Raw genomic sequence first — 114,241 nt, 5'->3', positions numbered from 1 at the left:
CGGAATCCTCGTCGACGGTGAACTCCGAATGAGCGGGGATCTCGAGGAACTCAAATCCGGAACCGGCGCCGCGGTCGAACTCGAAGTCGAGACCGACGCCGTTTCTCGAGAGGTTCTGACTGCCGTCAAATCGGTCGACTCGGTTACGGAATGTGCGGTTACCGATAGCAGCCCCGAAGCACCTTCTCTCACCATCTCACTCTCGAGTAATGACGCGAAAGCGGAGGTCCTTCGAACGATCGAATCGCACTCGAAAATCGAGGATTTCAGCGCCGAAGAGCGGTCGCTCGAGTCGGTGTTCGAGGAAGGCGTCGCGGAGGCGAGCCCATGACAGTCGTCGATATCGCGCGCAAGGACGTCGCCGACGCAATTCGCTCGAGAGCGCTGTGGGTCGCCACCGCGATCTTTCTCGGATTTATCGTTCTCACACAGGGAATCGTCCTGGCGGTCGTCGAGGACCCGGATCCCGAACTCGCAGCACGGTTTCTCGAGGGGCCGGCGACGGAGGTCGTGCTGCCGATACTCGGCCTCCTCGTCGGGTATCAAGCGATCGTCGGTGAGCGCGAAACGGGCAATATGAAATTCCTGCTCGGGCTTCCTCACTCCCGGCTGGACGTGTTGCTCGGCAAGTTCGTCGGCCGGACGGCCGTTCTCGCGGCCGCTGTTCTGGGCGGGTTTCTGGCGGCGATCGCAATGATCGCGGTGACGGTCGGACTCCCGCCGCTCATCCCGATCGCGGCGTACGTGCTGTTCGTCGTCCTCTCGACGGCGGCAATCGTCTCGATCGCGGTCGGAATTTCGGCCGTCGCCGAGACCAGAACCAGAGCGATCAGCGTCGCCATCGGCGGGTACCTTCTCGCGACCGTCCTCTGGTCGTACGTCGTCGACGGGCTCTACTACGCGGTCAACCGAAATCTTCCTGGCGCCGATCCGCCGACGTGGATCGCCGTCGTCGACCACCTCAACCCCCTTACCGCGATGAGTACGAGTGCGGACGTACTCCTTCCCGAGGCGAGCCAGATCGCTATCACCGCGACGGAGGAGGGAGTTAGTGCGACACAGACCGAACAGACACCATCCGGTACGACCGAGGCGCTCGTTCACGAACCGCTGTTCCTGACCGCGGTACTGCTGTTCTGGATCACCCTCCCGCTCGCGGTCGGCTACCTCCGCTTTCGCGACGCCGACCTCTCGTAGCGGGGCGCTGTCCAAATCGTTTTTCACCCTCCCACCGTACTACGGGTATGGCACTCACCGCAGGCGACGACGCACCGACCGTCACCGCGCGCAACCAGGACGGCGAGGAGGTCGTCCTCGAGTTCGAACATCCCACGGTGCTGTACTTCTACCCGCGAGACGAGACCCCGGGCTGTACGACCGAGGCGACCCAGTTCCAGCACGAACTCGAGACCTACCACGAGGCCGGCGTTGACGTCTACGGCGTCTCGACGGACGACGTCGACTCCCACCAGTCGTTTTGCGAGTCTGAGGGGCTCGAGTTCGACCTGCTGGCAGATCCCGACGCCGAGCTCGCCGAGGCGTTTGACGTCGAGGTTCGAAACGGCGCGACCGCGCGGACGACGTTCTTCATCGGCGACGGCGAGGTCAAGGCCGCCTACGAGGATGTCGACCCGGACGGTCACGCACGGCAGGTGTTGCTCGACGCGCTCGAGGACGGACGCGTGACGCTCCCCGAGTAGTCGTTTCTCCCGTCCCGTTTCGCTGTGGCCTCGAGAGCGGCCACTGTGGTTGTTTCGAGGGACACACCGGAGTTGTCGAACGACGAGCGCGAATGCGTGAGTGTGACAAGCATAGATTTTATGTTCCCTGGCGTAGAATGCGCTGACGTCGCGGGACGATAGCAAGTCCGGTGATCAATCAGACGGCGTATCGCGTGTCGAGAGCCGAGCACGACGATACGGACCACGCCTCCTCGAGATCAGGGAAAACAGAGGAGCCGAGCCACCTGTTCGCGTGGTCCTTTTCGAACTCCGTTCCGAGCAGAATTTATCCCCTTCGAGTACCTACGCTGAAGTATGCGACGAAACCCGTTCGATGAGATCGAGGAGATGCTCGACCGTGTCAGCAAGCAGGTCGAAGGCGGGATGGGCGGCGGCGGGCTTCAGGTGCCGGGATCGGTACCGGTCGACGTCGCCGACAGGGCCGAGGAGTACGTCGTCACGGCCGATCTCCCCGGCTACGACACCGACGACATCGAGCTTACCCTCGCCGAGGGGACCCTTCGCCTCGAGGCCGAGCGGGCCGACGAACTCGAGCACGCTTCCGAGCGGTACATCCGGCGCGAGCGGACTCGGACGTCGGTCAACCGTCGGATTCGGCTTCCGGACCCAGTCGAGGAGGGGTCGGTGTCGGCGAGCTTCGAGAACGGCGTTCTGACGGTCCGCCTGCCGAAGGTCGAGGGCGGCGACGACTCGAGAGCGATCGACATCGAGTAGTCGTCCTCGAGATCGAAACGCCACGTTCTCGACGACCCGAGCAATCGAGTCGAACCAAACGCGGACGCCGTTCTTTTCGACACGCCAGTCCGGATGAGGGTCCGCCCACTGTATAGAAAGGTATAGGATGGCGACGCTACCACACGTATATAAACAGATGAGCGACGCGGGATACGACCACGCGGCGGTCGAACGACGCTGGCAGGAGGCGTGGGACGAGGCGGACGTCTACCGGACGCCCGACGACGTCGATGATCCGACGTACGTCCTCGGGATGTATCCGTACCCGTCGGGCAAACTCCACATGGGCCACGTCCGAAACTACACCATCACGGACGCCTATGCCCGGTTCCGGCGGCTGCAGGGCGACGACGTGCTCCACCCGATGGGGTGGGACGCATTCGGCCTCCCCGCCGAGAACGCGGCCAAGGAGCGCGACACCAACCCGCGAGACTGGACGTTCGACTGCATCGAGACGATGCGCGGCCAGATGGAGTCGATGGGCTTTGGCTACGACTGGGAGCGCGAGATCGCCACTTGCACGCCGGAGTACTACCGGTGGAACCAGTGGCTCTTCGCCCGGTTCCACGAGGAGGGGCTGGTCGATCGACGGGACGCCGAGGTCAACTGGTGTCCCGAGTGCGAGACCGTCCTCGCCGACGAGCAGGTCGAGGGCGAGGCCGAACTCTGCTGGCGCTGCGATACGCCGGTCGAGGAGCGCGAACTCGAGCAGTGGTTCCTGAAGATCACCGAGTACGCGGACGAACTGCTCGAGGACATCGACGACCTCGAGGGGTGGCCCAACTCGGTGCGCCAGATGCAGCGCAACTGGATCGGCCGCCAGGAGGGGACCGAACTCGAGTTCTCCATAGACGGGCACGGCAGCGTCGAGGCCTTCACGACCCGCGTCGATACCATCCACGGCGCGACGTTTTTCGCGCTCGCGCCGGACCACCCGATCAGCGAGCAGGTGGCTGAGGAGGACGACGACGTACGGCATTTCATCGACGAGGAGGCCGACCCCGAAGGCGACGAGCCCAACGGCGTCGAAACCGACCTGACCGCCACGAACCCCGTTACGGGCGAAGAGATCCCCGTCTACGTCGCCGACTTCGTCCTCTCGGACGTCGGGACGGGCGCGCTGATGGCGGTGCCGGGCCACGACGAGCGCGACCACGCCTTCGCGACGAAGATGGGCGAGGAGATCGTTCCCGTCGTCGCCCCCGAACCTGACGACTGGGACGGCGAGACCGTCCCCGAGGCGCCTGACGTCAGCGAGGAGGCGTTCACCGAGGACGGGGTGCTCGTCAACTCCGGGGGGTACACCGGCCTCGAGAGCGATACCGCCCGCGAACGGTTGACCGAGGCGATCGACACCGCCGACTGGACCACCCAGTACCAGCTCCGGGACTGGGGGATCTCCCGGCAGCGCTACTGGGGGACGCCGATCCCGGTCGTCCACTGCCACGACAGCTGTGGATCGGTCGTCCTCCCCGAGGAGGAGCTGCCCGTCGAGCTGCCGGCGTTCATCAACACCACCGGCAACCCGCTGGACGAGGCCGAGGAGTGGAAGGAGACGACCTGTCCGGAGTGTGGCGGGGCCGCTACCCGCGAGACGGACACGATGGACACCTTCGTCGACTCCTCGTGGTACTTCCTGCGGTACGTCTCGCCGGATCTCGAGGCGGCGCCCTTCGATTTAGAACAGGCCAACGACTGGATGCCCGTCGATCAGTACGTCGGCGGGATCGAACACGCCGTGATGCACCTGCTCTATTCAAGATTCTTCACGAAGGTGCTGGCCGACCACGAGGGCTTAGAGCACCGCGAGCCCTTCACGAACCTGCTCGCCCAGGGGATGGTCCAGCTCGAGGGCGAGAAGATGTCGAAATCGAAGGGCAACGTCGTCTCACCCCAGCGGATCGTCGAGGAGTACGGCGCCGACACCGCCCGCCTGTTCATGATGCAGGCCGCCCAGCCCGAGCGGGACTTCGACTGGAGCGAGGAGGGCGTCCGCTCGACGTACGCCTTCCTGACGCGCCTGCAGGAGATGGTCGAGGAGTACGACGATCCCGACGGCGACGACGACGCCGTCGCGAGCTACGTCGACGGCGAAATCGACGCGACGGTCGCCATCGCGACCGAGAAGTACGACGAGCTGACGTTCAACCGGGCGCTGCGGGAGGTCCAGGACCTGGTGCGGACGCTCAGACAGTATTCGGAGTACGCCGAGCCCCACGCCGACACCTACGAGCGAGGACTGTCGGCGGTCGTCCGGCTGTTGGCGCCCGTCGCGCCCCACATCGCCGAGGAGCTGTACGACGAGCTCGGCTACGACGGGTTCGCCGCCGAGGCCGAGTGGCCGACCGCCGAGGTCGACCGCGACCACGTCCGGAAGCGCCGCCAGCTGGTCGAAAACACCCGCGAGGACGTCCGCGACATCGTCGACGTCGCCGGCATCGAGGACCCCCAGGCGATCGACGTCGTCGTCGCGCCCGACTGGAAGTACGACGCCTTAGAGATCGCCGTCGAGAGCGACGCCGACAATCTGATCGGCGAACTCATGCAGGAGCCCCACATCCGTGAACAGGGTGACGCCGCGGCCGACTACGGCCAGGACCTGCAGGCCGAGCGCGAGGCGCTGTCGACGACCCTCGAGCCCGACGCGGAACGCGAGGCCCTCGAGTCGGCGGCGTGGCTGCTCGAGCGCGAGTTCGAGGCCCCGGTCAGCGTTCGCCGCGCCGAGGCGGTCGACGAGAGCGTCCTGAAAAACGCCGAGCCCGGACGGCCGGCGATCGAGATCGAGGACGGCGCCGAGAACTGACGGCGGCTGAGCCGACGAGCGTGGAACGGGCAGGCTGTTCTTTTATTTCCGCGTCCGTGTGTAGTACGGCTCGAATGACGAACGACGGCAGAGCGCAGACGGACCCCGCCCGGTGGCCCGTTGCCGGCGTCTCGAGCCCGAGGGCGCCGTACGTCGCCGCGATGACCTGGCGGACGGGGCTGTTCGCCCACTGGCCGATCGAGCCCGAGGCGCTTCGGCCCCACCTTCCCGACCAGCTCGAGCTCGAGACCCGGGACGGGCAGGCCTGGCTCAGCGTGTTGCCGTTCGTCCTCGCGGACGCGGGACTGCGGGGAACCCCCTCCGTCGCGAGGGTCGACATCACCGAGCTCAACGTCCGAACGTACGTCAAACACCGCGGCGACCCCGCGCTCTACTTCTTCAGCGTCGACGTCGACAGACCGATGATTGGCGAACCGATCGGCCGCGCGACCCGACTCCCGGTCTACACCGCCCGGATGTCCCTCGAGGATCGCGGCGACCGAATCGAATTCTCGAGCGAGCGACGCCGGTCGAAGACGGGTGATCCGGCCCGGTTCGTGGCGTCGTACCGCCCGGACGGCAACGTCTTCGTTCCCGAAACCGATTCGCTCGCCTACTGGCTCACCGAGCGACGACGGTTCTACGCCCCCTCGGGCGAGGGCGTGATGGGTGGAGAGATCGCTCACGATCCGTGGCCGCTCCAGCCGGCCGAGGCGACGATCCGCGAGAACACGATGTTCGCGGCTAACGGACTTCCGTCGCCGACCGGCGATCCGGTCGTTCACTACTGCGACCGGCTTCCGATTCGGGGGTCGATCCCGCGTCGACTCCCGGACCGAGAATAGAGGCACGCGTACCGTCGATATTGGCGGGAGCGTCGCCACTACCTTGATTGGTAGTTCGTGCCGAGCCGAGGACGGACGCTCGAGAAGATCGAGGCCGACCTGTGCGAGAACACCCTCGCCGGACCGGACGAACTGCGGCGGCTACCGATCGGTGTGGATCAGTCCGTAGTCGAAGCCGGCCCCGTGCTCCCGTGCGTCCTCGTAGACGACGCGGGCCGCCGCGACGTCCTGGATCGCGAGCCCGGTCGAGTCGAAGACCGTGACGCCGGTGTCGTCCTCGCGAGCCGGCTTCTTGCCGGTAACGAGTTCGCCGATCTCGCCGTAGATATCGTCGTCCGTAAGCGTCCCCTCGTTGTACGGGACGTTGACCTCGCCGGAGTGGGTACACTGCTTGTGGTCGTCGATGACGACCGTCGACTCGAGCAGCAGTTCGTCGCTCAGTTCGTGTTTCCCCTCGGCGTCGGCGCCGATCGCATTGATGTGGGTGTGATTGCCGACGTCCTCGAGGCCGACGACGGGATCCCGTACCGGCGTCACCGTCGAGAGGACGTCACAGTGGCCCGCCTCGGAGATCGAGCCCGCACGGACGTCGAACTCGTCGCCGTAGGCGTCGATGAACCGCTGGACGCGGTCGTCGTCGAGGTCGCTGACGACGACCTCCTCGATCGGGCGGATCTCGCTGATCGCCTCGAGCTGGGTGTACGACTGGACGCCCGCGCCGACGACCCCCATCGACGTGGCGTCGGGAACGGCGAGGTAGTCGGTCGCGACAGCCGCCGCCGCACCCGTTCGTTTCATTGTCAGCGCGGTTCCGTCCATGATCGCCAGCGGGGAAGCGGTCTCGGGATCGGAGTAGATCATCGTCCCCAGTACGGTCGGCAGGTCGTGGTCGGTGGGATTGTCGGGGTGGACGTTGACCCACTTGACCCCCGCTGCGTCCCACTCGCCCGCGTCGAGGTAGGCGGGCATCGACCGGAAGTCGCCGTTGTACTGGGGCAGGTCGATGTAGGATTTGGCCGGCATCTGGGCGTCGCCGCGCTCGTAGGCATCGAAGGCGTCCTCGACCGCATCGATGACATCGCCCATCCGCGCGTGCTCGTCGACGTCGTCGCTGTCCAGGAGAAGCGTCTGCATATCGGCGAATATTGCGGGCTGGTACTTAAGTGGTGCTAACTGACGGACGGCGTCTACTCGAGCGAACTGGCGAAAGAAATCGAACGAGGGCCGACGAATCGATCGAAAACGGTACGTGAGCGGCCGGTGGGTGGCCGAGCGGGCCGGGCTGGCTCTCGCGGGTCGTGCCCTCCCCGCTCGCTTTTACGAGTGAGAAACTCGCTTACATCATGCCGCCCATGCCGCCACCCATACCGCCCATGCCGCCCATGCCACCGCCGCCCGGCGGCATCTCCTCGTCATCGTCGTCGTCGGCGACGGCGAGGTCACCGGCGGCGATGACGTCGTCGATGCGCAGCAGCATGACGGCAGCCTCGGTGGCCGACTCGATCGCCTGGGTCTTTACGCGAAGCGGCTCGTAGACGCCTTCCTCGCCCATGTCGATCGTGTCGCCCGTGAAGGCGTCCAGTCCGGCAGCCTCGTTGCCGCCGTCGTGGGCCGCACGAAGCTCGACCAGCGAGTCGATGGGGTCGAGTCCGGCGTTCTCGGCGAGGGTGCGCGGGATGACCTCGAGCGCGTCCGCGAACGCCTCGACGGCCAGCTGCTCGCGGCCGCCGACGGAGTCAGCGTGGTCCCGCAGGGCGAGCGAGAGCTCGATCTCGGGCGCACCGCCGCCGGCCACGACCTTGCCGTCCTCGAGGGTCGTGCGCACGACGCCCAGCGAGTCCTCGATGGCGCGGTCGACCTCGTCGATGACGTGTTCGGTGCCGCCGCGCAGAATGAGGGTGACGGCCTTGGCGTCGTCGACGTCCTCGACGAAGATCCGCTGGTCGCCCGCGATCTCCTTCTGGGCGACGCTACCGGCGAAGCCGAGGTCGTCCTCGGTCAGGTCGTCGACGCTGGTGACGGGCGTGGCGCCGGTCGCGCGGGCCAGCTGGTTCTGGTCGCTGGATTTGACGCGACGGACGGCGATGATGCCCTCCTGGGCCAGGTAGTGCTGGGCCATGTCGTCGATGCCGCCGTCGACGAAGACGACGTCGGCGCCGGCGTCGGCGACCTTCTGGGCCATCTCCTGGAGCTGGGCCTCTTCCTGCTCGAGGAACTGCTCGAGCTGGTCGGGGTCGGTGACGTTGACCTCGGCGTCGATCTCGGTCTCCTTGATCTCGAGGTCGCCGTCGACGATCGCGACGTTGGCGTCCTCGGCGAAGTACGGCATGTTCTCGGAGACGCGCTCCTTGTCGACGATGACGCCCTCGACTAGCTCGGAGTTCTCGATCGAGCCGCCGACGACCTTCTCGACTTTGATGTTGTCCGTGTCGACCTCGTCGTCGTCCGCGACGGACTGGACGGCGTTGACGACGAGCTCGGCGAGCAGGTCGCGGGCGCTCTCTGCGCCCTTGCCCGTCATCGCCGTCGCGGCGATCTGGTGGAGGATCTCCTCGTCGTCCTCGTCGACGTCGATGGCGATCTCCTCGAGGGCTTCGGTGGCCTCCTCGGCGGCCTGGCGGTACCCCTGGGCGAGGGTGGTGGCGTGGATGTCCTGGTCGAGGAGGTCCTCGGCCTGGCTCAGGAGTTCGCCGGCGACGACGACGGCGCTCGTCGTTCCGTCGCCGACCTCGTCCTCCTGGGTCTCGGCGACTTCGACGATCATGTCGGCCGCCGGGTGGTCGATCTCCATCTCCGAGAGCAGCGTCACGCCGTCGTTCGTGACGATGACGTTGCCCGAGGAGTCGACGAGCATCTTGTCCATCCCTTTCGGACCGAGTGTGGTCCGTACCGACTCGGCGACGGCCTTGCCGGCCTGGACGTTCATCGACTGGGCGTCCTTGCCGGACGTTCGCTGGCTGTCCTCCGAGAGTACGATAAGGGGCTGGTTGCCCATCTGCTGTTGTGCCATAGTCACCTGATGGATTGATTGCTATTCTATATAAAAGCTTCGCTATAGGATGACACAACCCCTCACACAACGGTTCAGTACGGGGATTCGGTACTACCGCTCGTTCCACTATTTATATGCAGCGAGCGCAACGAAAACGCGTTTCGGCCGAAACGCGAGCGGTCAGGATTCGCTACCGGGGTAGCGGTGGTACTGCATCCCCTGGTGTTTCATCTCGTTGTGGCGCTCCTCGAGGAACGAGTACACCGTTCCGTGGGGAGCGCCGTCGAGCAGCATCTCGGCAGCGGTACGGACGGCGTCGACCTCCGGGGGAGTGCCGATCGCGCCGAGCGTCGAGCCGTAGATGACGACGTCGGCCCCCGACAGCTCCTCCATGAGCTCGCGAGTGCGACCGTCCTCGCCGATGAGCCGGCCCTTCTTTCGCTTCATGTCGTTTTTGTTGCGTGCGGCGGCATCGATGTCGACGATGTCGAGTTGCATCATGTCGTCCTCGAGCAGCTGGAGCGCCTCCTCGGGCGGAAAGCCGCGACCGATCGCGCGAACGATTTCGGGTCCCTTGAGGCCTCGAACGGGGTCGCCGACGGTCTCGACGGCGACGGAGCCGTTCTCCGAGTCGATGTCCAGACGGACCTCCGCCGCCGCTTCGATCTCGCGCATCGTCTCGCCGCCCTCGCCGATGAGGACACCGATGCGGTCCTGCGGAATCTTCACGTGTTTCATGCCCTCCAATATTCGCTCAGCGAGTTTAAGGCCTTGGTCCGCTGTCGATAGTGCAACGGTTATACTCCGTTTTGACCTCTCCCTCGACATGGCGAACGAACCGCGGTACGAAGTGTCGGTATCAGACGATCGCGCGCTCGAGGGAACGCTCCTCGTCGGCCTCTCGAACTTCGGGCTCGCGGGACTCACCGCGACGGATCACCTGCTCACCCAACTCGAGTTCGAGCAGGTTGGCCACGTCCGCTCCCGAAACCTGCCGACGGTCACCCCCTTCGAGGACGGGACGCCCAGACGGCCGATGCGTCTCTACGCGGCGGCCGATCACGACATCTGCGTGCTCGTCAGCGAGATCGTCGTTCCGGTGTGGGCCGCCGCCGCGTTCGCGGACGCCGTGGAGAACCTCGTCGCCTCGAGCGGGCTTGAGGAGATCGTCCTCCTTCATGGGGTTCCGTTCCCCCACGGTCCCGACGAGCACGCGGTCTTCTTCGTCGCGACGCCCGAGTACCGGGAGCGCCGGCTCGAGGAATCCGAGTTCGAACCGCTTCGTGGCGGCGTCCTCGACGGCGTTCCGGGCGAGTTTACGAACCGGAGCCTGGACGGCGGGCTGCCACCCCTCGGGACGATCGTCACGCCGATCCACCCGCCGGGACCCGACTTCGACGCCGCCGGTCGGTTCCTGGACTTTCTCCGCGAGGGGTACGGTCTCGAGGTCGACGATCGACAGCTCCGGGAGCGCTCGGAGTCGATAAGTCGCTACTACGGGGAGCTCGCGGATCGCATCGAGACACTCGAGTCGGAGGGAGGCAGCTCGGAGGAACGCCAGTTGCCGATGGACCGAATGTTCATGTAACGGTTCTCGAGCCGACGACGTGCTACGGACGTCGGGAACGAGCGATCGACTCCCCGATCGCCGGAAGCACGAGCATCGAACCCACCCCGACGACGATCGCTACGAGGATCGACAGCGGCGGGACGCCGACGACGACCGCGACCCCGACACCGCCGTAGGCCGCGACGGCGAGGGCGGTGTTGTAGTGGACGAACCGAAGGGCGATCAGCGCCGGCGAAAGCGTGAGCCAGCCGAGCGTCTCCGTTCCAAGCGGCCGAACCCATCCGCCACGAACGAGGGTGCCGACCAACACCATTGTCAGCCAGGCGACGATTGCGGCCGCCGTTACCCCGTAGCTCGCCGTCGAACTGGTCATCCCGACGAGCAGCAGTACCGGAAGCCCGAGGATCGACACCTCGCCGAAGATCGACGTCAAGTCGTGAAGGAAACAGCCGAACCGGCTCTTCTCCATGGTGGCTATCGTGCCGTACCCGTACCACGACTGACGCTTTCGCGTGTGGGCAGGACGGGTCCGCCGGCCGGGTGTCCGATCGCGCCGGTCTCTGCTCATACCGGTGACAACGGCCACCACCGATAAATAGCCGATGACTCCCCGCAGGTTACCGGCTCTCGGCCGATTCGGTGACGGAACAGAATCGAACCGACGCCGAGTCCGTGTCGACGACGGCGACCGTTCGGTGTTCGTCTGGAACCGTCGGGAACTGCGCGCCGGGGTTGAGCAGCGTCGTGTCGCCGACTTCGGTGTGTTCGCGTCGGTGGTGGTGGCCGTAGCAGACGAGGTCGTACGTCTCGGCCGCGGCGAGCGCTTCGACCTCCGCCTTCGACTCCCCGTGAAGCACCGCAAAGGAGAGCCCGGCGAACTCGAGGTCGGCGAACCGGCCGTGAAGCTCGCTTCCCTCGCCCAGGGCGTCGAACGTCGCCTCGAGGCCCGAGATTTCGCCGTCGTTGTTCCCGAGCACGCCGTGGAGTTCGAACCCCTCGAACGCCGAGAGCAGGGGCGGCGCGACGAAGTCGCCGCAGTGGACGACGACCTCGACGTTCTCCGCCTCGAAAACGTCGGCTGCGCGCTCGGCCGCGGCGACGTTGTCGTGGGTGTCGGAGACGATCCCGATGTTCATACACAATTGCGTGCGGGCGAGCCACTAAGACGTTCGGACGGACCTCTTTCCGCTACGGCCGGAGCGACGTCGGAACGCCGGCCGACTCGAGTGCCTGCCGTCGCTCGGGTTCCGACAGCCGGTAGGGCTCGAGTGCGGCTGCGAGCGAGTCAAGCGAATCCCGCCGACGCTGGTGTTCGATCAGAAAATCGGTGATCCGATCGATCGCGATCTCCTTCAGCTCTCCGCTGAGCAGGTTCCCCGACCGGTACTCCCGGGCAATGCGCTCGAGTTCGGCGTCATCGTCCTCGAAGAAGAACCGAAGGTACTGGAACGGGACGTCGACGGACGGGTCGCCGCCCTGCTCGCGGTGTTCCTCGAGCGTCGTCCGACCACCCGTATAGGCGTGAGTGTGAATCGTCTCGGCGACGGTCCCCGGATCGTCGGTGAGTTCGATCGACGCCGCCTCGCTGGAGGAACTCATCTCGCCCGGACCCTCGAGGCTCGGCAGGAAACGCCCGAGCAGGGCACCTGGCTTCTCGACCGGTAGGGCCTCTCTCGCCGCGACGTTCCGACAGACGCGGACGTGGGGATCCTGATCGACGGCGATCGGAACCAGCGTGGGCTGGCGGCCCGCGACCAGCTGGGGCAAGAGGAGGTGGGTCGCCTGGACGGCCGGATAGAACTGCAGCCCGACAGTGTTTTGTTCGCCGTAGACAGCCTCGACGGTCGCTGGCGTGAGGTGTTTCGCGAGTCGCACGGCGATCGGGTAGATCACGTCCGCGTCGGCGGTATCGACGACGATTCGGGTCTTCGCGGGGTCGAAGCCGACGGCGAGAACGTCCCGCAGGTTCTCGCGGGTGTGCTCGCCGATCGAGGCGAACGACTGCTTCTTCGCGAGGTACTTTTCGTCGTCCGAGAGCGGAACGTAGACCGTCGCCCCTGTCTTCTCTTGGAACCGCTTCGCAAGATACAGCGGCAGGACGTGCCCGAGGTGCATCGGACCAGAGGGGCCACGGCCCGTGACCAAGACGTGCGGATCGTCCGCCTCGGCAGCCTCGAGGTAGCGGTCGACGTCGCGGCCCGCATAGAACGTTCGTCTGCGGATCGCGGGATGGTCAGGGAGGCGCTCGATGTGTGCGTCGGTGAGGGGATCGGCACCGAAGCGCTCGAGTAGCTTTTCGTAGTCGACGTTGCCGGAGACGGCGTAGGGCGTAACGGTGAAATCGTCGGCGTCGGCGGTCGTGTCGGCGGTGTCGGTAGTCGTATGGTCGGTGCGGTCGGTCGAATTGGTCGTGTTCGGCATCCTGTATGGAGTTGACGGCGATGGCTGGAGAGCGAGACGTGAAGCAGAACGAGCAAAGGGAGCCACCGTCGCCGCGACCGCGGGTTAGACCACGTCGTCCGCAGCGACGACACTGTTCGCTCTCGAGCGGGCGTGCCAGCGCCAGACGAGAGCGGCCGTCATCAGTCGAGTAACGTAATCAGATAATAAAGAAGGTTTCGACCCGTCCGTTAGTCTCGAGACGGATCCGGCTCCGGGTTCGTGACGAACTCGAGCAGCTCGTCGGGGTCGGTCTCGACGCCCTGCCGGGAGAAGAAGTTCGCGACGTTCTCGCAGTCGCGCTCGAGGAAGTCTCGACTGTTGGGATGGTGGACGGTGACGGCCTGCCCGAGGTCGATGACGACGAGCTGGCCCTCGTGGAAGACGACGTTGTACTCGCTCAGATCGCCGTGGACGATTCCGGCGGAGTAGAGCCGGCGCATGTACTCACGCATAACGCCGTAAGCCGTTTCGGGGTTCTCGATGTGGACCTCGCCGAGGCGTTTCGCGCGGCCGTCATCGTTGCCGATGTACTCCATCACGAGGACGTTGCGTTCGGTCGCGATCGGCTCCGGAACCCTGACGCCGGCCTTTTTCGCCCGCCGGAGGTTCGCCAGCTCCTTTTTCGTCCAGGCGAGCACGACGTCCTTCTTCTTGCCGCCCAGTCCCTCGAAGCGCGGGTCGCCCTCGAGGTAGTCCCGCATCTGGCGGAAGTTCGAGGCGTTGATGCGGTAGACCTTGACGGCGACCTCGCGGTCGTCGCCCAGCGCGTGGTAGACGTTCGCTTCTTTGCCCGTCGATAGCGGTCCCCCGAACGCTTCGACGTAGCCGTCCTGGACCAGCTTGTACAGCGCCGCCAGCGTCGCGTCGTCGAACACCGACTGCTCGACCTTGAACTGGTCGGCGTCCTTGATCCGCTCCTCGAACTGCTCGAACTCCCGATCTCGCTTGCGGGCGATCCGATCGGCCTCGGTGTCCGAGACGTCGATCTCCTCCCACTCGTCCCCTGGCGTGTCGACCTCCTCGAGGTCGACCAGCCCGTACTCCGATCCCTGTTCCATCTGTCGGCGTCTACGGAGTCGGTGCGGGTAAAGACTGGGTATCGGCGGACCGTCGGTGAAACTCGATCCCTTCCTCGGGCCGACCGCGACGAACGCCCGGTCGGGACGGCTCTACGTTTTTCCGCTCGCGAGGCATACCATCCTCCATGGACCGACCAGTTGAACGTCGGCGAGCGAGGGGCAAGCGATGAGCGGACACGACGTCACGCTCGAGTGGCCCGACGGCCGGAGCGAAACGGTGTCGGTGGGGCCACAGGAGACGGTCCTCGAGGCGGCCCTGCGCGAGGGGATTCGGCTTCCCTACGACTGCCGGAAGGGGACCTGTACGGCCTGCGTGGGGCGGGTACTCGCCGTCGAGGGGAGCCGAGACGGGGGCGACGACTCGCCCGACGCAGCGAGCGCCGTCGACTACCGACGACCGCCGCGGGCGCTCGAGGAGTCCGATCGGGCCGACGGGTATGCACTCCTGTGTATCGCCCACCCTCGAGCCGACTGTCGCATCGAGGTCGGTCCGATGGTCCGCAGCCAGCTCGGCGACAGTCCCTGGGGGTAAGCTCTCCGGTCGCGGGCAGCTTTATTCCAGCGTTCGTGGACGTCCAGTCATGAGTGATGCTGACACTCCAACTGACGCCGAACCGGGCCACAACCACGAGCACCACGGTCACGAGGGGCCGGGCTATGCGACCCCGCAGGCAGCCCTCGAGGAGGGCGAGCGCGAGGAGCTCGCCTACGTGATAGCCTCTACACCGGAACCGGCATCGACGAACCCAACTTTATCGCTGTCGTCGGCCCGGATCCGGATTCCGAAACCTACTGCGAGATCGTCGACCGCCTCGAGATGCCCGAGCGGGGCGACGAGCTCCACCACTTCGGGTGGAACGCCTGCTCGTCGTCGTGTCACGTCGAGGGACTCGAGCGCCGACACCTGATCGTCCCTGGCCAGCGCTCCTCGCGGATCCACGTCGTCGACACGAAGGATCGGCGCAACCCCGAACTGGTTGAGGTGATCGAGCCCGAGGAGATCTTCGAGTACGACCTCTCAGCTCCCCATAGGGACCGGCCCGCGCCCACGAGATCCGCTGGCCCGACGGCGACTGCACCAGCGACGTCTGGCAGTGACCGAGACGTACGCCGTCACCCTCGAGCGGGCCGACGGTTCCGACAGGACGATCGAGGTCGAGACCGGTGAGACGGTCCTCGAGGCGAGCGAGCGAACCGATCGGGCGGTTCCCTTTGGCTGTCGAACCGGGGCCTGCGGAACTTGCGCGGGACTCGGCCCGCTCGAGTGCGCTCCGCGAACGACGTCAGTAACGTTAACCGAGCCGCGGCGTAACCCTCGAGCAACGAATGTCCCTCGCCGACGAGAACGTCGACGAAGCGAACCCGTATCTCCGGGATCCGCCGACCGAATTCGCCCCGCTCGAGGAACTCACCGAGGCGGAGGCGGAGCGACAGGTCGAACTGCTCCGCGAGGCCGTCCGCGAGCACGATCGACGGTACTACGTCGAGAACGATCCGCTGATCGCGGATCGAACCTACGACGCGCTGTTCGCCCGCCTGCGGGAGCTCGAGGACGCGTTCGGCCTCGCCAGCCCCGACAGCCCGACCAGAAGCGTCGGCGGCGAGCCGATCGAGGAGTTCGAGACGGTCGAGCACGTCACACCGATGCTTTCGATCGACCAGAGCGGCGAGCCGGAAGACGTGCGGGACTTCGACTCGCGCGTTCACCGCGAGGTGGGTGAAGTGAAGTACGTCTGTGAACCCAAGTTCGACGGCGTCTCGATGGAGTTCGTTTACAAGGATGGCCGTCTCGAGCGGGCGGTCACCCGCGGCGACGGCCGCGAGGGCGACGACGTGACGGCAAACGCCCGCACGATCGGTTCCGTTCCGCAGAAGCTGCACGGCGACCACCCCGACTTCCTCGCGGTGCGCGGCGAGGTCTACATGCCCAAGGACGCCTTCCAGGCGCACAACCGCGAGCGGATCGAACGCGGCGAGGAGCCCTTCGCCAACCCGCGGAACGCGACCGCGGGGACGATCCGCCAGCTCGATCCCGCCGTCGTCGCCGACCGTCCCCTCGAGGTCTTCTACTTCGACGTCCTCGAGGCCAGCGACCTCGAGGACAGCCACCGCGAGGAACTCGAGCGCTTCCCCGAGTGGGGGCTGCGCGTGACGGAGCACGTCGAGGTGGTCGACGACATCGACGACGCCATCGCGTACCGCGACCGCATGCTCGAGACCCGCGACGACCTGAACTACGAGATCGACGGCACCGTCATCAAGGTCGACGACCGCGAGGCCCGCGAGGAGTTGGGTCGGACGGCGCGTCACGACCGCTACGCCTTCGCCTACAAGTTCCCCGCCCGCGCGGAGGTGACTCCGATCGCCGACGTGGCGGTTCAGATCGGACGAACGGGGCGGGTGACCCCTGTCGCCCTGCTCGAGCCGGTCGATGTCGGCGGCGTCACCGTCTCGCGGGCGAGTCTGCACAACCCCGAGGAGATCGCCGAGAAGAACGTCGACGTCGGCGACACGGTCCGCGTCCAGCGGGCGGGCGACGTGATCCCGTACGTCGAGGAGGTCGTGGAGAAAGGAGCGGAGAACGACCCCGAGAGTAACTACGAGCTGCCCGACCACTGTCCCGTCTGCGACAGTGCCATCGAGCGAGACGGCCCGATGGCGTTCTGTACGGGCGGGCTGGCGTGTGACGCCCAGCTCCGCCGATCGATCGAGTACTACGCGAGCGACGACGGGCTCGACCTCGAGGGGTTGGGCGAGAAGAGCGTCCGCCAGCTCGTCGACGCGAGTCTGCTCGAGTCCGTCGCGGACCTCTACGAACTCGAGCGCGAGGACCTGACCGTCCTCGAGGGGTGGGGCGAGAGAAGCGCCGAGAACCTGATGGCGGAGATCGATTCCGGTCGGGAGCCACCGCTCGCGGATTTCCTCTCGGCGCTCGGCATCCCCCATGTCGGCCCGACTACCGCTCGTGAACTGGCCCGCGAGTTCGGCACGTTCGAACGAGTTCGGGAGGCCGCAGCGGACGAGGCCGAGTCGCTCGAGGGCGTCGACGACGTCGGCGAAACTGTCGCCGGACAGATCCACGACTTCTTCGCGAGCGAGGCCAACGCCGCTGCCGTCGACGCGATCCTCGAGCACGTCTCACCACAGGAGTCGACACTCGAATCCGGCGGCGACGAACTCGAGGGGCTGACGTTCGTCTTCACGGGCTCGCTCGAGGATAGTACGCGAGACGAGGCCCAGGAGACCGTCGAGGCCCACGGCGCGAACGCCACGGGCAGCGTCTCGGGGAACACGGATTACCTCGTCACCGGCGAGAGTCCGGGCCAGACGAAGCTCGACGACGCCGACGCCGAGGACGTACCGGTGCTCGAAGAAGGGGAGTTCCGGGAACTGCTCGCGGAGCGGGGGATCGAACTCGGGTAGCGTGAATTATTTATTTGAATATTTGTGTGAAAATGATGTTCCGTACAAGGTAAGTAGGTGTCAGCGCAGCAATCGACCCCTCCGATAGCTGCCAAGAGGAGCCTGCTGAGTACAAAAGACAGAAGACGAGTTCAGCACGACGGTTTCGTTCGTTTCACACCGTCCTCGTTGTTCGGCGTCTGAAGCCGGTCAGCACTCCTCGTCGTCGGTCACGGTTAGCGTGCCGGTTTCGGTTTCGCCGTTCGCGGTGACGGTCCAGTCGTGGTCGCCGGGGCCGAGGTCTCGGCTCATGACGCCGTAATAGGCGGTCTCAGTCTCGCCGGGTTCCAGTTCGAGTGGGAGCGGTTCGTCGATGGGGCCGATGTCGAACTGCCCGTCGACCGAGACCGTTTCGTCGCCGTGGTTCGTCACCGTGATGCAGAAGTCGGCGGCGTCCTCGCTCGGATCGGCCGTCTCTTCGTACGGAATCGAGTCAGGTGCGGACACCGAGAGGTCGAGATCGGCTTCGTCCGTGGGTTCGTCGTCAGCTTCCTCTTCGTCTTCTTCGTCGTCGTCGGCCTCTTCCTCGTCTTCTTCGTCCTCAGGAGGTTCGTCTGGCTCCCCGACATCCGGAGCCCATGCACGGACCTCAACCAAATCCGGATCAGCAGGACACTCCTCGATCCCTCTTAGACTCAGAGAGATGGATTCGCCGGGCTCGAGTTCTTCTGGCCTCTCATGAGTGTTGCTGTCATTCACCCGGCCTTCGAAGTAAATCGTGATCGCCTCGTCATCGGTCACGTTTTCAGCTTCAAACTCGATGTGACAGTAGTTCGAACCATCTTCCTGCTCGTCGAGGTAGTACTCACCCGACGATAGCTCGAGTCGTTCTTCGACATGTTCGTCGTCTCCGTAAGCGTTCTCTGCAATCTCATACACATACTCGACCTCGACGTCCTGCGGCTCTGCTTCCTCGTCTTCGGAATCTTCCTCGTCTTCATCGTCCTCGGATCGAAGCGCCAACAACTCTCCATGGCGGCTGACGTAGACGGTGTTCTCGTCGGCTGTGAGTGCTGTCGACGGGCCGCCGCCGGCAGTCCATTCGCGCTCGTCGAAGACGTAGCGCCACTGCTCGTCGCCAGTCTGGAGATCGGAGGCGACGACCCTGTCTTCGTCCTCGCTCTCTTCGGGACTGTCTTGGACGGGACTCGGTCCGTAGAGCACGACGGCCGTGTTTCCGACGACCTGTGGCAGGCTCTGGGGGTAGTCCATCTCCCACGCCCGTTCGCCGCCGGCCGAGAGATCGTATGCTGCGATGGTGTTGTGGCGGGTGGCGCCAAAGTACCAGCCCCCGTTAAACGTCTGGTCGACTGATGGATGTACGCCGCCGAGGTTCTCGGCGCTCGAAACGGAGACTAGAAGCGTCGAGTCGTAGGGTGGTTGGACGCCAAGATATCCGGAGTCCGCGATAACAGAGCTGACTCCGTCTATGGGACCAACGACCTCTCTCGTTTCGCCCGTCGCCGGATCCAACCCGACGGCTTCCCGCCCCCATGAGTCGGCCTCGAACACGTAGACCCAGTTTTCATCGGTGTCACCCATGCTCAGCGACTCGAGCGTCTCTTCTTCGGGATCTCCTCCATTTTCTCGCTCGACCGTCAGCTCGTCGCGCTGCCAGACGACTGAACCGTCCTCGGTGTCGAGCGCGTAGACCGTCCCCTCGGAGGAGGTGTAAACCATGCCGTGGTCGACTGCCATCCCGTCGCTCTCGACCTCGCTTTCCCACTGGGTCTCCCCGGTCTCGACGTCAAGCGCGTGAATTCGATCACCGACGACGTAGACCGTCTCTCCGTCGACCGCGGGCGTCCCATCGGTTCCGACGCCACTGGTCTCCCAGAGGAGTGAGCCGTCCGCCGTATCAATCGCGTACACGGTGCCGTCGCTCCCCGTGTAGAGCCGGTCGCCCTCGACGGTCGTCGACTCGATATCGTGGGGGCCGTCGTACCGCCAAGCGACCCCGTCCGGGCGCGTGAAGTCCGCACTTCCGTCCCCACCCTCGCCACTTTCCTCGTTGCTCTCGCCGTGTTCGTCCGCGGCCGTTGACAGCGACCCAAACAGTCCAGTCACTCCAAGAGCTGTTCCCGATACGAGCAGTTTCCGCCGGTTGAATCTCGGCACAGTTAGAAACTACCGCATATTGGTATGAATTGGAGGGCTTGCACAAGCCGGTCTCCAGTACAAATAGACGGGCTGTGCTGAACGGCCGCTATCCCGTGCCAATCGACTTTCGGAGGAAACCACATCCCCGCTGTAGATTCAGCACGGCCTCCCCCAACATATCCAGTAGTTGATAAAAAGAGACAGTGTTGGAGGACCTCGTGGTCGTCGAACGTATCGTCGAGAGCGACGGCATCCGGGTCCCAAACGCCGTACCGATCCTGATACGCCTGATTTGTGTTTTGCGAGCTCCGTCGCCTACCCCTCTTCGGGAAGTCGACTTGAAATCGATTCGACCGCCTCGAGCCCCTGTACTTCGCCCTCCCGCTCCGGCAGCGTTACGATCTCGAGGTCTGGAAACGTCTCACGGATCTCGGCCACGCGCTCGGTGTGTCGCTCGTACCGCGACCGACAGCGCGAACAGTCGTCCTCGGGATCCTCGAAGACGCGGTTCACGACGAGGCGATCGACCCGCACACCGGCATCCCGGAGCTTCTCGACGAGGCGTTCGGATTCGGCGATCGCCATCCCCTCGGGAATGAGGACGACCCGGAACTCCGTCCGCTCGGTGTCGAGCAGCAACTCCCGAGAGCGCTCGAGGCGGTCCCGGAACGCCTCGAGGTCGGCCCCGTCGTCGCTCCCCCCGAACATCGACATCGGACCCAGCATCGCCGAGCGGGCCGCGGTGCCGATCCGTCTGGCCTGCCCGCGCAGCGAGCCGAGCGTCTCGAGGAACGGGCCCGCGACCGCGGGCGTGTCGAACAGCCGAAGCGTGTGGCCCGTCGGTGCGGTGTCGAAGACGACGACGTCCCAGTCGCCCGAGTCGACGTACTCCACCAGGAGATCGAGCGCAGCGATTTCGTCGCCACCTGCGGGCGTCCCGGCGGCGAAGATCCGCTCGACCTCGTCGTCGTCGAGCCGGATGCCGGCGCTTCGCAAGTCGGCCGCGAGCGCCCGCGCGAGCTCCTCGTAGCGCTCCTGGCGCGTCTCGGGGTCTATTTCGGCGGCCCAGAGGTCGGCACTCTCCTCAAGTTCGGGCGCTCCCTTGGAGTCGGTCTCGAGGGAGGGGGCGGTTCCGCGCTCGAGTTTTCGGGGTTCGGGACCGAGATCGGCCTCGAAGGAGTCCGATAGCGAGTGTGCGGGATCCGTCGAGACGACGAGCGTCTTCTGTCCCCCGTCGGCCAGTTGGGTCGCCGTCGCGGCCGCGCAGGTCGTCTTCCCGACGCCGCCCTTGCCGCCGTAGAAGATACAACGTGTCATTCGGAGTTGAGTACTGGCGGCGCGACCCTAAGTATCCCGTCACGACAGCGAGAAAGTCTCGAGAACGAATATTTCGGAGGGGATCGTTCCCGCTCAGAGGTCGACTCGGTCGAACCGGTAGAGCGCAACGGCGATCGGGACAACGATCCAGAACACCAGGATCAGGAGCGCGAACCAGTCCTGCAGGAAGAAGGGGAGCTCGCCCCCGAACATCTCCTCGTTGAGTTGGGCCTGAAGCTCGATCATGTCAGTGTCCGTGACGAGCGTCAGCGTTCGGCCGTAGGCCTCCCCGGGATCGAGGTTCACGACGAAGTACACCCAGTCGGGGAGGCGCTCGAGTTCGACCTCCTGGCCCTGCATTTCGGTCGTGTAGCTGATCGTCTCGAAGAAGGGAACCCCTCGATCGGCCAGCAGCGACGCGACCGACGTCAGCGCGTTCCAGACGACGTAGAAGAGGATGAAGACGCCGAACATCGCCGCGCCGGCGATCGTCGTCGACCGGGTTAGCGAGGACAGGGAGACGGCGATACTGGTGTAGGCGATCCCGTAGACGATCGACACCAGGAGCAAGCCGACGTAGTCGGCGACGTCGAACCCGCCGAGCAGGACGGCGACGACGGCCGCAGCGAGGACGAACCCGATGGTAAGCGACAGCGACAGCACCGCCGAGCGCCCGATGAGCTTCCCGAGCAGCACGTCCTTGCGCGAGTGGGGGAGGGAAAGCAGGATCTTGATACTGCCCGATTCGCGCTCGCCGGCGATGGCCTTCCAGCCCAGGATCAGCGCGATCAGCGGAATGATCAGCCGCGTGATCTCGCTGACGAAGCCGACGAGAACGTCGGTCGTCGCCCCCTGTGCGGCGATGTCCTCGCCGAAGTAGGAGACGACGCCCGTCGTCGCGACCAGCAGCGTGAAGAAAAAGAGGCTCAGTCCCCAGAACAGCCACGAGCGAACCGAGTCCTGGAAGTCCTTCTTCGCGACGGCGCGGACGCTCTCGAGGTTGATCGAACTTGAGGGCGCCGTCGTCCCGCGGTCGGCCGTTCCGGTTCCCGTCTCCGACTCGGACTCGGTACTCATCGGGCGCCCACCTCCGTCGTATAGGACTGGAAGACCTCCTCGAGCGACGCCTCGGAGGTCGAGAAGTCACGGACCTCGAGGCCCTGGTTCTCGAGCGCCGAGAGCACGTCCGTCTTCGAGCCGTCGACCCGGACCGCGAGCGTCGGCGGCGCCTCGCTCTCGACGGTGGCTTCGGAGACGTCGGGCAGCGAGCGGACCGCCTCGATGGCGTCGTCGTCGAGTCGATCGACGGTGACCCGCAACACCGTCCCGTCGCTGACCGACTCCCGCAGGCCCGCGACGGAGTCGACGGCGACCATCTCGCCCTCGCGGAGGATGCCGACGCGGTCACAGACGGCCTCGACCTGCTCCATGATGTGACTCGAGAAGAAGACCGTCGCACCCCGCTCGCTCTCCTGGCGGACGATCTCGCGCATCTCGCGGGCGCCGTTGGGGTCCAGTCCCGTAGAGGGCTCGTCCAGGATGAGGAGTTCGGGTTCGCCGACGAGCGCCATCGCGAGCATGAGCCGCTGGGCCATCCCCTTCGAGTAGCCGCCGGCCTTCTTGTCGATCGCGTCGGCCAGATCGACCCGCTCGAGCAGTCGCTCGGGGTCGTCGTCGACGCCCTTCGAGTCCATCGCGAACTCGAGGTGTTGCCGGGCGGTGAGTCGTTCGTAGGTCCGATACCCCTCGGGGAGAACCCCGGTTCGCGAGCGGATCTCGCGGCTGTGAGTCTGTGCGTCGAGTCCGAGCACCTCGACTCGTCCCGCCGTCGGACGGACGAAATCCAGGAGGACGTTGATCGTCGTCGACTTGCCGGCCCCGTTCGGACCGAGGAAGCCGAACACCTCACCCTCCTCGACCTCGAAGGAAAGGTCGTCGAGCGCGAGGGTCTGACCGTACGTCTTGGTCAGCCCGTCGACCGTGATAGCGGGCATGGTTGGTGGCCGAGTGAAGACACCGTTTCCCGATAAGGGTTGCCACTCGACGTACTATTCCGGGTCGGTTTCGTGGAAAAATTCTGAATCAGATCGGCTCGTCGGGATCGTAGTTCGACGCGGTTCGATCGGCCTCCGTCGCGTACCGGTCGCGGGTCTCCTCGTCCGCGACGGCCTCGAGCTGGTCTGCCGAGAGCTCCTTCGCGGCCGTCACCCCCGACGCGGCCGACGCAGCCAGCTCCCGTCGGTAGATCGACTCGCCGTCGGGCGTCGCGTACGTCAGCGTCACCAGTCCCTTGTCGTCGTACTCCCGCTCGACCAGCCAGCAGCGGATCTCCTCGCTCATACTCCGGTCTGGTGGGTCCAGCACCGAGAAAGTACCGCGTCCGCTCCGGCAGTCGACTCGAACCGATCCCGAGTCGGAGCGGTCGACGAGCCCGCCGTCCGTCGACCGCGAGGAGTCAGGCTGAAACCCCCCGCCGCCCTAGGCCCGCTGATGAACGCCGAGGGGGTTCGCGAGCGCGCGCCGTCGTTGCCGCGGGAGCCGGGCGTCTACCAGTTTCGTACCGGAGGGACGACGCTGTACGTCGGGAAGGCAGTCGACCTCCGCAGTCGGGTTCGGTCCTACGCCGACCCGCGAAGCGCCCGCATCCGACGGATGGTCGATCGTGCCGACGAGATCGAGATCGCCGTCACCGACACCGAGACCCAGGCGCTGTTGCTCGAGGCGAACCTCATCAAGCGCCACCAGCCCCGGTACAACGTCCGGCTGAAAGACGACAAGTCCTACCCGATGGTCCAGCTCACGAACCACGAAGCCCCGCGGATCGAGATCACGCGCGACCCCGACGAGTCCGCCACGGTGTTCGGCCCCTACACGAGCAAGCGACAGGTCGAGATCGTCGTAAAGGCACTGCGGGAGACCTACGGCGTCCGGGGCTGTTCCGATCACAAGTACTCCGGACGGGATCGACCCTGTCTCGACTACGAGATGGGTCTCTGTACGGCACCGTGTACCCGCGAGATCGACCTCGAGAGCTACGACGAGGACGTCACCGCTGTCGAGCGCTTCCTCGAGGGCGAGACCGGGATCCTCGCCGACCCGCTGCGACGGGAGATGGAGGCTGCCGCCCAGGACCGGAACTTCGAGCGCGCGGCGAACCTGCGGGATCGCCTCGAGACCGTCGAGGCGTTCCACGGGGAGGGTGGCGAGGCCGTCCAGTCGACCGGCGACGAGCGCGCAGTCGATGTCCTCGGCGTGGCGATCGAGGGTGAGGATGCCACGGTCGCCCGCCTGCGCGCCGAAAACGGGAAGCTCGTCGATCGGGATCGACATACGCTCGAGGCGCCCGGCTCGGAGCCGGGTGACGGCACCGACGCGATCGAATCGGGAGGCGTCCCCGCCGTCCTCGCAGCCTTCCTCGTCCAGTACTACGCCGAACGGGACCTCCCCGACGCCCTTCTGTTGCCCGAGCGCCACGGCGACGACGAGGTCACGGCCTGGCTCGAGGCCGAGGGCGTCTCCGTGCGGGTTCCGGGTGCGGGCCGCGAGGCGAAGCTCGTCGATCTCGCGCTGAAGAACGCCCGGCGCAACGTCGGCGGGCGCGACGAGTGTGCCATGCTCGCCGACGCCCTCGAGATCGAGTCGGCCGAGCGGATCGAGGGGTTCGACGTGAGCCACGCCCAGGGGAAGTTCGCGGTGGGAAGCGACGTCACCTTCGTCGACGGCAACGCCGAGAAGGCCGACTACCGTCGGAAGAAGCTGACCGACGAGAACGACGACTACGCGAACATGCGGACGTTGCTCGAGTGGCGCGCCCGGCGAGCCGTCGAAGGTCGGGACGACCGACCCGATCCAGACCTATTGTTGATCGACGGCGGCGAGGGTCAGCTCGAGGCGGCCCGCGACGCGCTCGAGGACGTCGGCTGGGAGCTGCCCGTCGTGGCGCTCGCGAAGGCCGAGGAGCGCGTCGTGACGCCAGACCGGAGTCTGTCGTGGCCGGACGACGCGCCCCACCTCCACCTCCTCCAGCGGGTTCGGGACGAGGCCCACCGCTTTGCGGTCCAGTACCATCAGACGATCCGCGACGACGTCTCGACGGTGCTGGACGACGTCCCCGGGATCGGACCCGAGACGAGAAAGCGACTGCTCGGCCGCTTCGGCAGCGTCGAGAACGTTCGCGAGGCCAGTCCGGAGGACCTCCAGAGCGTCTCCGGAGTCGGCGAGAAGACGGCAGAGACGATCAAATCACGGCTGTAGCGGCGGCGTTAGTAGCGGATCGCGGCGTCGAGGATCCCGGCGGTCTGGCCGAACCCGACCGCGACGAGTCCCGCGGTCGCGATCGGATCGGTGGCAGCGACGGCGCCGACCGCGTACGCGACCGCACCGAGGCCGCAAGCCGCGGCTCCGCCGAGATAGATCCACGTTCCCTTCGGGACGCGCCGTCCCGTGTCGACGAAGCCGACGGCCGGGAGGAGCATCCAGCCGAACAGCGCGATCCCTTGGAGGGGGGCGGCGACCGGCTCGAGCAGGAATCCCACCGTTCCACACAGCGTCACGAACAGGCCGACGACGATGAGTCGCCACCAGACGAGCAGCGTCCCGCGCCGCATATCCGATCGGCCACTCACCGCGAACACGGCCAACAGCGCACTCATGACGACGTGTGCGATGAACAGCGTCCGGACGGCGACGACGCCGAGGTGCGCTGCGACGACGAACGTCCAGGCGAGCGGTACCAACACCGGCGGTCCGAGTTCGCGGGCGCGACGGAGCACGGCGGAGAGTCGTGTTCCGTCCGTATGAACCATCGGGCCTCGAGCGGCGGACCGGCGAGGGTGTCGATCCCGACGAGCGGTGGTCGGTCCGATCGGGGGACAGCGTTTTGCGCTCCGACCCCGATTGGTACTACGTGTCTAACGACGACTCGATCGACGACCTGCTGGACGAACTCGACAGCCACGGCGACCTCGAGGCGGCAGAGCAGTTGCTGTCGATCCGCATGGAGAAGCGGCGGTACGGCAAACCGGTGACGATCGTCGAGGGGTTCGACCTACCGAAGTCGGAGCTCAAGTCGGTCGCCTCCGATCTCAAATCCTCGGTGGGAACCGGCGGTACCGTCGACGGGGGGCGGATCGAGCTCCAGGGCGACCACCGCGACCGCGTGCCGGAGCTGCTTCGCGAGCGCGGGTTCAACGTCGAAACGTAACTGCGATTGGATCGGTACAACTCGAGTTGCGAGTACAGCTTTGGTCCTCGCTACCGTAGCGCGCGGCATGGAGATCAGACCGGCGACGGCCGACGACCGCGAATCCCTTCGCGAACTCGCCCGCGAGACCTGGCACGACACCTACGACGAGCTCTCGAGCGAGGTCGTCGATGAGACGATCGACGACTGGTACGGCGACGAGGAACTCGAGCGAGCGCTCTCGGAGCCCGGAACGGCGGTGCTCGTCGCCGAAAGCGACGGCGAGATCGCCGGCTTCACTCACGGCGTCGTACAGGGCGAGGAGGGCGACGTCCTACGGATGTACGTCCACCCCGACCACCAGCGCGAGGGAGTCGGCACGGCGCTCCACGATCGACTCCGCGAGGATCTCGAGGACTTCAACATGAGCCGGATGCGGGCGATCGACCTCGCCTCGAATGAGGGCGGTCGGGCGTTCTACGAGGAACTGGGCTTCGAGCGAACCGGCGAGGGCGAGGTCGAGATCGGCGACGAGATGCGTCGGGAGGTGGTGTACACGCTCGAGCTGTAGCGATGTCGTTCTGTTAAAGGGATGCTTGCATGCTCACCGGTCGGATCGAAGTAACCGGTCGGCATGAGGGTGTGAAGAGTTAGCACAATGAGCACGAAAGCGCCCACCGAAGCGGACATTCTCCGCCCGATCAAGAACACCACGACGACGTACTTCCTCCTGTTCGGCGTCGCCGGTTTGGCGCTCCTGATCTTTCTGATCGGCTGGGCCTACCAGCTCGCCGAGGGGCTGATCGTTACCGGCCTCTCGGACTGGGGGACTGGGGGTGGGGTTACTTGGGGCGTCTACATCGGGGCGTTCATCTGGTGGGTCGGGATCGCCCACGGCGGGATCATCCTCTCGGCGGCCGTCCGACTACTGGGGATGGACCGGTACATGCCGGTCGCTCGACTGGCCGAACTCCTGACCATCGCGGGGCTCTCCGCGGCGGGCTTTTTTATCCTCGTCCACATGGGTCGCCCCGATCGTATGGTCACGAGCGTGCTCGGTCACTACCACATCACCGTCCACGCGTCGCCACTGGTGTGGGACGTGACCGTCATCACGGCCTACTTCGTGCTGACGGCGACGTACCTCGGACTCACGCTCAGGTATGACGTCTCCCGACTGGGCGACCAGCTGCCGGATCGCTTCGATCCGATCTACAGGGGACTGACGATTGGCTACAGCGAGCGCGAGGACGAGATCGTCCAGCGGATGGTCTGGTGGCTCGCGCTCGCGATCATCATCATGGCGCCGCTGTTGCTCCACGGGGGCGTGATCCCGTGGCTGTTCGCGGTGTTGCCGACGTACCCGATCTGGTTCGGCGGCGTGCAGGGACCGCAGTTTCTCACCATCGCGCTGACCTCGGCGATCAGCGGCGTCATCCTGCTGTCGTTCGCCTTCCGCCGGGCCTACGACTGGGATCACATCATCACCGACGACGTCTTCCGGGGACTGCTGCTGTGGCTCGGCTTCTTCTGCCTGCTCTTTCTCTGGCTGCAGCTCCAGCAGAACGTGGCCGGCGGCTTCTTCCCGCCCGTGGACCTGGACGTCGCGGCGACCGCGCGGCTCGCACACCCGGTCTACCTCCTCTCGATGGGGCTGGTCTTCGGCGTCCTCGCGTACATCTTCGCACAGACGATCCGGCCGGCGCTGTTCTCTAAGGGAAGAGCCATCGCTGCGGCTCTCCTCGTGTTGTTCGCGACGCTGATCGAAAAGGTGCTGTTCGTCGTCGAGGGCTTCTTCCACCCTAGCTTCGAGATCTACGGAGCAACCCCGGGAACGTACTTTCCGAGCCTGATCGAGTTCGCCTCGATCACGGGGACGATCGGGATGGTCGTCCTCTTCTTCCTGGGCGTCGCAAAGGTCGTCCCGGTCGTCGAGCTCCACGCGGTCGAACACCTCCGCGGCGATCACGGTGAACACGACGCCCGTCCCGAACGCGCCGATCACACCGAACACGAGTGAGGGCGTCTCGGAGGAGCGAGAGAGTTGTTCAGAACTCCTCGGCCGGTGGTGCGATCCCCTCGTCCTCGGTCTCGAGGGCGAACTCCTCTCGAACCTCGCGGATACGATCACGGATGTCCGCAGCGAGTTCGAACTCGAGGTTTCCTGCCGCCTCTTCCATCCGGTCCTCGAGTTCCGCGATGTAGCGGGCGGCCTCGTCGTCGTCCTCGAGTTCGCGACCCGATACTTCGGTCGTGTCGGTCTTGCTTCCCGGGAGGTTCGTCTCGCCGACCGCCTTGTCGATCGTCGTCGGCTCGAGGCCGTGCTCCTCGTTGTACTCCTGTTGGATCTCGCGGCGCCGTTGAGTCTCCTCGATCGCCGACTCCATTGCGTTCGACGGATCGTCGGCGTAGAGGACGACCTCGCCGTTGACGTTTCGGGCCGCTCGGCCCATCGTCTGGACGAGCGTCGTCTCCGAGCGCAGGAACCCCTCCTGGTCGGCGTCCAGAATTCCGACGAGCGAGACCTCGGGAATGTCCAGTCCCTCCCGCAGGAGGTTGATACCGACGAGCACGTCGATCTCACCCAGCCGAAGGGAGCGAATGATCTCGTGGCGCTCCAGGGTGTCGGTCTCGTCGTGCATATAGGCGACGTCGACGCCGGACTCCTCGAGATACTCCGTGAGGTCCTCGGCCATCCGCTTCGTGAGCGTCGTCACGAGGGTGCGTTCGTCGCGTTCGATGCGCTCGTCGATGCGGTCCATCAGGTCGTCGACCTGGCCGCTGGCGGGCGAGACCTCGATCTCCGGGTCGACGAGGTGGGTCGGGCGAACGATCTGTTCGACGATTTTGTCCGACTGCTCGCGCTCATAGTCGCCCGGCGTCGCACTCACGTAGAGGGTCTGGTCGGTCTTCTCCTCGAACTCCTCGAACGTGAGCGGGCGGTTGTCGTACGCCGTCGACAGCCGGAAGCCGTTCTCGACCAGCGAGTCCTTCCGGGACTTGTCGCCGGCGTACTGACCCCGGACCTGGGGGAGGGTCACGTGGGATTCGTCGACCACCGTCAGGAAGTCGTCGGGGAAGTAGTCGAGCAGGGTGTAGGGCGCCTCGCCGGACTCGCGGTCCGAGAGGTAAACCGAGTAGTTCTCGATCCCGGAACAGTAGCCCGTCTCCTGCATCATCTCGAGGTCGAACGTGGTTCGCTCCTCGATGCGCTGGGCGGCGAGCATGTCGCCCTGGCGTTCGAAGTACGAGATGCGAGAGTCGAGATCGTCGCGGATCTCGTCCATCGCCCGCTCGAGTTTCGTCTCCGGAATGGAGTAGTGTTCTGCCGGGTGGACGAGCACGGCCTGCTGTTCACCCTGGGTCTCGCCCTCGAGGGGGTCGACCTTGACCATGCGATCGATCTCGTCGCCCCAGAGTTCCACCCGAACGGCGTAGCGACCGTACATCGGGTAGATCTCGATCGTGTCGCCCCGGACCCGGAACGTGCCCTGCGTGAAGTCGACGTCGTTGCGCTCGTAGTTCAGGTCGACGAGCCGCGCCAGCAGCTCGTCGCGGCCGGTCTCCTCACCGACCTCGAGTCGCATCGACATGTCGATGTAGTTTCGCGGGTCACCGAGGCCGTAGATAGCAGAGACGGAAGCGACGACGATGACGTCCTCACGCGTCAGCAGCGAACGCGTGGCGGAGTGGCGCAGGCGGTCGATCTCGTCGTTGATCGAGGCGTCCTTGTCGATATACGTATCGGTCTGTTCGACGTAGGCCTCGGGCTGGTAGTAGTCGTAGTAGGAGACGAAGTACTCGACGGCGTTGTTCGGGAAGAGGTTCCGGAACTCCTCGTAGAGCTGCGCCGCCAGCGTCTTGTTGTGGGCGATCACGAGGGTCGGCTTCTGGGTCTCCTCGATCGTCCACGAGACGGTGTTGGTTTTGCCCGACCCCGTCACGCCGAGCAGCGTCTGCTTGTCCGCGCCCGAGCGAAAGCCCTCGGCGAGCTCCTCGATCGCCTCGGGCTGGTCGCCCGCGGGGTCGAACGGCGCGTCGACCTCGAACGGCTGGGCGGCCTCGGGACGGTCCGGCTGGAGGGGACCTCGAGAGTCACTCATCATCTGAATCACGGACTCGACACACTTGACGCGCTCGCATGCACCGCTCGGGCGCCCGTGAGATCTCGAGCGATCCGCGAGGACCCGAAAGGCTATACCGCGAACGTGTAGTGGCGGTGATATGCCATCCAGACGCGCCGTGCTCGCGACGGGAGCGTCGGCCGGGCTGGCCGCCGTCGCGGGCTGTCTCTCGAGCGGGCACTCGTTCGGCACGCTCGAAACCGATCCGGACAGCTGGCGGCTCTCGCGGTTCGACCTGCAGAACACGGGCCACAACGCCGACGCGACCGTCCCCGACGATCCCGAGGAACGGTGGCGTGTGGAGCTCGAGTCGCCGGGTCGCGACGTCGCAGGACTCGTCGTCGGGGAGGACGTCGTCGTCGTGGGTAGCGAAGAAGAGGCGGATCGGAGCCTCGTTGCCCTCGAACGTGACGATGGGGACGTTCGGTGGGAGGACGAGGACGCCGACGTCGCCGCGATCGCACTCGGCGACGAAACGGTGTACGCGACGGCGGAGGACGGCGACGTCGCCGCCTACGATCTCGGAACGGGTGAACGGGACTGGGAGATCGCCGGGGAGAGCGGATCGACGTCGCACGGCGTGTGGCTCCGCTTCGACGGCGAGACGCTCTACCGCGGAGACGACGGGCGCCTCACCGCGTACGATACCGACTCGGGCGACGAGCGCTGGCACCGCTCGGGGTACGGGGCGAGCGCGATCGACGGCGATCGGCTGCTGCGGGGGAACACAGGACTCACCGCGTACGGGTCCCCGACGGAATCGGTGCGATTCGACGACGGCGGGCCGGAGCCACGCTGGGAAGCGTCCGAGCGGGGCCACGGAACGTTCCCCGTCGTCTGGGAGGATCGGATTCTCGTCGGCGCCCGCTACTGGCCGCTCGACGACGACTCCGCGCGGCTGCAGGCCCATCGGCTCGACGACGGCGAGCTCGAGTGGGAACTCGAGTTCCCTGGCGCCTACGTCACCTCACCGGTGATCGTCGGCGAGCGAGCGATCTTCCACGTCGGTCGCGGCGGCTGGGACGACGATCCAGACGGGCCGAGTATGCTGATGGCGGTCGACCGCGAGGGGACGATCGACTGGGAGCTCGAGACCGAGTGGGAGCGACCGACCCTGGCTGCCGTGGGAGAGATGGTTCTCGTCGGCGGTGACGCCGACGACACCGATCTCGTCGCGATCGATCCAACGGACGGCGAGCGCCGATGGGAACGCGGTCTCCAGGGAGACAGCGTCCAGGTCGCCAGCGTGTCGGCGCTCGCGCCGGTCGACGGCGAGCTGTTCGTGGGGACCGGACACAGCCACGTCGTCGCCTACGGTTGAGCTGCCGGGATCGAAGGGGTCGAAAACCGGACGAAAGAGCTCGGGTCGCTCGACAGGAGACTGCCGGATCGGCCCGTCGCCTACTGGTCAGCTAGCACTGGTGGTCCGGTGCCGCTTTCTTTCCGTTGGCCGCGTCCTTGCCGTTCGCGGCTTCCTTCTCATCGACGCCGTTCTTTCCGTCGGCCGGCTCCTTCTCCTTGGCCGCGTCGTCGTGGGCCTCATCTTTACCCTTCTCGTCTACTTCCTTCTCGACCTCTTTCTCGTCTACTTCCTTCTCATCCTCTTTCTCGTCTACTTCCTTCTCATCCTCTTTCTCGTCGACCTCCTTCTCGTCCTCGCGATCGTCTTTCGGCTCCTCCTCCTCGTCAGCCGCTGGCCCGTCGACAACGAGTTCGACGGTGAACTCGCGGTCAGCGAACTCCTCGGGTGGCTCGAGGTAGCCGATCGCGTACCCCGTCGTGATCGACTCGGCCTCGAGTTCGACGTCGAACGACGCCACCTCCTCCTCTTCGCCCGCCGGACGAACCGAGAGCGTGTACGCACCGGCGGGGACGGCGAGGTACTCCGAGACGTCCTCGAACTCGACGCCCTCGACCAGCGGATCCTCGTCGGCGTAGATGTCGACGGCGGGGGCGTCGGGCGAGAAATGTGCGACACGGACGAACGCCGCGTCGGCCTCGGCATCCTCCGGCAGGGGTTCGGCATCGACCAGGATCTCCGGACGGAACGTCTCGGCCTCGAGCTCGCCGATCGCGGCGATCGTGGCGAACCCCTCGGCCACGTCGACCTCGTCCTCGAAGACGACAGCCTCGGGGTCGCCGGCCGCCGTGATCGCGACGGTGTAGGTTCCGGGCTCGAGCTCCAGGTACGGCGAGACGGCGCCGTAGGGAACGTCCGCGAGCACCTGTTCGTCGTCGACGAGGATGTCGACGCTCGGCGCGTCGGGCGAGAAGTGAGCGACGCGAACTGCAGCGGAGACGGCGGCCGGTTCGTCGGCTGCGTCGTCCGCCGGTCGTTCGTCGTCCTCGTGTTCGCCTTTCGCGAAGACGGTACCGCTGGTTGCACCCAGTCCACCCGCTACAGCTATCGCTTTTAGCGTCGTGCGTCGTGATACGGACATTTGCAACCGTAGCCGGGAAGCGGGACGGGAAAAAGCCGTTAGTCAGTACTCGAGGAACTCTCGAGATTATCGTCGGCAACGATCGTGTACGGGTACCCTACGGAAAGAAGCTGCCGGATACACGTTCCGTAAACGCCGGCCGCGACGGCGACCCGCTCTTCATAGCGGGGCTGATGTCTGGCCAACCGTTATGAGTCGGACCGTCATGGAGTGAGGTATGGCTCAGGAACTGACGCAGGTACGCGACGATCTCGAGAAGGCGGCCAAGACAGCAGACGATGACGGCCTCCGCGAGGATATCCGCGAGTACGTCGACGCGTTCGAGGATTACACGGTCGGCGACCACGAGCCGGACCACGCGCTCATGGACGAGCATCTGAACGGAGTACGACAGCTCAGCGAGCGCGCCGAGGGTGATACGGAAGAACACCTCGAAAGCGCTCTCGAGACCGCCGAAGAGTACCGCGAAGGTCTCGAGCAGGCCTGAACTGCCGCTCTCGCGGCGCTCGATCCGTGACGTCGACGTCAGTCGTTTCCGTCGATCGGCTCCTCGAACCCGTACTGTTCAAACCGACTGATAACGAGCTGGGATGCTCACGTTCGTCGGCGACCTGAGGCACATTTCCTCGAAAAATCTCCGTAGACGAGGATGCCAAGCACCTCGAAAAGCTATGCGCCGAGTCACCAACCGACCGTCACTCGGCCATCGTCCGATAGCTCGAGGATAGTCCGGGTAACACCCCATCCGTCCGACAGCTCACTCGAGTCGATCGAGGACGGCCTCCTTGTCGTAGGACAGCGACAGCGAACGCGATCGACCTCGGCCCTCGATGTCGGCGTAATCGGCGTCGATCAGCCCGAGCTGATCGAGCTTGTTGACGATTTCGGAGTACCTCGTGTACCCCAGTCCCGTCTCCTCGTGGAAGGTCTCGTACACCTCTCCAGCCTGCCTGCCGTCGTTAGTAGCGATAACCTCGAGCAGCGCCCGCTCGGTGTCCGACAGTCCCGAGAGGCTCCGGGAGAGGTTGATGTACTTCGACTTCTCGTAGGCCGCGTCGACGTCTTCCATCTCGACGGTTCGGCTCCCACGCATCTCGGCGTTGAGTCCCGCGCGGCGCAGGAGGTCGATTCCGACTCGGAGGTCGCCGCTCTCGGCCGTCCGGTCGGCGACACGCTCGACGGTGTTCCGCGAGATAACGCCGTCGCGAAACCCCTTTCGGACCCGTTCGTCGAGGATGTCGACGATTTCGGGCTGGTCGTACACCGGGAAGTAGACCTCCTCGGGCCGGAACACGCTTTGTACCCGCGAGTCGAGCTCGTCGATGACCTCGAGGGTCGGATCGGAGGAGACGACGATGACGCCGATCTTCGCACCGGGGTACTCCTCGTGGGCGCGGAGCAGCGAGTACAGCGTGTCCGAGGCCTCGTTCTCGTAGAAGAGATAGTTGACGTCGTCGAGTGCGACGACCAAGACACGGTCGTCCTCGACGAGTTTATCGGCAATCTGGCCGAACAGCTTCTTGAACGAGATTCCCGACGACGGCGGTTCGTAGTCGAAGGTGCCCTCGAACAGTCGCGAGAACACCGAGTACCGCGTCGAGTTGACCTGGCAGTTGACGCGAATCGTCCGCACGTCGCTGGTCTGTGTCCCGACCTCGTCGAACAGCTTCTGGACCGCGGTGGTCTTTCCCGTTCCGGGCGGTCCCCGAACCATAACGTTCAGCGGGCGGGATCCGCGAACCGCCGGCCGCAGCGCATACGTGAGGTTCTGCGTCTGCGTGTCGCGGTGTTTGAACGTCTCAGGTACGTAGTCGATCTCGAAGACGTGTTCGTCTCTGAACACGGATTCGTCCCACGACAACATCCCCTCCTCGGGGTCGTCAGCCATTACTTTCACCACGCTGTCGTAGTTACTTAGTTGTTTGCGAGGCAGGCTCCGTGTCCGGAACGCCCCGCCGCGAGCGCGTGTATTCGACCGCCTACTCCCCCGCCCGCGTTTTCGGTGCTGACACGAAGGGAGGAAACCTCGAGGTTCGTTTAACGGCCGTATAATGAAACGTCATACACCGCAAGTAGCCTCCAATGGGACCAGCTATCTCGTCGTGGCACACACGAGATCTGGCCGAGCGCCGGCAGGATCTTCCGCTTGAGGCGGACGGCTACGACGCGAAGCGAGCGGCGTCGACCGTCCGGATCGGGCGGTCGAGCCACGCCGGTCGCGATCAACGGCGTTATCAGACACCAGTTCGTCGGTTACGAGGAGCGTGTCGGAAGAGAAAACGCATCGCACAGCGCACACCGGTAGCATGAGTCACTCGGGTCCACAGCAGAACACGCGCTCGGTCTCGACCGGTGCCCAGCTCCTTCTGATCGTTGCCGGAATCGGGTTTCTCGTCGCCGGAATCGCACTCGCCGCAAGCGGATCGGGGATCGACGATGCGATTACCGGAGTAGACGACGAGGAAATCGAGGGGGAAACCGAACCGGACGAGCCGAGCGACGAGGAGGAGAACGACGAGGCTGACACCGAAGACGATGCCGGTGACGACGTAGACGAGAGTGATGACGACACCGCGGAAGGCGATGCGGACGACGCTCCGGCTGACGACGGTGCCGACGATGCCGGTGACGATGACGCTGACGATGTCCCAGCAGACGACACCGGAGCTGACGATGAGGCGGCCGACGATGCCGGTGACGACGCTGACGATATCCCGGCTGACGACACCGGTGCAGACGACGTTGACGACGATGCACCGTTCGATGACGACGTATTCGGTGACGACGACGCTGACGATGCCGACGATGAGGCGGCCGACGATGCCGATGACGACGACGCTGACGATGCCGACGATGAGGCGGCCGACGATGCCGATGACGACGACGCTGACGATGCCGACGATGAGGCGGCCGACGATGCCGATGAAGACGACGACGATGCCGACGATGACGACGACGACGATGACGACGACGATGATGACGACGACGATGATGATGACGACGGGAACTGGTTCGAATAACGCGGTAGCGTAGCGCGCTTCCTTTTCGCAGTCGAACGTCGAGCGAAGAGTAATTCGACCCGCGCGTTCAGCACTGTGTCTCGCTCGAGACGGGTGCCGTTTCTGAACGCAATTGCCACGCGGCCGAACACACCGCGGGGAGATCGTAGTGGATACGATACGGAACCAAGGCCGAACTCGAGCGGGCGACCCGACGATCGGTCGTGGTCTTCACGGCGCTCGAACGACGACGAACGATCCACCACTAGTCATCGCCGCCGGAGGGATCACCGGCAACACTCGCCGAAACGGCTGTCGAAGCCTTCCTGAGCGAGCCGGCAGAGAGACATGGCCCGTCTCTGGAACGGGAGACTACTGCCGTGGGGCTGGCATCGGTCCCTTGCGGGCCGGTAGCGCCTCCGCGCACCGAAACGGGATCGTCTCGAACGCCGCGGTCGTGCAGAACGCTCCGAAAGAGTAGTATCGCTCCGAACGCTCTCGAGTCGCCGGTGAAACTCCCGCAGTCGAAAACATCTCATAGTCGACCATTGGCGAATCGCATGAGACACCGCTCCGAAGCGGGTCGACTCGAATCGATCCGATGGCTCACGGGGGCGAGATGACGAGACAGCTGACTCACTGCCGAACCGCGGCTCGAGGCTTGGAAAGCACTATCGGAGTCGAAAGAATGCGACCTGTGGAAAATAGAAGCGTATCTCGAGGGACTGCGGGAGGATCGATCGGAACAGGTCCTACTCGACCGTGACGCTCTTTGCCAGGTTACGTGGCTTGTCGATCGGTCGGTCGAGCAGATCCGCAGCGTAGTACGAGACCAACTGCAGTTGGACGTTCGCGAGCAGCCCGGCCCAGACGGGATGAGTGTCCGGAACCGAGAGGTGGGCCTCGGCCGCGTCGACGACGGGGTGGTCGTCCGGCGAGACGGCGACGATCGACGCGCCTCGAGTCTGTGCCTCGATCGCGTTCGTCTTCGTCTTGCCGTCGTCGCCGCCGGTGCAGACCGCAAAGACCGGGGTCCGTTCCGTGACGAGCGCCAGGGGACCGTGTTTGAGCTGGCCGGAGGCGAACCCTTCGGCGTGCTCGTACGTGATCTCCTTGAACTTCAGAGCCCCCTCGAGCGCAACGGGGTGGCCGAGCCCGTTGCCGATGAAGAAGAAGGCGTCACTGTCGATGTACTGCTTCGCCAGTCGTTCGGCGTCGGTGGTCTCGAGGATCTCCTCGACCTGCGACGGGAGGTCCTCGAGGCTCTCGAGCATGACGTCGACGTCGTCGACCTGATCCGCGTGGGGAACGTCGGCCGCCAGACGCTGGCTGACCAGCGCAAGCGAGACCGCCTGCGAGGAGAACGTCTTCGTCGCGGCGACGCCGACTTCGGGGCCGGCACGGATGTACATCGCGTCGTCGGTCTCACGGGCGATCGTCGAACCGACGACGTTCGTAACCGCCAGCGTTCGTGCACCGCGGTCAGCCGCTTTACGGATCGCCTGCAGCGTGTCGGCGGTTTCACCGCTTTGCGTAACTGCGATAGTCAGGGTGTTCTCGTCGACGGGACCCGAGGCGGAATCGTACTCGCTTGCACGGATTACTTCCGCGCGGATACCCGACGCCTTCAGCAGCTGGGCGCCGTACAGCGCAGCGTGGTACGAGGTCCCGCAGGCGACAAACTGGACCTCTTCGACGTTCGTAAAGGAGCCAGCGGGCAGCGACTCGATGTCGACCTCGCCGTCCTCGACGCGACCCTCGATCGTGTTCGCGAGCGAGGTCGGCTGGCCGTGGATCTCCTTTTTCATGTAGTGGTCGTACTCACCCTTACCGGCGTCTTCCGGGTCCCAGTCGACGATGTCGGTCTCGCGGTGAACCGGCTCACCCTCGAGATCGGTGATCTCGTAGGATTCGGGCTCGAGGACGACGACATCACCGTCCTCGAGGTAAATGACCTCGTCGGTGTAATCAAGGAAGGCTGGAACATCGCTGGCGAGGAACCAGTCGTCGGTTCCGAGGCCGAGCACCAGCGGGGAGCCCTTTCGCGCCGCGTAGACGCGGTCTTCGTCCTCGACGATCGCCGCAATCGCGTAGCTTCCCTCGAGCGTCTCGACTGCCTTGCGCACCGCGGCCTCGGTCGGCAGCTCCTGTCGGTACTCGTTGATCAGGTGCGGGATGACCTCGGTGTCCGTATCGCTCTGGAAGACGTGTCCCTTCTCCGCCAGTTCCGTCCGAAGCTCCGCGTAGTTGTCGATGACGCCGTTGTGAACGACGGCGACGTCACCGGCGGAGTCGGTGTGGGGGTGTGCGTTTTCTTCGGTCGGCGGACCGTGAGTACTCCAGCGGGTGTGTCCGATTCCGACGTTACCGGTCGGCAGGTAGTTCAGCTTCGACTTGAGGTCCGAAACCTCGCCGGACGTCTTGTGCACCTTCACACCCGAACCGTTCTGGACCGCGATCCCCGCAGAGTCGTAGCCGCGGTACTCGAGGTTTTCGAGTCCCGTCAGCAACGTGTCGGCCGCGTCGTCGGATCCGATTCGTGCAATGATACCACACATCAGCCGAGTACCTCCGGGACGGCTTCGGCAACCGAGGAGGGGCCACAAACAGAGCGGGCCGGGTCGGTCGAACGTCGGTTCGGTACGCCGCTACGGCGTGCAGTTCTGTAACGTGTCATAGATCTAATCCTCCCGGGTCTTCTGTCCCTGCACATCGACCCGGCGTTACCCGATACGTTGGCGACATAGCCCATTACTATGGATCGGATAACCACTAACGGCCGTCCCGTTTCACCATTTCTCCGCGTCTCATCAGTAATATTATCTTATCGTGCAGTGAGAGCGCACGATAGGCCACGTTCGACAGTTCGGAGAACGGTAACTGACTAACCACAATGAGACGAACCGGCGTCTTGATCGAACGGCTGCACTTTGTTGCAGAGACACGACGCATCCTTATTCGACCACTAAGCGTGCCAGCATGGCCGGTTCGTAAACACGTCTAGAATCGGTTGGTAGGGAGGACAGCGGCCAAAACGAGGTTCGTCGGCATACTTATGAAATGCGAGAGAAGATACCCAGCGACGTCGGCTCCGTCGGCTACTGCGGAGACTTTGTAACCGTTACCGACGGGTCGTCGGTCTCCGGTGAACCCCCAGGTCCGTGGTCGGCGAGAACGATCGCGTTCTCGCGACCGACCGAGACCTTGCCGATTTCCCCTCGGTCGTGCATCTCCGAGAGCAGGCGACTGACCTTGGACTTCGACCAGCCGGTTTCCTCGACGATCCGATACTGGTACGTCCTGCCGTCGTTCTCGACGAGTATCCGGATGATCTGTCCCCTGTCGCTCAGAAGTTCGTCGGGTGTGTCCGGTGAAATGTACGTCTCGTACGTGTGGGTTGGCTCTTCTTCCGCCGGTTCGTCGTCCCGTTCGTCGTCGTCAGAAGACACTAACGCCGCAGGGTCGAGCGTAACATCGCGGTTCGAGAGCGCCTCGAGGAGGCGGGCTCCGATGAGCACGCCGATGATCACCACTGCAGCACCGACCAGTGCGAGTTCCCAGATCGGCGTCCCGCCCAGAAACTGGACGGGTTGAGAGACACTGATGCTGGCAGCGAGAGATGCCGCTGCTGACCGGACTGTTGCGCCGTCGGGCGACGAGAGGAACGCAGCTACGTGTACCTCGCCGACGGTAACCAGTACGTCGCTAGAGACGGATTCGGATACGGTATCGATCGTTCTGGGCTCCATGGTTGCTAGACTCGGGTATGACCGACCGTGAGAGAACATATTCACATCGGTCGTATTAGCACACAATATGACATCCAACTTCATTATGCGGTCAAACAGATTTGCTTAACAGCGAAATAAGATGACAGGGTCTGAGAAGCGAAACCAAGGCTGAGTGAGGGTCAAGAGGGAGCTAGACTGTTGACGAATCCGAACGACGTGTGACGGGGCAGTTTATCGGCTCTATAGTAAACCGATGAGATTGTCTGTGTTCGAGTGAAGCGTGTCAGCCGTCTCGAGGGCGTCTGGCACACAGACTCCGACGCGCGTCGTCGGCGGCGTCGGGCACGTGACACACCACCATGACCCCACCACTCAGCGACACCGAGAGACGAACTGACGGACCAGAGAGCGATCGGCCAGACGGACTCACCCAGTCGGCAGAGGGAAGCCTTCGGGATGCGACAGTCTGTGTCGTCGGGCTCGGCTACGTCGGGCTCCCGCTCGCGGTCGGGTTCGCACAGGCAGACTACCGCGTCGTCGGTTTCGACGTCGATAACTCGAAGGTCCAGACGCTACAAAACGGGGTCGATACGACCGGGGATCTCTCGGACGAAGCCATCCTCGACGGTGACATCAGCTACACGACCGACTCGGCCGCGGTACGCGACGCCGACTACGTGCTCGTTACGGTCCCGACGCCAGTCGAAGACGAGCGGCCGAACCTCGCGTTTATCGAGAGCGCCGCCGAGACCGTCGGCGCGCATCTGACGCGCGGAACAACAGTAATCCTCGAGTCGACGGTGTATCCGGGGGTCACGCGCGAGGAGTTCGCGCCGGCCATCGAGGACGCATCCGGACTCGAGGCCGGCGAGGACTTTTACCTCGCGTACTCGCCCGAGCGAGCGACCCCCGGCGACGGCGAGCACTCGCTCGACAGCGTCGTCAAGGTCGTCGGCGGACAGAACGATGCCGTTCTCGAGGACGTCGCGACGCTGTACGAGTCCGTCGTCGACGCAGGCGTCCACCGGGCACCGTCGATCGAAGTCGCGGAAGCGTGCAAGGTCATCGAAAACGTCCAGCGCGACGTCAACATCGCGCTGATGAACGAGCTCTCGATGGCGCTCGAAGAGATGGGGATCGACACGCACGACGTGCTCGAGGCTGCGGGGACGAAGTGGAACTTCCACGACTACCAGCCCGGACTGGTCGGCGGCCACTGTATTCCGGTCGACCCGTACTTCTTCGCTCACCGGGCGAAACAGGCCGGTGCCGATCCGGAACTGATCCTCACGAGCCGGAGCGTCAACGAGTCGATGCCGGATCACATCTCCGAGCTTACGATCAAGGCACTCAACGACGGACACAAGACCCTCTGTGAGAGTCGGATACTCGTGCTCGGATTATCGTACAAGCCGGACGTGGGCGACATCCGGAGTTCGAAGGTCGCAAACGTAATCGATCGGCTCCAGCAGTTCGACGTCGACGTCGTCGGCTACGATCCCCACGCGGACAACGATGCCGTCAATCGTGCGTTCGGCATCGACGTACAGGACTCGCTCTCGTTTGCGGGCTTCGACGGCGTCCTCATGGCGACTCCGCATACGGCGTTCGACGAACTCGACCTCGGAACGATGGCGACGGCGCTCAACGATTCCCCCGCACTAATCGATATCCCCGGAACGTTCGACGCCGACGATGCGACCGAGCAGGGCTTCAGTTACAGGAGAATATAATGTACCGCGGTCATACGATCCGAGGCGGGACGCGACCGAGGAAGTTACCGGCGTCGGCGTTCGCACTCGATACGAAGGTCACCGTCCTCCCAACAGCGACGGAAGTCGACACGACGAGGAACAGTACGAGTAGGGTGAGCCGATAGATGCGCGTCATCGTAACGATCCAACACCCAGCTCACGTCCACTTTTTCAAACACGCTATCACGGAGCTCGAGGCGGACGGGAACGACGTCTACGTCTTCGCGCGGGAGAACGAAGTCGTCAGGGATCTACTCGAGTCCTACGACATCGACCACGAGATTCTGGCCGGCGAGTCCGACTCCCTGTTCTCGCTCGCGAGGGTACAGGCGACCTACGAGGCACGGCTGCTGGCCCGTGCGCGGAAAATCAAGCCTGACGTGATTACGGCCATCGGTGGCCCCGCCGCGACTCACGTCGCAAAGCTCGTCGGCGCGAAAAGCGTCGTCTTCTACGACACCGAACACGCGACGCTCATCAAGATGCTCGCGTACCCGTTCGCCGACATCATCTGTACGCCGGAGTGTTACGACGGCGACATCGGATCGAAAAAGGTCGAGTACCCCGGCTACCACGAACTCGCCTACCTCCACCCCGACCGGTTCGAACCCGATCCGGCGGTCCTCGAGGAAGCCGGACTGGAGCCGGACGACACGTTCGTCGTGATGCGGTTGAGTAGCTGGGACTCCTCGCACGATATGGGACAGGGTGGGTTCAACGATCCGATAGAAGCCGTCGAACGGCTCGAGGACGCCGGGGCGACGGTGCTGATCACCTCGGAGGTTCCCCTACCCGACGAACTCGAAGCCAACCGGATGACGACATCGCCGGAACAGATACACGACCTGCTCGCGTACGCGGACTGTTTCGTCGGCGAAGGTGCAACGACTGCCGCCGAGGCTGCGATACTCGGAACCCCTGCGGTCTACGTGAATTCCCTCTCACTGGGCTACATGCAAGAGCTCGAGGACGAGTACGGGCTCGTGTTCAACTTCAACGATGAGGACCGCCACGCCCGCTCGCTCGAGAAAGCGGTGTCGATCATCGAAAACCGCGACGAGGAGACCTGGCAGCGTCGACGAAATCGGTTGCTCGCCGACCGCGTCGACGTCACCGACGTCATCGTCCGGGAACTCGAGACCGTCCTGACGACCGACCCGGACCGATCGACAGTTGCCGCCAACGCCGACTGACACGATATGCACGTACTCCACCTCATCACTACCACACGTTCGTTCTTCGAACAACAGATCTCGGTCCTCGAAAGCCGAGGGATCGACTGTACCGTCGTCGGCGTACCGGGAGATTACACGGCCGAATCGCCTCGAACGCCGATCGACTACCTCCGGTTTCATCCGAAGGTGCTCTCTCACGTCTGGGCGGACGACTACGACATCATTCACGGCCACTACGGTCTCGTCGCACCGTTTGCACTCGCCCAGCCGACGCGTCCAGTAGTGCTGAGTCTCTGGGGTACCGACCTGATGAGCGACATGGGCTGGCTCGAAACGGTCAGTCGGTACGGCGCCCGGTTCGCCGACGCGACGATCGTTCCGAGCCCGGCGATGTCACGCGAACTCGACATCGATCACGTCGAGATTCCGTTCGGGATCGATACGGAACTGTTCAAACCGATCCCACGCGAGGAGGCCCGCGAACGCCTCGGCTGGGACGAAGACGAGCGAATCGCGCTGTTCCCGTACGACCGCGATCGAAGCGAGAAGGACTATCCGCGGGCCGAACGCGTCGCCGACCGTGCCGACGCGGATCTCGAGGTGCGGACGATCGACGGCGTTCCCTACGAGGAGATGCCGTACTACATGAACGCGAGCGACCTGCTGCTCGTAACCTCTGAGCGGGAGGCCGGGCCGATGGCGGTCAAGGAGGCCGCTGCCTGTAACGTCCCTGTCGTCTCGACCGACGTCGGCTTCGTCGACGAGACGATCGGCGGCCTCGAGAACTGCGTCGTCAGCGACGACGACCGCGAGCTCGCGGCGGGACTCGAATCGGTTCTCGCCGGCTCCGGACGCTCGAACGGTCGCGAGGCCATCGACGGACTGAGTCTCGAGTCGATGGGCGACCGCCTCGTCGAGTGTTATCGAGCGGTCCTCGAGGATCGGGGACGCGATGCGACGGAGTTATCCCTCGAACGAACGGACGATAGGGAGGAAACGTATCATGGCATCTAAAATGTCGCTGTCGAACGTGCGACCCTTGCGACTCGACACGACGGCGGCGATCGCCGGATTGATCGCCGCGCTGTTGCTGTTCCCGCTGCGGTTTTTCGCGTCCCAAATCTACATCAACACGATCCCGATCGTCGTCGGCCTCGGCTGTGCGCTGTATCTCCTCGCGGTCCACCAGAACGAAAACGAGCGGACGCTGCCGACGCTGTCGACACCGGCTGCGATGGCGCTTCCGAGTATCGTCACTGTCGGAATGGCAGTTATGATCCTCGTGACGATTTTGCAGGGAACCCGAACACCACTGTTTTTCACCATCTCGAGCGTTGTCGGGACGTTGCTGTTCGGACAGATACTGTTCACGAGTGACCGTGACTTCCATCGCGGAATCCTCCTGTTTCAGCTCGTGTTGTTCGCGTTTGTCTTCCGGTTTACCGCGCTGTACACGACGCCGGGATACATCGGGATCGACGTCTGGACGCACATGACGGAACTCACCCAGGCGGTCTACCTGGAACAGTCGCTCGGAGCGATTTCCTACGACAAGCACTTTGGATCGCCGTTTTTCCACCTGTACGTCATCGCATCGACGCTCGTTTACGACGTTTCGTTGCGAATGGGGCTGTACCTCTCAATGGGGATTGCGATGCCGCTTTCGATTCTCGTCGTTTACGCCGCAGCCAACCTGTTAGTACCGGCGCGGTGGGCGACCCTTGCGACCGCGATGTTTTCGGTCGCCAGCTACACCGTTATGTGGGGAGTTCATCTCATCCCGACCAGCATGGGACTCGTCTTTTTCCTCGCGATCGTGTACGCCCTGATCCGCGTAATGCGCATCGAGTACACGAGCCGCGATTTCGCGTTTCTCGTTTTCCTCTCGGTCGCGGTTATCTTGACACACCAGATATCGACGTTCATCGTACTGGTTCTCCTCGGTGCCGCGTTCCTGGCTCAGGTCCTCTTTATGACCGGCCCGCTGGGACTTACCAGACTCGATACGAGCGTCTTCCGGACCAAGAAACCGGTCAACCTGATCGGGCTTCTCGTGTTCAACTTCGGTCTCGCGATTTTCGTCTGGTCTCTGACGCCGTACCGCGACGACTCGTTCCTGGGAACGGTCCTCGGCTGGTTCGGCGAAACGCTCGAGGAAAGCGCCGGATTCCTTGAACTCGCATCGCCGGGCGCAACGGGTGACGAAGATGCAGCAGTTCCCGACACGGGAACGACGGTGCTCGATCAGATCGTCCCCTACGTCAACGAACTCGGCTTTCTCATGCTGTTCGGTCTGATGCTCGTGGGAAGTCTCTACGTCGTCCATCGTCGACGCGCCGAGCAATCGGTGTTCACGCTGGTGCTCGGAAGCGGAATCATGCTCGTGTTCGTACTCGGGCTACCGATGTTCGGAATCGAGAACTTCGTTCCGACGCGATGGTTTGCCTTCCTCTATGCGTTGATGGCGATCATCGGCGCGATCGGACTGCGGACGCTCAGCCGGAACCTCTCGCCCGCACCGGTCGTCGCTCTCCTCTTGGTGATCGTCCTGCTGTACCCGGCTGGGATGATGCTCGCCGCCGAAAGCAACCCGGACAGCCCGGTGTTCTCCGACCAGCACGAGCGGCTGGCCTACGATCAGTCCGAGCTCGCGGCGGTAGACACGATCGGCGACATGACCGGCTCGCCTGCGGGATCCGAGATCACTCCGGATCAACAGCTTCACACCGATCATCCCTACCAGACAGTGTTCGAGCGAACCGGGGCCTATCCGTCGACCACGTCAATAATCCTTCCTGAGGATGGCTACGCGGAACACGACTATGTCGTCTACCGAACGACCCAGTCGGAGGACGCGACGTACTTCAGCAGCGCCGAGGACGGACCGGGCTACTCCGATAACCCGACCGAGGAGCGCATCTGCCGGACGACACAGTCGTCCGTGTACGACAACGGCGACGTACGCTTCTGTACCCCGTCGCCGGCACAGGAGTAGTCTAACCGGTTCGTAACCGCATCGGACATCGGTATCGTCGGAGGTCCCGTCGATCAGCCGAGAGAAGGTTTTTGAGATCATCGACGGCGGCAGTTGAAATTCTTCGAAGAGGCTCGAGCGAGATGCCTACTACAGCCGGCGCCATGGAGCGAGTCTTGCAGCTTCGTAGCGAGAGACGATTGGTGCTTCTTCCATAATCGGTGACGAAGAGTCTCCCTTTCCCGACGGGGTTGTAGCCTCGACATCGCCACCACCGTCCGTTGGATGGACTGCCTCAGCCCGGCTCTAGGAGCGACGCTTCGCGGAGAGTAGAGCACCGCTCACGAAGCCGCGACCAGTTACCTCATGCGAGGCCGGGCTGGTTGCTGCTCGAAGAAAGATCGCAGCAAGGATCGGGTGGGTCGAGTGGAGTCAGCGCCGAGTTCGATGCCGATCAAGGGAGTAGCCGTCGTTCGAGCGGTCGAGTTCGAAGGCTCCGAGTTAGTCCGCTTTCCGCTCGTGCTCTTTCGGTCGTCGAAGAGGGAAGAATTCGGTCCGCTGTCGTACGGAGAGTGCGGAACGAACGAACACTCGAGTACGACGACAGTCACGGGTCTATACTGGCGTCGAGAGCAATCTGCGAGGGTGGGATCGGCCGACGAGTCGCAAACGGCGGTGAGCAGAAGGCGTAGCGCCGTAGTATCGAGAGAACGGAGTCCGACTCCGATATCGAAATGGTAACAGTCGCAGCCGATACCGAAAGGCTGCACGAACGCCAGGCTATCGATTCACACACGGTTTCGTCGGTATCCGATGCCAACTCGCCGTACCGACAGGGCGAGCGAACGGCAAGATTCGGCCACTACAGTCACCTTACGACGACAGAACCGTTCCGCATAGTCCGGGCGACCTCCTCCTCGCGGTAAACGGTGGGCTTTCTCACAGCACTGCACGGAGGATAGTTGCTGGTTTGTATCCGGTCGGCATGAGAGAGCGACTGTCGGAGCCACACCGCCGGTACTCCTGTCCTCGAACAGGGACGCGAAGCGATCTTGCTGGCCGAGACATCACAGCGGCTCGAGGGTGTGTCTCGAACATTCCGATTTCAAGAGACCCGATACTGTGGATTCGGGTGGTGTAACCGCTTCGGCGTACTCGTGCTACGAACCGGTATTCGCTTGAGATCCGTATCGCTACCGAACACAACTCGTGTAGATGGTATCGGATCCCCCCGCAAACGGGAGAGAACGTCGATCCTCAAAGCAGTCGGCTACGCCCGACGATGGCAGAATGTTCTCCTTGAAGAAAGAGAGGCCATAACAGCGGACTCGAGAACGCGAGTGCGAAGCGAGCAACAGGGCCAGTTTGCTAGCGGATCGGCGGTTCCGAGCGTTATGAAACAGTTACCGGGAGCTTGATCGTTCGATAGGCGTCCTCCTCGTCCGGATCATCCGGGGCCTCGCCCTCGTAGAGGTACAAGACCAGGCGGACGTCGTCACCGGTCATCGTCGGTTCGAACTCGAGGGATTGCTCGTGAGTTTCGCCGTGGTCGACGGTTGCGGAGTCAGTCGTGAGAACGTCCTGGTCCTCGACGGAGACACTATCGTTGTCGTAGCTCACATCCTGTAACGCGACTGCCGTCTCGTACGATCGCTCCTCGTGTTCCTCGTTTGCGATGTAGGCGGTCACCGACTCCGTCTCGCCCGCAGAGAGCGACTCGTCGTAGAGGTACTCGGTGTCACCATCGACTTCCTCCGTCTCGAGGTAGAACTCGGTGTAGCTGTCGTGGTCGGGCGGGCTCGCGACGGCGAATCCGGCGACGGCCGCCAGGACAAGCAACGCGGCAAGAAACATCACGTTGTACGGTCTGGTACTCGGATCCGAGCGGCTGAACGAGTCGCCCGCGTTCGAGAACAGAAGTGGAGCGCCCGACAGCGAGGGTGTGTATCGGCGGTTCGGAGGACACCGATACCGCTGAACGATCCCCACCAGCGCGAGTGCGATCGTCACGAACGCCGTTCCGGCGAGCACCGGGAGAATCGTGATCCCCCACGGCGTTACGGTCGCAGCGAGCGCGACCGCCGGAACGATCGCGATACTCGCGACGATCGAGAGAACGAACCGTTCGATCGGTTGGAGTCCGCCGTTGTTTAGCTCGGCTCGGTTCGGCTCTCGCGTTTCGTCATCGAACGACCGGTATCCCGCCTCCGACGCGTCCGGATACAGGATGGAGATGAAAGCGTATCCAGGAAGAAACAGCAACAGCGGAATCCCCAACAGAACTCGAACCGCGCCCGAGATCGGCGTGAATAGACCGAACGTGACGAACCCGGTTACTGCGATGACAAGTGTGAGATCGAAGAACCACCAATCGGAGTCGCTCATTACAGGTCCTGTGGTTCTTGAGCGTTTAGTTATCGGTCATATAAGCGACGGCTGCGGGGACCGACCCGGTGTGAGCGGCCGAACCCGGCGTGATGAGGAACACGATCCGGTTTTATTTTCGGCATTCCGCTAGTCATCAAAATACAGTTCAGGTAGACACCAATCTTGCTTCGGAAGCCGCGACTCGGTAGGGCGAATGGAGGACATCCGTCTGTAATAGTTCCGAACACGATTCGTTATATCCCAATTATGAGGAAAAAAGCCGCCTCAGCGGCTGTACATACACAGTGCACGATATGAAACAGTCTGAACGGGTAGGTTAGTACGGATTTGGGTGAAGTAAAACCGTTCATCCATGGACGATTTTCATGCTTTAATACTGGTCCACGAGTCGGACTGATCAACGCGATGAGTTCGACAGAGACCGTTACAGAGGAACGAAACCGGGGTGAGGACCGCGAAGCCGATATCGTCTCCGACGACGAAGAACTTCCGGTCGACGAGATTTTCCATATTCTTCAGAACGAGCGCCGACGGATGGTTCTCGAGTATCTGCAAGAGACGGATGGCTCGGTACGGATGCGTGACGTGGCCGAGCAGGTCGCCGCCTGGGAGAACGAGACGACCGTACAGGAGCTGACCTCGGACCAGCGCCAGCGCGTATACATCCCGCTGTATCAGTCACACCTTCCGAAACTGGACAAGGCCGGTATCATCGACTACCAGCAAAACCGAGGCGTCGTTGAGCGACGCCCGCTCGCCCGGCAGCTCGATTACTACCTCAATGCGGATTCGAACACGAACTCGGCCGCCGCCACCGGAAAGGACGGAGGAACGGACTGGGACGATTACTACATCGGTGCTGCCGGTGCGGGTGCGGTTTTGCTTCTAGGAGCGATCTTCGAACTGCCGTTGCTCTCGATCATCACGGGTATCGGACTGAGCGCACTGATCCTGCTGATGTTCACGACGCTGACGATCGGTCAGTACGTTCGATAGACTTCTCTCGTCGGCGTTACCGGTAGATGGTAGCGATGGTCCCGAGACAGGCAGTCAGCAGGCCAACGATCGAAACGGCCGCCGTAATCTCGAAGACGATCGGTGAGACGAGCAGCGCTAACGAGACCGCAAACGCGAGCGCGATCGGATAGCGCCATCGGTCGGAGGAGTGGTCGTCGGTGAGCTCGACGGTTCCACGCTCGGGGCGGTACTCGACCACCCCCGAGGCGTCGAGTGCAGGCAAGTCGGTTTGTGAGAGGCGTTCGTGTACGTCGCCCCAGGCTTCGACATCGTCGGTTCCACTGGCTTCGTAGAGCTGATCCGCGATCTCGTCGATCGTCACGGGTCCGTTGCGTGATTCGAGCAGAGAAACGACGTTCCATTCGAGTTCGGCCGGCGCTCCGGTTGTCGACGTGTCGGTCTCGCGGTCGTTGGACACGATCGACGATTCGTTGTATTCGAACACTCTAACAGACGTCGACGCTTGAACGGTGGACTCGTCGCCACTCGAGTCCGAGGAAGAGTTCTTTCGAAACGGCGTCAGACGCATATTGCGAATCACACACGTCTGGTAGTATAAATATGCTCTCAATAGCATGCGATAAATCTGTTGCGGCCGTTTGTTCACGTGTTCAAACCGGGCATAAACATTTTACAGAGTGCGAAAAACCCTCTTACAAGCGGAACTATTGGGCGAAAGAGGAGTTCTGATCGATCCACTTCAGGTGCTGATCCGCGCTCTCATCCCAGCTCTCGACCCATCCTAAAAAGTCGTTGAGGCGAAGCTTGTGTCTGGCGGGGAGGTCGTGAACGTGTTCGAACTCCGGCAACAGTCGCTGATCGAAGTTGTACCTGGTAAAGAGCTGTTTCCGGTCTGGCCATGGAGATTCGAAGGAGTCGAAAAACGGCGCCTTGCGGCGAATGAACCGTTCCATCTCGTTGAACAGTGTAACCTCGTGCGGTCGGTCCGGTGGTCGATGGCGAAGCATTTCGGGGTCGATCTGTTTGCACGCCTCGAGAAAGGTGTCCGTGGACCGCTCCGCTGGCGGCGCGTGGAGGTGCCAGTCCAGGAGTTCCGTGTCCGCAGCCAAAAACGACGCGAAGAAGTTGTCAGCGAGCTGGGTGTGGAACGGCATCGACGGCTGGTTAGCGATTCCACAGCAGCTGAGCGCGTTCTGGATCGAGTCTGATCGGTCGAGGACCGATTCGAACTCCGCTCGGACGGCCTGTCTGGCGAACGATTCGGGATCGATATCGAAGGCGGTCCGCTCGGCCAGTTCCTGACTCGTCGCCTGGCTGTAACCGAACCGAGAGAGGAGCACGTCGATCGGATCAGGGTCAGGATCGAGTCGCTCGAACGGAAGCCGTTTCCCGAACATCTCGAGGTCGACGTGAGCGGTGAAGTGACCGCGGAAGAACGTATCGCACAGCAGGCCGTGATAGATCGTATCGACGTCGACTTCGTCGGTGTAGCCCGCGTGATGGATATGCAGTGACTCCTTGATCCCCTGTGAGTACTGTACCTTCGACCCGTCGGCATAGAGGTAGCGCTCGTCGGGTCCGAACGCAGTGTGGTCGGCACCGTACTGTGCTGCGAGTTGTTTGGCGCCGACGACCTCCTGGGCCGTGGAGTTGCCGACCGTGTAGCAGTGTTCGAGATCCGGGAGCTGGGAGAGTAGCGTTCGGGAGTCGTACCCCGCGGAGAGGAGCAGTCCCTTTCGTCCGGGAAGGATCGACCGACGGTCGATCGCTCGTTCGAGTCGGTTCGCGAGCGTTCCGGCATAGTCGAACTCCCTGGTATCGTAGACAAATCGCTCGAGATCGGTAACCGACGATGCCCGTAGCTGACTGTCGATCGGGAGTCGAGAGAGCTGTTCGAGGCTTGTCTTCTCGCCGAGTGTAACGCCCAGATGAAGAAACTCGAGGATACCGTCCCGACAGAACGAGGGATCGGGAACGGTTTTTGCGACCGTTGCGGAGTCAGTGCCAAACACACGAACACCAGGTGCGTCGGTGTAGAAACACTCCCGCGAGCGGATCGAATCGGTCGCGACGAACGTCTCGTCCGGTGTATCGAGGACCGCGAGATAGGAGCCGTTGAGCTCGGCCAGCGCCTCGGTATCGTCGCGTTCGTAGGCGTCAAGGAACCAGCGGGCAGCGTTCGTTTCCTGGCCGGGAACGTACACCTCACCCCAAATAACACAGCAACCGGTTTCACCGTCGTAGCTCGCCGTCCAGCCGGGAGTTCCGAGCCCAAAATCCCTGATTCCGACGGTTATCGACGGGCCGACGAGTACCTCGTCGAACTCGTCGGTCGACCGAAACCGGGTGAACGCTTCTGTACCGCCAAATACGCCGAAGAGTTCCGTATTCATCTCGAGACCATCTCACTGCGTGACTGTGGCGTGGAGTCGTGACCGGCAACATCGTTTGCCGACCGGAAGGACGGTAACACGCACACGTCGAACTACATCACAGTGGGAGCGAACCACCATTAACTATAGTTCCACTAAGCGGGTCACAAAGTGAACTAGGTGTGTGCCACCAATAAACAGTCCTCCGCTGAAAGGCTATCGGGCTATCTGGTGGCTCTATCAGCAGTATTCTCCGGAGCTAACACTCATATAAGATTCTCAACCGAACGATTCCGGGGGCCTATTGGCTCCATAATAATACCATTGCTGTCGCTAGCCGGAGTCAGCAATGACCCAACGACGGAACACTCGACGACGGTTCCTCGCAGCATCCAGTGCAACGGCCTTCGCGGCGGCCATGGCTGGCTGTACGGATTTCCTCTCCGACGAGGATGACGACGGTAACGGCGACGACGACGGTAACGGCGACGACGACGGTAACGGCGACGACGACGGTAACGGCGAAAACGGCGACGAGGTCGAATCGCCCGAGCTCCAGGTCGAAACCGAGTACAACAGCCGCGAAGAGTTCAGACAGCCCGGCGACCAGCTCAACGACTTCGAGACCGACGACGACTGGACGATCCTCGAAGGCGAAGCGGAGATGGACGACGAGTACGCCTTCGACGGCGACCAGAGTATTCGCCTCATGGCCGAGGACGAGGACAACGCCGTCGTCGGGACGGAGCTGGACGAGGCGACCGACATGGACGACCTCGATCTCTCGGTGGCCGTTCAGACGACCACGCCTCACAACATCGCCCTCGAGATCCAGGTTCGAGACATCTACGGTGGGCACGCGAGCTACATGCTCCAGTCGATTTCCTACGGCGACGAGACCCCCGGCTGGTTCCGGATGTGTCCCGGCTTCGCCGAGGAAAGCACGACGCCGGTCGAGCAGGACGCGATCGACGAGATCCGACTCGTCGTCCACAACACCGGGGACGAAGCCGAGGTCTGGTTCGACGACCTGCGCACCCACGAGAAAGCAGACGAGGGATACGTCATCCTCTGCTGGGACGACGGGTTCGAGGACTTCTACGAGCCGGCCGGCGATCTGCACGACGAGTACGACGTCAACGCCGTCCAGGCGGTCGTCCGTCAATGGACCAGAGACCAGCGCGACGAGGTCATGACGATCGATCAGCTCCTCGAGCGCCAGGAAGCCGGCGATCAGATCGTCGCCCACGGAACCCACACCGAATGGACCGACCTCGACGACGAGGAACTCGACGACGCGATAAACACGGACAAGAACTGGGCCGTCAACAACGAACTCGAGGGCGGTCACTACCTCGTCTTCCCGCACAACGACTTCGACGATCGGGTGCTCGACATCGCCTCGAACTACTACTACGCGGGCGGGTTCAACCAGTCCGGTAGCCCGAATCTCACTGGTGTCCACGGCTTCGATCCGTTGGTGATGCCCCGGACGATCGGCCACGATCTCGATATCGCGATGGACTGTATCGACGCCGCGGTCGAACACAATCAGTGTACGGTCCTGAACTTCCACGCCTTCGATCTGGACAACACGATGGACGTGGACGAGTACGAGGAACTGCTCGAGTACATCAACGAGTCCGACGTCGAGGTCATCGACTTCGACGACCTCTGGAAGATGCGCCGCGAAGGCCACTGATCGGCGACGACGACTACCGCTTTTTCTCTCTTCACTCTATTGTATCTCCGACACTGAGGGTACTCTCTCGCATACGATTGGATCGACGTCGGTTGGCACGCTGCGGGTGACCGAACTTACCGGTGGCCACAGCCAGTATGCCTTCACAGCTGGGTCTGGACAGGTCCTGGAAGTGTACGAACGGTGAACTGATCGCCGTCTCGAGCAGGTCACCAGCAAGGCAGAGATCGAGGGACTGTCCCGTCGAGTCGTCGAGACGACGGGGGTGCGTTCGTCTTCAGGAACGAACTCCGATCCACCCGCCGATCAATGCGATGGCAAGGATGAAACCGGTAGCGAGAAACGGGAACGGGCGCCGTCGGGCCCCGGAGACGGCCGACCAGAGGACACCCGGCAGGTGACGGAGTTCGGGCCCGGCGCGGAGGAGGTGCCAGCAGCCACGAGCGGGACGTCCCTCGCTGAAGTAGCTCTTTGCGAGCACGAGGTCATGACTCGAGCGGATCTCGTACCCCTCGGCCTCGAACCGATCGACCTCGTCGGCGTACAGCGACAGGTACTGTTCGTCGGCCTGTCTGATTGTGTCCGCAGGCGGCGTCCCCGTCTCCTCGCGGACGACGAGCGGTTCGTCGACGTAGGCGAGCTTTCCGACCTCGAGGATCCGCAGGACGAACTCGGGGTCCTGGAACCGGTCGAGCGTCTCGTCGAATCCGCCGACTTCCCTCGCGACGTCGGTTCGTACGATCAGCGTCGAGCCGGCGCCCGTGTGAACGTTGTCGGCGAGTATCTCGCCGATGAGTTCTTCCCCTCCCTCCATTCGCGGCCGGTCGTCCGCTCGGGAGAGGACGCTGGCGGCCAGACCGCGAAACCTATCGGAGGTGCTGGTGAGTTCGAACGCGAAACCGCAGTAAGCCGCGACCCACTCCTCGGAGCGCTCCTCGAGAACGTCGAGTTGCGCCTCGAGTTTCTCCGGACGCCACTCGTCGTCGGAGTCGAGGAAAGCGACGTACTTCCCCCGTGAACGTTCGATGCCCGTGTTCCGCGCGACGTTCGCGCCCTGATTCGTCTCGTGGTAGATCGGCCGCACCCGGTCGTCGTCGTAGGATTCGAGAACCGCAGCGGTGTCGTCGGTCGATCCGTCGTCGACCACGAGGACCTCGAGGTCCTCGTGCGTCTGTTCGAGGACGCTATCGATCGCTCTCGAAACGGTCTCCTCCCGGTTGTACGTCGGAATAATGACGCTAACCAGTGCCATTTCGTTCGACACGGGCCCACCGGCGCTTTATTATCGACGGAATAACCGCGTTTCGAGCAGAACGAGAGCGGGCGACCACCGTTCCGGTCCGGTTTCCGACAGGATCGGCTTCCGCTGGGGCGGACGGCTCCTACCCAAAGATCGGAACCCCCGTATCCGGTCCGAACGTCGCGAGGAGAACCCCCGACAACAGAAGCGTCACGCCGGCCAGAAACAGCATGCTCTGGAACCAGCCCACAACGGTCAGGTCGCCGTTGACGCCCTCGAGGCGCTCGCGGATAGGTTCGGCCCGGGAACCTACCGGTGACGGAAGCTCGGCGAGAACCCCGAACGGCTCTGCGGGTTCTATCGCGCCGGTAAGGACGGCGAAGACGAGGTGGACGAGAAGTCCGAACGGAGGGACGAGAAGCAGCGCAAGCCACGGGTTTGTGACTACCGTCGCAAGGGCAAACGTCGGCACTGCAGCGAAAGCTGTCGTCGCCGCTACTCGGCCGAGTCGTGCGTCGGCGAGTGGATCGAAGCCAATCTGCTGTGCCGAAAACCAGTGAAAGGCGAACATCGATCCGTAGCCGATAGTGGTCGCGAACGCCGCACCGTGCATTCCGTACCGCGGAATCAGCAGGTAGTTGAGGGCGACGTTGATCCCCGCGGCGCCGGCGGTCGCAAGAACTGGATACCGGAGGGATCCCCCGCTCTGCGAAATCGCGAGGACAGGTCGCGCGAGAGCGAATCCGAGCGCACCGGGCAACAGCAACAGCGCCGGACCGATCGCCGGCGTGGCATCGGGACCGAAGTAAATCGGGACTACGACATCGGCCAGTGACGCGATTACGACCGCTACGGCCGCAGTCAGCAAGAGCGTATAGCGGGTCGTCTTCGACGCGAGAGCAGTAATCTCGTCGAGCCGGTTTCGAGACCATAGCTCGGACGTCGGAACGACATGCACAGTCTGGAGAGCAATCGGGACGAACCAGAGGAGCTCGGCCATAAACAGCGCCGCTCGGTAGTTGCCGACCGCCGAACTCTCGCGGAACTGCTGAAGCATCACGATATCGATGTGGTAGAGCGAGGCGAGCAAGAAGAGAAGCGCGACGCTCGTCGAGGCGGACGTGAGCATCTTTTTGCGTGGAAACTCCCGTGGCGGTATTCGAAACACGCTCGAAAGCGATACGCGGCCGTGAATCAGGGCCAGACCGACGATACCGCAAACGATGCTCGAAACCGCATAGCCGGCCAGAGCGCCCGCAACGCCGAAGCCGAGGTAGACGAGTGGAACCGCAACTACGACGAACACGACGTTGTTGAGGACGCTAAGGGAGCCGGAGTGTCGCTCGAGGCCGAGTCCCAGAAGCGTCTTTCGAGAGTACGACTGGAACTGGACGGAGATCACCAACAGTGCCAGACCGTAGAAGTAGGTCGTGTACTCCTCACCGAACAGCGTCGCAACGAATCCGTTCCGAGAGCCCAGAAACAGGACGAAGGCGCCAGTAAGCGCGGATAATACCGCGAGTCGGAGATAGTACCCGATCACGTACGGCTCCCAGTCGGATGTCGGCTGGTCCTCCGCCAGGAACGTTCGGACCCCGTCTGTGATCCAAGAACTGACGAAGGTCATGTAGATCGCAAACACCGATAACAGAAACGCGTAGTCGCCGAACCCGGCCGGACCGAGCAGTCGGAACAGAACCGGTATCGTGACGAATCCCACGAGGAGAGCAACTACGTTAGCAGTACCGACGGAGAGATCATCAGGGAGGATTCGGTTCATAGGTTCCCCCGAGAACGACGCCGTCGGACGGCTCTCACAGCTAGTAGTCCGGTGGCACCCACAGTGTTCGAAGCTCTGTGTCGGGATGGCCTTATTATAACCGCATTAAGATCAGGTCAGTTACCGTACGAGAACGACCGGTAGCGGGCTCGAGTAGCATCAGCGTTCCTCACGCTGTCGGAGCGTCTCGAACGATTTTTACCGAGCGATCAAAGATTACAGTTAACCGAGAGATAAATAGGTGGGTAGAACTATCAACTGTTATCGATGAACGAGAAGGCAACACGCCGAGTGCTCCTCGGCACTATCGGTGCCGGCACGCTCGGAGCGACTGCGGGCTGTCTCGATAGTCTCGCCGGAGACGAGGATGATGGCTCGGACGAGGACGACGGGAACGGTTCGAACGGAGACGACGCAACCCAGTCCGACGAGAGGGACGATACGGATGAGCAGGAGGAGGAAACGGAGGACGTTCCGGATATCGACGGCGGAGCTGTGGTGTTCACCTACGACGACGGGCCGATGGAGGACTACGAGCAGGCGTTTCCGGTCCACCAGGAGTTCGACGCACCTGCGAGTGCGGGTATCGTCACCGAGTGGGTCGGCCGCGAGGATTTCAACGACAACGACTGGATGGACGTCGAGCACCTCGAGGAGCTCGCCGAGGCCGGCTGGGAGATCAACTCGCATACGACCGCACACACTGCCCTCGGCGAGTTCGAACTCGTCGAAGACGTCGAGCCCGATGACACGCGTGTCTACCCTGAGGAACGAAACCACGGCTTCCACCTGGAGTACGACATCGAGATCACCGACGGGGAGAACTCGGTCGTTCGAACCGTCGTCGCCTCCGATAGCGACGAGATCGGCGGCTACCTCGAGTTCGATGAGCCCATCGGGGAGTCCTTCGCCGCCGGCGAAACCGTCGAGCGCTACCCCGAAGAACTCATGCACGAGTTTCTCGGTGATTCGAAGGCGCAACTCGAGGAGTGGGGGTTCGAGGTCGATACGCTGCTGGCCCCGTACGACGTCTGCGACGAGTGGACGATCGAGTTCGCAAGCGAGTACTACGACGGCATCGCGAACGTCAACCCGGGATCGATGCTCAACGACCGCGAGGAGTTCGATCCGTTCGACACCCACCGGGACTACTTCATCGAGTTCACCGATCCCCTCGACATCCAGGAACAGCTCGACGAAGTCGCCGCACAGGATGCCATCGGTATCGTGGGCGCCCACACGTTCAAAGACGAGGTCGACGAGGACGGGATCCGCGAGATGCTCGAGTGGGTCGAGGAACGTGACTTGACGGTCATCACGCTTACCGATGCGATCACGGCCGCAACGTCCGATTCGGTGTAGGCGCTCGAACCACGATCGATCGGCCGGAAGTCGGACCGGGAACGGCTCTCTCGGGCCGACTCGCCCACTCGAGAACCACGCCCTGTCTCTATCTCGTCCGAATTCGGTAGGCCCGAGCGTCAGTCAGTTCATGTAGCCGAGATCAGCCAGTCGGTCCGTCACTTCCTCGTCGACTTCGGACTGAGTCGATCCCGCCTCGTCGTCGTAGGCGGGGTACGACGTCGCCTCGGTCGGTTCGACGACCGGAATCACGCTCCCGTCCATCCGGTCGCTGTAGGGGAGGCCGAACGAGGCCATAATCGTCGGTGCAACGTCGAACAGGTGGGCACGCTCGAGCGTTTTGTCCTCGTCGACGCCCTCGCCCGCAGCCGCGAACACCCCGTCGAGTTTGTGGTTCCAGGGCTCGGCCGGACCGAAGTAGTCCTCGCCGAGCTGTTCGGAGATGGCGTGATCGAAGTCGGCGGGAACGGTGACGATGTCGACCGCATCCTCGGCGTACTCGCCGTGGAAGTACCGCTCCCGCGGCGCGACGGTCTCGAAAATCGGGTCGCCGTCCGGCGTCTCGACGTCCTCGAGTTCGCGGATAAGCTCCTCGCGGACTCGCTCGTAGTCGTCCGGCGAGACGACACCTTCGGGGTCGCGCCCCTCGAGGTTGATCCGGACGCCGAGTTCGGTACGGGCCCGAACGTAGGCCTGCGAGTTCTCGAAGTCGACCTGTTCGTTCGCGGTCCGTGCGACCCCGCCCGGGGCGAACTTCTTGACGGTCTCGGCCAGACCGACGCGCTCCAGGACGACACCGACGTCGCGAGCCGTGATCCCGAACCGCTCGGCGGCGACCGCCGCGGCACGCTCGGTGACGCTCGGCTCCCAGGTTTCGGACTCCTCACCCTCCCGGAGCTTGCGACGCATCGGCGTCCACGAGGGCATCCCCTTCCCGCTCGTCGTCGTCTCGACGTAGCCGCGATCCTGAAGGAACTCGTTGACACGGAACTCGTAGCCGTCGTACTCGCCCATTCCATGGTCGCTGGCGACGAACACGTGATCGGGGCCGAACCGTTCCAGGATCGCGGCGATCTCATTGTCGGTCGTCTCGTAGACCGATCGGACCTTCTCCTCGTCGCCGAAGAACTCGTGGAAGACCGTGTCCGTCTTCTGGAACTGGACAAACCCGAAGTCGGGGTCGTACTCCTCGACTAGGTACCGAAACGCCGCGCCGCGCATCCGGATCAGGTTTCGGTACTCCGTCATCTTCTCGGAGTCGGGAAGCGTGTCGTCGTCCCGGGAGTACGACGGGTACACGCGGTAGTCGCCGATCGCGTCGCGAACCTCCTCGAGGAGACCGTCGGGATGACAGTCCGGATCCTCTGGACCGATAAACCCGGGGAGCAGGGCACCGTCGAACTCCTCTGGCGGGTGGGTGATCGGTGCGTTGACGACGACGCTCGAGTAGCCGTGGCGGTCGAGCAGCGACCAGACGGTGTGTTCGTTGACGTCGTCGGTGCTGGTGACGTGCCAGTCGTAGCCGTCGTAGCCGACGAAACCGAACGCGCCGTGTTTACCCGGGTTCGCACCCGTGTACATCGAGGGCCAGGCGCTCGGCGTCCACGGCGGAATCTGTGACTCGAGCGGTGCGCTCGTCCCCTCCGTGCAGAGCCGGTGGATCGTCGGGATCTCCGTATCCGCGTCGAGGTCGTCAAAGACCGAGAGGCTCCCGGCGTCGATCCCGATCAGTAGCGTGTTCATGCCGGTGGATTCGTCGTTCGATTCAGTTTCGTCGTGCTGAGAGGTCCGCGCGCTCCGTTCCATGTTGTAGTGTCGAGGTGTTCGTTTATCGCAGACCGAGATCGATCCGAACCAGCCGTTTCGCTTCGAAGGGTGGATCCGGTCCACCTTATTATCTCCCGGTTAACAGCGTCTCGTGGCCCGAAATTCATTTATTCCTTAATTTTCATATTGGGTACTAATACATTAATCGAACTTTTCCAGAAGGTCCGCGTAGAACGATCCCGACCGAGCCGACGCCCCGCCGTCGGACTGTGGACGGGTCTCCGTCGATTCCTCGGCGAGTTTCTCTACGATCAACTCCGGCGTCGAGCGAGCCAGTCGGTTCTTCACCGGCGAGCGGTTCACCTCGAGTTCCCCGTCGACCAGTCCGACCGCCTCGATGCCGTCGACGGTCACGTCGAAGCCGGCCATCTCCCGAATCTCATCCGCGAGGTGGGAGACGAACACCGCGGTCGCACCGTTTTCCGAGAGCGCCTCGAGGATGCCGGCGATGATCTTCGCGCTGGCGCCGGGCTCGGTGATGCTCTCGAGTTCGTCGACGAGCACGAGCGAGCCCTCGCCGCTCTGGGCCAGCTCCGCGAACTCCCGGACCGTCGACTCGAACGCGCCGGCGTCGAGCGTCCCCTGGGTCTTGGCGTGGTAATGGAGGTCGTCGAACCGCTGGACGCGTGCGTTCTCCGCCGGAACCGGCAGCCCCATGTGTGCGAGCACGACGACGCTCGCCACGAGGTCCAGCGTCGACGTCTTTCCGCCGCTGTTGACGCCCGAGAGCAGAGCGACGCCGGAGACCTCGTAGTCGACGGGGTCGATCGCCTCGACCGGTTCGTCGAGCAGCGGAGAGCGTCCCCCTTCGATGGCGAACCCGACCTCCTCGTCGACGACCGACGGCATCGTACACTCGAACTCGCCGGCAAAGCGGGCGATTGCGAGCTCGACGTCGAGCTCGAGGGCATCGCGGACGAGTCGGCGCGAATCCTCGCGCTGGTCGGCGAGGTCGGCTGCGAGCTCCCGTTTGAGGCGGTTCGCACGCCGCTCCTTGGCCGTCGTCAGCTCGGTTCGAAGCCGACCGAGCGCGTCCTCGTCCCGTTTGACCGGAAACGTCGGCTCGTCGGTGAAGATTCGGCGGGCCAGCTCGTCCTCTCCGGACTCGAGGGCGAGCGCGTCGATCACGTGCTCGCGGGCGGCCTCGACGGCTGCGGCGTGTTCGTCCGCCAGCTCCCGGGACAGCAGCGAGTCGACGCCTGCCCCGCGTTCGACCAGCGAGAGCAGATCCGACCCCTCGATGGTGACGTCCTGTTCGCGAATCGCCTCCCGAAGGTGGTCGTTGGCGACGTTTTCGGCCGTTCCCGTTGCGGCATCGATGTCGGCGGCGGCCGCCGTCAGCCGGTCCAGTTCCGCGTCGCCCGCGACCGTCCCGTCTTCGTCGAGCCGGGAGAGCCCCTCCTCGAGCGCGTCGAGATCGCACTCCGATCCGAGACCGACGGTACGGTCGACGTCGATGGCAGCCCGGAGTCGGTTTCGGTTGCGCGCGAAAAACGCCAGCGACCGCTCGGGAACGATCTCGGCGGGATTCTCGAGCGCGTTCGGCTCGACGCGGACGTCGCCCTCGACGGCGATACCGGCGAAGGACTCGTCGATCGCGATCACCGTCGCGTAGCCGCGGGCGAGTTCGGCCAGTCCCTGTGCATCCTCGACGATCTCGACCGGCAGCTCCGGGATCGCCTCCTTGGCCTCGGTGTAGCGTTCCGCGTCGGTCGTCGCCAGACAGCGCTCGCGCACCCGGACGTCGCCGGACTCGCGAAGCGGTTCGACGCCCTCGAGAGCCTCGAGCACCTCGGGGTCGGGGTTGCGCTCGATCGCCCCCTCGGCGAAGGCCTGGACCTCCTCGATCCGCGAGCGGCGAGCGCTCGGATACAGCGTCTCGAGGCGCTGGGCGGCGTAGTCGGTCACGGTCCGCTCCTTGAGCAGTCCGAGCACGCTCCGGTAGACTTCGCGCGCCCGATCGGTCGCGAGGAACGCACCCGGATCGTCGTGCTCGTGGCGGATCGCCCCGCGCGCGATGCGGGCGGCCCGGCCCTGCGAGATACCGGGTGCAGCCGCGATCGCCGCGACGTCGCCCGTTCGCAGCGCTCGCTCGGGATCGTCGAGGGCCGACAGCGACCGGGCAGTCTTTTCGCCGACGCCCGGGATCGACTCGAGGTCCATCGTTCTCGAGCGGCGTATCAGAGCGGAGTGAGAAAAAGCCTCCCGTCCGAGAAGCGTCCAAGATGATAACAGCGGGCACGGCTATCGTGCCCCGGGGCGGAGACGCGAGTGATCCGGCGCGGTACGGTCTACGGCGACCTGAACGCGATAGCTCGAAGCTTGCGCGTTCCGGGTCACTCGTTATTCTCCTCACTCCGTAAGTGGTGCTATGGTACTGAAGAAGCTCTTCGGCTCGACCGCAACGCGGTCGCTCGCTGTCGTCTCGATACTCAAGAGCGCCAAGCGGGCGGTCGACCGCGGAAACTACGTTCGAGCGGGGCTGATGCTCGGCGTCGCCGTTCTCGCCTGGAAGTGGGTCGTCATCGGGATGATCGCACAGGGTGTCGTCGGGCTGCTCCGAAAGGATGGGTCCTCGGACTCCCCGGACAGTTCGACGTCGAAGGCCGCGTAGTCGGAACGACCCGTCGAAGTCGGCCTCAAATACCAGCAGCGCGTGTGGGAACGACGAAACTGCAGGTACCGTGAGCTCGCTGACGCCGTCGCTTCCCCCGCACGAGGCGCCTCGCGGATCGCTCAGCTCCGGACGGACGGTGTCGTCAGGTCGGCTACGTCACGGTCCATGAACATCGCAGCCATAGCCGGCGCTTCCACGAGGATCGGCAAGCCCCTCCGTATGGTTGTCAGGTATACGGCAGGCTGGTGCAGGCACGACTGCTTCCGCGAAATGCACCATCGTTCCGACGAAGGAGAGTCCGTATCGAAGACGTTCCGACCGCACGAAGCGAGCAGCCATCTCCGTCTCAACTGAGAATGAACACGAGTCTCGAAGTCGAGTACTGGGTGATCGACGACGACGGCGAGCTCACCCCGCCGGAATCGCTCGCGGACGTCTCCGAGTACACCGAACGGGAGTTCGTCGAACCGCTGTTCGAACTGAAGACTCCTCCCTGCGGGTCGATAGCGGAGCTTCGGACGACGTTCGTCGAACAGCTCGAGGGAGTGCTCGCGGAGGCCGACCGAATCGGCAAAGGTCTCGTTCCGCTGGGAACCCCCATCAACTGCGACGGGATCGAGCGCCGGCCCGGCGAGCGCGGGCGGATTCAGCGGGAGGTCCTCGGATCGAACTTCGAGTACGCGAGCTACTGTGCCGGGACGCACCTCCACTTCGAGAAGCGAAACGTAACCGACCAGCTCAACGCGCTCATCGCGCTCGATCCGGCGCTCGCGCTCGTCAGTTCCTCGCCGTACTATCAGGGCGAACGCATCGCGAACAGCGCGCGAGCCCACTGCTATCGAAAGGAGGCGTACGCCGAGTTTCCGCGACACGGCCAGCTCTGGAACTACGTCGAGAGCGTCGGCGAGTGGTCGCGCCGACTCGAGCGGTGTTTCGAGGAGTTCGAGGAGGAAGCGCTCGCGGCTGGCGTCGACGGGGACGCGATTGCCGAAAGCTTCTCCGCGGACGACGTCGTCTGGACGCCCGTTCGACTGCGCGACGAGATGCCGACCGTCGAGTGGCGCTCGCCCGACGCGGCGCTTCCGAGTCAACTGCTGCGACTCGCCGACGAGCTGTACGCAGTGATGGAGACGATCCACGAGACGAACGTCGAGATCGGCGACGGCGGTCGTGACGACGCGACCGGCTACGTCACCGGCGAGGGGGTTCAACTCCCCGATTACGACACTGTCTTCGATCTCGCCGGCGCGGCGATCCGAAAGGGTCTCGAGTCGACCCCCGTCGTGAACTACCTCGATCGGATGGGCTTTTCCGTCGCCGACTACCATCCGATCGCGACCCAGATCGGCGGACGACAGTACGTGACGAAAAGCGACGCCCGCGAGCTGCGCCTCGAGTACGCGAGCCGGCTCGAGTCCGACGTCGAACAGTTGGCTGCGACGATCGATTAGAGGACCCCGGCGATAAACGCCAGTCCCATGCCGACCAGGACGACGGCGGTGATCGTCGGTAAGTACGGCGTGAGCCGCTCGATCCGCTCACGGTAGTGTTCGTAGCCCGCGATCAACAGTAGCGTCGGGACGATGATGGCGACGATGACGGCCAGCGAGTAGACGAGCATGAGCTCGAGACAGGCCTCGGTGCCGACGCAGATCGCCAGGATCTGGATGGGCTCCTCGTGGGCGAAACCGAGCAAGAGTGCGGTCGTTCCCAGCGCGACCAGCCCCCGTTCGGCGTGTTCCTCGCTCAGGTGCTGGTGGCCGCCACCGCCGGGAAGCGCTGCGCGGATTCGCTCGAGGGGGCTGCGATCGGTTTCGTGATCGTGGGCGTCGTGGTGAGTGTGGTGTCCCGACTCGAGGGTGTCGACGCCGCCGTTGGTGTGGTGGCTGTGATCCGCGTCGTGGTCACGTTTGGTACCGTGTCCTTCGTCGCACTCGCCGTCGTGTTCGTGGCTGTGGCCCCCGCTGTGTTCGTGATCGCCGTGTTCGTGTACTCCGTGCCCGCCGTGGCGGTACTCGTGGATACCGAGCAGAATCAGCAGGGTTCCGGCGACGTACCGGAGCCACGGCCCTTCGGCGAACTCGGCGAACGTGCTGAACCAGAAGTACGCGAGCACGAGCGCGACGCTGCTGATCAGGTGGCCGACGCCGAGGATCGACGCCGCCACCAGTCCGGCGAGCCAGCGTCGGTTTCGGTTCAGCGCGTACGTCGCTGCGATCGGCCAGCCGTGGTCCGGCAACACGCCGTGGACGAAGCCGATCAGAACGACGCCGGCGACGAGGCCCAGCTCCATACCGCCGCTGGGTCGTCGACGGCTATACTGGTTGTTATGTTTCGGACCCGAGAGCCGTAATACGGCTGCGAATCCTTGTTAAGCCGGGCATCCGGAGTAGCAACAGTGGGAGATCAGTTCCCGTCGTCGTACTCGTACTCCTCCTCGGGATCATCGACACCCTCCGTCCGCGAGCCGACCCAGGCGCCCAGCGAGATTCCGTAGACGAGGTGGGCAGCGTGGAACAGCGCGAGCTCGTCGGAGTCGAGGCGGATGTCGAGCAACTCCTTGAGCATGATCTGGGAGCCGAAGGCCGACAGCCCCATTCCGAACACCGAACCCCAGACGAGGCCGCGCTGTTCGGGTTCGATCGAGCGGTCGGCGTCGAACAGGGCGAACAGTGCGCCGAAGATCACTCCGCCCTGGATTCCGTACACGAGGTGGAGGATCAGTCCGATGACCGGGTGATCCTCCGGGTCGTTGCCGCTGACGTACGTCGACCAGAAGTTCGCCGACGGCGGCAGGGAACGGAGGATCGGGAGTCGGAACGCGGTCATGATCAGCGTCGCGACGAGTCCCGCCTGGATCCCGCGGACCGCCGCGCGCGCGGCGTGCTCGGCTCGTGACTGCTCGGCCGTCGCTCCGGTAACGTCGGAGGAACCCTTTCTCGACCGCAGTCGTCGAAGTCGTTCGGAGACGGTCATAGTGCTCTCCTGGTACCTACCGCGAACACGAACTTAACCGTCCGGCGTGCAGTGGACGGCTAGCCCGACGAACGACCAGGGGCGACGAGAACTCGAGAGAATACTTATTGCAGTAAGGTGTCACGATCGAGGTGTGAACGCAGTCGACTGGCCGTCGGTCACGGCCGGCGCCTACGCTGGAGTGCTTGGCTTCCTCGTGAGCACCGCGATCGGTATCGGCGGAATCGGATCGATTCTCGTCTTCGGTCTCGCGTGGGTGACGGTCGCCGTTGCACTCGCCGACCGTTCCGACATGTGGGTCACAGCGGGCCGTCGACGGCTGCTTGCGGTGCCGATAGTCGGTCCGCTGGTACCGACCGTCGCCACAACGATCCTCGAGGACGTCGGGCGTGCCGACATCGCGCTATCGACGCAGCTCTCGCTGCTCGGGCTGGTGGCGCTCGGGCTTGTCGTCTGGATCCTCGGCACCCGGGTCTACGCCGAGGGTGCCGCGGGCGACTCGAGGGCCCGCTGGGTTGCGACCCGCGACCGGCGGAGGCGGCGACTGATGCACGCCGCCACACTTCTGTTCGGCGTCGGGTCGATCGGCGCGTTCGTTGGGATGCTGTACGGACTCCCCTCGAGTCTCCTGACCGCTGGAGTCGTGGCGATCGCCATCCTGCAGATAAGCGTTCGACGGTCGCGAGTGTACGAGGCCTGCGAACGCGGGCTCCGGTACCAGGAGTCGGGAACCGTCACCACTCGGTTTCTGCCCTGGGACCGCTTCGACGGGCTCCGCGAGACCGAGGACGCCGTCGTTCTCGAGCGTCGACGATGGTTCGACGAACGGATGGCCGGCGACGAGGTCCCCAGGAGCGCTCGAGCGGAGCTCGCGACTGCCCTCGCGGTCTCGAGCGAGGAGCAACGTGACTGACTCGCTCCGCGACCACTGAGACGGTTTACTGGAAGTCAGTACCGGTGTAACCGCGACCCGTGTGGCGGTTGCGCCGGGACATCGGTACAGCAATCCGTATGAGCCGTCGGAACGACAACGCGTTTTTGCCCGTCCGGTTCGAACGAGGGGCCATGACAACGCTCGAGGCGAAACTCGAGGCCGCACGCGCCGACCTCGCCGACCGCGATGGGGTACTGATCGCGTTCTCCGGCGGGGTCGACTCGAGCGTCGTGGCCGCGCTCGCTCACGACGCCCTCGGCGAGGACGCGGTCGCCTGCACCGCCAGAAGCGAGACGTTGCCGGAGGCCGAACTCGAGGACGCAAAGCGGGTCGCGAGCGAGATCGGCATCCACCACGAACTCGTCGAGTTCTCCGAACTCGAGAGCGACGCCTTCGTCGAGAACGACGACGACCGGTGTTACCACTGCCGGACGATGCGGCTGGGGGAGATGATAGAGACCGCCCGCGAGTTCGAAATCGAAACGGTCTGTGACGGGACCAACGCCGACGATCCGGGTGCCGGTCACCGACCCGGCCTGCAGGCCGTCGAGGAGCTCGAGGTCCACTCGCCGCTTCTGGCCCACGAGATCGACAAGACGGAGGTCCGAGAGATCGCCGACCGCTACGGCCTTTCGGTCGCCGACAAACCGTCGATGGCCTGTCTCTCCTCGCGCATCCCGACGGGGCTCGAGGTCACCGAGGAACGACTCGGCCGCGTCGAACGCGCCGAAGCCCTGCTTCGCCAGTGGGGGTTCGACCAGTTCCGCGTGCGTGACCACGACGGGCTCGCCCGGATCGAGGTCGCGCCGGACGAACTCGAGCGCGCGCTCGAACTCGAGTTCGCCGAGACCGTCCGCGAGGAGCTCTCGGAGATCGGGTTCGACCACGTCACCCTCGATCTGCACGGCTACCGAACCGGAAGCGTCAGTCCCACCACGGAGGCTGACGTCGACGACGGAAACGTCGAGGACGACGTGTTCGCATCGGAGTCGTCGTAACGCCTCGAAGCCACAACTGATCGACCCTCTCGAGTGGATCCGTCCGAAAACGTGAGAAACAGTGATCCGACAGGACGTGTGAACTATCCGCACGACGAATGCTTTCCGTAGAAACGACGGATCGACGGCTGTCGGCCTACGAGGACGTCTTCGGTTCCGGCCGACGGAACGATATCCGCGATCGGGCAGACCAACTCGACGGTAAACGAATCGCTCACATCAACACGACCGCCGAGGGCGGCGGCGTCGCCGAGATCCTGCACGCGCTAGTTCCCCTCTCGAGGGACGTCGGCGTCGATGTCGACTGGTACGTAATGGACGCTCCCGACGAGTTCTACGACGTCACCAAGACCATCCACAACGGGCTGCAGGGTGACCACACTACGCTCACCGACGAGATGCGCGACACCTACCGGCGCGTCACCCGCGAGAACGCGAGGACCCTCGAGGAGCGGTACGACGCGATCGTCCTCCACGATCCGCAGTCCCTCGGGATGGCTCCGACTCTCGCCGAGCGGTATCCCGACACGAGCCTGCTCTGGCGCTGTCACATCGACCTGACGACGGCGGCCGACGCCTACCTCGACTTCGTCCGTTCCTGGCTCGAACCGATCGATCGAACCATCGTCAGCCACCCGACGTACGCCGAGGCTGTCCCCAACGAGGAGACCGCGATCGTCCACCCCGCGATCGATCCCTTCACCGAGAAGAATCGGCCGCTCGAGGAACTTCCGGACGGTCTCGAGGGAAGCGATCCGAGCGAGTATCCATTCGATGTCGATCGACCGCTGCTGGTACAGGTGTCGCGATTCGACCCCTGGAAGGACCCGCTTGGAGTGGTCGAGGCCTACCGGGACGTCCGCGAGGCGGTATCCGACGCTCAGCTCGTGCTGGCCGGCGGAATGCCCGATGACGATCCCGAGGGGATTGAGGTCTACCGCGAGGTCGAAGCCGAAACCGAGACCGACGAGGACATCCACCTCCTGACGAACCTGCCGGACGTCGGAATCAACCTCCTCCAGCGAAGCGCCGACGTCGGCGTCCAGAAATCTCTCCGGGAGGGGTTCGCGCTGACCGTCTCGGAGACGCTGTGGAAGGAGACGCCGGTCGTCGGTGCGAACGTCGGCGGCATCCCGCTCCAGGTCGAGGACGACGAGAACGGCTACCTCGTCGATCCCGAGGACACCGAGGCGACGACGGATCGACTCGTTCGGCTCCTCGAGGACGACGGACTACGGGATCGGTTGGGAGAGCGGGGCCGGGAAACCGTCCGCGAACGGTTCCTCCTCCCGCGGTTGCTCGAGGATTATCTCACCCTACTCGCGAGCGAGAGCGATCGCTGATCGTCCACTGAGTTCGATGTCTGTTAGCCGCCCGTCCAGTGTATAATCGGATTTGGGGTTGGAAACTCGAAATGTGGCACATTTCTATTCGAGCGTGCGGAAATTTTGCACAAGTCGACACGGACGTAGCCTTTCGGCGGGTAGCAACTGCCGATGGACGACGAGGACGTACCGTCTCCGTGGAGGATCGAAACCGAGCGAAACTATACCACGGCCAACAGCGACCGGGAGCTACGGTACCTGACCTACCGCCACGAGTCCGACGACCTGCGGGTGAAGGTCGCCCCTGCCTCCCTCGAGGGCGACTCCCACCCCGGCTACACGCTCACGGCGACGAGTTACCCGGGACTGGAGCCCTCCGAAACGAAACCGGTCAGAACCGTGCTCACCTTCGATCGCTGTAACCGGATTGCGCTGGAGTTCATGCAGCTGTTTTCCGCGCGCTACGACGGACCGGGGACCCTCGAGGAAGCGCTCGAGTACGCACGCCGGCGAACAACCGATCATCGATAGTCCGCGCGACGCGAAACGAAATCGAAAACAGTACCGATCAGTCGTTGGAGGGGACAATCGAACTCTTCGCGGTCGCCTCCGCTAGCGAGTCAGAGTCGGCGAACGGATACCAGGACTGCTTGGCGTCGGCCATGTACGGTGCCTCGAAATCGGTTTCCTCGGGCTCGCAGCACTCGATCAGCGTCTCGGTTCCGGACGCTTCGGTCCACTCGCGGAACGTCTGTCCCGCCTCGCGGTGGGCAGTGAACGCCTCGAGCAGGTTCTTGATCGCGCCGGGGGCCTCGCCGGCGGGAACCCGTTGCTGAACCCATTCGATGAACGACGGCTCCTCCCCGACGCCACCGCCGACGCCGATGTCGAACGCCTCGACCATCTCGTCGTTTTTGCGGGCGCGCATCCCCTGGAGTCCGATGTCGGCAGTCATGGCCTGCCCGCAGTCGGCGGTACAGCCCGAGTAGTGGATCTTGATCGTCCCGACGTCGTCGGGCAGGTCGACGTTTCCGTTGAGCCAGCGCAGCATCCGAGCCATTCGGGCTTTCGTCTCGGTCAGCGCGATCGAGCAGAACTCGGTACCGGTACAGGCCATCGCGCCACGTTCGAAGGGACTCGGCTCGGGGCGGTACTCGGAGAGCAGCGGCTCGTCGAGCAGTTCCTCGAGGACGTCCTCGTGAACGTCGACGATCACGGGGTTCTGTCGGCGCGTGAGCCGCAGCTCCCCGGAGCCGTACTCGTCGGCGAGATCGGCGAGCTCGAGGGCGTCCTCGGCGGGCATGCGGCCGACCGGGACCGTTAGTCCGACGTAGTGCATGCCCTCGCCTCGCTGGTCGTGAACGCCGACGTGATCGCGCTTGCCGGCGTCGGCAGGTTTCCGCGTTGTAGGTCTACTCTTCGCGGAAGCTCTCGCCCGCGGTCTCGAGCTCGACGTCGACGTACCGAGTCTGGAGTGTCTCGCGGATCCGTTCCTCGCCCCAGTCTTCGACGAAAAAGCGCCTGCGATTTTTCGAACGGTTCTGGCGGTTGCCGTGCTCGTGGTAGAGCTCGACGAGACCGCGACCGACCTCGTAGGCGTTCTCGGGGCGGACGAAGACGTCGAGCGAGGTCGCCGCGCGGGGCTGGCGACCGCCGAGGCAGCCGCCGACGCGGACGTTGAATCCCTTGACGGACTCCCCCTGGATCTCCCTGCGGGCCGGCTCAAACCCGATGTCGTTGAGCGAGTCCTGTGCACAGCCCGACTTCGATCCCGTCACGCTGATGTTGAACTTCCGGGGCATGTTCGCAAGCGCGTCGTCCCCGCGGAGTTCATCCTGGAACCGCTCGAGCAGCGGGCCGGAATCGACGTACTCCTCGACCTCGCCGTGGAGGGCGCTTCCGGAGATGTTACGCATCGTATTCCCGCCCGCCGACCGGGAGGAGACGCCGACCGACTCGAGTTTCTCCCAGATCTCCGGGACGTCTTCGAGTTTCAGCCAGCGGAGCTGGACCGACTGTCGAGTCGTGAGATCGATCCAGCCGTTGCCGTACTCGGGGTTCTCGACGGGACCCGCCGCGTAGTCGCTGGCGACCTCGCCGATCGCCCGTAACTGGCCGGGCTCGAGAACGCCGCTGGCGTTGGTCAGCCGCATCATGAAGTACGACTCCTGGCCGTCGCGCTGGTGGAACAACCCCCAGAACTTAAATCGGGTGAACCACTCCTCGCGTTTCACATCCGGAATCGCCTCGTAGCCGCCGCTTTCGGCGAACTCGATGATGTGTTCACGAACCTCGTCACCGTAGCAATCGGCCTTCTGGCCCTCTTTCTTATGCGCCACCAGCGATCACCCCGAGCGGACGATCGTCCCCGATCTCGCAAGTTTTCCTCCAGACATGACTAAATACACATTTCACCCACACATTCCTAACTTGTATAACTGTAACCGTTTATATATGCCCAGTTTCCCTCGTTTCCAGTGGCGAACGTCGGATCTCCAATCGACCTCAAGCTGTATAAGGAGATATCTGCGAGCGGAGTTCGTACTCGAGCGACGATTCTCAGCGGCAACTAGTGAAATCGGACGAACCACTCCTCGATGAGATCGGAGAACAGGTGAGAACTGGGAACGGTCGCGCCAGGGGCTCGAGGGTACCGGCGAGGATTCATACGGTGCTGTAACGATTTACCGGCGCAACCGCTGGTTCGGGTCGGGTTGCGGCGGAAATGACGTACAGTAAACCGTATCAGACGGGACCGGCTACCTGCCCGTCCACTTCAGGAGTAGCAGCGTTCCCTCGAACAGCAGGATCATCGTGATCGCGACGAGGATGGGCGCCATCATCGTCGGGTCTACGGTAAACAGGAAGGCCAGTCCCGCGAAGCCGGCCCAGAAGTACAGCCGCTTGTCCGCGAGCCACCTCCGGGTCGTCACGCCCATCATGATCGCGAGCATCATGAACAGGGGGATCTGGAAGACGATCGCGAGGAAGCCTGTCAGCGTGATGATCAGGTTGAACGTGTCTCCGAGCGCGTAGGCGATCCCCGCACTCCCCTCGGCGTAGAACGTGAAGTACTGGAAGAGGATCGGCAACACCAGCAGGTACGAAAAGATCATCCCCAGCGCCGCGAGCACGACGCTGGTCGGGACGGCCGCGAGGTAGTACTTGCGCTCGTTGGGGTACAGCCCCGGCTTCATGAACAGGTAACACTGGTAGACGAACATCGGCAGCGCGACCATGATCCCCAGCAGCGCCGAGAGCTTGATCCGGGTCAACCACAGTTCGAGCGGGTGGTAAATATGCGGCGGAGGGACCTGCTCGAACTGAGAGGGAAAGACGTTGTTCCAGATGTGATCGATCGCCTGAGACGCCCACAGCAGCCCGATCGCGGTCCCGGCCGCGCCGATGAGCAAGACGACCGCCAGCCGGAGCACCATCTCCTCGATGTGGTCGGCCAGGGGCATCTCCTCGTCGTCCGGCGGGGTCGAGATCCCGCCGACGTCCTCGTCGGGGTCGGGGTAGGTCGTATCCGGCTCCTCCGGTCGGTCGCCGACGACCCCCTCGCCGTCGGTCTCGAGTTCGGGCTCGTCGTCGTCGGCCCGCTCGAGCGCACCGTCGTCGTCGGCGTCGAGTTCCGCATCGGCGTCTACGTCAGGCTCCGTCTCGTCGTCGGTGTCGGGTTCCGCATCGGCGTCGCTCGAGGCATCGTCCTCGGGCTCGTCCCGCGGCTCTTCGGGGGGTTCGACGTCCCCATCGGTCGCCGACTCGTCCGACATCTATCGAGATATAGATACCCCGCCAGTTATAGGCCTTTTCTTACGGCCACCCGAAACCGCAGACAGGCGGCCGTCGTTTCGCGAGACGCCCGTTTCGTACACGAAAGGTTGATAACCGGATGTCAGCTACAATCCACCAGTAAATGAGTTCTGCCGTCGACGAGGACACGGCCCGCGCTATCAACACTGGTCGGGAGACGATCGGCGCGATGCTCTCGAGCCTCCAGACGCACCTCCAGAAGGTGTTTATCGTCTTCGTCCTCGGCTTCCTCGGATCTTTCTACGCCCTGCGGGTCTGGATCTGGGACTTCCTCGAGCGAACGGCGACCTCGGAGATGAACCAGGTGGTCGCCGACGCGACCGAGATCATTACTCGAACGCCGTTCGAGGTCATCCTTCTCCAGGCGAAGATCGGGATGCTGGTCGGGATCATCGTCGCGATCCCCGCGCTGCTGTACTTCTCCCGTCAGAAGCTTCGCGAGCGCGGCTTCCGGTCGAAGGTCCCGATCTCGCGGCTCCACATGGCCAGCTTCGCGATGGCGTCGTTCGTGCTGTTCTGGGTCGGCGTCTTCTATGCCTACGCGATTTTCTTCCCGTTCGCGTTCGACTTCCTCGGTGCCGTCGCGTTCGACGCCGGCGTCAACCCCAGTTGGGGGATCACCGAGTTCACCGAGTTTATCGCGCTTCTGACGCTTTCGTTCGGCCTTGCGGCCCAGATGCCGCTGTTCATGGGTGTACTCTCCTACACGGAAATCGTCCCCTACGAGATGTTCCGGGACAAGTGGCGCCACGCGGCGGTCGCCATCACGGTCTTCGGGGCGATGTTCTCCCCGCCGGACCCGTTCACGCTGATCATGTGGGCGATGCCGCTGTTCGCGCTGTACGTCTTCAGCCTCGGACTGGCGAAGGTCGTCACCAACATCCGTCGTCGAGGTGCGGCCGAACTCGACACCGGAACCGGGCTGATGAAGCGGCGGCTCCTCCAGTTCCTCGGCGTTATCGCCCTCGCTGCCGTCGCTGCAGTCGTGTTCATCGTGCAGGGTGGGTTCGCGTTCGTCAATCAGGAAGTGTATCCGAACCTGCCGGCGTGGCTCCAGCCCGAGGGCGGAACGGTCGGGTTCTGGGAGCTGTACGTCGACTACGGCGTACTCGGTCTGCTGGCGATCGCCGCGATCGCCGCCACCACCGTGGGCGGGCTCATCCTGCTCGGCTACACGCTGAAGGTCCTGCAGTCGCCCGTCTATCCGCGGGAAGACGACATCCGGACCGCCGAAACCGCCGAGGATATCGACTTCGAGACGCTCGCGGCCGACGACATCGAGGACGTCCCTGCAACGGTCTTCCTCGAGATGGAGGAGGACGAGGCCCTCGACCAGTCCCGGCAGGCGATGTACGACGACAACCGGGAGAAGGCCCAGGCGATCCTCGATCGGTACGATGGGCTACAGAAACAACAGCAACAACAGCAGCGGTCCGACGACGGTCCGGGCGCCGACTCGAACGTCGGCGCGGGTGCCGGCAGCGCTCCCGGCACCCGCGCCGCCACAGCGGACGAGGGGGAAGAAGAGGGGCTGTTCTCGAGTACCGCCGCAGGAATGCTCGACGCCTTCACCGAGGAGGAGACGACCGAGGACGACGTCGGCGGCTACGCCTACGACCTCGCCTTCATTTTCAACAGCCTCACCTCAAAGATGTTCTACATCGTCGGCGTGTTCATGGTCGTGCTCGGCGGAACGTTCGTCGCGCTCTACCAGGGCGGGTTCGGCGTCGTCCTCACCCAGTTCGTCGACCGCGTACCGGACGCGGCCCTCGCCCAGGTCACGGATATGAGCGAAGAAGAGATCGCCGCCGCGGACTCGACGGCGGAGATCACGGAGATCCTGAACGAGGCGGGACTGGTCATCGCACTCCACCCTGTCGAGGTATTGATCTTCATGGTGAAGGTCAGTACGATCCTCGCGATCATCGCCGTCGCTCCGCTGATTCTGTACTGGAGCTGGCCGGCCGCCAAAGAGCGCGGCCTCGTCCGCGGCGACCCACGAGTGATGCTCCTCTGGGGCGGCGCGATGATCGGCGGGTTCGCAATGGGGCTACTCATCGGGTTCTACTGGATCGCCCCCGCGGTGATCTCGTATCTGATCACGGACGCCGTCACGAACAACATGCAGGTCTCCTACCGGATCAACAGCTTCTCGTGGCTCGTGATCTACACGACGCTCGGCGTCGGCTTCCTCTTTAACATCATCGTCACGATGGCGCTGTTCCACATCGGCGGTATCGTCAACTACCGGACGATGCTCAAGCGCTGGCGGCCCATCGTCGTCGGGATCTTCACCGCAGCCGCGTTCTTCAGTCCGAAGGGAATCCTCACGATGTTGCTGGTCGCGATCCCGATCGCACTGACCTACATGCTCGGGCTCGCCGTGTTGTACGTACTCACCGGCGGCGGTCGCTTCTTCGGCGGCGGCGGTGGCGGCAGTCCCGACCCCGAACCCGAGGCCACGCCGACACCCGAGTAGCCGGGTGGGGCGCCGACGGCTTAAGGGAGTGCCCTGCGAACGATCGTCCATGCCCAAGATTAGCGTCGAAATCCCACAGGAGTTGCTCGACGACCTCGACGATCACGTCGGCGACGACGGCAAGTTCGTCAACCGCAGCGACGCGATTCGCGCTTCGGTCCGCAAGACCCTCGATATCCTGGACGAGATCGACGATCGACAGGGCCGACTCGAGTCCGACGAGCAGTAGTAGACGGAATTACCAATAGACAGAACCAGATTGCTTATGGGGACCGAGTGATGTACCCTGTTCCATGACGCCCTCCACGACTGAGCAAGAATCCGATATATCAGACGAAGTCATCGAGCTGCCGGCGACGGAGACGGTCCAGCGCGCACTCCACGAAGCGACAGCCCACCTCTACGACGAGCTCGCCGTTGCGAAGGCCGAACGCACCGAAGAAGCGGCGGAGCTTCCGCCAGCGGTCTTCGACGACCTCGAGGAGCTGTACGTGGCCACGGCCGAGGAGTCAGTTACGACGGTTCGGATCAGTTACGAGCAAGAATAGTTATACTGTTAGACAGAACTACGTGAAACCGGTCGTGAACTCGAGGTCGTCGTCTACGAGGACGCCCTAGCAAAACGATCGACTCCGTGAGTTCTGACCGACAGTCTCAGTCCCGGTCGATCCGTTCGGCGAACCCGAAGTTCGGTTTGACGTCGTCGACGCGGACCTCGACGACGTCGCCCTTCTCCGTCTCCGGAACGAACAGCCGATATCCCTCGATCGACGCGATCCCGTCGCCCTCGCTGCCGACGTCGACGATCTCGACCTCGAGTTCGTCGCCCTCCCGGACCGGCCCTGTCAGCCGCCCCTTGGCGATGAAGTACAGCTCCGAAGAGGACTCGCGGGAGGCGTCGGGCGCCGTCGCCCGGACGTACTGGAACTCATCTTCGAGGTCGGCCCGGAGGGCGTCGACGTCGGGGCCGTCGAACACCTTGACGAGGAAGTTCCCGCCGCTGTCGAGCAGGTCGAGCGCCGTCTCGAACGCCTGACGGGCGAGGTGTAGCGACCGAGCCTGGTCGAGGGAGTACTCGCCGGACATGTTGGGCGCCATGTCGGAGACGACGACGTCGACGCTGCCGCCCGCGGCGTCGGTGACCCGGTCTCGGGTCCGGTCCTCGGTCATGTCGCCGCGGATCGTCTCGATGCGATCGGTACCCCCTGGCATCTCGAGGTCCTTGATCCGCTGGAGGTCGACCCCGATGACCCGTCCCTGCGGGCCGACCCGTTCGGCGGCAACCTCGAGCCAGCCGCCCGGAGCCGCCCCCAAGTCGACGACGGTGTCGCCACCGGAGATGACGTTCTCGAGATCGTCGAGCTGCTTGAGTTTGTAGGCCGCTCGGCTGCGGTACCCCTCCTGTTTCGCCTTGTTGTAGTAGTGATCTTTTCGTGTCATGGGTTCGATCGCGCCGGTCCGGTCAACGGCGACACACGAGTCTCGCGACGGATCGGCTGGTTCGTAGCGTGGGTAGGGGACAGAAGCGGAAAGACCTGCTGAAAGCGATCCGAAACAAGGGGGTCGCCCTCGAGGGCTCTCGAGCTCGAACCGACGGCTCGAGACGAACGGGACGAGGAGAAACCGGAAGATCAGTCGGCCGACGGTGCGGACTCTCCCCCTTCACCCGAGTCCTGTTCGATCCGGTTCGCCCGCGTCCAGGCGAGGTCGCGGTCGATCAGGACGTCCAGCAGACAGCGGATGTTGAGCGCGTCGTGGAACTGTTTGTAACCTACAACGAGCAACGGGGCGTAGACGAGCAGCCGCCAGTCCTCGCCCTCGATCTGAATGCCGAGAGCGGCGATCAGGAAGACGATACTCGTAAAGAAGACGAACACGGCGAGGACCGTCATCACGTACCCCGTGAGGACGAGCCAGGCGATGTACGCGAGGATGACGAAACTCGCCAGCGGGAGAAAGAACATCTCGACGAGTCGGAACGGCAGCGCGATCCGGCTGAGGTAGCCGTAGGACGAATCCGTGACGACGGGCCAGTGTTTGAGGACGGTCATGTAGTTGCCGCGGTACCAGCGCAGGCGCTGACGGTACAGGTCTCGCCAGGTCGCCGGCGCCTCCGTGTAGACGCGAGCGTCGCTGACCGAGACGCGGTGGCCGGCCCGGAGCACCTTCATCGTGACGTCGAAGTCCTCGGTGAGGGTGTCGGGATCGTAGGCGAACACCTCCTCGAGCACCTCGCGGCGGTAGGCGCCCAGACAACCGGGGACGACCATCACGATCCCGAAGTAATCGAGCGCCCGGCGGTAGATGTTGACGCCGATCGTGTACTCGAGCTGTTGACAGCGGGTGATGAGCGAGTTACGGTTCCAGATCGTGACGTTGCTCGCGACGGCGCCGATCCGCGGATTAGCCTCGAAGGGAGCGACGATCAGTTTCAGGGCGTTGCGGTCGACGATGCTGTCGGCGTCGACGGTGACGATGACGTCGCCGTCTGCGAACAGCAACCCGTAGTTCAGCGCGGAGTACTTGCCGCCGTTTGCCTTACTGACGACCGAGACCCGATCCGAGGCGGCGGCGAACGCGCTCGCCTCGGTGAGGGTCCCGTCGGTCGATCCGTCGTCGACCGCGACGATCTCGAGCCGTTCGGCCGGGTAGTCGGCGTTGAGCAGCGCCTGAATCGTCCGACCGATGTACCCCTCCTCGTTGTACGCGGGGATCAGGACCGTCACGTTCGGGTACGGCGGCCTGGGCACGTACTTCGAGCGGCCGATCTGGTCGTGGAAGAACGCGATGAACGCGATAAACCAGTAGTACACGAAGATCAACACGACCGCGCCCAAGTGAACGATGGCGATCGGCGAGGGGGTAAGCCAGCCCAGCCAGACGATCGTCGCGAGGTAGCCAACCCCGCCCACGACCAGCGCCCGTATCCCGAACAGGGACTCGTATCGGGGGTTGCGCTCGACGACGTAGTAGCTCCAGAGCAGGTAGGACACGAAGAGTCCACCCAACAGGGCGATGGCGTACAGCGTCCCCGCGTTCATCACGTTTATCAGCAGTCCGAAGGGCACCAGCGCCGAGAGGAACAGCGCGACCGAACGCCACTTCACGGCCCGGAGGCCGCGTCCCATCGTCCGCCCGAAGCGAAGAGCGTTCCCGAACGACCGCTCGACGCTCATCGGCTCACCGCCGAGATCGGCTCGAGCACGCGCCAGCCGTCGTCGGTCTCCTCGACCGAGCCGTCCTCGAGTCCCTCCGCGAACTGTTCGACCGTCAGGAAGCCGACGTCGTCCTCGCTTTGCATGTGTTCGATCAGCGACTCGAGTTTCTCGAGTCGGTCGTCGGTGGTGAAGTACTGGTAGTGGAGCATCACGACGTGAACGCCGTTCTCGTCGTGGCTCGCATCGAACGAGTCCGTCAGCGTCTCGAGGTCGTGAAACGGAACGTCGCCGTCATCGTCCTCGCCTGCCTCCTCGTAGGCGCTCCAGTTCTCGAACGCCTGGGTTTCGGGGACGTGGGTGAGTCCGCCCGCCCGGAAGTAGGTCTCGTTGTCGGTGTCGTAGTACTCGTCGGTAAACCACTGGCCGCCCGAGACGGCGGTGTAGTTCGACTCGGCGAGCACCTCGACGGTCGTCGTATCGTACGTGTTCATCGGCGGGATGAACGTCGACGACGGCGAGTCGACGCAGTCGGCGAGCAGCGCTTCACCCTCGGCCAGTCGCTCGCGTTGCTCGGTCTCGGGGAGGCCACCGAACTCGCTGGCGCCGTAGAAGTCGGTCACCGGTTCGTGGGTGGTCCCGTGGATCGCCATCTCGAACTGTCCGGGGTGGTTGGTCTCGAGCGACTGCAGGTACTCACAGAGCTCCGGGTCTTCGGTTAAGGCAGCGCTCCCGTTCGTGTCGGGGATGATCCCGAGTGTGACGGGCACGTCGCGTTCGATGAAGACCTCGTCGACCGCGCGCATCTCTTCCTGGTTGTACCACGGCTGGATGTCGTCGTTTCTGAAGATCACGAGCGAATCGTACTCCTCCCAGTCCGTGTCGACCGACGCCTCGTCGGTCGGTCCCGTCTCGAGCATCGGTGTCACGGAGACGGCACCGGCGATGCCGGCGACGAGCACCATCGCGACGAGTGCGGTACTGAGAACGCCGCGCCTGAACCGTGATTCGGGGACGAACCGGGCCGGAACCCAGCTGAGGTTCTGCTCCGGGGTCGGAAGCGTCGGGAAGGAAACCGCGGGCAGGGGACCGATGCTCTCCTCGTCGGGCACCAGCGCCGAGCGGTGGCCACAGTCCAGACAACGCTCGACCGTCTGCAGGTCGGTCAGCGTCTCGGAGTCGGCCCGACGGCGGCACTTCTCACAGCCGTCGTCGAACGCGTCAATGGGGGCGACGTGCCCACAGTCGTGTTCGACGATTCGCTCGTCCGCGACCGACTGTGCGTCACACCGAGGACAACGTATCGGATGCGCAGTCATTACCGAAGGGAGGAAGTCTCGGAACGACTACCGACGGCAAGCCGAAGGTGTCCTCGGTGGGTTACCTCAAGGTTACCATCCCCTTGTCACCGTCGCGGGCGTCCGATTTATCGTTTCGGAGACGGTACGGACCGTATCCGGAGCGGGAGACGACCATCATGACGAGGACGCCGAATCCGGCACAGTCGGTTGCGGGCTCGCTACTGGGAACCAAGTGGAAGCCACGGCTGATCGTCGCCCTGGCGAGGGAGGGACGGCTCGGCTTCGGCGACTGCAAGCGCGAACTCGAGGGGATCTCGAGCAAGGTGCTGTCGGACAACCTCGACGATCTCCGTGAGCACGGCGTCGTCTCGCGTGACGTCGTCCAGGAGCGACCCCGTCGCGTCGAGTACGAACTCACCGGGGCGGGCCGGGAGCTGTATACGATTCTGGAGTCGATGGCGGAGTGGGACGCGACCCACGTAACGGGTGCCAGCGCGCCGACCGTGCTGCTGGCTGACGACGACACCCGCTTGCTCGAGCTCTACGCGCTGTGGCTTGCGACCGACTACGACATCGTGACGGCGACCGACGGCCGAGAGGCGTTTCGGCGCCTCGAGGAGTCCGTCGATGTCGCGGTCCTCGATCGATCGATGCCGGGAAAGAACGGTGACGAGATCGCGTCGTCGATCGCTCGAATCGGGCAGGAGACGCCGATCGCCATCCTCACGTCGATGCAGGTGACGCCGGCGGACGTCTCGCTACCGGCGGATCGACTGCTTCGAAAGCCGATCACCGAACGCGAACTGCGGACGGTGATCGAGGAGCTGGACCGACTCCCCGACGAGGCGCCGATCGCCCGCGAGGTTCGGGCGCGACGTCACAGACTCGAGTTCGTCGAGACCCACCTCGGATCGGCCGTCCGATCGACGGCGCCGTACCGCCGCGCGAGGGCGGAACTGGATCGGATCGAGGCCGACCGGGCGGCCGCGGTGGAGGCCCGCGAGCCGTGGCGTCGACTGCTCGAGGAGGGAGCCGACCCCGAGACGGAAATGTCACCATCCGACGAGGACGCTTCCTGATTCGGGTTCGGCCAGAGAAGCTTTGGGATCCCACTCCCTGGTGAACGTAATGCTCGCTGAACAGTCTTCTTCTCACACAATACTGCTCGTCGAAGACGACGACCTGCAGGCGCGGCTGTACCGGACGATGCTGTACCGAGAGCGAGGAACTGAACCGGTAACGGCCGACGAGTCGGCGGCTGAAACAGTCACGACCGTCGAGACCGTCCGAACGCTTGAGGACGCACGAACGGCACTCGAGGACGATGCCGAATCGTTCGATCTGGTGTTGCTCGACCTGAACCTTCCCGATTCGCTGGGACTCGACACGCTGGATTCCGTTCTCGAGACCGTCGACGGGACGGCGATCGTCGTTTTGACCGGAATCGACGACACCGAGATCGGGCGAAAGGCCGTCGAACGGGGCGCGGAGGACTACCTCGTGAAGGACCGGGTGACGCCGCGGCTGCTCGATCGAACGGTCACCTACGCCGTGGAACGACGACGTCGAACGGCCGAGATCGAACGCCAGCGAAGCGAGCTGGCGGTGTTACACTGGCTGGTGCGCCACGAGATACGAAACGACGCCGCCGTCGTTCTGGGGTGGGTATCGGCGCTCGAGACGACAGACCCCGAGTCGAAGCGGATCGTCTCCCGGATCGAGGCGGCGGGCGAACACATCGTCGAACTCACCGAGTCGGTCGGGACGATGGTGGAGTCCCTCGAGGAACCACAGACCGAACTCGTCCCGATCGATCTCGTGGCCGTGGTCGAAGAGGAGATCAATCGGCTCGAGGCCCGATACGGGGACTGTACGGTGGCTTTCGACCGTCCCGATGGGAGGGTTTCGGTTCGGGCAGACCGGTTTCTCAACGTCGTCGTCCGAAACGTGTTGACGAACGTGGTCGTCCACGGCGATGCGGAGGGGAAGATCGCCGTAAACGTCTCTCGAGGAGCCGACGGCAAGGCGGAGTTGACGGTCTCCAACGGCGGACCGGGGCTCTCGGAAACCGATCGCCGACGGGCTACCGAACGCGGCTACACCACGGACGAGGAAGGGATCGGTGTGGGCCTGTACCTCGTGCGAACGTTCGTTGATCGCTACGGCGGAAGTCTGGCCATCGAGAGCGACCCGGAGCGAGTGCCGGGAACGACCGTTCGGATCCGCCTCGAGTCCGAGCGCTGACCCGATGGCGGACGTCTACGCGCCCCGAAACCTCGAGCGGGGTTCCGCCACGCGAGGCAAAGACGACCGGTGTCGACCCGTCTGATACTGTCCGCTGTAAGTCGTTTCCGAGGAGGCTGCGATCCGCCCCGTGGTCCCACAGATAACTTGTTATGGCAAACGACGTGATACTTCGACGGGTCGTCGTTTCCGACGGTCGAAGTTTTCGGTTCGTCCGGGAGCGGCTGCCGGATCCGCTCCGCTATATCTTCTTCGCGCCCGCGCCACGCTCGCGCGTAAAGAGTGCATTTTTATGGCGACCGTCCGTACCTCGAGCCATATGTTCAAGGCCATCGTGAGCGCGGAAACGCTCACCAGCGCGCTCGATTCGGTGAGCGTGCTGGTCGACGAGTGCAAGATCCATCTCGAGGAGGAGGGGCTCGAAATCCGGGCCGTCGATCCCGCGAACGTCGGGATGGTCGACCTCTCGCTCGAAGCGACGGCGTTCGAGTCCTACGAGGCCGACGGCGGACTGATCGGCGTCGATCTCTCCCGACTCGAGGATATCGCCGGGATGGCCGACTCCGGACAGCTGATCCAGCTCGAGCTCGACGAGGAAACCCGCAAGCTCCACATTCAGATCGACGGGCTCGAGTACACGCTGGCGCTGATCGACCCCGACTCGATCCGCCAGGAGCCGGACATCCCGGAGCTCGACCTCCCCGCACGGGTCGTCCTCGAGGGGAAGGACGTCAATCGCTCGGTGAAGGCCGCGGATATGGTCTCCGATCACATCGCGCTCGGCGTCGACGAGGGCGAGGAGTACTTCTACGTCGACGCGGAGGGCGACACCGACGACGTTCACCTCGAGCTCACGCAGGGGGATCTGATCGACCTGCAGGTCGGCCCGGCTCACTCGCTGTTCTCGCTCGACTACCTCAAGGATATGGACAAAGCGATCCCCGGCGACGCCGAGGTCACGCTCGATCTGGGCGAGGAGTTCCCCGTGAAGATCTACTTCGGGTTCGCCGAGGGGCAGGGACAGGTCACCTACATGCTGGCGCCGCGGATTCAGAGCGACTGACGCCGTTATTTCCGGTCGATCGCGTTCGGTATCCACTCCTTCGTGTGCGACTGTATCTCACTCGAGTCGTGACTTAAAAGCTCGATATGGTAAGCACCGTCCCTACCAGTTTCCTCCGTGTAGGAAGAGCGCGCATGCCCTCCAACAGCGATCCCAGCGATAGACGGTACGAGACAACGTTCGATCCCGCCGGTGACAGCGCCAGCGAGGCCGTCCTCGACGCGGTCGGGACCGCTGCCGACGTCGATCCGCTCGAGCTCGAGCCGCTGTACGCCGTCATCGATCCGGACGCGATCGATTCGCTGTGTGCCCACGCCCGTCGAACGGCTGGTAACCGAACCCACAGCCTTCGGTTCTCCTACGCCGGCTTCGACGTCGACGTTCGCACCGACGGCCGGATCCGCGTCTCCGATCCCTCGGCCGCCTCCAGCACGGTCGCCGGCGACTGATACCGGAACTGTTCGGCGGGACGACTCACTCGTGATCCTCGAGGAACGAGCGAAGCGTCCGGTTGACCAGCTCCGAGTCCTCGATGAAAAAGCAGTGCGAGCCGCCCTCGACGAGGTCGAGGCGCGCGTCCGGAATCTTCTCGCCGAGCAGCTTCCCGTTCGCGACAGGAAGGACTCGGTCGTTCGTCCCGTGCATGACCAGCGTCGGCACCCGGATTCGCTCCAGTCGATCGCTGACGTCGAACTCGAGTGCGGCCGCGGCCTGGGCCTCCCGGGCTGGCGCGGCAGCGTCCTGCTCGAGGCGCCACTCGATGATGCGGTCCATCAGGTGCGGGTTCCGGTTGGTGAACCGCTCGTTGAACGCGGGCCGCATTCGGTGACGGATAACCTCCCGTTCGCTCGCGCCGTCTGGGGTGTCGAAGATCTGTTCCTGTGTCTCGTCGGGAATCGGGACCGCGTCGACCCCGCCGTGGGTCGTACAACAAAGCGTCAGCGTCTTCGCCCGGGAGTACTCGAGGGCGTAGCGCTGGGCGATCATCCCGCCCAAACTCGAACCGACAATGTGGGCGTCGTAGATACCGACATCGTCGAGGACCGCCTCGAGGTCGGCGGCCAGCCCCCCGATCGAGTAGCCGGCGAACTTGAAGATCAGTGGGGCACGAAGCTTTTGCGGCAGTCGGCCCACGAGCGGCGGGAGCCCGGCCTCGGAGCGACCCGTTCCCCGGTTGTCGGGCGCGATGACTCCGTAGTCGTCGGCGACGGCCTCCCGTTGCCAGCGCCACATCCACCGTCCGTAACCGAGTCCCTGCAGGAAGACGACCGGCGTTCCCTCCCCCTCGTCGTGTTCGTAGTAGATCGACACGCCGTCTCGAGTGACCCGTGGCATACGCGTGCCGACGCATCGAACGCCCTTGAAATCGACCCTCGAGGCAGGGCCGACCCACGAAATCGGTAAGGGCATGTTACCGACAGTAACATCTGTTTGGCTCCGAGCGCCGAGGCGGCCGGACAATCAGGGCGCTTAACCTCCCCGAGTAACACTACGTTACCGATGGAGCGACTGCACGCCCGATACCCGTTTCTCGAGGCCGCCCGCGAGGCCGTGGCGACCGAGGCCGTCGACCTGGCGACGATCGTCGAACAGGACGGGGCGGTCGTCGAGCGGGCGACCCAGCGCGTGAGCACCGCGGTCGAGGACGGCGAGATCGGCGACCCACATCGCGATCCCCGCACGGAACTGCTCTCCTATCCCGTCGCCCGGGTGCTCGTCTCGCTGGTCGACGAAGGGATCCTGACCCGCAAGTACGCCCGCGCCGAGTCGACGGCGGCCTTCGAGCGGTTCACGGACGACTTCGAGAACACTGTCGAACTCAAAAGCGTCAGCTCGACCGGGCTGGACCTCGACGACCTGCTCGAGGAGTTCGACCTCGCAAACGCCGTCCAGCCGGTGGACGACGGGTACCGGATCGGCATCGGCCGCTACCTCCCGCTGGCGGCGGGGCTTCGCGACGACCGATGGCGGCTCGTCAACCGGGCGCTCTCGGGCGGCGAGGTACCGATTGAGGAGGACGAACTGCACACGCTGCTCCGGGAGGCCATCCGCGAGCGGATCGAGGGGGGGCTCCCCTTCCAGGTGCCCGACGCGATCGCGGCGAGCCTCGAGACCGAGGCCGCCGAGATCCGCGACGTGCTGGCGGAACTCGATCTCACCCGCGAGATCGACACCGTCGTCCCCGACCTGTTCCCGCCGTGTATGAAGGCGCTGCTGGACGATATCCAGAAAGGCGAACACTTGCCCCACCACTCCCGCTTTGCGATCACCGCCTTCCTGACGAGCATCGGGATGTCGACCGACGAGATCGTCGAACTCTACCGGGTGAACTCCTCGTTCGGCGAGGAGATGACCCGCTATCAGACCGACCATATCGGCGGCGAGACGTCGCCGACGGAGTACTCGCCACCTTCCTGTGCGACGATGCAGTCCTACGGCGACTGCGTGAACAAGGACGACCTCTGCGAGCGCATTCCACACCCGATGGCCTACTACGAGAAACGCATCGATCAGACCGACGAGGACGAACTCGAGGACTGGCGCGAGGGAGGCGAGGAGTCGGCGGCCGGGGATTGATCGCCCGAGCCGCCCGTTTGGCAACCAGCACCCACCACCGGTACGGGTGCCGGGACAGAAGGAAAGCGGCGAATCTGCGGCCGAGCACGTCGGTCCGAACGCAGTTTTATGTGAGATCGGCCGGTAGTGACGGGACGGTGATACTCCAGGTCCCCGGTGGTCCGGAGTTGCTTGTGGTCCTATTACTGACGGTGTTTTTCCTTGGAATTCCGCTGTTGCTGATCATCGGTGTCTACGAGTATCTCGACAGAAAGCGCGGCTACGAGCGACGGATCACAGCCCTCGAGCAACGGGTCGACGAACTCGAGGACGAGTAGTTACGGGGCCGCCGTTCTCGGTTCGCCAGCGGCTATGGGAGCGGTTCGAGGCAGGAACGGGCGCCGCCTACGCTGCGTTCTGTGCGTCCGCGTCGTCGTCGAGGCCGTCGGTCGGATCGTTCAGCAGGTACGCTAGACCGATCCCGACCGCGGTTAGCAGGAAGATGAAGCCAATGATGACGCCGACGAGCATCTCGCCGCCCTCGGGGGAGAGAGCGCTGTCCGCACCCCCGTACTCGCCGCCGATGGCGACCATGGCACCGAGCATTAGGAAGACGGACGTCACGGCCACGACGATTTCGATGATCCGCTCGCGCTCGAGCATTACCCGACGGTTTCCCCGGCCCGGCCAAAAGCGCTTCGAAGCGCCGCTCGAGCACCGCACTGTTGCCCTTTCGCCCCTCGATCCCTGAGTGGTCGCCAAAGCCGTCGAGCCGGCCGAGATTGGACAGCTCATATAAAGTATAGGCAAGCACTGGCAAGCAGTCCGGTTATTTCGGTGGCTCGCCTAGGGACGTCGAATAGCCAGTCGACCACGGAGCCGGCCGTCAGCCGGCGAATCACTCCCGACGCACCTATGAAAACAACAGCGTCACCGAAAGCACCGCTTCCAGTACCGTCCGACGACGGCCTCGAGGAGCGCTCGCGCCGCGCCCGCACCGAACCGATGTCGGTGCGGGCGCTGGGCGAGGGCCTCTACGAGGTCGAGTCCGCGACCGATCAGACCTACCTCGTCGACCTCGAGGGCGGTCGCTGTACCTGTCCCGATCACGTCTTCCGCGGGGTCCGTTGCAAGCACGTCCGCCGCGTCGCCATCGAGATCAACGAGGGGCGAACGCCCCCGCCCGGCGAGCGAGCCGTCGGCTGCCACGACTGCGGCAAGACGGTGTTCGTCGACGAGAACGCGACCGGTCCGGCCTACTGCGACCGCCACGCGCTCCGGTCGGGCGATACGGTCGTCGACCGCGAGACCGGCGACCGACTCACGGTCGTCGACGTCTCGGACCTGCGGGCCGACGCGGTCCGGATCCAGGCCACGGGCGACTCCGTCGCCGACTACCCGACGAACGAGAACTACGCGCCCGACGTTCCCGTCGTCGGCGCTGTCTACCCCCACGCGACGGTCGCGCCAAACGGCGTCGTCCCCGAGTCGCTGCGGGTGTACGTCTTCCCCCGCACGCGACTCAAGAAACACGTCCCCGAGTGGAATCACGCTGCAACAGCGTAACAACGCTCGACAACGGAAGACAGGTTGGATAGCTTTCGTTTTTTGGCAGTTGGGACCGAATACCAGGGTATGGACGACGGGATCGATTACGGCCGCTACGAGGAGGGCCGGAACGTCAACTACTGGGAACTCGATCGGACCCTGCAGCGCGAACTCCGCCGAACGTACACCGACGAGGCGTTCGAGTGGGCCGAACCCCGCCTCGAGGCGTTCGGCGAAACCGTCGGTCACATGATCGCCGACAACGCCGACTATATTGACGATCACGGACCCGAACTCGAGCCCTACGACAAACACGGCGAGGTCCAGAACCGGGTACGGTATCCGGCCGAACAGTTCGAGAACGAACGTCTCGCCTACGAGGCCGGGATCGTCGCCGACGTCTTCGAGGCCCCACCCGGCCGCGAGGAGCCGATGGCGCTGTCGCACAACCTCGCGATGCAGTACCTGTTGTGCTACGCCGACCCCGGCTTCGACTGCCCGGTGGCGATGACCGCCGGCGCGGCACTCGTCTTAGAGAAGTTCGGCGACGAGTCGCTCGAACCCTACCTCGAGGCGCTGACGAGCCGCGACTACGACGACCTGATCGAGGGCGCGATGTTTCTCACCGAGAAACAGGGCGGGAGCGATGTCGGGGCCAACGAGACGCGGGCCGAGTACGACCACGACGCCGACTGCTGGCGCCTGTACGGCGAGAAGTGGTTCTGCTCGAACGTCGACGCCGAGGGAACGCTGGCGCTGGCCCGGACCGAGGACGCGCCCGAGGGGACCGCGGGGCTCTCGATGTTTCTCGTGCCCCATTCCAATCTCGACCGCTTCGACGATCCGGTGACGAAGGGCGACCTGCTCGAGGACGGACCGCTCGCACCCGACGAAGTCAACGACCAGCTCTACCGCCGCCTGAAGGACAAGCTGGGGACGATCTCGGTGCCGACTGGCGAAGTCAAGTTCACCGGCGCGAAGGCGATCCTCGTCGGCGAGGAGAAAAGCGGGTTCCGGCAGATGGCCGAGATGCTCAACCTCGAGCGGCTGTCGAACGCCGCCGCGTCCTGCGGGATTATGGGTCGGGTGCTGCTCGAGAGCAAGATCTACGCCGCGAACCGAGAGGCGTTCGGGAAGCCGATCGACCAGCACCCGCTGATGCGGGCGGATCTGGTCGACATGGCGGTCGACCACGAGGCCGCGACGACGTACGTCCTCGAGGCCGCGCGGTTGCTTTCGGAGCGCGAACGCGCTGAGCGGGCCGACCAGGACGGCGACGAAGCGGACGACGCCTACCGGCTGATGCGACTGCTGATCCCGATCGCGAAACTGCGCACCGCTCGGATGGCCGTCGACACCGCCTCCTACGGGATGGAGGTCCACGGCGGCAACGGCTACGTGAACGAGTTCGTCACGAACCGCATGCTCCGGGACGCACAGGTGCTCCCGATCTGGGAGGGAACCGAAAACGTCCTCTCGCTGGACGTCCTGCGGGCCCTCGTGCGCGAGGACGCCCACGAACCGCTGCGGGAGGCGATCGAGAACCGACTCGAGCGCGTTTCTCACCCGGCCCTCGCCGACTCCCTCGAGACCGTCGAGAGCGAGTATCACGAGCTGCTGACCGCACTCACGACGCTCGCCGGCGAGGACGGCGAGTACGCCCAGCTATCGGCCAAGCGCCTGGCCCACTACGTGTTCGACGTCTTCACCGCCGCGCTGTTGCTCGAGCGTGCCCAGTCGAAGATCGAGGACGGGGACGCCCGAACGGTGCTCGTCGCGAAGCGGTTCGTCGCGAACGAACTTGAGGAACCGGAAGCCCGGGGGATCGCGAGCGGAGACCGGTTCGCGCTCGAGGCGTTCGATCCGATCGTCCGGTACGCGTCGGTCGCTCCCGATCGGCTCCCGGACGTCGACGGTATCGAAAACCCGTCAGAAAGTATTCAGGACGACCGAGGGTAGCGGCTGCCATGATCGGCGCAGATGGAACGGGTGCGTTCAGTGACGTCCAGGCCATCGTCGTGAGTGTCGTGGCGCTGTCGGCGATCGGCACGTTCGGTCTGTCTCTCCTCGGCTTCCGGTCGGGCTGACCGGGCTCGCGTTCGTCCCCATCTTCGCGGCGCTGATGGGACTGGGCTGGACCCGGTTCGAGGGGGCCCACCCCCAATACGACCGAACTGACGGGAACTGATCGGTCGATCGTTCGGAAGACGCTACTCGAGACGGCGTCCCGAATATACGCTGTTCTAACCTGTTCGAGCACTATACTATACTATCATACAATAAATTCATTGGTGTGTGAATGCGAAATAGAACGATGGGAGAACAGCGTTCGGATACCGTCGGCGGGACCGGGGAAACGCCGACGGGGGAAGTACGCGGCTTCGTTCGGCGACGAATGGGATAGCCGTGTACGAGGTGACCGGCTCGGAGGTCGTCTGGGCGAGCCACCTCGTAGCTGCGGGACTGATGATCTCGCTGGCGGTCTACGTGGGACGCAGTCACTCCGAGAAGCCGCTCGGCCGGCTGTTCGTCTGCATGGTCATGGCCGTCGCCGTCTGGGTCATCGGTTCGATGGCCCGACTGTTCACGCTCGATCCGACGATGTACGTCGTCCTCACCGCGGTGAAGTACCTCGGCGTTACGACGGCGCCGATCTGGTTCCTGCTGTTCGTACTGCGGTACTCCGGACGGGACCGCTGGGTGACCCGTCGACTCGTCACGGCCCTGTTCGTCGGGCCCGTACTGACCGTCCTGGTCGTGCTCACCACCCAGAGCCACGGGCTGTTCTACGCGGAATTCGCCGTCGTCACTGTCGGGGAGACGGCAGTTCTGGAACATGGGCGAGGACCGGGGTTCTGGCTGTTCGCCGCGTTCGGATGGGGGCTCCTCGCGCTGGGAACGGTGCTCCTCTTGCTGACGGCGATCGGACAGCCCGTAATCTACCAGAAACAGTCGTCCGTTATCGCCCTCGCTATCGTTGTCCCCTGGATCGTCGGAATCGCGTACGTCTTCCGCGGCTGGCCCCATCCGGCGGTCGATCCGACGCCGATCGGGTTCGCTATCACGGCCGTTCTCTTCGGCGTCGGTATCTTCACCACCCGCCTCATCGACGTCGTCCCCGTAGCCCGGTCACGACTGCTCGACGCGCTGGACGACGGTGTCGTCGTCGTCGACGCCGACGGCCGGCTGCTGGACGCCAACGCCACCGCGCGGGAGTTGCTCAGCGATGAGACGGTCGGAACCGACATCGAAGTCGCACTCCCGCCCGAACTCGACGTCGATGGCGGCGAACACGTCGTCGAGACGGAAGCCGGCCGGCGGGTGTTTCGGCCCCGAACGATCGAACTGACCGACGGCCTCGGACGAAACACCGGACGGGTCATCTACCTGGACGACGTCACCCAACTTATCGAGCGCGAGCGACGCAGCGTGCTCCAGCGCGTGTTTCGTCACAACATCCGCAACGATCTGAACGTGACCGTCGGCTATCTCGACCTCCTCGAGGAACGAGTCCAGCCGGCGGACCGGGAGTACGTCGACCGGGCTCGAGCGAGCGCGGCTCGCGTCGTCGAACTGAGCGAGAAGGCCCGGCAGTTCGAGCGGGCGATCGACTCCCAGGACGGCCGGACGACCGCGTCGGCCACAGCGGTCGTCGAACGGGTAGTCGAGGACGCTCGAGGCGAGTATCCGCAGGCGCAGTTCACCGTCGATCTCGACGGCGGGGTCGGCCCTGTCACTGTTATCGACGAGGAGAGCTTCCGGACTGCGATCGAGAATCTGATCGAGAACGCGGTGCTCCACAACGACGCAGCGCAGCCATCGGTTGCCGTTCGCGTCGTTGCCGAGGACGACACCGTCCGGATCGAGGTCGCCGACGACGGGCCCGGGATTCCGGAGCAGGAGCTCACCGCGCTCGAGGCCAACGCGGAAACCCCCCTCGAACACGGGAGCGGCTTCGGGCTCTGGCTGGTGAAGTGGACGGTCTCGCTGTCGTCGGGCGAACTCTCGTTCGCGGAGAACGAACCCCGCGGCAGCGTCGTCACGGTTCGGCTCCCGGCCGCCGACGTCTCGAGTCGGTAGCAACTACTCGAGCAGCTCCGCGGCCTCCTCGACGTCCATCACGCCCTGCTTGACGGCGTTGAGCACGCGGAGGACGTCCTCGTCGGGGCCGGCGTCGGGTTCGCCGACCTCCTCGAGGGTGACCTTCGCCGAGTCACCGACGAACTCGGGAAAGTCGATGCCGTCGGCGATCGCGGTCTCCTTTTTGACGCGGTAGTTCCCGCCGTCGGTGACGTGGAGGTCCGCGGGGTGGAAGAAGTACCAGTCCTCGCGGTCGAACCGGACGCCGATTCGGGGTTTCGCGCCGAAGTTCTGTGCGAAGTACGTCAGCGCCTCGACCTCCTCGCCGGTGAGGTAGATCGGATCGCCTGCGCTCGATTTCGCCTCGATCGCGTAGAAGGTGTCGCCGTCACCGGCGAGCACGTCGGGAAGTTCGCGGTCCGTCGCTGCACCGCTCGCGGGCGCGCGCATCACCGCGAACCCGGCCTCGTCGAGCGCGTTGACGAGTTCTCGTTCGCGGCGGCCGCCCTTCGCGTGGGACATACCCGATAGGTCTCCACTGCGGGATAATAAGCGGGGCGAACCGCAGTCAAGGGATCAGATCGGGACCAGTGTCAGCGCGACGTCGACGGCCATCGCCGTCATCTCCTCGGCCTCCTCGGGTGCAAAGCGCAAGACGAGATAGAGGATTGCGAACTGGAAGGCGTTGAACGCGGCGTGGGCCGCCGTCGGCACGATGAGGTTGTCCGTTTTCGCGTAGAGGTAGCCGAAGATGACCGAGCCGAAGAACACGACCGTCAGCGAGACGCCGATCGCACCGAGGGGAGCGAGTCCCCCGTCGGCCGCCAGCGCGTACGACGGGATGTGGATCAGTGCGAAGATGACGCTCGTGACGACGACGGCACTCATCCGCGAGAAGGCGGCGTACAGGCGCTTCTGGATCACGTTCCGGAAGAGGAACTCCTCGGCCGGCGCGTTGAACAGAAAGACGACGACGATCATGAGCAGGACCATGTTCGGATCGTCGCCGATCAGTTCGACGACCTGGTTCTCCGAAGTGGGAAGCTGGAGCACCGTCGCGACGATGTTGACGATCATCACGAACGCGATGCTGCCGACGATCCCGGCCAGTACGTATCCCCAGCCGCGCCGCGTCGGCATCCGGAGGTCGAGCCAGTCCCAGCCGCGTTCGGTCCACCAGAGGTAGAACCCGCCGACGAGGAAAAAGCCAAGGAAGTTCAGCGTCAGCAGGACGAACGTCGCCGTGTTCGATGCCTCCGCCGGCGACTCGAGCAGCGCCGGATCGAGCAGGAACGCCGGGAGCGTCGTAAACTGCGATGCGACGATCGCGGCGACCGAGAGGAAGACGGCGACGAGGAGCGATCTCACCCGACCGTCCGCCCGGTCTACTGTTGCCATACGTCGGCCTAGGGGAAGCCCACTTTTGGGCGTTCCTCTTTCAGCTGAACCCGATATGAAAAGAGCGGTAGCGAGAGCCGGCTATCGATCAGCCGAGGAGATACCGGAGTTTCGAGTTCCGCTCGACGATCGGGTGACTCTCGAGGTAGCGGTCGACGCCGAGGATTTGTCCCGTGGTGAGGGTCCCGAGAGCCGGGAAGATCACGGCGTAGACGAGCTGGTCGGTGACCAGTCCGCCAGCGACGCCCCAGCTGCCGAAAATAAACAGCACCGTCTGGATCAAGGCACCCAGCGCCGGCCAGGCGGGCGAACGTGCCGGTGAGCAGCGTGACGCCGATCAGACCGAGAACCTCACGTCCCGTGGTCCCAGCTATCCATGTACTCGCGCTGAGTGTCGGTCAGCGCATCGAAGTCGACGCCCTCGGCCTCGAGTTTGATCTCGGCGATCTCCCGATCGAGGTCGTCGGGAACGTCGTGGACGCCTGCATCGTACGCTTCGCTGTTCTCGAGCATCTCGCGGACGCAGACCGCCTGAATGCCGAACGACTGGTCCATCACTTCGACGGGGTGTCCGAGCGAGATCGGTGCGGCGAGGTTGACCAGGCGACCCTCGGCGACGACGTTCAGTCGGCAGCCGTCCTCGAGTTCGTAGGCCTCGACACCGTCTCGAGCCTCGTACCGATCCACGGCGAGATCGTCGAGCGCCTCGAGGTCGATCTCGATGTCGAAGTGGCCCGCGTTGGCCAGCAGGACGCCGTCCTGCATTGCCTCGAAGTGCTCCTCGACGATGACGTCCCGGTTGCCGGTCGTCGTGAGGAAGACGTCACCCTTCTCGGCCGCGTCGGCCATCGGCATGACCTCGTAGCCCTCCATGTGGGCCTCGAGTGCGCGCCGGGGCTCGACCTCGGTGACGATGACGTTCGCGTTCTGGCCCGACGCCTTCCGGGCGACGCCCTTCCCGCAGTAGCCGAAGCCGGCGACGACGACGTTCTTGCCGGCCCACGAGAGGTTCGTGGTCATGGCGATCGAGGCCAGCGAGGATTCGCCGGTGCCGTGGACGTTGTCGAACAGCCGCTTCATCGGCGTGTCGTTCACGGCGAAGACGGGGTAGTCGAGCGCGCCGTCTTCGTCCATCGCGCGCAGGCGGTGAACGCCCGTGGTCGTCTCCTCCGCACCGCCGACGATACCGTCGATCAGTTCGGGGTAGTCCTCGTGGATCGCCGCGACGAGGTCCATCCCGTCATCGACAGTGACGGTCGGCTCGTGGGCGATGACGGCCTCGATGGCGTCGTAGTACTCCTGGTCGTCGACGCCGCGTTTCGCGTAGCTCGTGATGTTCTCGTGGGCGTCGAGCGCCGCCGAGACGTCGTCGTGGGTCGACAGCGGGTTGCAGCCCGTCACCGCAACATCGGCCCCACCCTCGGCGAGCGTCTCGACGAGCATTGCGGTCTTCGCCTCGACGTGCATCGCCATCGCGATGCGTTCGCCCTCGAAGGGCTGCTCGGCGACGAACTCCTCGCGGACGTGCTCGAGGATGGGCATGTGCTGGGCGGCCCAGTCCATCTTGCGACGACCCTCCTCCCGTGCGGACTCGAGGTCGTCCAGCTGATCGCTGATCGGCGGATACTCGGTCATGTGTCGGTGGAGGGCCAGGGCGGGGAAAACGCTACCGAAGTGCCGAAGCGAGGATCACTCCTCGGCGCGAGCGACCAGCGACTCGGCCGCCTCGCTCGCCCGCTCGAGCACCGCGTCCTCCTCGAGGGTCAGCACCTCCCGATCCCGCATGAGCACCTGCCCGTCACAGATCGTGTGGCGGACGTCGGACGCGGCCACGGCGTAGGCGAGGTGGCTCACCAGGTCGTGAGCCGGCGTCAGGTGGGGTTCCTCGAGATCGATCACGGCGAGGTCGGCGGGCGCGCCCTCCTCGAGGCGGCCCGACTCGAGGCCGATCGCGTCCGCGGTGGTGTGCGTGAGCATCTCGGCGATCCGCTCAGCTGGTACCGCGCTGGCGTCCTCGGCGGCGAGCTTGCCGACCATCGCGGCGTCGCGGGCCTCGTCGAGCATCGAGAGGTCGTTGTTCGAGGCCGCGCCGTCGGTTCCCAGGCCGACCGTCACGCCCGCCTCGAGCATGCGCTGGACCGGGGCCATCCCGCTTGCCAGTTTCATGTTCGAGGCCGGGCAGTGGACCACGCCCGTCCCCGCCTCCGCGAGCAAGCCGATCTCGCTCTCGTCGACGTGGACGCCGTGGGCGACGAAGTCTTCGGGCTCGAGCATCCCCAGCTCGGCCGCGTACGCGAGGGGGCGAACGCCCCGGTCCTCGACGATCGGCGTCACCTCGTCGACCGTCTCGTTTGCGTGGTAATGGATCGGGACGCCCGCTTCGCGGGCCTTCGGGACGAACTCCTCGAGGTATTCTCGTCCAACGGTCGTCAGCGAGTGGGGCATAAACGCCGTGGAGATCCGGCCGTCCGCGGCGCCGTCGTACTCGCGGGCGAACGCGAGGCTCGTCTCGAGGTCCTCGCGGGCCCCCGCGTCGTCCTTGACGACGGTGACGACGCCGTGGCCGAGGCGCGCGCGAAGCCCCGCTCGTTCGACGGCGTCGGCGACTTCCGACATCTCGAAGTACATATCCGCGAACGCGGTCGTCCCGCCTTTGATCATCTCGAGCAGTCCCAGCTCGGTGCCAGCGCGGACGGCCTCGGGCGTCAACTCCGCCTCGGCGGGCCAGATATCCTCACGGAGCCAGCTCTCGAGGGGTTTGTCGTCGGCGTACCCCCGCAACAGCGTCATCGCAACGTGGCTGTGACCGTTGACGAACCCGGGTGTCACGAGGCTCCCCGAGGCGTCGAGCGTCTCCTCGCCCGCGAGGTCGGGGCCGACCTCGAGGATCTCGCCGCCCTCCTGGTCGATCAGTACGTCCGCGCGCGTCACGGTCCCGTCGGGCAACAGCACCTGGCCGCCGGTGATCGAAAGCGTCGCCATCGGTTCGGATTTCTCGTCGGCCCGCCTTAGCGTGTCGATTCAACGAGCGGACTCGAGCGCACAAACCTTGGCCCACCAACCGTTTCGCAACGACAACGTCATCCGCCGTCGCTTAGCTCGTTGATAGCGGGTTCCACCATCGGACCGGATGGGCAACGATCACCGCATAATTCGCAGCCTCGAGCGGTGTCGGACCGTTCGCGGAGTGAAATCGATCGTATCGTCGACGTGAATCGATCGGACGGCCGGCAGCTGCCGGCCCCGCCTCCGGCGTTCGACTACTATAACTCGACCGAACTCTTTACTCGGCTTTCGGCCACTACAGCGGGGTTCGAACAGCGGGAAACCGTGGTAATATTCGGACTGTTCCTTAAGAGATTAAACACTATACTCGGTAAAACCCACGCTCCGACAGAGATGAGTCGTCAACAGTACGCGGCGAAGGGACTGCAGATCGGCCGTTTCTCTGCGCAACGCCGGGCGAACGAGCGCTATTCGCAAGCAACCACCGTCGCGGAGACGGGCGGGTGAGACGATGGGGAAAGTAGTCATCTCTCTCGACGCGGAGCTCGGCTGGGGGTTTCACGACAGGGAGGTTCCGGAGTCGCTGCTCCGGGACACCCGCGAGAACTGGCTTCATCTTCGGGACCTGTTCGACGCCTACGAGGTTCCGGCGACCTGGGCGGTTACCGGCCACCTGTTTCTGGACTCCTGTCCGCGCTGTCACCGGGACCATCCGGCCGGCGAGCGCTGCTGTCAGCACGCGGTCGGCAACCTCGAGGCGAACGACGTCTGGTGTGCGAACGAACTCGTCGACGAGATCGCGAACGCCGCCGTCGACCACGAAATTGGCGGCCACGGCTTTACCCACGTCCACCTGGAGCACGAGCGGATGAACGAGGAGTTCGCGGCCCGTGAGATCGAGAACTGTACCCGAGCCGCGGCCCGACAGGGGTACGACCTCTCGTCGTTCGTCTTCCCGGTCAACAGGGTTCGTCGCCGGGATCTGCTCGCCGAGCACGGGTTCGAGTGTTACCGTGGCGTGAACCGACTGCTCGAGGAGCGGGGAACGATCGGCCGGCAGCTCACGAAGGTCTCGAGTGCAGTCGTCGGGAAGCCGACGCCGCCGATCGTCGAACCGCACGTCGACGAGTACGGGCTCGTCAACGTCCCGGCGTCGATCTACCTGTTCAACTTCGGTCAGGAGTACGAGAAACCGTTCGCCGCGCTCGGAAAGGATCCGGTCCTCAGACAGGTCAAAGCCGGGATCGACGAAGTCGCCGAGACCGACGGCGTGTTACACCTCTGGCTGCATCCCCACAACCTTCGCACCCCCGCTCACCACCGACGGCTTCGGTCGATCGTCCGGCATATCGATCGTCGACGCGAGTCCAGCGATCTCCGCGTCGACACGATGAGCGGTATCGCCGACGACGTGCAGCGGGCGGAACGCTCTCGGCCCGCACGCGCGAAGTCGTTGTAACCCCAGACGATGTCCGATCCGTACGATATCCGGCAGTACGAGCCGGCCGACAGAGACGCGTTCCTCGAGCTGTTCGAGGAGGTGCTCGGCGGACGGATGGGAACGGACTGGTTCGCCTGGAAGTACGAGGCAAACCCCTACGTCGACCACGTCCCGATCGTCGTCGCCGAGCGCGGGGACGAACTCGTCGGCGCGCGGTCGTTCTTCCCGCTCCGGGTCGCCGCGGGAGACGACCAGTACGACGCGTTCGAGCCCTGTGACTCGATGGTCCACCCCGACCACCAGCGACGCGGGCTCTTTACACGGATGACCGAACGCGCGATCGAACGCTACGAGGAGGACGTCGACCTCTTCTTCAACTTCCCGAACCACCGCTCGCTGCCGGGCAATCTCAAGCTCGGCTGGCGAATCGTTGGCGAGCGGGAGACCTACTACCGGATCGAGAACCCGACCGCATGGCTTCCGGCCCTCGAGCCCGTCGAGGCGCTCGCCCGGACCGCCGCGAGCAGTTACGGTGCGCTCAGGGACCGCCGCGCCGACTCGAGCGACGCGGTCGATCGGTCGCGGTACGACGGCGTACCGACGGCGACGCTCGCGGCGCTGGCCGACGCCGAGACGGTGTCGGCGTTTCACGTCGTCCGCGACGAGGCGTTCTACGAGTGGCGCTTCGAGAACCCGCTGTGGAGCTACCGGACCGTCCTCGCGACCCGCGACGGAGACGCCGTCGGGGCGCTGGTCTACGGTCGGCGGGAGCGAGACGACGGACCCACCACCGTCCGGATCGTCGACGTACTCCCGCTCGCGGCGGGAACCGAAGCGTACCGAACGGCGATCCTCTCGGGACTGCTCGAGGACGTCGTTCGGGAGAACACGGACGCGGACGTCCTCGTCACCCCGGGCTCGGTGATTCCCGAGAGAACGCTCCGGGCGCGCGGGTTCCACAGCGATCAGCGACCGCCCCTGACGTGGGCTACCTCGTCGTCGACCCACGTTGTCAGACCGTCGGGAGCGGAGCCGACGGACTGGACCCTCTCCGGTCGTCAGTTGACGGAGGCGTCGAACTGGCGGCTCGCGTTCTGCGAGGTCGACAGCGGCTAGCGCTCGCGCCGCCCGCGCCAGCGCTATCGGAGACTCGAGCCGAACTGACCTATCGGATCCGGTGCCGACTCGAGGAAGTCGACGATTTCGTCGACGTCGACCGCACCGAAGAGGATCGAGAGCCCCAAGAAGACGATCGCGCCAACCGGCGGGACGACGATCAACGACACGGGGAAGTCGATGACGACCAGCGGGATGGCCGAGCCGCGAAGGAACTCGGTGAGGAGGAAGATCGGAACCGCAGCGGAGACGCCGACGAGTATCGCCCGCGGGATTCGAGCGTCCGCGGCCGGATAGAAACCGATCGCCCTGGCGCTCCAGAGGTGGAACACGAACATGAGTCCGTAACTGATACTGGTCGCGGCGGCAGCGCCGTACATTCCGTACTGGGGAATCAGCAGCCCGTTGAGCGTGATGTTGAGGATCGCCGCCGCGCCGGTCGCGACGATCAGCTTCCGAAGGTCGCCTTTCCCCTGACCGATCGCGAGAATCGGTCGCGCCAGGGCGAAGCCGACACAGCCGGGGAGCAACAGGAGGATCGGCACGTAGCTGGCGATATACTCGTCGGGGTAGATGATCGGCAGGGCGACCGGCGCGAGCGCGGCGAGCCCGACCGCGAGCAGCAGGGTGAACAACAGCGTGTACCGCGTGATCCGAGCGGCGAGCGAGTTGATTCGCTCGCGGTCGTTGTTCGCCCAGATGTTCGACGTCGAGTGCAGGAGAACGTTCTGGAGCGCCAGCGGCACGATCCAGAGGAACTCCGCGAGAGTGAGCGCGATCCGGTAGTAGGCAGTTTCCTGGGCCGTGGTAAAGAAGCCGAGCATCACGACGTCGACCTCGTACAGCGACGTCAGGAAGAGAATCAGTACGATGCTGAGTCCGTTGTACGCGAAGAGCTCGCGGCGCGGAAACTCCCGCGAGGGAATCTTGAACAGCGCCGTCGTCAGCGGCACCTGTCGGTGGATCGCCGCTAGGCCGATCACCGACGTCACCACCGCGCCCGTCATGTGGCCGATCAGCACCCCGGGGACGCCATAGCCGAGGTACGCGAGCCCGACGCCGACAGTGATAAACAGAACCTTGTCGAGAAAGAGCAGCGGTTCGGAGTAGCGCTCGAGACCGAACCCCATGAGCGTTCGGCGCGTGTACTCGCGGAACTGGGAGGTGAAGACGAGCAGGGAGAGGAGATAGAAGTACGTCTGGTAGGAGGTGCCGAGGTGGTTCTGGATGAAACCGGACTGGGCCGCCAGCGCGAGGAAGAAACAGCCGGCGGCGGCGAGCAACAGCGCCAGTCGGAGGTAGAATCCGACGACGTGTTCGTCCCAGTGTGGCGTGTCGCGCTGTTCCGCGACGTACTTCCGGACGCCGTCGCCGACGCCCGTGCTGACGAAGATCATGTAGATCGCGAAGATGGACATCAAGACCGCGTAGTCACCGTACCCTTCGCCGAGGAAGCGGGTCAACAGCGGTGAGGAGAGGAAATCGAGACTGATGAGGAGAAACTTCACGCCGAGAATCGAGAGAAAACCGCTGGTGATGCTCCGCTTCATTCGTTAGGGGGTGTTTCGAACGCTGCCCGAAGAGTGCATCGTGTTCCGACGCCGATCGAGTCCGGTCCGTTTCGCCCGGCGGAAACGTCTTCCCGGGGCCTGACGATCGAATCACCGCCGAGCGCGACGGCGGGATCGGGCTTCCGGTCTCGTACCGACGATTGCTGTCGTGCGTGCGGCCGACAGAACGGGGAGAACGACGATCGAGAGAGCAGAACCATCGCTCGATTGTACCGACGCTCGAGGGATTATTATCCGGTAGATAAGCGACGCGACCGCCAGAGATACGGGCTCGAGCGGCCCGTAGACCGTGTTTCCGTGTGTCTGTCTATGCCGTGTGATCAGTCCCCGTGAGGTTCACAGCGCCAGTACGTCTCCCGTTCCCGAACCTGGTAGCCGGCCGCCTCGAGGGCCGCCCTCGTCTCGACCGGGATATCGTCGGCGAGGCCGTCCCGATGGAGCTCGACGAACACCGTCGGCTCGTGTCGCTCGAGGATCCCCGCGGCGCCGCGGACGACTGCGGGTGCGGCCCCCTCGACGTCGATCTTGATTGCGTCGGGCACCGGTAGCTCGGGCTCGAGATCGTCGAGCCGGCGAATCGGGACCGGGCGGACGTCGGCCACCGAGGCCTCCCAGCGGGCGGCGCTGGCCCGGTCGAACGCCGAGAGTTCGGGGTACGTGGAGACGTAGAACGGGCGGTCGCCGCTCTCGTCACCGATCCCGCAGGGCCGGACGTCGATCCGATCTTCGAGCCCGTTCAGTCGGACGTTCGCGCGCAGTCGGTCGACGGTTCGCGGCGCGGGTTCGAAGGCGACGACCCGCCGATCCGGTTCGTCGGTCGCCAGCGCGAGCGCGTAGATTCCGACGTTCGCGCCGACGTCGTAGACGACGGCCGCCGGGCCACAGCAGGCCTCGAGCTCCGCGAGCATCCGGTCGTCGCCGTGGCGGTTAAGCGGTTCGTAACACCGGAACGTCCCCGCAGATGTCCGATTCCGGCGCGGGAACAGCTCCCGGTCGTAGTTCGAGGCCGCCAGCCGGTAGTAGGCGCCGTAACCCAGCCCGCGGAGGGTCCGGAACGCCCGCCTCCCGAGGTCGGAGCACTCGAGGCGCTCGAGGACGGTGCTCACGCGGGGACGACGGCCAGCCCCGTGACGCCGTCGATCCCGAGGGTCTGGGAGCGCCACTCGCCGTCGGTCGCCGCGAGGAACCGGCCGTCGGCGGTGACGGCGTAGACCGTGTCGGCGTAGCCGACGTCGACGATCGACCCGGAGGCGTCGAGTTCGAGCCACTCGTCGCCGTCCTCGCCGTACTCGTATACGCTCGTCTCCGAGACTGCGTGTGCTCGATGGAGACTTCCCGGCTCGGATCGAGGGTCCGCGGCGACGACCTCGAACGAGCCCTCGAGAACCTCCATCCAGCCGTTGCCAAGCTTGTAGAGGCCGTCCGCGGTAGCGGCGAGCGGAACGCCCGCAGCCGAGACGTCGCGGACATCGGTAAGCCCGGCGTGGTCGAGCCCACCGTCGTGGACACGGTAGACGCCCCGATCTGTCGCGAGGAGATCGCCGTCGATCGCCCGAACCGTCGGTTCGAAGTCGTCGGAAAGCGTCTGCCACTCGTCGTCCACTCGGGAGGCGACCCGTCCGTCCGGACTCGCAGCGAGCAGTTCGGAGCCGTTGGCGCCGACCGCGACCGCGGAACCGAACCCGGTTCCGACGAGTTCGACGTCGGTCGCGTCGGCAGACGGCTCGAGCAGTTCGACGTCGTCGTCGGTCGCGACAGCGATTCCATCCGCGCTCACGGCGACGTCGGCGGCGTCACAGCGCTCACAGAGCCCAAACTCGCCGACCGTGTCGCCGGCGGCCCGCACGCGGACGACGCCGAAGGAACTCGTGACGTAGATCTGGACGGCACCCTCCCGGTCGCCGTAGACGCGTTTCTCCTCGATCGAATCCATGTTTCGGGGATCGTGACGGTGGACTGAAAGCGTTCCGTCTGTCCGTCGGCTTCGGAACCCATTTGGGGGGGCCAACCCGACTACTACGTGATGCAAGTATTCGGATCGAGCGGGACGCGGGGCGTCGCCAACGAGGAGCTGACGCCCGCGTTCGTCCTGCGCGTCGCGAAGGCAGCGGGGACCGCCTGGGGGGTCGGCCGCATCGCGATCGCGCGCGACACGCGACACACTGGCCAGATGCTCGCCGACGCCGCCGCGAGCGGGCTGGCGAGTACGGGGACCGACGTTGATCGGCTCGGGATCATGCCGACGCCGGGTGCGCAGGCGTACGCCGAACGCGAAGACGTTCCGGTCATGGTCATCACGGCCTCGCACAACCCGCCCCAGTACAACGGCGTCAAACTCGTCGACCGCGACGGCGTCGAACTCGCCGTCTCCGACCTCGAGTCGATCGAGGAGACGCTGCTCGCGGAGGCGTTTGCGGTCGCCTCCTGGGACGAGACCGGTCGCGTCCGCGAGGTCGAGGGCGCCAGACGCGAGTACGTCGACGAGCTGCTCGAGGCGGTCGACCGCGAGCGGATCGCCGACGCCGACCTGACGATCGCCCTCGACCCCGGCCACGGCGCGGGCTCGCTGACCAGCCCGGAGTTCTTCCGTCGGCTGGGCTGTCGGGTTGTCACCGTCAACGGCCAGCCCGACGGCCACTTCCCCGGTCGCGATCCGGAGCCGGTGCTGTCGAACCTCGGCGATCTGGGTCGGCTCGTCCGATCGACCGACGCCGACATCGGGATCGCCCACGACGGCGACGGCGACCGCGCGATCTTCTTCGACGAGAACGGCGAGTACGTCGAGGGCGACGCCACACTGGCCGCGCTCGCAGCCGCCGAACTCGGACCCGACGACACCACCGTCTCGGCGGTCAACGTCTCCCAGCGCCTGGTCGACGTCGTCAACGAGATCGGTGCCGAACTCGAGCTGACGCCGATCGGTTCGACGAATATCATCACCAGGATCCGGGAACTCGAGGCCAAGGACAAGCACATCCCCGTCGCCGGCGAGGGCAACGGCGGGATCTTCTTCCCGAACTACCGTCTGACCCGCGACGGCGCCTACACCGCCGCGCGGTTCCTCGAACTCGTCGCCGAGCGGCGAGTCAGCGAGATCGTCTCCCCCTACAGCGGCTACGCCAACGTCCGGCGGAACATCGAGTACGAGTCGACAGCCGAACGCGACGCGATGCTCGACGCCGCGGCAAACCACGCCCAGGAGGCCAACGCCGAACTCAACACGCGCGACGGCTACCGACTCGATCACGGCGACGCGTGGGTGCTGGCCCGACCGTCCGGCACCGAGCCCCTCGTCCGCATCTACGCCGAGGCCCGCGACGGCGACCGGGCGAACGGACTCGCCGACGAGATGTACGAAGCCCTCTCGACGGCGAAAAGCGACGCCTGATACGGTCCACTTCGCAGTCCGTTCTGTCGGAGCGGTTGCCGGCAGCAGGTCTTTCCGTCGGCTCCGCTTCGATAACGAACGGAACGCGCAATGGGGGTGGAGTCGACGCAGCGCCGCGACGTTGTCGACGACGACGCCCCCCCAGTCGCAACCAGACCCGCTCGTCGGAACCGGAACCCGGATCGACGCCGCACTTCACTGGCTCTACCTCCACGGCGACCGCCGGATCGTCTCCGGCCTGATGCTCCCCGCAACGTTCGTCGTCTCCTTGCTGTTGATCCGGAGTTCGCTGATTACGCCCGCCGAGGCCGACGAGGTCGTCGCGATCTCCTCGCGCTGATCGGCGGGATGCTCCCCTTCATTACCGTCGTGCTGGCGATCAACCAGCTGATCCTCTCCGAGGAGTTCGGGACGACCGGCGCCTTCTTCGAGCGGATCGAAGAGACCGCCGACTTCCGGAAGTCGATCGAGGCCCACACCGGGATTCGGCCCAGTCCCGCGGAGCCACCCGCGCTGCTTCGAACGCTGGTCGAGGCCAAACGCCGGACGGCGCTCGGCCTCCGAAACGTCTGTGCGGACGGGGATCCCGACCTCCACGAGGACGTCGAGGAGTTCGTCTCGACGACGCTCCAGCGGGACGACGACGTGATCGACGCGCTCGAGGAGGTGACGTTCGGGACCTTCGAGTTGATCTCGGTCATCCTTCACTACAACGACCCCTGGCAGCGCCAGGAGATCCGGAAGATCCGTGAGTACCACCGGTTCGAACTCTCGGACGCCGCCGACGACCAGCTCGGGCGCCTCGAGAACCTCCTAGGCGACATCCACGTCGCCCGCCAGTACTTCAAGACGGTGTACATGCAACAGGAGCTGGCGGATCTCTCGAAGATCCTGCTGTACGTCGGCTTCCCAACGCTGCTGGCGGGTGCCTTCGTCGTCCTCTCGTACCGCAACCTGCTCGCCCTCGAGTTGCACCCCTACGTCTACGTCGTCGTCGCAGCGACGATCACGGCGCTGTTCAGTCCGTTCGCCGTGTTGCTGGCGTGCGTGCTCCGGATCGCGACGATCGCGCGGCGGACCGCGGCAGACTTCGGCCCGTTCGTGCTCCAGCAGCAGCTTTCCCGAGAGGAGGTCGAGACCAGCGACGCTGGCGACTGAAGACGTGCCGTTGTGTGAGCTACGACCGAAGCTCCTCGCCGTAGCGCGCGCCGACGCGCTCGGTCGCCAGCAGAAGTCGGTGGACGACGACGAGCAAGACGACCGCGAGCACCATCAGCGTCCCCTCCCACAGCGTCGAGAGCAAGCCGAGCGAGACGATCAGCGTCGTCGCGCAGGCGGGCGGGTGGCGGGTGTCGGTCGCGAGCATACCGCCGACGGTCAGCATCGTCGCGACGACGGCGCTGGCCGCGAGCTGGAGCCCCTCGAGCGAGCCCGGTGTCGTCGCCGAGGTCATACTGACGCCGCCCGCCAGCAGGTGGTAGGCGATCAGTCCGGCGACGACGCCGATCGCGTGGCCCCCGATCACCCGCCGCGGCGAGGTCGCGTCGCTGTCCTGGAACAGCGCCAGCACGAACGCGGACGGACCGAGGCTCGGAAACACCATCGGTAACCCCGAGAGCCAGGCGACGCCGGCCGTCGTCAGGATAAGCAGGCCGGTGTGAAGCGTCGTCCCGGTCCGGTCATCCATACTCGGTTCTCCAAGAGTCGGCGTGAAAATCCCGCTGGTTGCAGTTCGCTTACCGGCCGGACGGGACGATCGTGACCGGAACCGGCGACTGCCGGGCGACCTTCTCGGCGACGCTACCAAGCAGCATCCGCGAGACGCCCGATCGACCCTCGCTGCCCATGACGATCTCGTCGGCACCGGTCTCGATGACGTGATCGAGGATCGCGTCGGCAGCCTGACCCTCGAGGACGCGAGTCTCGACTCGCCGTCCGCGATCCTCGGCGAGTCGCGTAGCGTCTTCGAAGACGTCGAGGTCGGTCGCTCCGTCGGCGTCGGCCGACGGCTCGCCGGCGTACCCTGCCTCGAGCTCGTCGACAGCATGGACGACGACGAGTTCGTCGTCGGGGAACCGTTCGAGGGCGTACTCGAGGGCCGCCCGCGCGGGTGCCGAGTCATCTACCGGGACGAGCAGCTGTCTGGTCATGACGAGGGGTACGACCGCCGGCTGCTTCAGTCGTGGCCCGGAGCGGAAAACGGTCGAACGAGTCCTACAGCGAGTCGTCGACCTCGAGTGCGGCCTCGAGACGCTCCCGCTCGGTTCGTAGGGAGTCGAGTTCCTCCGTGACCCGACCCTCGCGCAGTCGCTCGCGCTCGTCGGCGGTTAGCTGCTCGACGGCCTGGGCCGCCGTCTGGAGGCGGTCGTACTCGTCGTCGCGGGCGAGCGCGCGCACCTCCCGGAGTACGGCGACGGTCTCCTCGTCGGCGATGCGGGCGACGAACGGCCGGAACTCCCGGGTTCGCCGCTCGAGGAGGCCCGCGGGACCGGGCGGCCAGCCGACGGTCAGCGGTTCGCCGTCGATCCCCTCGAGGTAGGTCTGCTGGGTGGCCACCGCTCGCTTGAGCTCGTCGGCGTCCTCGACGTAGTGAGAGAGCTTCGAGCGGGAGTACTCCGCGTACTCGAGCAGTTCGGGGATCGTATACTCCCCCGCGGGTCGGTCGAAGACGAACCGCTCCAGATCGTCCGGCGGTCGCTCGAACGCGACGAAGGGGTACCACCGGCTGCGCTCGAGCAGCGAGAAGACCTCGCGGGCGGAGGCCTCCAAACGGTACTCCCGGAACCGCTCTCGGATCAGTTCGTCGTAGCGCTCGATCGGCTCCCGCAGACGTTCGACGGGCGCGCCCAGGTCGGCGTTGGCCAGCTCGAGCAGGCGCTCGCGCTCGTCGATCTCGCTGTCGATCTCGCGGCGGCGTCGGCTCGCGGCCTTGCGAGCCTCGTCGAGGGCCTCGCGGGCCGCGTCGCGCTCCTCGAGCAGCTCGGCGTACCGTTCGGCGGGCTCGAGCGCGTCGTGGGCCCGTTCGAAATCGGACTCGCTCAGTCGGCGCTTGTCGATGGCGTCGAGCGCGTTCTCGAAGGCATCACGGCCCTTCAGGTCGTCAGGGAGCCCCTCGACCAGCGAGTCGAACTTCCCCTCGAGTTCGACGTAGGCCTTGAAGTTCTCCCTGCCCGTCCCCGTCGCCCGGTCGACGTACCGCTCGAGCAGCTCCGTCGCGTCCCGGTAGGCCTCGGCGGCCTCGACGACCGCCTCGCCGCCGCGGTCGTCGATCGCCGTCCGCGCCTGCGCGTAGCGCTCGCGGGCGGCCTCGAGTCGCTCGAGGGGCGTCCGGTCGGTCTCGGTGTCGCTCGAGCGGGAGACGCGCTCGCTCATGCTACTCGTAGACGGCCTCCGGGTCAAAGACGCGTTCGCCGACGTTCTCTCCCTCGATCGTGCGGTAGAAACAGGAGCGGTGGCCGGTGTGGCAGGCGCCGCCCGCCTGGTCGACCAGGTACAGCAGGGTGTCGGCGTCGCAGTCGACCCGGATCTCCGCGACGTCCTGGGTGTGGCCGCTCGTCGCGCCTTTCTCCCAGAGTTCGTCCCGGCTGCGCGAGTAGTAGTGAGCCCGCCCCGTCTCGCGGGTTCGCTCGAGAGCCTCCGGGGAGACGTAAGCGAGCATCAACACCTCGCCGGTCTCGGCGTCCTGTGCGACGGCCGGAACGAGTCCGTCCTCGCCGAAGTCGACCGTGATCTCGTCCATGCGCGACTCCAGGGTCGTGCCGGCGATAGATCTTTTGCAGTGGAACGGCCGACGGGGCGGCGGCCCCGCAATCGGGACACCACCGTACGAGTTCGAGGGCCGCCAACGTTTATTTCCCCGCCCGTGGTCGTAAGTGTGCGATGGCCGAGTACACGACCGCGAACTACCACGACGTCGACGATCAGAGGGGACTACACTTCCTCCGGGACGAACTGAACTGCGAGAACGTCGGTGTGACCGTCCTCGAGTGCGAGCCCGGCTGGGAGGGGATGGAACACGACCACGCCGACGATGAACAGGAGGAGGTGTACCTGCTTCTGGAGGGGGAAGCGACGGTCACCGTCGAGGACGAATCGGTCGAGCTGAGCGAGGGCGACGCGATCCGAATTCCGCCGGACGCGACCCACCAGATCCACAACGGCGACGCCGAGAGTCGGTTCGTACTGGTGGGCGCACCGTAGCGATCGGGAGCCGCCGCGTTCGGCCGTCGAACCCTCACCTGTTTGGCCGTCCCGGCTTGCTCGCGAGCCGCCTCTTCAGAGCATGGACAGGCGGGAACTCCGGCGGGCGTGGGATGAACTCGCCGAACCGTACGCGTCGAGTCGTCGCGCCGACGGCGACGACGCCGCGCTGATCGACGAGTTACTCGAGTCGATCCCACCGGAGGCGACGGTGCTCGACGTCGGCTGTGGCGACGGCCGACGGACGCTGGCGAATCTCGTGGGCGTCAACCGGATCGGGCTCGATCTTTCGCGTCGGCAGCTCGAGCTGGCGGCCGACGCCGTCCCGGAAGCGCGACTTCTGCAGGGCGAGCTGACGGCGCTTCCGCTCGCCGCGAACGCCGTCGACGCGATCACGGCCTACCACACGGTCTTTCACGTTCCCCGGGCGGAACACCCCGCCGTCTACGCGGAGTTCGCCCGCGTGCTCCGACCGGGCGGGCGGCTCCTGATGACCGGCAGTTCGGGACGGTACGAGACCGTTCGGAACGACTGGCTCGGAAGCGGCCGGGCGATGTTCTTCAGCACGCCCGGTCCACACCGGACTCGCGAGGCCCTCGAGCGGGCCGGATTCGAACTCGACTGGGAGCGAATCGTCGACGACCCGCTCGGAAGCTCGGTGCCGTTCGTGATGGCAACCTACCGGGGCGAGTGACCCGGGGTATCGTTTATCTCCCGTCCGCGCGGAGCTATCGACACGCGTGTCCGCTCACTTGTCTCCACTCGGGGCCGCTGATCCGGCCACCGCCATTTTCGTTCTCCTGACGCTCCTCCTGGCCGGCGCCGTAACCGGGGTCGCTGGCTTCGGATTCGCGCTCGTTGGGACGACGGTACTCGCGACGGTCGTCGACCCCTCCGTCGCCGTCGTCCTCATGATCGTCCCGATCCTCGCGACGAACGTTTCGCTGCTCGGCGACCTCGAGTCTCGAGACGTCCGCACGTGTGGCCGGCGGTTCTTTCCGTATGTCGTCGCGACACTCGTCGGGACGGTGATCGGGATGGCCGCGCTCGAGTCGATCCCGACGGAGCCGCTGCTGGTCGCGCTCGGGGTGGTGACGCTCTCGTACGTCGGCGTGACACAGCGACGATCCCGGTTCCTGGACTCGGGGCGGTCAAACACCACTGTTTCGTCGAACGAACGGGAATGATGGTCGCGCTGGGCGGCGTCTCCGGACTGGTCTTCGGCGCGACGAACGTCGGCGTCCAGGTCGTCGCCTACGTCCGCAGCCGCGATCTCGATCCTGGGCTGTTCGTCGGCGTGCTCGCACTCGTATTCCTCGGAATCAACGCCGTTCGGGTCGGCGCAGCTTCGGCGTTCGGGCTGTACCCGTCGATCGGTGTCGCGTTGCTTTCGGTCGCGCTCGCGGTTCCGGCACTCGGCGGCGTTTTCCTCGGGCGGCGCGTGCGACCCCGTATCGGGGATCGAAGCCGGCGACTCGGGGTGCTCGGACTGCTCGCGATCGTCGGCGCTCGGCTCCTGCTCGACGGGATCGGTATCGTCTGAGCGGGCGAAAATCGAGTCCCGGTGCTGCTCCGTTCAGCTCTGACCGTTCAGCACGATGTAGTCGACGCCGAGGATCCGGTCGTCTTCGTTGAGTTCCTGCTTTGCTTCCTCGGGAACGAGCCCGTCGACGTTGTACACCGTCAGGGCCTCCCCGCCGATCGTCTCGCGGGCGTTGAACATCCCCGCGATGTTGACGTCGTACTTGCCCATCACGCTGCCGATGAGGCCGATGACGCCCGGCTCGTCAGTGTTTCGCGTGACGACCATCTTCCCGTGGGGGATCGCGTCGACGCGGTAGCCGTCGATCCGGACGATCCGGGGGTCCTCGCCGGCGAACAGCGTCCCGTCGACCGAAATCTCGTCGTCGCCGTTGCCGACGGTCACCGAAATCAGGCTCTGGAAGTCGGCGGCCTGGCGGGTCTTGGACTCGGTGACCTCGACGCCGCGATCCTCGGCGATCTGGGGGGCGTTGACCGCGTTGACCTGCCACTCGAGCGGTTCGAAGACGCCCTTGAGCGCCGAGGCGGTGACGAACTCCAGGTCCTCGTCGGCGATCTCCCCCTCGTAGGAGACCTCGACGCGCTCGGTGCGGCCCTCGAGCAGCTGGGCGGCGACCTTGCCCGCGGTCTCGGCGATGTCGATGTATGGTTTGACGCGGGGGAACGCGCTCTCGTCGATCGAGGGGGCGTTCAGGGCGTTCGCCACCGGTTCGTCGAGGAACGCGGCGGCGACCTGCTCTGCCGTCGAAACGGCGACGTTCTCTTGAGCGGCCTCCGTCGACGCGCCGAGGTGGGGCGTGACGATGACGTCTTCGTGTTCGAGCAGCGGGGAGTCCTCGGCGAGGGGCTCCTCAGCGAAGACGTCGAGTGCGGCACCCGAGAGGGTCCCGTCCTCGACCTTCGCGGCGAGGGCGTCCTCCTGGACGATCCCGCCGCGGCCGACGTTGACGAGGTAGCCGCCCTCGAGCAGGTCGAGCTCCTCGGCGCCGATCATTCCCTCGGTTTCCGGCGTGAGGGGGGTGTGGATCGTCAGGAAGTCCGCGCGCTCGAGACACGGCTCGAAGTCGACGAGTTCGGCGCCCAGCCGATCGGCGCGCTCCTCCGAAATGTAGGGATCGAACGCGACGACGTCCATCCCAAGCGAGTCGAGTTTCTTGGCGACCTCCTGGCCGACCCGACCCAGGCCGACGACACCCAGGGTCTTGCCGTCGAGTTCGGCACCGAGATAGTCGCTTTTGGCCCACTCGCCGTTCTTCAGGCGGATGTGGGCCTGCGGGACCGAGCGGGCGGTCGCGAACGTCATCGCGACGGTGTGTTCGGCCGCCGCGCGGACGTTGCCTTCGGGCGCGTTGGCGACGATAACGCCGTGATCGGTCGCGGCCTCGATGTCGATGTTGTCGACGCCGATTCCGGCCCGACCGACGATGACGAGTTCCTCGGCGGCCTCGAACAGCGTCTCGTCGACCTCGGTCCCGGAGCGAACGATCAGTCCATGGGCGTCCGACACCGCCTCGAGCAGGTCGTCGCCCTCGAGTTCGTACCCCGTTTCGACCTCGTGGCCGGCGTCTCTGAGAACGTCCAGACCCGCGTCCGCGATCGGGTCGGTAACGAGCACCTTCATGCGCGAGACACCGCCTTGGAACAGGTAAACCCTTCCGTTGTCGGCACGGGTGGCAAAAACCGTCACCGGGCGCAAGAACTGCCTCAGATCGTGATCAGGACGGCGCCGACGACCACCAGCACCGCTCCCGCGACCACTCCCCGTGTCACGCGCTCGAGGTCCCGGAGCAACACGGCGGCGAACACGAGCGTGAAGAAGGGCGCGGTCGCGACCAGCGGGTCGACGACGGCGATCCGTCCCCCCTCGAGGCCGAGCGCAGCCATCAACGAGAGCATCGCGACCGTCGTCAGCAAGCCGCTGACGGCGAAGTAGCGGTAGGAGGCGCGAGGGCGCTCGAGGACGTCGCGCCCGCCGACGGCGAGCGCGTAGGCAACCAGCGCGATCAGTCCCGCGGTTTCGTTGATCGCGACGGCCTCGAGCGCCGAGATCGGCGTCTCGAGCATCCCGTACCGGCGAGCAACGTTGGCGACGGCGAACGTCGCGGCCGCCAGGATCGGCCACAGCAGATCCCGCGGCGTCCAGCCGCCGAGGTCGCCGCCTCTCGAGACCGTCAGGGTCGAGAGCCCGGCGACGAGGATCACGATACCGGCTCCCGTCACCGGGCCGAGCGGTTCGCCTAGGGCGACGAGGGCGATCAGCGTCGCGAACAGTGGCCGCGTGCTCAGAATCGTGCTGTTGAGACTCGCGCCGACCCTGTCGACGCCGACGAAGATCGCGATCCGGCCGAGCGCCGTGCCGATCACGCCCGCGAAGGCGAAGACGGCCAGAACCTCGAGGGTCAGTCCGGCGAAGGCCGACCCGCCGTAGAGAGCGGCGATCGCGAGCCAGTACCACAGTAGCTGGACGACGACGACGACCAGTGCCGCCTGGATGGAGCCGCCGCCGCTGGCCATCCCGCGCTTGTCGAAAATCGGCGCGAGGCCCCACAAGATCGCCGGCACCAGCGCGAGCGCGACGACCTCGAGCGACGTCGCGGTCATCCGTCGTCGCCACCCGTCCGCCCCTCACTGGGCATTGGCAACAGTTGGGACAGAGTCCTGATCATCGTTGTGATACCGGCGGCGTTCGACCCCCGTATAAAAAGCCTCGAGTGAAACATCCAACAGTATATTACCCGCCCTAACCACGGCTTACACGTCTTCGATGTCCCCTCCCATCTACCCGTGGCAGTGGCTACGGCTCGACGGCGCCAGTCAGCCGGCGCTATCGGCGTCGCTGCTCGAGTGGGAGTGGCTGTTGCTCTCGCTGATCATCGTCGGCTCGTACCTGCTGGCTCGCCTCGTCCACTGGGCCGGCCGACGGTATCTTCGGCCGCTGGACGAGGACGCGCCGACGACGTTCGGACGGGCGGCCGTCGAGGAGATCTACACACCGCTTGCGATCTCGATCCTCCTGATCGGGATCTCCGTCTCGCTCCAGGCGTTCGGCGTCGTCGAGGCCGAGTCGCTACTCAGCAACGCCGTCGCGACGGCGCTGACGGTGCTGTGGGCGCGCGCGGCGATCCGAATCGGGAGCCGCTGGCTCGAGGTCGCGAACGGCTCCGAGAACAACTACGAGTTCGCCCCGATTTTCCAGAACTTCTGGACGATCGGGATGGTCGCGGTCGCCGCGCTGGTGATCGTCTCGATCTGGAACCTGCAGGTGACGCCGTTTCTGGCGTCGGCGGGTGTGCTCGGCATCGTTATCGGCTTCGCCGCCCAGGACGCGATCAGCAACCTGATCGGCGGTATCGCGCTGTACTTCGACAACACGTACAAGCCGGGCGACGTCATCCTGCTCGAGGAGGGGATGCGCGGCACGGTCGTCGACATCGGCATTCGGTCGACGACGGTGCTGACGCCGGAGAACACGATGGTCACCGTCCCCAACGCCGTGTTGAACTCGACGCAGGTCGTCAACCAGACCGCGCCGCGGCGCCACATCAGGATCGACGTCCCGATCACGGCGGCGTACGGGACCGACTACGAAACCGTCGAACGGATCGCCATGGAGGTCGCCGAGGACGCTCCGATGATTCGCAACTCGCCGCGGCCGCGCGTGCTGTTCGACGAGTTTGGCGACTCCGCGCTCGTCTTCGAACTGCAGGCGTACATCACGCACCCGCTGACCGAGAAGCGGGCCATCGACCAGCTCAACCGCCGCATCTACGATCGATTCGCCGACGCGGGGATCACGATCCCGTTCCCTCAGCGCGAGCTCTCCTTCCTCGAGGAGTCGGCCGAGGCGGACCAGCGCCTCGACTTCCGCGAACCGGACGAGCCGACGCGCGGACGCGACGAACGGGCAGACGGAGCCGACCAGCCCGCGGAGTCGCCGCCGAGCGGTCCGGGTCCCGACGAGTAAGGAGCGCTTTCTGACTGTCGGGCTGGACGCGGCGGAACACGTTCCTGGGTCGGCTCACGAGGATCCGCCCGCGGTCGTCGTTTCGATCGGCGCGTGCTCGAGCAATCGCGGCAGGACGGCGACGGCAGCGCCAAGGGAGACGAACAGGGCGACCGAGAGCGTCGTCGAGACCACCATAGACACGTCGACGGCGATCGAGAGCACCTCCTGCTCGGCGCCGACCTCGCCGGCGGCGGGGTCGCTCTCCTCGGGCACCCACTGCGTGACCGTCCCGAGTGCGACTAGCGGAACGACGTAGGTCGCGGTCAGCGTTCCGATGAGGATCCCGCCATCTCTGAGGGTCTCGAGGCGAACGTATCGAGCGAGCAGGTAGCCGACGACTCCGAGAACGAGAGGCGGAAGCAGCGCCGAGACGTGAGAGGCGAACATCCCCATCGGGGCGTACAGCCCGCGAGCCGCTTCCTCGCCCTCCACGATCACCGCACCGTGGCTGCCGAGCATCGTAAAGCTCGAGATCACCCACCGGCTCGGTTCGTTCTCGACCTGCGCGAACAGCCCCGTCCCGAACATCGACCCGGCGAGCTGGTAGCTCATCAAAAAGACTGCCGCGAACGCGATCACACCCGAGGTCACCCCGACCGTCCAGGCTGGAGCCTCGACCGTCGGCCGGCCGCTGCGCTCGACTGCGCGCTCCGGGTCGTCTCCGTCGTTCGGATCATCTTCCCGGGGTTCGTCCTCGAGCGACGGCCCCTTGTCGTACTCGAGTCGTCTCTCCGTTGACATGGCGCGACAGTCGAAGCGCGTCGCTAACAGCTTTCGGGTGCGATTCGTCTCGAGGCGGCTCCGAGCGGGTGCCGGCCGCCCTCGGGACGGAACCTGAACTGGTTTATCCCGGGCCCCACAACGGGCGAGCGATGACAGTCGTTGCGTTCGATTTCGACGGGACGCTCTCGGACTCCGAGATGACCGTCCTCCTAGGGAAGCAGTGTGGCGTCGCCGACGAAATGGCCGAGATCACCGAGCGATCGATGAACGACGAGATCGAGTACGCCGAGAGCCTCCGCAGGCGGGCGGCGCTCCTCGAGGGACTCGAGGAGGAAGCCGTCGCCGCGGCCTTCGCCGAGGTCGAACTCCGCGAGGGGGCGGGTGCGCTGATCGAGTCGCTGAACGACGCCGGCGTCACGACGGCGATCCTCACCGGCGGGTTCGAGCGCGGCGTCGAGGCCGCCCTTGAGCGCGAGGGCGTGTCGGTCGACCACATTGTCTCGAACCGGCTGCCGATGGAAGACGGTCGGCTCACCGGCGACGTCGAGGGGTCGCTGATCGAGGGAACCAAGGACACTGCCCTCGAGGACCTCGCGACCCACGTCGGCGCCGAACTCGAGGAGACCGTCGCAGTCGGTGACGGGGCGAACGACCTGCCGATGCTGCGGGTCGCCGGACTCTCGATCGGGTTCGACCCGAAACCCGCCGTCGAGCCCCACTGCGAGGTCGTCGTCGACTCGATGGCCGAGGTTCGTGACACGTTACTCGCCGAGGGCGTTCTGGACCGCGAGTAACACGACCCGTCGCCAGCGCTGAAATTCTACGGTAACAGGCTATTTCGATACCGAGAGACCTATTTACTCGAGGACGAGTAAGTTGTCTCGATGATGTGGCAAGACCTGGTGTTCATGGTAGGCAGCACGCTCTCGATTCTCTTTCTCGCTCCGACGTTGCGGGACGCGAGCGCCCGCGTTCCACTCGGAACGAGCATCCCGTCGATGGGGATCGGGATGGTGTACGGTACGACGTTTCTGACCCTCGGCATGACCTTCTCGGCGCTCGGCGCCTACGCCGCGGGGTCGATGTGGTCGCTGATCGCAGCGTTTCGATCGCCCCAGAGACCGATCCAGCAACTGCTTCGGTTGACCGGCCTCTCGCTTTTCGCACGGGACCTGCGGCGGTGGGTGGACCGACGGCGTGACGACCGACGGCTCGGCGAGCAGTACGTTTCGGTCGAGCAGCCGTCGGCCGTCCACGCTGATTAACAGGGCTGAGTCCCGGTCCGACGCGCGAAACAACCGATTACTGCGAGGACGCCGTTACTTCGAAAAGAGACTCGTGTGCACGGGCGCGAACGAGTCGTTCTCGTCCTCGATTTCGGGATTCGTGTCCGTGATCGTCCGCCCGGAGAGCCCCGTCTCGAGCAGTTCCGACAGCGGTGGGCCGACCTTCTCGGGTTCGACGAGGAAGGCGTCGTGGCCGTGGTCGGAGTCGATGACGTGGTGGGCGACGTCGACGCCGGCCTCGCGGGCCGCCTCGGCGACGACCTCGGCCTGTTCGACGGTGAAGTGCCAGTCGCCGGTAAACGAGAGGAGGAGCAACTCGCCCTCGAACGCCGCCAGCGCGTCGGCGTCGGACTCAT

Annotated in this window: 100 protein-coding genes and 4 pseudogenes (2 of these 104 cut by a window edge); 54 read left to right on the top strand and 50 right to left on the bottom strand. The window is 64.7% G+C overall.

Annotation, left to right across the window (positions count from 1 at the left end; genetic code table 11):
• From QA600_RS04305 to QA600_RS04280, 6 genes are all read left to right on the top strand, one after another.
• Window positions 1-331: the end of an ABC transporter ATP-binding protein gene (locus QA600_RS04305; protein WP_278290726.1), read on the top strand. It extends 599 nt beyond the left edge of the window; the window shows 331 of its 930 coding nt (coding positions 600-930); its start codon lies off the left edge, out of view; the stop codon is at window positions 329-331.
• Window positions 328-1,197, top strand: coding sequence for an ABC transporter permease subunit (locus QA600_RS04300; protein ID WP_278290725.1), 870 nt, complete (start codon window positions 328-330; stop codon window positions 1,195-1,197). Before QA600_RS04305 ends, QA600_RS04300 begins: the two co-directional genes overlap by 4 nt.
• Window positions 1,198-1,244: 47 nt before the next feature.
• Window positions 1,245-1,700: a peroxiredoxin gene (locus tag QA600_RS04295; protein WP_278290724.1), complete on the top strand. Its 456-nt coding sequence runs from the start codon at window positions 1,245-1,247 to the stop codon at window positions 1,698-1,700.
• A 336-nt stretch (window positions 1,701-2,036) separates the two neighbouring features.
• On the top strand, window positions 2,037-2,456 hold the full coding sequence (locus tag QA600_RS04290; protein ID WP_278290723.1) for an Hsp20/alpha crystallin family protein: 420 nt from the start codon (window positions 2,037-2,039) through the stop codon (window positions 2,454-2,456).
• 157 nt (window positions 2,457-2,613) lie between these two features.
• The gene (leuS, locus tag QA600_RS04285; protein WP_278290722.1) at window positions 2,614-5,280 is read left to right on the top strand and encodes a leucine--tRNA ligase; all 2,667 of its coding nucleotides are present in this window, start codon (window positions 2,614-2,616) and stop codon (window positions 5,278-5,280) included.
• Between the two features lie 74 nt (window positions 5,281-5,354).
• Complete coding sequence (locus tag QA600_RS04280; RefSeq protein WP_278290720.1) at window positions 5,355-6,125, top strand: DUF2071 domain-containing protein; 771 nt, start codon at window positions 5,355-5,357, stop codon at window positions 6,123-6,125.
• A 141-nt stretch (window positions 6,126-6,266) separates the two neighbouring features.
• Here the strand turns inward: QA600_RS04280 and QA600_RS04275 are convergent, their stop codons facing one another.
• The 3 genes from QA600_RS04275 to QA600_RS04265 all read right to left on the bottom strand — a co-directional run bounded on the left by QA600_RS04275 (window position 6,267) and on the right by QA600_RS04265 (window position 9,855).
• A complete protein-coding gene (locus QA600_RS04275; RefSeq protein ID WP_278290719.1) occupies window positions 6,267-7,259 on the bottom strand; it encodes an ornithine cyclodeaminase family protein in 993 nt (330 codons plus the stop codon).
• Between the two features lie 202 nt (window positions 7,260-7,461).
• Complete coding sequence (gene thsA / locus QA600_RS04270) at window positions 7,462-9,120, bottom strand: thermosome subunit alpha (protein ID WP_278290764.1); 1,659 nt, start codon at window positions 9,118-9,120, stop codon at window positions 7,462-7,464.
• 177 nt (window positions 9,121-9,297) lie between these two features.
• Entirely contained in the window at window positions 9,298-9,855 is a 558-nt protein-coding gene (locus tag QA600_RS04265) for a KH domain-containing protein (RefSeq protein WP_005555138.1), read from the bottom strand.
• Between the two features lie 88 nt (window positions 9,856-9,943).
• Here QA600_RS04265 and QA600_RS04260 point away from each other — a divergent pair, with 88 nt between their 5' ends.
• Window positions 9,944-10,705, top strand: a complete 762-nt coding sequence (locus tag QA600_RS04260; protein ID WP_278290718.1) for a PAC2 family protein — start codon at window positions 9,944-9,946, stop codon at window positions 10,703-10,705.
• Between the two features lie 22 nt (window positions 10,706-10,727).
• On the opposite strand, the gene QA600_RS04255 is transcribed toward QA600_RS04260, so the two are convergent.
• The 4 genes from QA600_RS04255 to rio1 form a co-directional block, all read right to left on the bottom strand.
• On the bottom strand, window positions 10,728-11,255 hold the full coding sequence (locus QA600_RS04255) for a hypothetical protein (RefSeq protein ID WP_278290717.1): 528 nt from the start codon (window positions 11,253-11,255) through the stop codon (window positions 10,728-10,730).
• A 49-nt stretch (window positions 11,256-11,304) separates the two neighbouring features.
• On the bottom strand, window positions 11,305-11,823 hold the full coding sequence (locus tag QA600_RS04250; RefSeq protein WP_278290716.1) for a metallophosphoesterase: 519 nt from the start codon (window positions 11,821-11,823) through the stop codon (window positions 11,305-11,307).
• 52 nt (window positions 11,824-11,875) lie between these two features.
• The gene (locus tag QA600_RS04245) at window positions 11,876-13,108 is read right to left on the bottom strand and encodes a tryptophan--tRNA ligase (RefSeq protein WP_278290715.1); all 1,233 of its coding nucleotides are present in this window, start codon (window positions 13,106-13,108) and stop codon (window positions 11,876-11,878) included.
• A 209-nt stretch (window positions 13,109-13,317) separates the two neighbouring features.
• The gene (gene rio1, locus QA600_RS04240) at window positions 13,318-14,187 is read right to left on the bottom strand and encodes a serine/threonine-protein kinase Rio1 (protein WP_278290714.1); all 870 of its coding nucleotides are present in this window, start codon (window positions 14,185-14,187) and stop codon (window positions 13,318-13,320) included.
• A gap of 187 nt (window positions 14,188-14,374) precedes the next feature.
• Here rio1 and QA600_RS04235 point away from each other — a divergent pair, with 187 nt between their 5' ends.
• The 4 genes and pseudogenes from QA600_RS04235 (at window position 14,375) to ligA (ending at window position 17,631) form a co-directional block, all read left to right on the top strand.
• A complete protein-coding gene (locus tag QA600_RS04235) occupies window positions 14,375-14,740 on the top strand; it encodes a 2Fe-2S iron-sulfur cluster-binding protein (RefSeq protein WP_278290713.1) in 366 nt (121 codons plus the stop codon).
• Between the two features lie 49 nt (window positions 14,741-14,789).
• Window positions 14,790-15,238: pseudogene (locus QA600_RS04230) on the top strand (selenium-binding protein SBP56-related protein); the annotation flags it as partial.
• A 64-nt stretch (window positions 15,239-15,302) separates the two neighbouring features.
• Window positions 15,303-15,400 (top strand): annotated as a pseudogene (locus tag QA600_RS22795) (ferredoxin); the annotation flags it as partial.
• 134 nt (window positions 15,401-15,534) lie between these two features.
• Window positions 15,535-17,631, top strand: a complete 2,097-nt coding sequence (gene ligA / locus QA600_RS04220) for an NAD-dependent DNA ligase LigA (protein ID WP_278290712.1) — start codon at window positions 15,535-15,537, stop codon at window positions 17,629-17,631.
• 189 nt (window positions 17,632-17,820) lie between these two features.
• Here ligA and QA600_RS04215 read toward each other — a convergent pair whose 3' ends face one another.
• The 5 genes from QA600_RS04215 to QA600_RS04195 form a co-directional block, all read right to left on the bottom strand.
• Window positions 17,821-19,737: a PQQ-binding-like beta-propeller repeat protein gene (locus tag QA600_RS04215; protein ID WP_278290711.1), complete on the bottom strand. Its 1,917-nt coding sequence runs from the start codon at window positions 19,735-19,737 to the stop codon at window positions 17,821-17,823.
• 348 nt (window positions 19,738-20,085) lie between these two features.
• Entirely contained in the window at window positions 20,086-21,087 is a 1,002-nt protein-coding gene (locus QA600_RS04210; RefSeq protein ID WP_278290710.1) for a TRC40/GET3/ArsA family transport-energizing ATPase, read from the bottom strand.
• Window positions 21,088-21,180: 93 nt separating this feature from the next.
• The gene (locus QA600_RS04205) at window positions 21,181-22,164 is read right to left on the bottom strand and encodes an ABC transporter permease (protein WP_278290709.1); all 984 of its coding nucleotides are present in this window, start codon (window positions 22,162-22,164) and stop codon (window positions 21,181-21,183) included.
• Window positions 22,161-23,081 carry an ABC transporter ATP-binding protein gene (locus tag QA600_RS04200; protein WP_278290708.1) on the bottom strand — a complete coding sequence of 307 codons (921 nt, stop codon included), beginning with the start codon at window positions 23,079-23,081 and terminating at the stop codon, window positions 22,161-22,163. The genes QA600_RS04205 and QA600_RS04200 overlap by 4 nt, the downstream gene beginning before the upstream one ends.
• A gap of 88 nt (window positions 23,082-23,169) precedes the next feature.
• Window positions 23,170-23,427 (bottom strand): hypothetical protein, encoded by a 258-nt coding sequence (locus QA600_RS04195; RefSeq protein WP_278290707.1) that lies wholly within the window; start codon window positions 23,425-23,427, stop codon window positions 23,170-23,172.
• A 150-nt stretch (window positions 23,428-23,577) separates the two neighbouring features.
• On the opposite strand from QA600_RS04195, the gene QA600_RS04190 reads away from it, so the two are divergent.
• Entirely contained in the window at window positions 23,578-25,341 is a 1,764-nt protein-coding gene (locus QA600_RS04190; RefSeq protein ID WP_278290706.1) for an excinuclease ABC subunit C, read from the top strand.
• Window positions 25,342-25,349: 8 nt separating this feature from the next.
• Here the strand turns inward: QA600_RS04190 and QA600_RS04185 are convergent, their stop codons facing one another.
• Window positions 25,350-25,859: a hypothetical protein gene (locus QA600_RS04185; RefSeq protein ID WP_345782007.1), complete on the bottom strand. Its 510-nt coding sequence runs from the start codon at window positions 25,857-25,859 to the stop codon at window positions 25,350-25,352.
• 134 nt (window positions 25,860-25,993) lie between these two features.
• Here QA600_RS04185 and yciH point away from each other — a divergent pair, with 134 nt between their 5' ends.
• The 3 genes from yciH (at window position 25,994) to nrfD (ending at window position 28,289) form a co-directional block, all read left to right on the top strand.
• On the top strand, window positions 25,994-26,290 hold the full coding sequence (gene yciH / locus QA600_RS04180; protein ID WP_278290704.1) for a stress response translation initiation inhibitor YciH: 297 nt from the start codon (window positions 25,994-25,996) through the stop codon (window positions 26,288-26,290).
• Between the two features lie 67 nt (window positions 26,291-26,357).
• A complete protein-coding gene (locus QA600_RS04175; protein WP_278290703.1) occupies window positions 26,358-26,840 on the top strand; it encodes a GNAT family N-acetyltransferase in 483 nt (160 codons plus the stop codon).
• An 87-nt stretch (window positions 26,841-26,927) separates the two neighbouring features.
• The gene (gene nrfD, locus QA600_RS04170; RefSeq protein ID WP_278290702.1) at window positions 26,928-28,289 is read left to right on the top strand and encodes an NrfD/PsrC family molybdoenzyme membrane anchor subunit; all 1,362 of its coding nucleotides are present in this window, start codon (window positions 26,928-26,930) and stop codon (window positions 28,287-28,289) included.
• 28 nt (window positions 28,290-28,317) lie between these two features.
• Here the strand turns inward: nrfD and uvrB are convergent, their stop codons facing one another.
• Complete coding sequence (gene uvrB / locus QA600_RS04165; protein ID WP_278290701.1) at window positions 28,318-30,372, bottom strand: excinuclease ABC subunit UvrB; 2,055 nt, start codon at window positions 30,370-30,372, stop codon at window positions 28,318-28,320.
• A 121-nt stretch (window positions 30,373-30,493) separates the two neighbouring features.
• Between uvrB and QA600_RS04160 the strand changes: the two genes are divergently transcribed.
• Window positions 30,494-31,714: a PQQ-binding-like beta-propeller repeat protein gene (locus QA600_RS04160; protein WP_278290700.1), complete on the top strand. Its 1,221-nt coding sequence runs from the start codon at window positions 30,494-30,496 to the stop codon at window positions 31,712-31,714.
• Window positions 31,715-31,805: 91 nt separating this feature from the next.
• Here the strand turns inward: QA600_RS04160 and QA600_RS04155 are convergent, their stop codons facing one another.
• Entirely contained in the window at window positions 31,806-32,834 is a 1,029-nt protein-coding gene (locus QA600_RS04155; RefSeq protein ID WP_278290699.1) for a DUF4397 domain-containing protein, read from the bottom strand.
• A gap of 217 nt (window positions 32,835-33,051) precedes the next feature.
• Here QA600_RS04155 and QA600_RS04150 point away from each other — a divergent pair, with 217 nt between their 5' ends.
• Window positions 33,052-33,321, top strand: coding sequence for a hypothetical protein (locus QA600_RS04150; RefSeq protein ID WP_278290698.1), 270 nt, complete (start codon window positions 33,052-33,054; stop codon window positions 33,319-33,321).
• Window positions 33,322-33,591: 270 nt separating this feature from the next.
• Here the strand turns inward: QA600_RS04150 and QA600_RS04145 are convergent, their stop codons facing one another.
• Window positions 33,592-34,722, bottom strand: coding sequence for an ORC1-type DNA replication protein (locus QA600_RS04145; RefSeq protein ID WP_278290697.1), 1,131 nt, complete (start codon window positions 34,720-34,722; stop codon window positions 33,592-33,594).
• A gap of 418 nt (window positions 34,723-35,140) precedes the next feature.
• Here QA600_RS04145 and QA600_RS04140 point away from each other — a divergent pair, with 418 nt between their 5' ends.
• Window positions 35,141-35,854: a hypothetical protein gene (locus QA600_RS04140; protein ID WP_278290696.1), complete on the top strand. Its 714-nt coding sequence runs from the start codon at window positions 35,141-35,143 to the stop codon at window positions 35,852-35,854.
• A 731-nt stretch (window positions 35,855-36,585) separates the two neighbouring features.
• Here the strand turns inward: QA600_RS04140 and glmS are convergent.
• Both glmS and QA600_RS04130 read right to left on the bottom strand, forming a co-directional pair.
• A complete protein-coding gene (gene glmS / locus QA600_RS04135) occupies window positions 36,586-38,391 on the bottom strand; it encodes a glutamine--fructose-6-phosphate transaminase (isomerizing) (protein ID WP_278290695.1) in 1,806 nt (601 codons plus the stop codon).
• A gap of 540 nt (window positions 38,392-38,931) precedes the next feature.
• The gene (locus QA600_RS04130; protein WP_278290693.1) at window positions 38,932-39,582 is read right to left on the bottom strand and encodes a MarR family transcriptional regulator; all 651 of its coding nucleotides are present in this window, start codon (window positions 39,580-39,582) and stop codon (window positions 38,932-38,934) included.
• A 341-nt stretch (window positions 39,583-39,923) separates the two neighbouring features.
• Here QA600_RS04130 and QA600_RS04125 point away from each other — a divergent pair, with 341 nt between their 5' ends.
• The 4 genes from QA600_RS04125 to QA600_RS04110 all read left to right on the top strand — a co-directional run bounded on the left by QA600_RS04125 (window position 39,924) and on the right by QA600_RS04110 (window position 45,488).
• The gene (locus QA600_RS04125; protein ID WP_278290692.1) at window positions 39,924-41,297 is read left to right on the top strand and encodes a nucleotide sugar dehydrogenase; all 1,374 of its coding nucleotides are present in this window, start codon (window positions 39,924-39,926) and stop codon (window positions 41,295-41,297) included.
• A gap of 146 nt (window positions 41,298-41,443) precedes the next feature.
• Window positions 41,444-42,511, top strand: a complete 1,068-nt coding sequence (locus QA600_RS04120) for a DUF354 domain-containing protein (RefSeq protein WP_278290691.1) — start codon at window positions 41,444-41,446, stop codon at window positions 42,509-42,511.
• Between the two features lie 6 nt (window positions 42,512-42,517).
• Complete coding sequence (locus QA600_RS04115; RefSeq protein WP_278290690.1) at window positions 42,518-43,507, top strand: glycosyltransferase family 4 protein; 990 nt, start codon at window positions 42,518-42,520, stop codon at window positions 43,505-43,507.
• Window positions 43,497-45,488, top strand: a complete 1,992-nt coding sequence (locus QA600_RS04110) for a hypothetical protein (RefSeq protein ID WP_278290689.1) — start codon at window positions 43,497-43,499, stop codon at window positions 45,486-45,488. The genes QA600_RS04115 and QA600_RS04110 overlap by 11 nt, the downstream gene beginning before the upstream one ends.
• Before the next feature lie 1,371 nt (window positions 45,489-46,859).
• On the opposite strand, the gene QA600_RS04105 is transcribed toward QA600_RS04110, so the two are convergent.
• Window positions 46,860-47,852, bottom strand: coding sequence for a DUF1616 domain-containing protein (locus tag QA600_RS04105; protein WP_278290688.1), 993 nt, complete (start codon window positions 47,850-47,852; stop codon window positions 46,860-46,862).
• 408 nt (window positions 47,853-48,260) lie between these two features.
• Between QA600_RS04105 and QA600_RS04100 the strand changes: the two genes are divergently transcribed.
• Window positions 48,261-48,851, top strand: a complete 591-nt coding sequence (locus QA600_RS04100; protein ID WP_278290687.1) for a hypothetical protein — start codon at window positions 48,261-48,263, stop codon at window positions 48,849-48,851.
• 16 nt (window positions 48,852-48,867) lie between these two features.
• On the opposite strand, the gene QA600_RS04095 is transcribed toward QA600_RS04100, so the two are convergent.
• A complete protein-coding gene (locus QA600_RS04095; protein ID WP_278290686.1) occupies window positions 48,868-49,194 on the bottom strand; it encodes a hypothetical protein in 327 nt (108 codons plus the stop codon).
• A gap of 343 nt (window positions 49,195-49,537) precedes the next feature.
• A complete protein-coding gene (locus QA600_RS04090; RefSeq protein WP_278290685.1) occupies window positions 49,538-51,226 on the bottom strand; it encodes a hypothetical protein in 1,689 nt (562 codons plus the stop codon).
• A gap of 328 nt (window positions 51,227-51,554) precedes the next feature.
• On the opposite strand from QA600_RS04090, the gene QA600_RS04085 reads away from it, so the two are divergent.
• Window positions 51,555-52,907 (top strand): polysaccharide deacetylase family protein, encoded by a 1,353-nt coding sequence (locus tag QA600_RS04085; protein ID WP_278290684.1) that lies wholly within the window; start codon window positions 51,555-51,557, stop codon window positions 52,905-52,907.
• A 277-nt stretch (window positions 52,908-53,184) separates the two neighbouring features.
• Here the strand turns inward: QA600_RS04085 and QA600_RS04080 are convergent, their stop codons facing one another.
• Together QA600_RS04080 and QA600_RS04075 are read right to left on the bottom strand one after the other, a co-directional pair.
• Window positions 53,185-54,159 carry a glycosyltransferase family 2 protein gene (locus tag QA600_RS04080; RefSeq protein WP_278290683.1) on the bottom strand — a complete coding sequence of 325 codons (975 nt, stop codon included), beginning with the start codon at window positions 54,157-54,159 and terminating at the stop codon, window positions 53,185-53,187.
• A gap of 130 nt (window positions 54,160-54,289) precedes the next feature.
• Window positions 54,290-55,927, bottom strand: coding sequence for a flippase (locus tag QA600_RS04075; protein WP_278290682.1), 1,638 nt, complete (start codon window positions 55,925-55,927; stop codon window positions 54,290-54,292).
• A 267-nt stretch (window positions 55,928-56,194) separates the two neighbouring features.
• On the opposite strand from QA600_RS04075, the gene QA600_RS04070 reads away from it, so the two are divergent.
• The gene (locus tag QA600_RS04070; protein WP_278290681.1) at window positions 56,195-57,289 is read left to right on the top strand and encodes a polysaccharide deacetylase family protein; all 1,095 of its coding nucleotides are present in this window, start codon (window positions 56,195-56,197) and stop codon (window positions 57,287-57,289) included.
• A gap of 123 nt (window positions 57,290-57,412) precedes the next feature.
• On the opposite strand, the gene QA600_RS04065 is transcribed toward QA600_RS04070, so the two are convergent.
• Together QA600_RS04065 and QA600_RS04060 are read right to left on the bottom strand one after the other, a co-directional pair.
• The gene (locus tag QA600_RS04065; RefSeq protein WP_278290680.1) at window positions 57,413-59,095 is read right to left on the bottom strand and encodes an alkaline phosphatase family protein; all 1,683 of its coding nucleotides are present in this window, start codon (window positions 59,093-59,095) and stop codon (window positions 57,413-57,415) included.
• Between the two features lie 162 nt (window positions 59,096-59,257).
• On the bottom strand, window positions 59,258-61,279 hold the full coding sequence (locus tag QA600_RS04060) for a helix-hairpin-helix domain-containing protein (RefSeq protein ID WP_278290679.1): 2,022 nt from the start codon (window positions 61,277-61,279) through the stop codon (window positions 59,258-59,260).
• A 208-nt stretch (window positions 61,280-61,487) separates the two neighbouring features.
• Between QA600_RS04060 and QA600_RS04055 the strand changes: the two genes are divergently transcribed.
• A complete protein-coding gene (locus QA600_RS04055) occupies window positions 61,488-61,730 on the top strand; it encodes a hypothetical protein (RefSeq protein ID WP_278290678.1) in 243 nt (80 codons plus the stop codon).
• A gap of 359 nt (window positions 61,731-62,089) precedes the next feature.
• On the top strand, window positions 62,090-63,184 hold the full coding sequence (locus QA600_RS04050) for a glutamate-cysteine ligase family protein (protein WP_278290677.1): 1,095 nt from the start codon (window positions 62,090-62,092) through the stop codon (window positions 63,182-63,184).
• On the opposite strand, the gene QA600_RS04045 is transcribed toward QA600_RS04050, so the two are convergent.
• Together QA600_RS04045 and QA600_RS04040 are read right to left on the bottom strand one after the other, a co-directional pair.
• On the bottom strand, window positions 63,181-64,026 hold the full coding sequence (locus QA600_RS04045) for an ABC transporter permease (RefSeq protein WP_278290676.1): 846 nt from the start codon (window positions 64,024-64,026) through the stop codon (window positions 63,181-63,183). The two genes, QA600_RS04050 and QA600_RS04045, sit on opposite strands and share 4 nt — an antisense overlap.
• Window positions 64,027-64,139: 113 nt before the next feature.
• Window positions 64,140-64,709, bottom strand: a complete 570-nt coding sequence (locus tag QA600_RS04040; protein WP_278290675.1) for a DUF6789 family protein — start codon at window positions 64,707-64,709, stop codon at window positions 64,140-64,142.
• A 133-nt stretch (window positions 64,710-64,842) separates the two neighbouring features.
• Here QA600_RS04040 and QA600_RS04035 point away from each other — a divergent pair, with 133 nt between their 5' ends.
• The 4 genes from QA600_RS04035 to QA600_RS04020 all read left to right on the top strand — a co-directional run bounded on the left by QA600_RS04035 (window position 64,843) and on the right by QA600_RS04020 (window position 68,497).
• A complete protein-coding gene (locus QA600_RS04035; RefSeq protein WP_278290674.1) occupies window positions 64,843-65,622 on the top strand; it encodes a hypothetical protein in 780 nt (259 codons plus the stop codon).
• A gap of 152 nt (window positions 65,623-65,774) precedes the next feature.
• A complete protein-coding gene (gene larE, locus QA600_RS04030; protein WP_278290673.1) occupies window positions 65,775-66,641 on the top strand; it encodes an ATP-dependent sacrificial sulfur transferase LarE in 867 nt (288 codons plus the stop codon).
• Window positions 66,642-66,739: 98 nt separating this feature from the next.
• Window positions 66,740-67,984 carry a glycosyltransferase gene (locus tag QA600_RS04025; protein WP_278290672.1) on the top strand — a complete coding sequence of 415 codons (1,245 nt, stop codon included), beginning with the start codon at window positions 66,740-66,742 and terminating at the stop codon, window positions 67,982-67,984.
• Window positions 67,985-68,137: 153 nt separating this feature from the next.
• Window positions 68,138-68,497 carry a hypothetical protein gene (locus QA600_RS04020; RefSeq protein ID WP_278290671.1) on the top strand — a complete coding sequence of 120 codons (360 nt, stop codon included), beginning with the start codon at window positions 68,138-68,140 and terminating at the stop codon, window positions 68,495-68,497.
• A 37-nt stretch (window positions 68,498-68,534) separates the two neighbouring features.
• Here QA600_RS04020 and QA600_RS04015 read toward each other — a convergent pair.
• Together QA600_RS04015 and QA600_RS04010 are read right to left on the bottom strand one after the other, a co-directional pair.
• Window positions 68,535-70,305, bottom strand: a pseudogene (locus QA600_RS04015) (ferredoxin--nitrite reductase).
• Window positions 70,306-70,725: 420 nt separating this feature from the next.
• On the bottom strand, window positions 70,726-71,742 hold the full coding sequence (locus tag QA600_RS04010) for a twin-arginine translocase subunit TatC (RefSeq protein WP_278290670.1): 1,017 nt from the start codon (window positions 71,740-71,742) through the stop codon (window positions 70,726-70,728).
• 143 nt (window positions 71,743-71,885) lie between these two features.
• Here QA600_RS04010 and QA600_RS04005 point away from each other — a divergent pair, with 143 nt between their 5' ends.
• The 3 genes from QA600_RS04005 to QA600_RS03995 all read left to right on the top strand — a co-directional run bounded on the left by QA600_RS04005 (window position 71,886) and on the right by QA600_RS03995 (window position 74,809).
• Window positions 71,886-74,261 carry a twin-arginine translocase subunit TatC gene (locus QA600_RS04005; RefSeq protein ID WP_278290669.1) on the top strand — a complete coding sequence of 792 codons (2,376 nt, stop codon included), beginning with the start codon at window positions 71,886-71,888 and terminating at the stop codon, window positions 74,259-74,261.
• Between the two features lie 49 nt (window positions 74,262-74,310).
• Window positions 74,311-74,490 carry a CopG family transcriptional regulator gene (locus QA600_RS04000; RefSeq protein WP_278290668.1) on the top strand — a complete coding sequence of 60 codons (180 nt, stop codon included), beginning with the start codon at window positions 74,311-74,313 and terminating at the stop codon, window positions 74,488-74,490.
• Between the two features lie 64 nt (window positions 74,491-74,554).
• A complete protein-coding gene (locus QA600_RS03995; RefSeq protein WP_278290667.1) occupies window positions 74,555-74,809 on the top strand; it encodes a hypothetical protein in 255 nt (84 codons plus the stop codon).
• 106 nt (window positions 74,810-74,915) lie between these two features.
• Here the strand turns inward: QA600_RS03995 and QA600_RS03990 are convergent, their stop codons facing one another.
• The 3 genes from QA600_RS03990 to QA600_RS03980 all read right to left on the bottom strand — a co-directional run bounded on the left by QA600_RS03990 (window position 74,916) and on the right by QA600_RS03980 (window position 78,735).
• Window positions 74,916-75,701, bottom strand: a complete 786-nt coding sequence (locus QA600_RS03990) for a 23S rRNA (uridine(2552)-2'-O)-methyltransferase (RefSeq protein ID WP_278290666.1) — start codon at window positions 75,699-75,701, stop codon at window positions 74,916-74,918.
• Window positions 75,702-75,892: 191 nt separating this feature from the next.
• The gene (locus QA600_RS03985; protein WP_278290665.1) at window positions 75,893-77,437 is read right to left on the bottom strand and encodes a glycosyltransferase; all 1,545 of its coding nucleotides are present in this window, start codon (window positions 77,435-77,437) and stop codon (window positions 75,893-75,895) included.
• Window positions 77,434-78,735 carry a DUF2334 domain-containing protein gene (locus QA600_RS03980; protein WP_278290664.1) on the bottom strand — a complete coding sequence of 434 codons (1,302 nt, stop codon included), beginning with the start codon at window positions 78,733-78,735 and terminating at the stop codon, window positions 77,434-77,436. The genes QA600_RS03985 and QA600_RS03980 overlap by 4 nt, the downstream gene beginning before the upstream one ends.
• A gap of 158 nt (window positions 78,736-78,893) precedes the next feature.
• Here QA600_RS03980 and QA600_RS03975 point away from each other — a divergent pair, with 158 nt between their 5' ends.
• The 4 genes from QA600_RS03975 to QA600_RS03960 all read left to right on the top strand — a co-directional run bounded on the left by QA600_RS03975 (window position 78,894) and on the right by QA600_RS03960 (window position 82,473).
• Entirely contained in the window at window positions 78,894-79,796 is a 903-nt protein-coding gene (locus tag QA600_RS03975; protein WP_278290663.1) for a winged helix-turn-helix transcriptional regulator, read from the top strand.
• Between the two features lie 49 nt (window positions 79,797-79,845).
• Entirely contained in the window at window positions 79,846-80,961 is a 1,116-nt protein-coding gene (locus QA600_RS03970; protein ID WP_278290662.1) for a hybrid sensor histidine kinase/response regulator, read from the top strand.
• A gap of 319 nt (window positions 80,962-81,280) precedes the next feature.
• Complete coding sequence (locus QA600_RS03965) at window positions 81,281-82,024, top strand: DNA polymerase sliding clamp (RefSeq protein ID WP_278290661.1); 744 nt, start codon at window positions 81,281-81,283, stop codon at window positions 82,022-82,024.
• 134 nt (window positions 82,025-82,158) lie between these two features.
• Window positions 82,159-82,473, top strand: coding sequence for a HalOD1 output domain-containing protein (locus QA600_RS03960; RefSeq protein ID WP_278290660.1), 315 nt, complete (start codon window positions 82,159-82,161; stop codon window positions 82,471-82,473).
• A 25-nt stretch (window positions 82,474-82,498) separates the two neighbouring features.
• Here the strand turns inward: QA600_RS03960 and QA600_RS03955 are convergent, their stop codons facing one another.
• Window positions 82,499-83,359, bottom strand: a complete 861-nt coding sequence (locus tag QA600_RS03955) for an alpha/beta hydrolase (RefSeq protein WP_278290659.1) — start codon at window positions 83,357-83,359, stop codon at window positions 82,499-82,501.
• Window positions 83,360-83,524: 165 nt separating this feature from the next.
• On the opposite strand from QA600_RS03955, the gene priL reads away from it, so the two are divergent.
• Window positions 83,525-84,601 carry a DNA primase regulatory subunit PriL gene (gene priL / locus QA600_RS03950; RefSeq protein WP_278290658.1) on the top strand — a complete coding sequence of 359 codons (1,077 nt, stop codon included), beginning with the start codon at window positions 83,525-83,527 and terminating at the stop codon, window positions 84,599-84,601.
• 137 nt (window positions 84,602-84,738) lie between these two features.
• Complete coding sequence (locus tag QA600_RS03945; protein ID WP_278290656.1) at window positions 84,739-84,918, top strand: hypothetical protein; 180 nt, start codon at window positions 84,739-84,741, stop codon at window positions 84,916-84,918.
• 67 nt (window positions 84,919-84,985) lie between these two features.
• Here the strand turns inward: QA600_RS03945 and QA600_RS03940 are convergent, their stop codons facing one another.
• Window positions 84,986-85,243: a hypothetical protein gene (locus QA600_RS03940; RefSeq protein ID WP_278290655.1), complete on the bottom strand. Its 258-nt coding sequence runs from the start codon at window positions 85,241-85,243 to the stop codon at window positions 84,986-84,988.
• 252 nt (window positions 85,244-85,495) lie between these two features.
• On the opposite strand from QA600_RS03940, the gene QA600_RS03935 reads away from it, so the two are divergent.
• From QA600_RS03935 to QA600_RS03925, 3 genes are all read left to right on the top strand, one after another.
• Window positions 85,496-86,146 (top strand): SWIM zinc finger family protein, encoded by a 651-nt coding sequence (locus QA600_RS03935; RefSeq protein WP_278290654.1) that lies wholly within the window; start codon window positions 85,496-85,498, stop codon window positions 86,144-86,146.
• A 69-nt stretch (window positions 86,147-86,215) separates the two neighbouring features.
• The gene (locus QA600_RS03930; protein ID WP_278290653.1) at window positions 86,216-88,087 is read left to right on the top strand and encodes an acyl-CoA dehydrogenase family protein; all 1,872 of its coding nucleotides are present in this window, start codon (window positions 86,216-86,218) and stop codon (window positions 88,085-88,087) included.
• Between the two features lie 456 nt (window positions 88,088-88,543).
• A complete protein-coding gene (locus QA600_RS03925) occupies window positions 88,544-90,208 on the top strand; it encodes a histidine kinase N-terminal 7TM domain-containing protein (protein ID WP_278290652.1) in 1,665 nt (554 codons plus the stop codon).
• Between the two features lie 3 nt (window positions 90,209-90,211).
• Here the strand turns inward: QA600_RS03925 and hjc are convergent, their stop codons facing one another.
• From hjc to QA600_RS03900, 5 genes are all read right to left on the bottom strand, one after another.
• Window positions 90,212-90,730 carry a Holliday junction resolvase Hjc gene (gene hjc / locus QA600_RS03920; protein WP_278290651.1) on the bottom strand — a complete coding sequence of 173 codons (519 nt, stop codon included), beginning with the start codon at window positions 90,728-90,730 and terminating at the stop codon, window positions 90,212-90,214.
• A gap of 54 nt (window positions 90,731-90,784) precedes the next feature.
• Window positions 90,785-91,606, bottom strand: coding sequence for a CPBP family intramembrane glutamic endopeptidase (locus tag QA600_RS03915; RefSeq protein ID WP_278290650.1), 822 nt, complete (start codon window positions 91,604-91,606; stop codon window positions 90,785-90,787).
• An 88-nt stretch (window positions 91,607-91,694) separates the two neighbouring features.
• Window positions 91,695-91,889, bottom strand: a complete 195-nt coding sequence (locus tag QA600_RS03910; RefSeq protein WP_278290649.1) for a hypothetical protein — start codon at window positions 91,887-91,889, stop codon at window positions 91,695-91,697.
• 68 nt (window positions 91,890-91,957) lie between these two features.
• Window positions 91,958-93,241, bottom strand: coding sequence for an adenosylhomocysteinase (locus tag QA600_RS03905; protein WP_278290648.1), 1,284 nt, complete (start codon window positions 93,239-93,241; stop codon window positions 91,958-91,960).
• 54 nt (window positions 93,242-93,295) lie between these two features.
• Complete coding sequence (locus QA600_RS03900) at window positions 93,296-94,588, bottom strand: amidohydrolase (RefSeq protein WP_278290647.1); 1,293 nt, start codon at window positions 94,586-94,588, stop codon at window positions 93,296-93,298.
• A gap of 535 nt (window positions 94,589-95,123) precedes the next feature.
• Here QA600_RS03900 and QA600_RS03895 point away from each other — a divergent pair.
• Both QA600_RS03895 and QA600_RS03890 read left to right on the top strand, forming a co-directional pair.
• Window positions 95,124-96,071 carry a polysaccharide deacetylase family protein gene (locus QA600_RS03895; protein ID WP_278290646.1) on the top strand — a complete coding sequence of 316 codons (948 nt, stop codon included), beginning with the start codon at window positions 95,124-95,126 and terminating at the stop codon, window positions 96,069-96,071.
• Window positions 96,072-96,080: 9 nt separating this feature from the next.
• Window positions 96,081-97,169, top strand: a complete 1,089-nt coding sequence (locus tag QA600_RS03890) for a GNAT family N-acetyltransferase (RefSeq protein WP_278290645.1) — start codon at window positions 96,081-96,083, stop codon at window positions 97,167-97,169.
• Window positions 97,170-97,192: 23 nt separating this feature from the next.
• Here QA600_RS03890 and QA600_RS03885 read toward each other — a convergent pair whose 3' ends face one another.
• The 3 genes from QA600_RS03885 to QA600_RS03875 all read right to left on the bottom strand — a co-directional run bounded on the left by QA600_RS03885 (window position 97,193) and on the right by QA600_RS03875 (window position 100,673).
• Window positions 97,193-98,719, bottom strand: a complete 1,527-nt coding sequence (locus tag QA600_RS03885) for a polysaccharide biosynthesis C-terminal domain-containing protein (protein ID WP_278290644.1) — start codon at window positions 98,717-98,719, stop codon at window positions 97,193-97,195.
• A 341-nt stretch (window positions 98,720-99,060) separates the two neighbouring features.
• On the bottom strand, window positions 99,061-99,846 hold the full coding sequence (locus QA600_RS03880) for an FkbM family methyltransferase (protein ID WP_278290643.1): 786 nt from the start codon (window positions 99,844-99,846) through the stop codon (window positions 99,061-99,063).
• On the bottom strand, window positions 99,843-100,673 hold the full coding sequence (locus QA600_RS03875) for a hypothetical protein (protein ID WP_278290642.1): 831 nt from the start codon (window positions 100,671-100,673) through the stop codon (window positions 99,843-99,845). Before QA600_RS03875 ends, QA600_RS03880 begins: the two co-directional genes overlap by 4 nt.
• 90 nt (window positions 100,674-100,763) lie before the next feature.
• Between QA600_RS03875 and glmM the strand changes: the two genes are divergently transcribed.
• From glmM to QA600_RS03860, 3 genes are all read left to right on the top strand, one after another.
• Window positions 100,764-102,128, top strand: coding sequence for a phosphoglucosamine mutase (gene glmM, locus QA600_RS03870; RefSeq protein WP_278290641.1), 1,365 nt, complete (start codon window positions 100,764-100,766; stop codon window positions 102,126-102,128).
• A 121-nt stretch (window positions 102,129-102,249) separates the two neighbouring features.
• A complete protein-coding gene (locus tag QA600_RS03865) occupies window positions 102,250-102,468 on the top strand; it encodes a hypothetical protein (protein WP_278290640.1) in 219 nt (72 codons plus the stop codon).
• Window positions 102,469-102,476: 8 nt separating this feature from the next.
• A complete protein-coding gene (locus tag QA600_RS03860; RefSeq protein WP_278290639.1) occupies window positions 102,477-103,286 on the top strand; it encodes a hypothetical protein in 810 nt (269 codons plus the stop codon).
• A 19-nt stretch (window positions 103,287-103,305) separates the two neighbouring features.
• Here QA600_RS03860 and QA600_RS03855 read toward each other — a convergent pair whose 3' ends face one another.
• The 4 genes from QA600_RS03855 to hisI form a co-directional block, all read right to left on the bottom strand.
• Complete coding sequence (locus tag QA600_RS03855) at window positions 103,306-103,815, bottom strand: HPP family protein (protein ID WP_278290638.1); 510 nt, start codon at window positions 103,813-103,815, stop codon at window positions 103,306-103,308.
• Window positions 103,816-103,864: 49 nt separating this feature from the next.
• Entirely contained in the window at window positions 103,865-104,278 is a 414-nt protein-coding gene (locus QA600_RS03850; protein ID WP_278290637.1) for a universal stress protein, read from the bottom strand.
• A gap of 64 nt (window positions 104,279-104,342) precedes the next feature.
• Window positions 104,343-105,500 carry a hypothetical protein gene (locus tag QA600_RS03845; protein ID WP_278290636.1) on the bottom strand — a complete coding sequence of 386 codons (1,158 nt, stop codon included), beginning with the start codon at window positions 105,498-105,500 and terminating at the stop codon, window positions 104,343-104,345.
• A gap of 1 nt (window position 105,501) precedes the next feature.
• Window positions 105,502-105,867, bottom strand: a complete 366-nt coding sequence (gene hisI / locus QA600_RS03840; protein WP_278290635.1) for a phosphoribosyl-AMP cyclohydrolase — start codon at window positions 105,865-105,867, stop codon at window positions 105,502-105,504.
• 140 nt (window positions 105,868-106,007) lie between these two features.
• Here hisI and QA600_RS03835 point away from each other — a divergent pair, with 140 nt between their 5' ends.
• From QA600_RS03835 to QA600_RS22790, 3 genes and pseudogenes are all read left to right on the top strand, one after another.
• The gene (locus QA600_RS03835; RefSeq protein ID WP_278290634.1) at window positions 106,008-106,328 is read left to right on the top strand and encodes a cupin domain-containing protein; all 321 of its coding nucleotides are present in this window, start codon (window positions 106,008-106,010) and stop codon (window positions 106,326-106,328) included.
• Window positions 106,329-106,410: 82 nt separating this feature from the next.
• Window positions 106,411-107,022 carry a class I SAM-dependent methyltransferase gene (locus tag QA600_RS03830; RefSeq protein ID WP_278290633.1) on the top strand — a complete coding sequence of 204 codons (612 nt, stop codon included), beginning with the start codon at window positions 106,411-106,413 and terminating at the stop codon, window positions 107,020-107,022.
• 58 nt (window positions 107,023-107,080) lie between these two features.
• Window positions 107,081-107,871, top strand: a pseudogene (locus QA600_RS22790) (sulfite exporter TauE/SafE family protein).
• 33 nt (window positions 107,872-107,904) lie between these two features.
• Here QA600_RS22790 and serA read toward each other — a convergent pair.
• Window positions 107,905-109,491 carry a phosphoglycerate dehydrogenase gene (serA, locus tag QA600_RS03815; protein ID WP_278290630.1) on the bottom strand — a complete coding sequence of 529 codons (1,587 nt, stop codon included), beginning with the start codon at window positions 109,489-109,491 and terminating at the stop codon, window positions 107,905-107,907.
• 83 nt (window positions 109,492-109,574) lie between these two features.
• Window positions 109,575-110,471: a DMT family transporter gene (locus tag QA600_RS03810; protein WP_278290629.1), complete on the bottom strand. Its 897-nt coding sequence runs from the start codon at window positions 110,469-110,471 to the stop codon at window positions 109,575-109,577.
• Window positions 110,472-110,634: 163 nt separating this feature from the next.
• On the opposite strand from QA600_RS03810, the gene QA600_RS03805 reads away from it, so the two are divergent.
• Window positions 110,635-111,834, top strand: coding sequence for a mechanosensitive ion channel family protein (locus QA600_RS03805; protein WP_278290628.1), 1,200 nt, complete (start codon window positions 110,635-110,637; stop codon window positions 111,832-111,834).
• 54 nt (window positions 111,835-111,888) lie between these two features.
• Here the strand turns inward: QA600_RS03805 and QA600_RS03800 are convergent, their stop codons facing one another.
• Window positions 111,889-112,617 carry a hypothetical protein gene (locus QA600_RS03800; RefSeq protein ID WP_278290627.1) on the bottom strand — a complete coding sequence of 243 codons (729 nt, stop codon included), beginning with the start codon at window positions 112,615-112,617 and terminating at the stop codon, window positions 111,889-111,891.
• A 131-nt stretch (window positions 112,618-112,748) separates the two neighbouring features.
• Here QA600_RS03800 and serB point away from each other — a divergent pair, with 131 nt between their 5' ends.
• Both serB and QA600_RS03790 read left to right on the top strand, forming a co-directional pair.
• A complete protein-coding gene (gene serB / locus QA600_RS03795) occupies window positions 112,749-113,393 on the top strand; it encodes a phosphoserine phosphatase SerB (protein WP_278290626.1) in 645 nt (214 codons plus the stop codon).
• A 90-nt stretch (window positions 113,394-113,483) separates the two neighbouring features.
• Entirely contained in the window at window positions 113,484-113,864 is a 381-nt protein-coding gene (locus QA600_RS03790; RefSeq protein WP_278290624.1) for a hypothetical protein, read from the top strand.
• A 54-nt stretch (window positions 113,865-113,918) separates the two neighbouring features.
• On the opposite strand, the gene metX is transcribed toward QA600_RS03790, so the two are convergent.
• Window positions 113,919-114,241: the final stretch of a homoserine O-acetyltransferase gene (gene metX, locus QA600_RS03785; protein ID WP_278290623.1), read on the bottom strand. The gene runs 886 nt beyond the window's last position; the window shows 323 of its 1,209 coding nt (coding positions 887-1,209); the start codon falls outside the window, past its right edge; its stop codon occupies window positions 113,919-113,921.

Source organism: Natronococcus sp. A-GB1 (assembly GCF_029688845.1).
Taxonomy (GTDB): Archaea; Halobacteriota; Halobacteria; order Halobacteriales; family Natrialbaceae; genus Natronococcus.
The sequence above is the reverse complement of the archived record's forward strand: the minus strand, read 5'-3'. Positions and strand labels throughout refer to the sequence as shown.

What these genes read in the sequence shown, in the direction of transcription:
- QA600_RS04110 (WP_278290689.1), top strand. Translation starts at nt 43,497, where the DNA reads ATGGCATCTAAAATGTCGCTGTCGAACGTGCGACCCTTGCGACTCGAC.
- rio1 (WP_278290714.1), bottom strand. Translation starts at nt 14,187, where the DNA reads ATGGAACAGGGATCGGAGTACGGGCTGGTCGACCTCGAGGAGGTCGAC.
- QA600_RS04060 (WP_278290679.1), bottom strand. Translation starts at nt 61,279, where the DNA reads ATGGACCTCGAGTCGATCCCGGGCGTCGGCGAAAAGACTGCCCGGTCG.
- QA600_RS03935 (WP_278290654.1), top strand. Translation starts at nt 85,496, where the DNA reads ATGAAAACAACAGCGTCACCGAAAGCACCGCTTCCAGTACCGTCCGAC.
- hisI (WP_278290635.1), bottom strand. Translation starts at nt 105,867, where the DNA reads ATGGACGAGATCACGGTCGACTTCGGCGAGGACGGACTCGTTCCGGCC.
- QA600_RS04150 (WP_278290698.1), top strand. Translation starts at nt 33,052, where the DNA reads ATGGCTCAGGAACTGACGCAGGTACGCGACGATCTCGAGAAGGCGGCC.
- glmS (WP_278290695.1), bottom strand. Translation starts at nt 38,391, where the DNA reads ATGTGTGGTATCATTGCACGAATCGGATCCGACGACGCGGCCGACACG.
- uvrB (WP_278290701.1), bottom strand. Translation starts at nt 30,372, where the DNA reads ATGAGTGACTCTCGAGGTCCCCTCCAGCCGGACCGTCCCGAGGCCGCC.
- hjc (WP_278290651.1), bottom strand. Translation starts at nt 90,730, where the DNA reads ATGTCCCACGCGAAGGGCGGCCGCCGCGAACGAGAACTCGTCAACGCG.
- QA600_RS04020 (WP_278290671.1), top strand. Translation starts at nt 68,138, where the DNA reads ATGGACGACGAGGACGTACCGTCTCCGTGGAGGATCGAAACCGAGCGA.
- QA600_RS04300 (WP_278290725.1), top strand. Translation starts at nt 328, where the DNA reads ATGACAGTCGTCGATATCGCGCGCAAGGACGTCGCCGACGCAATTCGC.
- QA600_RS03915 (WP_278290650.1), bottom strand. Translation starts at nt 91,606, where the DNA reads ATGGCAACAGTAGACCGGGCGGACGGTCGGGTGAGATCGCTCCTCGTC.
- QA600_RS03805 (WP_278290628.1), top strand. Translation starts at nt 110,635, where the DNA reads ATGTCCCCTCCCATCTACCCGTGGCAGTGGCTACGGCTCGACGGCGCC.
- QA600_RS04280 (WP_278290720.1), top strand. Translation starts at nt 5,355, where the DNA reads ATGACGAACGACGGCAGAGCGCAGACGGACCCCGCCCGGTGGCCCGTT.
- QA600_RS04075 (WP_278290682.1), bottom strand. Translation starts at nt 55,927, where the DNA reads ATGAACCGAATCCTCCCTGATGATCTCTCCGTCGGTACTGCTAACGTA.
- QA600_RS03955 (WP_278290659.1), bottom strand. Translation starts at nt 83,359, where the DNA reads ATGCCACGGGTCACTCGAGACGGCGTGTCGATCTACTACGAACACGAC.
- QA600_RS04120 (WP_278290691.1), top strand. Translation starts at nt 41,444, where the DNA reads ATGCGCGTCATCGTAACGATCCAACACCCAGCTCACGTCCACTTTTTC.
- QA600_RS03830 (WP_278290633.1), top strand. Translation starts at nt 106,411, where the DNA reads ATGGACAGGCGGGAACTCCGGCGGGCGTGGGATGAACTCGCCGAACCG.
- leuS (WP_278290722.1), top strand. Translation starts at nt 2,614, where the DNA reads ATGAGCGACGCGGGATACGACCACGCGGCGGTCGAACGACGCTGGCAG.
- QA600_RS03835 (WP_278290634.1), top strand. Translation starts at nt 106,008, where the DNA reads ATGGCCGAGTACACGACCGCGAACTACCACGACGTCGACGATCAGAGG.
- QA600_RS03980 (WP_278290664.1), bottom strand. Translation starts at nt 78,735, where the DNA reads ATGACTGCGCATCCGATACGTTGTCCTCGGTGTGACGCACAGTCGGTC.
- QA600_RS03975 (WP_278290663.1), top strand. Translation starts at nt 78,894, where the DNA reads ATGACGAGGACGCCGAATCCGGCACAGTCGGTTGCGGGCTCGCTACTG.
- QA600_RS04070 (WP_278290681.1), top strand. Translation starts at nt 56,195, where the DNA reads ATGAACGAGAAGGCAACACGCCGAGTGCTCCTCGGCACTATCGGTGCC.
- QA600_RS04245 (WP_278290715.1), bottom strand. Translation starts at nt 13,108, where the DNA reads ATGCCGAACACGACCAATTCGACCGACCGCACCGACCATACGACTACC.
- QA600_RS03940 (WP_278290655.1), bottom strand. Translation starts at nt 85,243, where the DNA reads ATGCTCGAGCGCGAGCGGATCATCGAAATCGTCGTGGCCGTGACGTCC.
- QA600_RS04155 (WP_278290699.1), bottom strand. Translation starts at nt 32,834, where the DNA reads ATGTCCGTATCACGACGCACGACGCTAAAAGCGATAGCTGTAGCGGGT.
- QA600_RS04090 (WP_278290685.1), bottom strand. Translation starts at nt 51,226, where the DNA reads ATGAATACGGAACTCTTCGGCGTATTTGGCGGTACAGAAGCGTTCACC.
- QA600_RS04175 (WP_278290703.1), top strand. Translation starts at nt 26,358, where the DNA reads ATGGAGATCAGACCGGCGACGGCCGACGACCGCGAATCCCTTCGCGAA.
- QA600_RS04140 (WP_278290696.1), top strand. Translation starts at nt 35,141, where the DNA reads ATGAGTCACTCGGGTCCACAGCAGAACACGCGCTCGGTCTCGACCGGT.
- QA600_RS04130 (WP_278290693.1), bottom strand. Translation starts at nt 39,582, where the DNA reads ATGGAGCCCAGAACGATCGATACCGTATCCGAATCCGTCTCTAGCGAC.
- QA600_RS04005 (WP_278290669.1), top strand. Translation starts at nt 71,886, where the DNA reads ATGAGTTCTGCCGTCGACGAGGACACGGCCCGCGCTATCAACACTGGT.
- QA600_RS04080 (WP_278290683.1), bottom strand. Translation starts at nt 54,159, where the DNA reads ATGGCACTGGTTAGCGTCATTATTCCGACGTACAACCGGGAGGAGACC.
- QA600_RS03965 (WP_278290661.1), top strand. Translation starts at nt 81,281, where the DNA reads ATGTTCAAGGCCATCGTGAGCGCGGAAACGCTCACCAGCGCGCTCGAT.
- QA600_RS04025 (WP_278290672.1), top strand. Translation starts at nt 66,740, where the DNA reads ATGCTTTCCGTAGAAACGACGGATCGACGGCTGTCGGCCTACGAGGAC.
- QA600_RS03855 (WP_278290638.1), bottom strand. Translation starts at nt 103,815, where the DNA reads ATGGATGACCGGACCGGGACGACGCTTCACACCGGCCTGCTTATCCTG.
- ligA (WP_278290712.1), top strand. Translation starts at nt 15,535, where the DNA reads ATGTCCCTCGCCGACGAGAACGTCGACGAAGCGAACCCGTATCTCCGG.
- QA600_RS04100 (WP_278290687.1), top strand. Translation starts at nt 48,261, where the DNA reads ATGAGTTCGACAGAGACCGTTACAGAGGAACGAAACCGGGGTGAGGAC.
- QA600_RS04145 (WP_278290697.1), bottom strand. Translation starts at nt 34,722, where the DNA reads ATGGCTGACGACCCCGAGGAGGGGATGTTGTCGTGGGACGAATCCGTG.
- QA600_RS04000 (WP_278290668.1), top strand. Translation starts at nt 74,311, where the DNA reads ATGCCCAAGATTAGCGTCGAAATCCCACAGGAGTTGCTCGACGACCTC.
- thsA (WP_278290764.1), bottom strand. Translation starts at nt 9,120, where the DNA reads ATGGGCAACCAGCCCCTTATCGTACTCTCGGAGGACAGCCAGCGAACG.
- QA600_RS04210 (WP_278290710.1), bottom strand. Translation starts at nt 21,087, where the DNA reads ATGACACGTTGTATCTTCTACGGCGGCAAGGGCGGCGTCGGGAAGACG.
- QA600_RS03895 (WP_278290646.1), top strand. Translation starts at nt 95,124, where the DNA reads ATGGGGAAAGTAGTCATCTCTCTCGACGCGGAGCTCGGCTGGGGGTTT.
- QA600_RS04065 (WP_278290680.1), bottom strand. Translation starts at nt 59,095, where the DNA reads ATGGAACGGAGCGCGCGGACCTCTCAGCACGACGAAACTGAATCGAAC.
- QA600_RS03930 (WP_278290653.1), top strand. Translation starts at nt 86,216, where the DNA reads ATGGACGACGGGATCGATTACGGCCGCTACGAGGAGGGCCGGAACGTC.
- QA600_RS04250 (WP_278290716.1), bottom strand. Translation starts at nt 11,823, where the DNA reads ATGAACATCGGGATCGTCTCCGACACCCACGACAACGTCGCCGCGGCC.
- QA600_RS04200 (WP_278290708.1), bottom strand. Translation starts at nt 23,081, where the DNA reads ATGCCCGCTATCACGGTCGACGGGCTGACCAAGACGTACGGTCAGACC.
- QA600_RS03790 (WP_278290624.1), top strand. Translation starts at nt 113,484, where the DNA reads ATGATGTGGCAAGACCTGGTGTTCATGGTAGGCAGCACGCTCTCGATT.
- QA600_RS04235 (WP_278290713.1), top strand. Translation starts at nt 14,375, where the DNA reads ATGAGCGGACACGACGTCACGCTCGAGTGGCCCGACGGCCGGAGCGAA.
- priL (WP_278290658.1), top strand. Translation starts at nt 83,525, where the DNA reads ATGGAGCGACTGCACGCCCGATACCCGTTTCTCGAGGCCGCCCGCGAG.
- QA600_RS04160 (WP_278290700.1), top strand. Translation starts at nt 30,494, where the DNA reads ATGCCATCCAGACGCGCCGTGCTCGCGACGGGAGCGTCGGCCGGGCTG.
- serA (WP_278290630.1), bottom strand. Translation starts at nt 109,491, where the DNA reads ATGAAGGTGCTCGTTACCGACCCGATCGCGGACGCGGGTCTGGACGTT.
- QA600_RS03905 (WP_278290648.1), bottom strand. Translation starts at nt 93,241, where the DNA reads ATGACCGAGTATCCGCCGATCAGCGATCAGCTGGACGACCTCGAGTCC.
- QA600_RS04295 (WP_278290724.1), top strand. Translation starts at nt 1,245, where the DNA reads ATGGCACTCACCGCAGGCGACGACGCACCGACCGTCACCGCGCGCAAC.
- QA600_RS04085 (WP_278290684.1), top strand. Translation starts at nt 51,555, where the DNA reads ATGACCCAACGACGGAACACTCGACGACGGTTCCTCGCAGCATCCAGT.
- QA600_RS04010 (WP_278290670.1), bottom strand. Translation starts at nt 71,742, where the DNA reads ATGTCGGACGAGTCGGCGACCGATGGGGACGTCGAACCCCCCGAAGAG.
- QA600_RS04055 (WP_278290678.1), top strand. Translation starts at nt 61,488, where the DNA reads ATGGTACTGAAGAAGCTCTTCGGCTCGACCGCAACGCGGTCGCTCGCT.
- QA600_RS04260 (WP_278290718.1), top strand. Translation starts at nt 9,944, where the DNA reads ATGGCGAACGAACCGCGGTACGAAGTGTCGGTATCAGACGATCGCGCG.
- QA600_RS04125 (WP_278290692.1), top strand. Translation starts at nt 39,924, where the DNA reads ATGACCCCACCACTCAGCGACACCGAGAGACGAACTGACGGACCAGAG.
- QA600_RS03875 (WP_278290642.1), bottom strand. Translation starts at nt 100,673, where the DNA reads ATGGATTCGATCGAGGAGAAACGCGTCTACGGCGACCGGGAGGGTGCC.
- QA600_RS04050 (WP_278290677.1), top strand. Translation starts at nt 62,090, where the DNA reads ATGAACACGAGTCTCGAAGTCGAGTACTGGGTGATCGACGACGACGGC.
- QA600_RS04105 (WP_278290688.1), bottom strand. Translation starts at nt 47,852, where the DNA reads ATGAGCGACTCCGATTGGTGGTTCTTCGATCTCACACTTGTCATCGCA.
- QA600_RS03995 (WP_278290667.1), top strand. Translation starts at nt 74,555, where the DNA reads ATGACGCCCTCCACGACTGAGCAAGAATCCGATATATCAGACGAAGTC.
- QA600_RS03850 (WP_278290637.1), bottom strand. Translation starts at nt 104,278, where the DNA reads ATGACCAGACAGCTGCTCGTCCCGGTAGATGACTCGGCACCCGCGCGG.
- QA600_RS03985 (WP_278290665.1), bottom strand. Translation starts at nt 77,437, where the DNA reads ATGAGCGTCGAGCGGTCGTTCGGGAACGCTCTTCGCTTCGGGCGGACG.
- QA600_RS03890 (WP_278290645.1), top strand. Translation starts at nt 96,081, where the DNA reads ATGTCCGATCCGTACGATATCCGGCAGTACGAGCCGGCCGACAGAGAC.
- QA600_RS04045 (WP_278290676.1), bottom strand. Translation starts at nt 64,026, where the DNA reads ATGGAGCTGGGCCTCGTCGCCGGCGTCGTTCTGATCGGCTTCGTCCAC.
- QA600_RS03960 (WP_278290660.1), top strand. Translation starts at nt 82,159, where the DNA reads ATGCCCTCCAACAGCGATCCCAGCGATAGACGGTACGAGACAACGTTC.
- QA600_RS04265 (WP_005555138.1), bottom strand. Translation starts at nt 9,855, where the DNA reads ATGAAACACGTGAAGATTCCGCAGGACCGCATCGGTGTCCTCATCGGC.
- QA600_RS03845 (WP_278290636.1), bottom strand. Translation starts at nt 105,500, where the DNA reads ATGAGCGAGCGCGTCTCCCGCTCGAGCGACACCGAGACCGACCGGACG.
- larE (WP_278290673.1), top strand. Translation starts at nt 65,775, where the DNA reads ATGACAACGCTCGAGGCGAAACTCGAGGCCGCACGCGCCGACCTCGCC.
- QA600_RS04290 (WP_278290723.1), top strand. Translation starts at nt 2,037, where the DNA reads ATGCGACGAAACCCGTTCGATGAGATCGAGGAGATGCTCGACCGTGTC.
- QA600_RS04040 (WP_278290675.1), bottom strand. Translation starts at nt 64,709, where the DNA reads ATGACCGTCTCCGAACGACTTCGACGACTGCGGTCGAGAAAGGGTTCC.
- glmM (WP_278290641.1), top strand. Translation starts at nt 100,764, where the DNA reads ATGCAAGTATTCGGATCGAGCGGGACGCGGGGCGTCGCCAACGAGGAG.
- QA600_RS03800 (WP_278290627.1), bottom strand. Translation starts at nt 112,617, where the DNA reads ATGTCAACGGAGAGACGACTCGAGTACGACAAGGGGCCGTCGCTCGAG.
- QA600_RS04275 (WP_278290719.1), bottom strand. Translation starts at nt 7,259, where the DNA reads ATGCAGACGCTTCTCCTGGACAGCGACGACGTCGACGAGCACGCGCGG.
- QA600_RS03970 (WP_278290662.1), top strand. Translation starts at nt 79,846, where the DNA reads ATGCTCGCTGAACAGTCTTCTTCTCACACAATACTGCTCGTCGAAGAC.
- serB (WP_278290626.1), top strand. Translation starts at nt 112,749, where the DNA reads ATGACAGTCGTTGCGTTCGATTTCGACGGGACGCTCTCGGACTCCGAG.
- QA600_RS04195 (WP_278290707.1), bottom strand. Translation starts at nt 23,427, where the DNA reads ATGAGCGAGGAGATCCGCTGCTGGCTGGTCGAGCGGGAGTACGACGAC.
- QA600_RS04255 (WP_278290717.1), bottom strand. Translation starts at nt 11,255, where the DNA reads ATGAGCAGAGACCGGCGCGATCGGACACCCGGCCGGCGGACCCGTCCT.
- QA600_RS03860 (WP_278290639.1), top strand. Translation starts at nt 102,477, where the DNA reads ATGCTCCCCTTCATTACCGTCGTGCTGGCGATCAACCAGCTGATCCTC.
- QA600_RS04205 (WP_278290709.1), bottom strand. Translation starts at nt 22,164, where the DNA reads ATGAGTACCGAGTCCGAGTCGGAGACGGGAACCGGAACGGCCGACCGC.
- QA600_RS03900 (WP_278290647.1), bottom strand. Translation starts at nt 94,588, where the DNA reads ATGGCGACGCTTTCGATCACCGGCGGCCAGGTGCTGTTGCCCGACGGG.
- QA600_RS03885 (WP_278290644.1), bottom strand. Translation starts at nt 98,719, where the DNA reads ATGAAGCGGAGCATCACCAGCGGTTTTCTCTCGATTCTCGGCGTGAAG.
- nrfD (WP_278290702.1), top strand. Translation starts at nt 26,928, where the DNA reads ATGAGCACGAAAGCGCCCACCGAAGCGGACATTCTCCGCCCGATCAAG.
- QA600_RS04115 (WP_278290690.1), top strand. Translation starts at nt 42,518, where the DNA reads ATGCACGTACTCCACCTCATCACTACCACACGTTCGTTCTTCGAACAA.
- QA600_RS03990 (WP_278290666.1), bottom strand. Translation starts at nt 75,701, where the DNA reads ATGACACGAAAAGATCACTACTACAACAAGGCGAAACAGGAGGGGTAC.
- QA600_RS03810 (WP_278290629.1), bottom strand. Translation starts at nt 110,471, where the DNA reads ATGACCGCGACGTCGCTCGAGGTCGTCGCGCTCGCGCTGGTGCCGGCG.
- QA600_RS04190 (WP_278290706.1), top strand. Translation starts at nt 23,578, where the DNA reads ATGAACGCCGAGGGGGTTCGCGAGCGCGCGCCGTCGTTGCCGCGGGAG.